General features: G+C 35.9%; 79 protein-coding genes, 10 tRNA genes, 3 rRNA genes, 1 pseudogene and 2 CRISPR repeat arrays (2 of these 95 only partly in view). Of the genes and pseudogenes, 63 read left to right on the forward strand and 30 right to left on the reverse strand.

Annotated features, from left to right (window positions below; all coding sequences use genetic code 11):
* The 4 genes in view from CIG1485E_RS03215 to phsA are tightly spaced (at most 52 nt apart) and all read right to left on the reverse strand, a layout consistent with a single transcriptional unit that may run on beyond the window.
* Nucleotides 1–511, reverse strand: partial view of a response regulator transcription factor gene (locus tag CIG1485E_RS03215; protein ID WP_038453662.1) — the 5' portion only. The gene continues 149 nt to the left of window position 1, outside the view; only the first 511 of its 660 coding nucleotides appear in the window; the start codon lies at nucleotides 509–511; the stop codon falls past the left edge of the window.
* A 52-nt stretch (nucleotides 512–563) separates the two neighbouring features.
* Nucleotides 564–1,523: an NrfD/PsrC family molybdoenzyme membrane anchor subunit gene (gene nrfD / locus CIG1485E_RS03220; RefSeq protein ID WP_038453664.1), complete on the reverse strand. Its 960-nt coding sequence runs from the start codon at nucleotides 1,521–1,523 to the stop codon at nucleotides 564–566.
* On the reverse strand, nucleotides 1,516–2,082 hold the full coding sequence (locus CIG1485E_RS03225; protein WP_038453665.1) for a 4Fe-4S dicluster domain-containing protein: 567 nt from the start codon (nucleotides 2,080–2,082) through the stop codon (nucleotides 1,516–1,518). The genes nrfD and CIG1485E_RS03225 overlap by 8 nt, the downstream gene beginning before the upstream one ends.
* A gap of 9 nt (nucleotides 2,083–2,091) precedes the next feature.
* Entirely contained in the window at nucleotides 2,092–4,368 is a 2,277-nt protein-coding gene (gene phsA, locus CIG1485E_RS03230) for a thiosulfate reductase PhsA (RefSeq protein WP_038453668.1), read from the reverse strand.
* Nucleotides 4,369–4,563: 195 nt separating this feature from the next.
* On the opposite strand from phsA, the gene yedE reads away from it, so the two are divergent.
* On the forward strand, nucleotides 4,564–5,769 hold the full coding sequence (yedE, locus tag CIG1485E_RS03235) for a selenium metabolism membrane protein YedE/FdhT (protein WP_200876045.1): 1,206 nt from the start codon (nucleotides 4,564–4,566) through the stop codon (nucleotides 5,767–5,769).
* Nucleotides 5,769–6,014, forward strand: a complete 246-nt coding sequence (yedF, locus tag CIG1485E_RS03240; RefSeq protein ID WP_038453671.1) for a sulfurtransferase-like selenium metabolism protein YedF — start codon at nucleotides 5,769–5,771, stop codon at nucleotides 6,012–6,014. Before yedE ends, yedF begins: the two co-directional genes overlap by 1 nt.
* Here yedF and murI read toward each other — a convergent pair.
* Nucleotides 6,011–6,772: a glutamate racemase gene (gene murI, locus CIG1485E_RS03245; RefSeq protein ID WP_038453672.1), complete on the reverse strand. Its 762-nt coding sequence runs from the start codon at nucleotides 6,770–6,772 to the stop codon at nucleotides 6,011–6,013. The genes yedF and murI overlap by 4 nt on opposite strands.
* Before the next feature lie 14 nt (nucleotides 6,773–6,786).
* Nucleotides 6,787–8,589 (reverse strand): menaquinone biosynthesis decarboxylase, encoded by a 1,803-nt coding sequence (locus CIG1485E_RS03250; protein WP_038453673.1) that lies wholly within the window; start codon nucleotides 8,587–8,589, stop codon nucleotides 6,787–6,789.
* Between the two features lie 546 nt (nucleotides 8,590–9,135).
* Here CIG1485E_RS03250 and CIG1485E_RS03255 point away from each other — a divergent pair.
* The 5 genes and pseudogenes from CIG1485E_RS03255 to CIG1485E_RS09590 form a co-directional block, all read left to right on the forward strand.
* Nucleotides 9,136–10,650: ribosomal RNA gene (locus CIG1485E_RS03255) — 16S ribosomal RNA — on the forward strand.
* A gap of 87 nt (nucleotides 10,651–10,737) precedes the next feature.
* Nucleotides 10,738–10,813 (forward strand) — tRNA-Ala (locus CIG1485E_RS03260).
* A gap of 543 nt (nucleotides 10,814–11,356) precedes the next feature.
* Nucleotides 11,357–14,267, forward strand: a 23S ribosomal RNA gene (locus CIG1485E_RS03265).
* Between the two features lie 150 nt (nucleotides 14,268–14,417).
* A 5S ribosomal RNA gene (gene rrf / locus CIG1485E_RS03270) occupies nucleotides 14,418–14,535 on the forward strand.
* The 16S, 23S and 5S rRNA genes sit together here with 1 tRNA gene alongside, the layout of an rRNA operon.
* A gap of 1,258 nt (nucleotides 14,536–15,793) precedes the next feature.
* Nucleotides 15,794–16,027 (forward strand): annotated as a pseudogene (locus CIG1485E_RS09590) (ComEA family DNA-binding protein); the annotation flags it as partial.
* Nucleotides 16,028–16,451: 424 nt separating this feature from the next.
* A CRISPR array of direct repeats spans nucleotides 16,452–22,170; the repeat unit is 30 nt; unit sequence GTATAAATTTATCCTTGTAGGATTTGAAAC.
* Between the two features lie 206 nt (nucleotides 22,171–22,376).
* Here CIG1485E_RS09590 and CIG1485E_RS03280 read toward each other — a convergent pair.
* A complete protein-coding gene (locus tag CIG1485E_RS03280) occupies nucleotides 22,377–25,217 on the reverse strand; it encodes an autotransporter outer membrane beta-barrel domain-containing protein (protein WP_038453675.1) in 2,841 nt (946 codons plus the stop codon).
* A gap of 522 nt (nucleotides 25,218–25,739) precedes the next feature.
* Between CIG1485E_RS03280 and CIG1485E_RS03285 the strand changes: the two genes are divergently transcribed.
* Complete coding sequence (locus tag CIG1485E_RS03285; RefSeq protein WP_038453676.1) at nucleotides 25,740–27,044, forward strand: adenosylmethionine--8-amino-7-oxononanoate transaminase; 1,305 nt, start codon at nucleotides 25,740–25,742, stop codon at nucleotides 27,042–27,044.
* On the opposite strand, the gene nth is transcribed toward CIG1485E_RS03285, so the two are convergent.
* Nucleotides 27,034–27,654, reverse strand: coding sequence for an endonuclease III (gene nth, locus CIG1485E_RS03290; protein WP_144242190.1), 621 nt, complete (start codon nucleotides 27,652–27,654; stop codon nucleotides 27,034–27,036). The two genes, CIG1485E_RS03285 and nth, sit on opposite strands and share 11 nt — an antisense overlap.
* A gap of 106 nt (nucleotides 27,655–27,760) precedes the next feature.
* On the opposite strand from nth, the gene CIG1485E_RS03295 reads away from it, so the two are divergent.
* The 7 genes from CIG1485E_RS03295 (at nucleotide 27,761) to CIG1485E_RS03325 (ending at nucleotide 34,999) form a co-directional block, all read left to right on the forward strand.
* The gene (locus CIG1485E_RS03295) at nucleotides 27,761–28,570 is read left to right on the forward strand and encodes a peptidylprolyl isomerase (RefSeq protein WP_038453681.1); all 810 of its coding nucleotides are present in this window, start codon (nucleotides 27,761–27,763) and stop codon (nucleotides 28,568–28,570) included.
* A gap of 9 nt (nucleotides 28,571–28,579) precedes the next feature.
* Nucleotides 28,580–29,644 (forward strand): class II fructose-bisphosphate aldolase, encoded by a 1,065-nt coding sequence (gene fbaA / locus CIG1485E_RS03300; protein WP_038453682.1) that lies wholly within the window; start codon nucleotides 28,580–28,582, stop codon nucleotides 29,642–29,644.
* A gap of 81 nt (nucleotides 29,645–29,725) precedes the next feature.
* Nucleotides 29,726–31,039, forward strand: coding sequence for a MotA/TolQ/ExbB proton channel family protein (locus CIG1485E_RS03305; protein ID WP_038453684.1), 1,314 nt, complete (start codon nucleotides 29,726–29,728; stop codon nucleotides 31,037–31,039).
* Nucleotides 31,026–32,030: an OmpA family protein gene (locus tag CIG1485E_RS03310; RefSeq protein ID WP_038453686.1), complete on the forward strand. Its 1,005-nt coding sequence runs from the start codon at nucleotides 31,026–31,028 to the stop codon at nucleotides 32,028–32,030. The genes CIG1485E_RS03305 and CIG1485E_RS03310 overlap by 14 nt, the downstream gene beginning before the upstream one ends.
* 115 nt (nucleotides 32,031–32,145) lie before the next feature.
* The gene (locus CIG1485E_RS03315) at nucleotides 32,146–32,883 is read left to right on the forward strand and encodes a 1-aminocyclopropane-1-carboxylate deaminase (protein WP_235183858.1); all 738 of its coding nucleotides are present in this window, start codon (nucleotides 32,146–32,148) and stop codon (nucleotides 32,881–32,883) included.
* A gap of 18 nt (nucleotides 32,884–32,901) precedes the next feature.
* Entirely contained in the window at nucleotides 32,902–34,188 is a 1,287-nt protein-coding gene (gene hisD / locus CIG1485E_RS03320; protein WP_038453689.1) for a histidinol dehydrogenase, read from the forward strand.
* Between the two features lie 58 nt (nucleotides 34,189–34,246).
* Entirely contained in the window at nucleotides 34,247–34,999 is a 753-nt protein-coding gene (locus tag CIG1485E_RS03325; protein WP_038453691.1) for a flagellin, read from the forward strand.
* Between the two features lie 52 nt (nucleotides 35,000–35,051).
* Here CIG1485E_RS03325 and rpoD read toward each other — a convergent pair whose 3' ends face one another.
* Complete coding sequence (rpoD, locus tag CIG1485E_RS03330; RefSeq protein WP_038453692.1) at nucleotides 35,052–36,929, reverse strand: RNA polymerase sigma factor RpoD; 1,878 nt, start codon at nucleotides 36,927–36,929, stop codon at nucleotides 35,052–35,054.
* Between the two features lie 142 nt (nucleotides 36,930–37,071).
* On the opposite strand from rpoD, the gene CIG1485E_RS03335 reads away from it, so the two are divergent.
* The 12 genes from CIG1485E_RS03335 (at nucleotide 37,072) to CIG1485E_RS03390 (ending at nucleotide 49,108) form a co-directional block, all read left to right on the forward strand.
* A complete protein-coding gene (locus tag CIG1485E_RS03335; RefSeq protein ID WP_038453694.1) occupies nucleotides 37,072–37,884 on the forward strand; it encodes a flagellar hook-basal body protein in 813 nt (270 codons plus the stop codon).
* An 11-nt stretch (nucleotides 37,885–37,895) separates the two neighbouring features.
* Nucleotides 37,896–38,684, forward strand: a complete 789-nt coding sequence (gene flgG, locus CIG1485E_RS03340) for a flagellar basal-body rod protein FlgG (protein WP_038453696.1) — start codon at nucleotides 37,896–37,898, stop codon at nucleotides 38,682–38,684.
* 261 nt (nucleotides 38,685–38,945) lie between these two features.
* On the forward strand, nucleotides 38,946–40,841 hold the full coding sequence (locus tag CIG1485E_RS03345; protein ID WP_038453698.1) for an FTR1 family iron permease: 1,896 nt from the start codon (nucleotides 38,946–38,948) through the stop codon (nucleotides 40,839–40,841).
* Between the two features lie 2 nt (nucleotides 40,842–40,843).
* A complete protein-coding gene (locus CIG1485E_RS03350) occupies nucleotides 40,844–41,362 on the forward strand; it encodes an iron transporter (RefSeq protein ID WP_038453700.1) in 519 nt (172 codons plus the stop codon).
* Nucleotides 41,363–41,447: 85 nt separating this feature from the next.
* On the forward strand, nucleotides 41,448–42,818 hold the full coding sequence (locus tag CIG1485E_RS03355) for a Fe-S-containing protein (protein ID WP_038453702.1): 1,371 nt from the start codon (nucleotides 41,448–41,450) through the stop codon (nucleotides 42,816–42,818).
* The gene (locus tag CIG1485E_RS03360; RefSeq protein WP_038453704.1) at nucleotides 42,818–44,062 is read left to right on the forward strand and encodes an ABC transporter permease; all 1,245 of its coding nucleotides are present in this window, start codon (nucleotides 42,818–42,820) and stop codon (nucleotides 44,060–44,062) included. Before CIG1485E_RS03355 ends, CIG1485E_RS03360 begins: the two co-directional genes overlap by 1 nt.
* Nucleotides 44,049–45,167 (forward strand): ABC transporter permease, encoded by a 1,119-nt coding sequence (locus CIG1485E_RS03365; RefSeq protein ID WP_038455552.1) that lies wholly within the window; start codon nucleotides 44,049–44,051, stop codon nucleotides 45,165–45,167. The genes CIG1485E_RS03360 and CIG1485E_RS03365 overlap by 14 nt, the downstream gene beginning before the upstream one ends.
* Nucleotide 45,168: 1 nt before the next feature.
* Nucleotides 45,169–45,831 (forward strand): ABC transporter ATP-binding protein, encoded by a 663-nt coding sequence (locus CIG1485E_RS03370; protein ID WP_038453706.1) that lies wholly within the window; start codon nucleotides 45,169–45,171, stop codon nucleotides 45,829–45,831.
* Nucleotides 45,828–46,325, forward strand: coding sequence for a TlpA family protein disulfide reductase (locus tag CIG1485E_RS03375; RefSeq protein WP_038453708.1), 498 nt, complete (start codon nucleotides 45,828–45,830; stop codon nucleotides 46,323–46,325). Before CIG1485E_RS03370 ends, CIG1485E_RS03375 begins: the two co-directional genes overlap by 4 nt.
* A gap of 70 nt (nucleotides 46,326–46,395) precedes the next feature.
* Nucleotides 46,396–47,370: an agmatine deiminase family protein gene (locus tag CIG1485E_RS03380; RefSeq protein ID WP_038453711.1), complete on the forward strand. Its 975-nt coding sequence runs from the start codon at nucleotides 46,396–46,398 to the stop codon at nucleotides 47,368–47,370.
* Complete coding sequence (locus CIG1485E_RS03385; protein WP_038453714.1) at nucleotides 47,367–48,242, forward strand: cation diffusion facilitator family transporter; 876 nt, start codon at nucleotides 47,367–47,369, stop codon at nucleotides 48,240–48,242. Before CIG1485E_RS03380 ends, CIG1485E_RS03385 begins: the two co-directional genes overlap by 4 nt.
* On the forward strand, nucleotides 48,239–49,108 hold the full coding sequence (locus tag CIG1485E_RS03390) for a carbon-nitrogen hydrolase (protein ID WP_038453716.1): 870 nt from the start codon (nucleotides 48,239–48,241) through the stop codon (nucleotides 49,106–49,108). Before CIG1485E_RS03385 ends, CIG1485E_RS03390 begins: the two co-directional genes overlap by 4 nt.
* A gap of 613 nt (nucleotides 49,109–49,721) precedes the next feature.
* Here the strand turns inward: CIG1485E_RS03390 and gltS are convergent.
* From gltS to CIG1485E_RS03420, 6 genes are all read right to left on the reverse strand, one after another.
* Nucleotides 49,722–50,939, reverse strand: a complete 1,218-nt coding sequence (gene gltS / locus CIG1485E_RS03395; RefSeq protein ID WP_038453718.1) for a sodium/glutamate symporter — start codon at nucleotides 50,937–50,939, stop codon at nucleotides 49,722–49,724.
* A gap of 91 nt (nucleotides 50,940–51,030) precedes the next feature.
* A complete protein-coding gene (locus tag CIG1485E_RS03400; RefSeq protein ID WP_038453720.1) occupies nucleotides 51,031–51,651 on the reverse strand; it encodes a M48 family metallopeptidase in 621 nt (206 codons plus the stop codon).
* Nucleotides 51,627–52,949, reverse strand: coding sequence for an MATE family efflux transporter (locus CIG1485E_RS03405; protein ID WP_038453723.1), 1,323 nt, complete (start codon nucleotides 52,947–52,949; stop codon nucleotides 51,627–51,629). The genes CIG1485E_RS03400 and CIG1485E_RS03405 overlap by 25 nt, the downstream gene beginning before the upstream one ends.
* Nucleotides 52,942–53,904, reverse strand: coding sequence for a sensor histidine kinase (locus tag CIG1485E_RS03410; protein ID WP_235183859.1), 963 nt, complete (start codon nucleotides 53,902–53,904; stop codon nucleotides 52,942–52,944). Before CIG1485E_RS03410 ends, CIG1485E_RS03405 begins: the two co-directional genes overlap by 8 nt.
* Nucleotides 53,862–54,536: a response regulator transcription factor gene (locus CIG1485E_RS03415; protein WP_038453725.1), complete on the reverse strand. Its 675-nt coding sequence runs from the start codon at nucleotides 54,534–54,536 to the stop codon at nucleotides 53,862–53,864. The genes CIG1485E_RS03410 and CIG1485E_RS03415 overlap by 43 nt, the downstream gene beginning before the upstream one ends.
* On the reverse strand, nucleotides 54,517–55,806 hold the full coding sequence (locus CIG1485E_RS03420) for a dicarboxylate/amino acid:cation symporter (RefSeq protein WP_038453727.1): 1,290 nt from the start codon (nucleotides 55,804–55,806) through the stop codon (nucleotides 54,517–54,519). Before CIG1485E_RS03420 ends, CIG1485E_RS03415 begins: the two co-directional genes overlap by 20 nt.
* A gap of 145 nt (nucleotides 55,807–55,951) precedes the next feature.
* On the opposite strand from CIG1485E_RS03420, the gene CIG1485E_RS03425 reads away from it, so the two are divergent.
* The 6 genes from CIG1485E_RS03425 to CIG1485E_RS03450 are packed head-to-tail and all read left to right on the forward strand — an operon-like array spanning nucleotide 55,952 to nucleotide 63,076.
* Entirely contained in the window at nucleotides 55,952–57,250 is a 1,299-nt protein-coding gene (locus CIG1485E_RS03425; protein WP_038453729.1) for an MFS transporter, read from the forward strand.
* Nucleotides 57,251–57,252: 2 nt separating this feature from the next.
* Nucleotides 57,253–59,181 carry a ribosomal protection-like ABC-F family protein gene (gene abc-f, locus CIG1485E_RS03430; RefSeq protein WP_038453730.1) on the forward strand — a complete coding sequence of 643 codons (1,929 nt, stop codon included), beginning with the start codon at nucleotides 57,253–57,255 and terminating at the stop codon, nucleotides 59,179–59,181.
* A 20-nt stretch (nucleotides 59,182–59,201) separates the two neighbouring features.
* Nucleotides 59,202–60,578, forward strand: a complete 1,377-nt coding sequence (locus CIG1485E_RS03435) for a sodium-dependent transporter (RefSeq protein WP_038453732.1) — start codon at nucleotides 59,202–59,204, stop codon at nucleotides 60,576–60,578.
* Between the two features lie 54 nt (nucleotides 60,579–60,632).
* Nucleotides 60,633–61,832: a M48 family metallopeptidase gene (locus CIG1485E_RS03440; RefSeq protein WP_038453734.1), complete on the forward strand. Its 1,200-nt coding sequence runs from the start codon at nucleotides 60,633–60,635 to the stop codon at nucleotides 61,830–61,832.
* Complete coding sequence (gene prmC, locus CIG1485E_RS03445) at nucleotides 61,819–62,613, forward strand: peptide chain release factor N(5)-glutamine methyltransferase (RefSeq protein WP_038453735.1); 795 nt, start codon at nucleotides 61,819–61,821, stop codon at nucleotides 62,611–62,613. Before CIG1485E_RS03440 ends, prmC begins: the two co-directional genes overlap by 14 nt.
* Before the next feature lies 1 nt (nucleotide 62,614).
* Complete coding sequence (locus tag CIG1485E_RS03450; RefSeq protein ID WP_038453737.1) at nucleotides 62,615–63,076, forward strand: DUF4149 domain-containing protein; 462 nt, start codon at nucleotides 62,615–62,617, stop codon at nucleotides 63,074–63,076.
* Here the strand turns inward: CIG1485E_RS03450 and CIG1485E_RS03455 are convergent.
* Both CIG1485E_RS03455 and CIG1485E_RS03460 read right to left on the reverse strand, forming a co-directional pair.
* Entirely contained in the window at nucleotides 63,073–63,420 is a 348-nt protein-coding gene (locus CIG1485E_RS03455) for a hypothetical protein (RefSeq protein ID WP_038453739.1), read from the reverse strand. The genes CIG1485E_RS03450 and CIG1485E_RS03455 overlap by 4 nt on opposite strands.
* 285 nt (nucleotides 63,421–63,705) lie before the next feature.
* A CRISPR array of direct repeats spans nucleotides 63,706–73,542; the repeat unit is 30 nt; unit sequence GTGTAAATTTATCCTTGTAGGATTTGAAAC.
* Nucleotides 73,543–73,707: 165 nt separating this feature from the next.
* Nucleotides 73,708–74,838, reverse strand: coding sequence for a GGDEF domain-containing protein (locus CIG1485E_RS03460; RefSeq protein WP_038453741.1), 1,131 nt, complete (start codon nucleotides 74,836–74,838; stop codon nucleotides 73,708–73,710).
* A 270-nt stretch (nucleotides 74,839–75,108) separates the two neighbouring features.
* Here CIG1485E_RS03460 and CIG1485E_RS03465 point away from each other — a divergent pair.
* The 10 genes from CIG1485E_RS03465 to CIG1485E_RS03510 all read left to right on the forward strand — a co-directional run bounded on the left by CIG1485E_RS03465 (nucleotide 75,109) and on the right by CIG1485E_RS03510 (nucleotide 78,767).
* A tRNA-Lys gene (locus tag CIG1485E_RS03465) sits at nucleotides 75,109–75,184 on the forward strand.
* 13 nt (nucleotides 75,185–75,197) lie between these two features.
* A tRNA-Val gene (locus CIG1485E_RS03470) sits at nucleotides 75,198–75,273 on the forward strand.
* 15 nt (nucleotides 75,274–75,288) lie between these two features.
* A tRNA-Asp gene (locus CIG1485E_RS03475) sits at nucleotides 75,289–75,365 on the forward strand.
* A gap of 7 nt (nucleotides 75,366–75,372) precedes the next feature.
* A tRNA-Lys gene (locus CIG1485E_RS03480) sits at nucleotides 75,373–75,448 on the forward strand.
* A 20-nt stretch (nucleotides 75,449–75,468) separates the two neighbouring features.
* Nucleotides 75,469–75,545, forward strand: a tRNA-Glu gene (locus CIG1485E_RS03485).
* 8 nt (nucleotides 75,546–75,553) lie between these two features.
* Nucleotides 75,554–75,629, forward strand: a tRNA-Val gene (locus tag CIG1485E_RS03490).
* A gap of 15 nt (nucleotides 75,630–75,644) precedes the next feature.
* Nucleotides 75,645–75,721: transfer RNA gene (locus CIG1485E_RS03495), tRNA-Asp, on the forward strand.
* A gap of 58 nt (nucleotides 75,722–75,779) precedes the next feature.
* Nucleotides 75,780–75,855: transfer RNA gene (locus tag CIG1485E_RS03500), tRNA-Lys, on the forward strand.
* Between the two features lie 15 nt (nucleotides 75,856–75,870).
* Nucleotides 75,871–75,945, forward strand: a tRNA-Glu gene (locus CIG1485E_RS03505).
* Nucleotides 75,946–76,073: 128 nt separating this feature from the next.
* Nucleotides 76,074–78,767: a hypothetical protein gene (locus CIG1485E_RS03510; RefSeq protein ID WP_038453744.1), complete on the forward strand. Its 2,694-nt coding sequence runs from the start codon at nucleotides 76,074–76,076 to the stop codon at nucleotides 78,765–78,767.
* A 27-nt stretch (nucleotides 78,768–78,794) separates the two neighbouring features.
* Here the strand turns inward: CIG1485E_RS03510 and CIG1485E_RS03515 are convergent, their stop codons facing one another.
* Together CIG1485E_RS03515 and CIG1485E_RS03520 are read right to left on the reverse strand one after the other, a co-directional pair.
* Nucleotides 78,795–79,883 carry a CinA family protein gene (locus tag CIG1485E_RS03515; RefSeq protein ID WP_038453746.1) on the reverse strand — a complete coding sequence of 363 codons (1,089 nt, stop codon included), beginning with the start codon at nucleotides 79,881–79,883 and terminating at the stop codon, nucleotides 78,795–78,797.
* An 8-nt stretch (nucleotides 79,884–79,891) separates the two neighbouring features.
* Nucleotides 79,892–80,503 carry a hypothetical protein gene (locus tag CIG1485E_RS03520; RefSeq protein ID WP_051870909.1) on the reverse strand — a complete coding sequence of 204 codons (612 nt, stop codon included), beginning with the start codon at nucleotides 80,501–80,503 and terminating at the stop codon, nucleotides 79,892–79,894.
* 112 nt (nucleotides 80,504–80,615) lie between these two features.
* Here CIG1485E_RS03520 and ileS point away from each other — a divergent pair, with 112 nt between their 5' ends.
* From ileS to CIG1485E_RS03550, 7 genes are read left to right on the forward strand one after another with little or no spacing between them, the layout of a single operon-like run.
* Nucleotides 80,616–83,360: an isoleucine--tRNA ligase gene (gene ileS / locus CIG1485E_RS03525; RefSeq protein WP_038455555.1), complete on the forward strand. Its 2,745-nt coding sequence runs from the start codon at nucleotides 80,616–80,618 to the stop codon at nucleotides 83,358–83,360.
* On the forward strand, nucleotides 83,330–83,470 hold the full coding sequence (locus tag CIG1485E_RS09460; RefSeq protein ID WP_156412504.1) for a hypothetical protein: 141 nt from the start codon (nucleotides 83,330–83,332) through the stop codon (nucleotides 83,468–83,470). Before ileS ends, CIG1485E_RS09460 begins: the two co-directional genes overlap by 31 nt.
* Nucleotides 83,467–84,828: an Asp-tRNA(Asn)/Glu-tRNA(Gln) amidotransferase subunit GatA gene (gatA, locus tag CIG1485E_RS03530; RefSeq protein WP_038453748.1), complete on the forward strand. Its 1,362-nt coding sequence runs from the start codon at nucleotides 83,467–83,469 to the stop codon at nucleotides 84,826–84,828. Before CIG1485E_RS09460 ends, gatA begins: the two co-directional genes overlap by 4 nt.
* A complete protein-coding gene (guaB, locus tag CIG1485E_RS03535; RefSeq protein ID WP_038453750.1) occupies nucleotides 84,829–86,280 on the forward strand; it encodes an IMP dehydrogenase in 1,452 nt (483 codons plus the stop codon). It begins immediately after the preceding gene.
* Nucleotides 86,280–87,392: a homoserine O-acetyltransferase MetX gene (gene metX / locus CIG1485E_RS03540; protein ID WP_038453752.1), complete on the forward strand. Its 1,113-nt coding sequence runs from the start codon at nucleotides 86,280–86,282 to the stop codon at nucleotides 87,390–87,392. The genes guaB and metX overlap by 1 nt, the downstream gene beginning before the upstream one ends.
* A complete protein-coding gene (gene xseB, locus CIG1485E_RS03545; protein ID WP_038453754.1) occupies nucleotides 87,377–87,577 on the forward strand; it encodes an exodeoxyribonuclease VII small subunit in 201 nt (66 codons plus the stop codon). The genes metX and xseB overlap by 16 nt, the downstream gene beginning before the upstream one ends.
* The gene (locus CIG1485E_RS03550; protein WP_038453756.1) at nucleotides 87,570–88,370 is read left to right on the forward strand and encodes a carbon-nitrogen hydrolase family protein; all 801 of its coding nucleotides are present in this window, start codon (nucleotides 87,570–87,572) and stop codon (nucleotides 88,368–88,370) included. Before xseB ends, CIG1485E_RS03550 begins: the two co-directional genes overlap by 8 nt.
* Here CIG1485E_RS03550 and CIG1485E_RS03555 read toward each other — a convergent pair.
* On the reverse strand, nucleotides 88,357–89,529 hold the full coding sequence (locus CIG1485E_RS03555; RefSeq protein WP_038453758.1) for a multiheme c-type cytochrome: 1,173 nt from the start codon (nucleotides 89,527–89,529) through the stop codon (nucleotides 88,357–88,359). The genes CIG1485E_RS03550 and CIG1485E_RS03555 overlap by 14 nt on opposite strands.
* 109 nt (nucleotides 89,530–89,638) lie before the next feature.
* Between CIG1485E_RS03555 and murC the strand changes: the two genes are divergently transcribed.
* Both murC and CIG1485E_RS03565 read left to right on the forward strand, forming a co-directional pair.
* Complete coding sequence (murC, locus tag CIG1485E_RS03560) at nucleotides 89,639–90,937, forward strand: UDP-N-acetylmuramate--L-alanine ligase (RefSeq protein WP_038453760.1); 1,299 nt, start codon at nucleotides 89,639–89,641, stop codon at nucleotides 90,935–90,937.
* On the forward strand, nucleotides 90,934–91,275 hold the full coding sequence (locus CIG1485E_RS03565; protein WP_038453762.1) for a hypothetical protein: 342 nt from the start codon (nucleotides 90,934–90,936) through the stop codon (nucleotides 91,273–91,275). Before murC ends, CIG1485E_RS03565 begins: the two co-directional genes overlap by 4 nt.
* 27 nt (nucleotides 91,276–91,302) lie before the next feature.
* Here the strand turns inward: CIG1485E_RS03565 and CIG1485E_RS03570 are convergent, their stop codons facing one another.
* From CIG1485E_RS03570 to CIG1485E_RS03590, 5 genes are read right to left on the reverse strand one after another with little or no spacing between them, the layout of a single operon-like run.
* Nucleotides 91,303–92,046 carry an ABC transporter ATP-binding protein gene (locus CIG1485E_RS03570; RefSeq protein WP_038453763.1) on the reverse strand — a complete coding sequence of 248 codons (744 nt, stop codon included), beginning with the start codon at nucleotides 92,044–92,046 and terminating at the stop codon, nucleotides 91,303–91,305.
* Nucleotides 92,030–92,767, reverse strand: coding sequence for an ABC transporter permease (locus tag CIG1485E_RS03575; protein ID WP_038453765.1), 738 nt, complete (start codon nucleotides 92,765–92,767; stop codon nucleotides 92,030–92,032). Before CIG1485E_RS03575 ends, CIG1485E_RS03570 begins: the two co-directional genes overlap by 17 nt.
* A 1-nt stretch (nucleotide 92,768) precedes the next feature.
* Entirely contained in the window at nucleotides 92,769–93,686 is a 918-nt protein-coding gene (locus CIG1485E_RS03580) for an ABC transporter substrate-binding protein (protein WP_038453767.1), read from the reverse strand.
* Nucleotides 93,683–94,741, reverse strand: a complete 1,059-nt coding sequence (locus tag CIG1485E_RS03585) for an acyl-CoA dehydrogenase family protein (RefSeq protein ID WP_038453769.1) — start codon at nucleotides 94,739–94,741, stop codon at nucleotides 93,683–93,685. Before CIG1485E_RS03585 ends, CIG1485E_RS03580 begins: the two co-directional genes overlap by 4 nt.
* Before the next feature lie 19 nt (nucleotides 94,742–94,760).
* A complete protein-coding gene (locus CIG1485E_RS03590; RefSeq protein ID WP_038453771.1) occupies nucleotides 94,761–95,291 on the reverse strand; it encodes an OsmC family protein in 531 nt (176 codons plus the stop codon).
* Nucleotides 95,292–95,480: 189 nt separating this feature from the next.
* On the opposite strand from CIG1485E_RS03590, the gene CIG1485E_RS03595 reads away from it, so the two are divergent.
* The 11 genes from CIG1485E_RS03595 (at nucleotide 95,481) to glnA (ending at nucleotide 109,866) form a co-directional block, all read left to right on the forward strand.
* Nucleotides 95,481–97,685 carry an endonuclease MutS2 gene (locus tag CIG1485E_RS03595; protein WP_407637583.1) on the forward strand — a complete coding sequence of 735 codons (2,205 nt, stop codon included), beginning with the start codon at nucleotides 95,481–95,483 and terminating at the stop codon, nucleotides 97,683–97,685.
* 26 nt (nucleotides 97,686–97,711) lie between these two features.
* Entirely contained in the window at nucleotides 97,712–99,175 is a 1,464-nt protein-coding gene (locus CIG1485E_RS03600; protein WP_051870910.1) for an EAL domain-containing protein, read from the forward strand.
* Between the two features lie 13 nt (nucleotides 99,176–99,188).
* The gene (locus tag CIG1485E_RS03605; protein ID WP_038453775.1) at nucleotides 99,189–99,788 is read left to right on the forward strand and encodes a LysE family translocator; all 600 of its coding nucleotides are present in this window, start codon (nucleotides 99,189–99,191) and stop codon (nucleotides 99,786–99,788) included.
* A 2-nt stretch (nucleotides 99,789–99,790) separates the two neighbouring features.
* Complete coding sequence (dapE, locus tag CIG1485E_RS03610) at nucleotides 99,791–100,888, forward strand: succinyl-diaminopimelate desuccinylase (protein ID WP_038453777.1); 1,098 nt, start codon at nucleotides 99,791–99,793, stop codon at nucleotides 100,886–100,888.
* A gap of 82 nt (nucleotides 100,889–100,970) precedes the next feature.
* A complete protein-coding gene (locus CIG1485E_RS03615; RefSeq protein WP_038453778.1) occupies nucleotides 100,971–102,323 on the forward strand; it encodes an FAD-dependent oxidoreductase in 1,353 nt (450 codons plus the stop codon).
* Nucleotides 102,324–102,325: 2 nt separating this feature from the next.
* Nucleotides 102,326–103,033: a class I SAM-dependent DNA methyltransferase gene (locus CIG1485E_RS03620; protein WP_197408336.1), complete on the forward strand. Its 708-nt coding sequence runs from the start codon at nucleotides 102,326–102,328 to the stop codon at nucleotides 103,031–103,033.
* Nucleotides 103,034–103,090: 57 nt separating this feature from the next.
* Nucleotides 103,091–104,539 (forward strand): pyruvate kinase, encoded by a 1,449-nt coding sequence (gene pyk / locus CIG1485E_RS03625; RefSeq protein WP_038455557.1) that lies wholly within the window; start codon nucleotides 103,091–103,093, stop codon nucleotides 104,537–104,539.
* Between the two features lie 11 nt (nucleotides 104,540–104,550).
* Entirely contained in the window at nucleotides 104,551–105,774 is a 1,224-nt protein-coding gene (locus CIG1485E_RS03630) for a M16 family metallopeptidase (protein ID WP_038453782.1), read from the forward strand.
* A complete protein-coding gene (recG, locus tag CIG1485E_RS03635) occupies nucleotides 105,764–107,575 on the forward strand; it encodes an ATP-dependent DNA helicase RecG (protein WP_038453784.1) in 1,812 nt (603 codons plus the stop codon). Before CIG1485E_RS03630 ends, recG begins: the two co-directional genes overlap by 11 nt.
* Entirely contained in the window at nucleotides 107,572–108,351 is a 780-nt protein-coding gene (locus CIG1485E_RS03640; RefSeq protein WP_038453787.1) for a histidinol-phosphatase, read from the forward strand. The genes recG and CIG1485E_RS03640 overlap by 4 nt, the downstream gene beginning before the upstream one ends.
* Nucleotides 108,352–108,438: 87 nt before the next feature.
* The gene (gene glnA, locus CIG1485E_RS03645; protein WP_038453789.1) at nucleotides 108,439–109,866 is read left to right on the forward strand and encodes a type I glutamate--ammonia ligase; all 1,428 of its coding nucleotides are present in this window, start codon (nucleotides 108,439–108,441) and stop codon (nucleotides 109,864–109,866) included.
* A 46-nt stretch (nucleotides 109,867–109,912) separates the two neighbouring features.
* Here glnA and CIG1485E_RS03650 read toward each other — a convergent pair whose 3' ends face one another.
* The 5 genes from CIG1485E_RS03650 to CIG1485E_RS03670 all read right to left on the reverse strand — a co-directional run.
* Complete coding sequence (locus CIG1485E_RS03650; protein WP_038453791.1) at nucleotides 109,913–110,386, reverse strand: hypothetical protein; 474 nt, start codon at nucleotides 110,384–110,386, stop codon at nucleotides 109,913–109,915.
* Between the two features lie 85 nt (nucleotides 110,387–110,471).
* Complete coding sequence (locus tag CIG1485E_RS03655; RefSeq protein ID WP_038453793.1) at nucleotides 110,472–110,972, reverse strand: ankyrin repeat domain-containing protein; 501 nt, start codon at nucleotides 110,970–110,972, stop codon at nucleotides 110,472–110,474.
* 88 nt (nucleotides 110,973–111,060) lie between these two features.
* Nucleotides 111,061–112,518: a catalase gene (locus CIG1485E_RS03660; protein WP_038453795.1), complete on the reverse strand. Its 1,458-nt coding sequence runs from the start codon at nucleotides 112,516–112,518 to the stop codon at nucleotides 111,061–111,063.
* A 146-nt stretch (nucleotides 112,519–112,664) separates the two neighbouring features.
* The gene (lon, locus tag CIG1485E_RS03665) at nucleotides 112,665–115,061 is read right to left on the reverse strand and encodes an endopeptidase La (protein ID WP_038453797.1); all 2,397 of its coding nucleotides are present in this window, start codon (nucleotides 115,059–115,061) and stop codon (nucleotides 112,665–112,667) included.
* A gap of 8 nt (nucleotides 115,062–115,069) precedes the next feature.
* Nucleotides 115,070–115,343, reverse strand: partial view of an outer membrane protein assembly factor BamD gene (locus tag CIG1485E_RS03670; RefSeq protein ID WP_038453799.1) — the 3' portion only. Its footprint extends 374 nt past the window's final position; only the last 274 of its 648 coding nucleotides appear in the window; the start codon falls outside the window, past its right edge; its stop codon occupies nucleotides 115,070–115,072.

Genomic DNA, 115,343 nt, shown 5'->3' on the forward strand with positions numbered 1-115,343 from the left:
AAAACATTCCAACTCTGCTGAGTAAAAACTCTATCAAATTTATCTCTTTTTGGCTTAAATTTACTATATTTTGACCGTTTTTTATCTGTTTTAAATTTGTATCATAATCAAAATTTTTTGCTATTTTGATTATATTTTTGTCATCTTTTGAGTAGTATTTTCTCATTAGCTCATTTACGCGAAATTTTAATTCTGCTAGATTAAATGGCTTTTTGAGATATTCATTGCAGCCTAGCTCATATCCTGTGCTTATGTCTTCTATGTTTGTCAATGATGTCATTATCATGATTGGGGCTTGTAAATTTAGATTTTTGGCATATTTCATAACTTCATGTCCTGAAATTTCAGGAACTTTTATATCTAGTATCAAAAGATGATAGCTATTTTTTGCTATTTTATCGCAAGCTTCTATGCCATCACTTGCCTCATCTATCTCATATCCTAAGTTTTCTAGATACTCTTTTACGCTTATTTGGTATTCGTAATCATCTTCGAGAAGTAAAATTTTCAAAACTAACTCCAATCTGGCAAACTAAATTTATGCCAGATTGTACTTAAATATTTTAAATAAGAGCTTGTCCGCCATAAACGACGTAATACCTTAGTATTATAACTCCAACTAAAACTACTAAAGAGTTTATAACTATATAAAGAGGTTTGTAGGCATGATTTTTGAGTGCTGTAGCAGCTATCAAAACTGGTAAGAAGAGCCCTACAAAAACAACTCCTATCCAAAATACTGTGCCATAAAATGTATCGCTAAGTGCTAGATTGGCAAACTCTTTAGCACCTCCAAGATATAATCCTAAAAAGAGTATTATCAAAAGCGGTATCTCAAATAAAATAGCTCTTAAATCAAGCACGAGCAAGTATTTGATACTATCTTTGTTTAATGAGCCTTTGAAAAATAACATTCCTATAAGTATATTTGCAGCAATTCCACTTGAAAATCCGGAAACTAAAAATAAAATAGGCAAAATAGGGGTGTTCCACAAAGGAATTTTTTCTATCGCACCAAGTAAAAATCCAGTATACATAGCAACACAGATTGCAAGAACGAATAGTATGTATTCTATATTTTTTGATATTTTAGCAAATGACCTGATAAATTTAGTCAAAGGTCGCAAAACGGCAAAAATCTTATATTGCTCTATCTCTTTTTCAAATATCATCATTGCAAACAAAAATGCAAATGGAGTGTAAGCCAAAAGGAAGATAACACCTATACTCATGACTGATGTTATATTATAAGTTATAAGCAGCCAGTAAAAACTAAGTGGCTTTCCAAGATCTATGATAAGAAGCAAAAGACCAAGACAGATAGTAACTGGTCCTATGATAGCTCCAGCTTTAACCATTGCGTCCCATATCGAGTTTGCATTGTCTTCGTGCTTATTCCATTTGACTAATAAAGCAACCATAATACTTCCAGCACTAAGCCCTGCTAAAAATAGATAAATAGCAATGGGCCAAGGCCAATAAATCGCATCAAATTGTGCTGTGCTTCCCCACATATTATTCATAGCGTCCTCCTTTTGTGTTTTTTATAAATCCAAGTCTTGGTTTTGTATTTAGGTAGGCTTTTGGGTATTCTATGCTTTTTTTAGCTATGAGTTTGCTAACCTCGCTATTTTGATCCAAGGCATCGCCAAATACCAAAGCATCAGTAGGGCACACGCTTACACAAGCTGGTTCTTTGCCTTCTAAAAGCCTGTTTTCATAACAAAATGTGCATTTTCCTATAGCTTTTGTGATAGGATCAACAAATCTTGCATCATAAGGACAGGCTAAAATACAGTATTTACAGCTAACACAAAGCCTGTCATCTATGAGAGTTATGCCGTTTTCTGTCTTAAAACTAGCCCCAGTAGGACATACAGATACGCAAGGACTATCTTCGCACATCACGCAACTATGTCTTGTATAATCACTTTTTAAATGAGGAAATGTTCCACTCATTTTTATATGAACTTGAAGCCTATATACATCATCTGGGACTTTGTTTTCGTTTCTACAAGCTACAGAGCAAGCTTGACAGCCTATACATAAATTTTCATTATGAATCATTACAAATTTTTTCATATTTTACTCCTAAGCCTTGATTATATCTACGCCAACATTTGTTACCATAGTTCCACAAACTACTCCATCTGCTGGATTTAAAATAACACTTTGGTTGGTTCCTATCATATTTGATCTTGTCAAATCAGGCGTAATGTGACCAAATCCATGATATAAAAATAAAGTATCTTCTCTGATTCCCTCAGTAAGCATCAAAGTGGCTTCTACTTCGCCAAATTCGTTTTTTAGTATAACCTTATCGCCATCTTTTAAGTTTTTTTGTTTGGCTGCTTTGGTATTTATCCATAGCGGAGAAAAACTCATTAGATTATTTAATATAGGTAGGCTTTGAGTATGACCGTTTGTGTGAATAGCTGTTTTTCCAGTCATCAAACAAAACTCATGACCGCCATAAACGTCCATGTTATTTGTGTTTAGTGAGCCTTCGCCAGGAAGTTTCTCTTCTATGCTGGCTAAAAATAGCTCTATTTTTCCACTTGGTGTTTTAAATTTGATCTGTGAACTCATTTGCCCATTTTCATCTACGAATTGCGCCGCATTTGAATATTTTTCGACAAATTTAGACACATAGCTTTTTTCTCTGTAATAAACTTGCGGGACTTTCCAGTTTACATATCCGTCTTTTATGAGATCTGCTACAAGCTTGTCGTTGCCTTTTGCTTGGATCATTCTGTATTCATTTATAGTATTCCAAGTGTAGTTTTGATCTATTTTCATAAGTCTAGCTAGCTCTCTAAATATCTCATATCCGCTTTTTGTACCAGCTATTGGCTCAATTGCTTTATTTCTCATGTAATATCCTGGAGCGGTGCCAGACTTGTTTTGTATACTCTCATCTCTTTCCAGGTATGTTGCCTCAGGCAAAACCACATCAGCTAAATTTGAAAAGTCATTTAAATAGACGTCGATAGACACGACAAAATCAAGCTCTTTTATGGCTTTTATAGTATCTTTTGTGCCAGCGACATTTATAAGGTGGTTAAATCTTGTATTTACCCAGCCTTTTATAGGGTATGGCTTTTGGCTTAAAATCGCTGGAGCTATATCCATCAAAACACCATGTTTTCTTGAGATGAAGAAGTGTTTATGACCTTCTTCGCCACATCCATCTATTCTCTGTGTTTTTGGGATTTTGAATGCGGCATCTGGATTTGCCAAAGTCGGAAATAGCTCCTCGCCACATAATTTGTTAAATGTTTTTGCATCTTTGCCAAAGAATATTCCGCCTCGTTTTTCAAGATTTCCCATTAGGGCATTTGCTATAGCTATGGCTCTTGTTCTTTGGTATTCAGCCTTTGTCGTTGTGGTTTTGTGTCCCCAGTCGATGATAACTTGAGGCGCTTTAGCCCAAATTTCATCAGCTATTCTTTCGACATCTTTTGCTTTGATACCTGTTATATTTTCTTGCCATTTTGGGCTTGTTTCCTTGACAGATTTTATGACTTCATCTATGCCTATAGTGTATTCTTCGATAAATTTCTTATCATATTTTTCATCTCTTATCCAAACATGAATAAGAGCCATTAAAAATGCTAAATCAGTTCCAGGCTTTACAGGAAGCCACTCATCTGCTTTTGCTGCAACTCCGCTAAATCTTGGATCTAAAACCAAAAGCTTTGCGTCTTCTTTGCTAGCAAATTTGGCAAGTTTTTTAGTGTCAGATATGACAAGACCTTCAAAAAGATTATGTCCGAAATTTACTATATATTTTGCATTTGCGTAGTCTCTGCTAAGCCCTGAGCCATAAGTGTGGCTTAAAACCATATTATATGTAATAGGGCAGCAAGACCAGTGAGAAAATATATTCGGACTACCATAAGCACAGGCGAAATTTGTCATTTGAGTATGGCTTTCTCCGCTTTTTGATGTGAAAACAACGCTTTGTGGACCGTATTTTTGCTTGATCTCATCAAGCTTTTTAGCACATAATTCCAAAGCCTCTTTCCAGCTAGCTTCACGCCATTTATTCTCTCCTCTTTGTCCAACTCTTATAAGCGGTGTTACGATGCGTTTTGGGTCATATAGCTGGTTTAATCCAGCCCCACCTCTTGCGCAAACTGAGGTTTTGTTGGCGTTAAATTTAGGATTTCCTTGTATGAAATTACATTTTCCATCGATGACTTGAGCTTCGATAGGACAGCGTGTTGAGCACATTTCACAAACACTTGGAACTAGTTTTGAGCTTTGATTTATTAATGAGCTTTTTGCTCCTAAATTTAGTTCAAATGCTGCTAATGTTCCAATGGCTGTGCTTGTTTTTAAAAATGATCTTCTAGAGATTGCCACCTTGAACTCCTTTTACAAAAATATAGTCTAATTTTAAATCAGCTACGTAAAATTAACGTAAATTATCTTTTAGCTTTTATTATAAATTTAATTCTTTTATTTAAATAGTATTAAATGTATTTTTTATTACAATTACGCCCTTAAATGCCAGTTTGGCATATAACAAATTTAAAGGTTAATTCGATGAATTCTGTTTTGAATCAATTCAAACAAAAGTATCTTGTGTATTTTTGGGATACCGCAAAGGCCATGGTAGCGCTTGCCATAATCGCTTCAATATATTTTGGTTTTTTTGGTACAGGTTGGCAAGTCACTGGCGAGATGACGCGCTGGGGCGGCGAGTTTTTGGAGCTTTTTGGGCTTGATACTAGCAAATATAGCTATTATCAGATGACAAATCTCTCAGGCAATCCGCTTACCAGATATGAGGGAATGGTGCTTATCGGTATGTTCCTTGGTGCAACCATAGCAGCTCTTTGGGCAAACAAAGTCAAATTTCGCCTTCCAGCTTCACACATTCGTATAGCTCAAGCTATCATCGGTGGGCTTTTATCTGGATTTGGTGCTAGGCTTGCATTTGGTTGTAACTTGCTTGATTTTTTCACTGGTCTGCCATATTTTTCTTTGCATACTTGGGAATTTGCCATTTTTATGGTGCTTGGTATTTGGACTGCTACAAAGGTCGGTAAGCTTAGAATTTTTATGCCAAAAGTCACTTTAGAAAACTGTGGCGTGCATGGTAAAGGCATTGAGCATGACAAAGCACGTGCAAAACGCCATTTTAGATACGGCATTGCGATTTTAGTCGTTACCATTGCATGGCTTGTCTATCTTTTTGCGACCACTGAGCCGTTTGCACTGAAAAATAAGGCATCATTTGTGCCGCTTGGGCTTATGTTTGGTCTTGCTTTTGGTTTTATTATTTCACGTGGTCAAGTTTGCTTCACTTCATGCTTTCGCGATCTATTTTTGTTTGGCCGTGACAACGCAGCAAAAGGCGCATTTTATGGAATGATTATTGCCACATTTATAGTTTTTGTACTTATGCTAAACGGCTACACTGCGTTTGTGAGAAGCTTTTCAGTTGCTGTTGCGCTTGGGGCATTTTTGTTTGGTTTTGGTATTGTGTTTGCTGGTGGTTGTGAGTGCGGATGGACTTATAGGGCAGCTGAGGGTCAAATGCACTTTATGATAGTTGGCGTAGCAAATTTCGCTGGAACTGCGGTTTTAGCGCTTATTTATGACGAAATTCCAGCATGGCTAAAAGCTGGTGCCAAAATCCAGTTTTTAAATGAATTTGGTGCTTTGCCAGGACTTGCTCTAAATGTGGGGCTTTTACTACTTTCAATCGCACTAATTTTTGCTTACAAAAAACGATTTTTTGCTAAAGGAGGCTACTAATGGCTAATCTAGAAAATGTTGAAATTACTTATACACTTGATATCCAAGGCGAGGCTTGCCCGATGCCAGCAGTTGCGACTCTTGAAGTGTTGCCAAAGATGAAAAAGGGCGAGGTGCTTGAAGTACTTTGCGACTGTCCACAAGCTATCAACTCAATCCCAGTTGATGCTAAAAATAGGGGATTTGAAGTCTTAGCAGTCGAGCAAGATGGCCCGACTTTGAGATTTGTGATAAGAAAACCTTAGCTGATTTTACTCATTTCATCGAGCCTTTTTAGATATGGCTCGATGAGTTTTGTATCCATCTCTTCATAGGATGAAAAATATCTAAGCTTGTTTTTCTCGCCAAATTTACTTATATTTCCAAGTTTGCGCATCATCTCTTTTATCGTTCCGTTTATGCCATCTATGATGCTGACGTGAGCTGGCAAAAGCTCTCTAAAACTATCTTTGAAGTAGTTAAAATGAGTGCATCCAAGAACCAAAAGCTCAGTTTTATCAATGTCAAATTTGGATAATTCATCTTTGATATATTTTTTTACTTCTATGCTATCAAAATCCATATTTTGAGCAAATTCAACGAGTTTTGGCATACCTAAAAGTCTAGTTTTTGTTTCTAAATTTACTCTGTGGATGAGATCTGAGAGTTTGTTGCCTTTTATCGTGGCTGGAGTGGCGACTACGAGTATGTCTCCGCTGGAGTTTGCGCCTAGTTTTATGGCTGGCTCCATTCCTACTATTGGTAGGCTGAAGCTAGCTCTAAGCTCGCATATTGCGGCGCTTGTGGCTGTATTGCAAGCGATGACTATCATATCTACGTTTTGTTCTACTAAAAATTGAGCCGCATTTATGGTGAGTTTTGTTATTTCGTCTTTGCTTTTTGTGCCATAAGGTGCGTTTAAGTTATCAGCAAAATATATAAAATCCACGCCACAAAAGGCTTTTAAAGCTTCATTTAAAAGGCTTAGTCCGCCTATACCTGAGTCAAAAACTGCTATTTTCATCTCTCAAACTTCTTTTAACCAAATATCTCAAATTTTTCAAAAAGCTGTTCGTCACGCTCCAAAAGACCCTTATTTATGAGCTTTTCTACGACTTGCCTTGTGCAATTAGTCTCCTTTGGCCAGCCACGAGTGTAGCCCTCCCATTCGTGCTTCCTAGTCGCGTCCACGCAAATTTGCTCATCATTTATAAAAATATCACGCAGTGCATCAATATTATTTGTTACTCTCCAAACAAGCATATAAAGGTTATTTAGCCTTACATCGTTATCGATAAAGATTAAGATTTTGAAATGTTCTTTAAATTTACATAGCTCATCAAAAACACTTTTAACAAGCTTATCTTTATCAAATTTAACAAAACAAATCGGGTTTTTCGTATCTGTAAAATGCTGCTTGACTTCTAACATATTTTTATTTATGCTTTTAAATTTAGCCAAAAGCTCATCATCGCTTAGCAAATTTACAGTCTCAGGCTCAAAATCAATACTCGCATCGATTCCAAGCTTACCACCAAAGCATGAGTTTGGGCTAGCGTGATCTAGCTGGTCGCACACGCCGCTGCTTATAAGCATACTTTTTGGGCTAAATTTATTCAAAATATACCTTGCTAAATTTGCATAATCGTCTAAATTTGGTGCAGTTTCTGGCACAAAAATGGCGTGTTTGACAAAGCTCATTTGCCCAACGCCCCAAAACGCGTGCATCATTTGAGTTGCTTGAGCTGGATAGCACTCTTTAAATTTAGCCAAGATTAGATTGTGAAAAACCCCATTTTCAGGCATTTTATAATCAATCAGCTCAGGAACTGTGGTTTGCAAAAGTGGCATAAAAATACGCTCAGTCGCGTATCCCATGTATTTGTCCTCAAGCGGCGGTTTACCGACGACAGTAGCGTGAAAAATAGGATTTTTTTTGTGAGTGATTTTGGTGACTTCCATAACAGGAAAAGGCTCAACCGGAGTGTAAAATCCAGTATGGTCGCCAAATTTACCCTCATCTTTTAGTCTATTTGTGTCGACAAAGCCCTCTATGACGTAATCTACATCGTGTGGAATAAAAATATCGTTTGTGAGTGATTTTACGAGTTTGGCTGGAGTTTTTCTGATAAATCCATAAAGCATAAGCTCAAAAATATTTTTAGGCAGTGGCGCTTGACCGCACCAAATGTAAAGTGGATCACCGCCAATTGCGACAGTTACTGGCATTTTGACTCCAGCTTTTTTGTATTCGTGGAAGAAATGAGCGGCGTCTTTGTGGATTTGCCAGTGCATTCCAAGCTCATTTTTTGAATGTACTTGGAGGCGATACATTCCGAGATTTTGCGTGTTTGAGTTTAGATCTTTTGTATAGACTTGACCCATTGTGATGAAGGCTCCTCCATCTTCTTCCCATGTTTTTAAGATCGGCAAATCGTATAAATTTAGCTCGTTTTGGGCTATTTCTTGGCACTGACCGCGTGAGCTTAGTCTTTTTGGAAGAGCTGATTTGAGTGAAAATAGTTTGGAAAAAAAGTCAAGTTTTTCTTTGATTGTGGTTGGTTTTTTAGGTTTTAACAAACTTTGTATTTCTTTTGCAATTTCATTGCTATCTTTGCCAAGTATTAAATTCAAGGCTTCAAAACTTCCAAATGTGTTTGTCAAAACTGGATCAAATTTTTTACCATTTTTATCTGTTGGATGAGTAAATAAAAGAGCTTTTGAGCTATCTTTTTTGACCTCTATGTAACTTAAATGAGCGATTTCAAGATCGATATCGCAAGGTGTATCTATAATCTTCAAAAGTCCGTTTTTGTTTAAAATATCAATATATTTTTGCATAATTATCCCGCTTAAATTTGCGTAATTTTATCAAAAAATATATTTATATTTAATTAACGGATTGATTACTTGACTTTTTGAGGCAATAAACTCAGTATTTCTTTTACGCGAGTTTATTTATATTATTAATGTAAGTATTTAAATTTATCCTCCACTAAAAATACATTTTCCCCAACTTTTCTCAATTTCCCCAATTCTTTAAGCTATATTTAAGTATGTCTCTTGTATAATTCCAGCTCACGAAATGAGAAAGACCTTCTATCTTCTTCTAGATATTAGAAATCACTTCACTTTTCGATGTTTTTTAAAATTATAAATGTTAAACTATTTTTTATAGTCAATCTTTGAAATCTAAACAAGTGATCGATTGAGCCAGAACTACTTTTTAAAGTAAGTTCTATAGTATAAAAATAATTATATTATCTTTATACTTATTAATATATAAAACTTAAAAGTTTTTAGATTAAAAACTTCATAATAAATTTGGGTTTATCCCAAATTTATGCTGACTTTTCATCTGCAAGATAAAAAGTCTTTTGCATAAATTTTATGGAGAGTTTGATCCTGGCTCAGAGTGAACGCTGGCGGCGTGCCTAATACATGCAAGTCGAACGGAGATTTAAGAAAGCTTGCTTTTTTAAATCTTAGTGGCGCACGGGTGAGTAATGTATAGTTAATCTGCCCTACACTGGAGGACAACAGTTAGAAATGACTGCTAATACTCCATACTCCTTCTTAACATAAGTTAAGTCGGGAAAGTTTTTCGGTGTAGGATGAGACTATATTGTATCAGCTAGTTGGTGAGGTAATGGCTCACCAAGGCTTTGACGCATAACTGGTCTGAGAGGATGATCAGTCACACTGGAACTGAGACACGGTCCAGACTCCTACGGGAGGCAGCAGTAGGGAATATTGCTCAATGGGGGAAACCCTGAAGCAGCAACGCCGCGTGGAGGATGACACTTTTCGGAGCGTAAACTCCTTTTCTACAAGAAGAACCATGACGGTATTGTAGGAATAAGCACCGGCTAACTCCGTGCCAGCAGCCGCGGTAATACGGAGGGTGCAAGCGTTACTCGGAATCACTGGGCGTAAAGGACGCGTAGGCGGATTATCAAGTCTTTTGTGAAATCTAACAGCTTAACTGTTAAACTGCTTGAGAAACTGATAATCTAGAGTGAGGGAGAGGCAGATGGAATTGGTGGTGTAGGGGTAAAATCCGTAGAGATCACCAGGAATACCCATTGCGAAGGCGATCTGCTGGAACTCAACTGACGCTAATGCGTGAAAGCGTGGGGAGCAAACAGGATTAGATACCCTGGTAGTCCACGCCCTAAACGATGTATACTAGTTGTTGCTGTGCTAGTCACGGCAGTAATGCACCTAACGGATTAAGTATACCGCCTGGGGAGTACGGTCGCAAGATTAAAACTCAAAGGAATAGACGGGGACCCGCACAAGCGGTGGAGCATGTGGTTTAATTCGAAGATACGCGAAGAACCTTACCTGGGCTTGATATCCTAAGAACCTTGTAGAGATATGAGGGTGCTAGCTTGCTAGAACTTAGAGACAGGTGCTGCACGGCTGTCGTCAGCTCGTGTCGTGAGATGTTGGGTTAAGTCCCGCAACGAGCGCAACCCACGTATTTAGTTGCTAACAGTTCGGCTGAGCACTCTAAATAGACTGCCTTCGTAAGGAGGAGGAAGGTGTGGACGACGTCAAGTCATCATGGCCCTTATGCCCAGGGCGACACACGTGCTACAATGGCATATACAATGAGATGCAATATCGCGAGATGGAGCAAATCTATAAAATATGTCCCAGTTCGGATTGCTCTCTGCAACTCGAGAGCATGAAGCCGGAATCGCTAGTAATCGTAGATCAGCCATGCTACGGTGAATACGTTCCCGGGTCTTGTACTCACCGCCCGTCACACCATGGGAGTTGATTTCACTCGAAGCCCGAATGCTAAACTAGCTACGGTCCACAGTGGAATCAGCGACTGGGGTGAAGTCGTAACAAGGTAACCGTAGGAGAACCTGCGGTTGGATCACCTCCTTTCTAGAGTACATACTAGTAAGTCTCACAACTGCTAGTTAAGAAAGAGGTCTCAATCACACTTGTTTAGGTTTGAGAGATTGCTATATTGGGGAATTAGCTCAGCTGGGAGAGCGCCTGCTTTGCACGCAGGAGGTCAGCGGTTCGATCCCGCTATTCTCCACCAATAGTTTAATATTTTATAAAAGTCTAATTTAAGAACTAACATTAGTTTTTAAATTAGACTTTTGTCTAAAGTTATTTAAATTATCATTGTTAAAAGTCACAATCAAGTTTTAATAAATAAAACAATTTTACAGGACTTGTTAGAGCTTTAAATATAGACTAGTTTAGCAAATAGTTAATTAAACAATCTGTTATCCCAATAACTAAAATATTAACTATCAAGTTTAACATCACAATCTATTAAGTTTTAAAACTTACTTAGTAGTAGTTAATGCTTTCCGTCTTATAGTATATATTTAAATATTGTAAAATATAAATTATCAAATTTATTTTTTATCTTTAACAAGGAAGTGATGCAAATTAGAATAATAATCTAAACAAAAATATAAAAACTTCTCAATTCCGAAATACCAAATTTAGTATTAAGTTTGTCTTTATGGAAAATGAACACAATATTTATATTGTGTTGTGCTTTAGGTGGGTTGAGGGAGTGCTTGCACTTCCCATCGGAACAAGAGCTTTGCTCTTGTGAGAAGACTAAAAAAGGTAAGCTACTAAGAGCAAATGGTGGATGCCTTGGCTAGTAGAGGCGATGAAAGACGTGCCAGGCTGCGATAAGTCTCGGGGAGCCGTCAAGGGGCTTTGATCCGGGAATTTCTGAATGGGGCAACCCAGTTAATAGTGATATTAACTACTGTATTTACAGAGCTAACGTGGGGAATTGAAACATCTTAGTACCCACAGGAAGAGAAATCAAAAGAGATTACGCTAGTAGCGGCGAGCGAACGCGTAAGAGGGCAAACCGTTAGTTTACTAACGGGGTTGTAGGACTGCAACATAGACTTAAACAAACTAATAGAATAACCTGGAAAGGTTAGCCATAGTGGGTGATAGCCCCGTATATGAAAGTGCGTTTATACTTAGCAGTATCCTGAGTAGGGCGGGACACGTGAAATCCTGTCTGAAGCTGGGGAGACCACTCTCCAACCCTAAATACTACTACTAGACCGATAGTGCACAAGTACCGTGAGGGAAAGGTGAAAAGAACTGAGGTGATCAGAGTGAAATAGAACCTGAAACCATTTGCTTACAATCATTCAGAGCACGATTCTTTATGACGTGTGATGGACTGCCTTTTGCATAATGAGCCTGCGAGTTGTGGTGTCTGGCGAGGTTAAGGAAACCCGGAGCCGTAGCGAAAGCGAGTCTTAATAGGGCGTATAGTCAGATGCTGCAGACCCGAAACGATGTGATCTATCCATGAGCAGGTTGAAACTGGTGTAAGAGCCAGTGGAGGACCGAACAGACGGCCGTTGAAAAGGCTCCTGATGACTTGTGGATAGGGGTGAAAGGCCAATCAAACATCGTGATAGCTGGTTCTCTCCGAAATATATTTAGGTATAGCGTTGTGTCGTAATTATAAGGGGTAGAGCACTGAATGGGCTAGGGCATATACCAATGTACCAAACCCTATCAAACTCCGAATACTTATAATGTAATCACAGCAGTCAGGCGGCGAGTGATAAAATCCGTCGTCAAGAGGGGAACAACCCAGACTAACAGCTAAGGTCCCTAAATCTCATTTAAGTGGAAAACGATGTGGAGTTACTTAAACAACCAGGAGGTTGGCTTAGAAGCAGCCATCCTTTAAAGAAAGCGTAATAGCTCACTGGTCTAGTGATTCTGCGCGGAAAATATAACGGGGCTAAAATGAGTACCGAAGCTTTAGACTTAGTTTTTAACTAAGTGGTAGGAGAGCGTTCTATTCAGCGTTGAAGGTATACCGGTAAGGAGTGCTGGAGCGGATAGAAGTGAGCATGCAGGCATGAGTAGCGATAATCTAGGTGAGAATCCTAGACGCCGAAAACCCAAGGTTTCCTACGCGATGCTCGTCATCGTAGGGTTAGTCGGGTCCTAAGCAAAGTCCGAAAGGGGTATGCGATGGAAAATTGGTTAATATTCCAATACCAATTATTATGTGCGATGGAAGGACGCTTAAAGTTAGTGGAGCTAGCGGATGGAAGTGCTAGTCTAAGGGCGTAGGTTGAGTTATAGGCAAATCCGTAACTCTTTATCCGAGACCTCAAAGGCTCACGACGCTCTTCGGAGTTGAATGAGAATCCATGATACTATCGAGCCAAGAAAAGTTTCTAAGTTTAGTAATAATTGCCCGTACCGTAAACCGACACAGGTGGGTGGGATGAGTATTCTAAGGCGCGTGGAAGAACTCTCTTTAAGGAACTCTGCAAAATAGCACCGTATCTTCGGTATAAGGTGTGCCTAACTTTGTTAGTAGATTTACTCTACAAAGCAAAGAAGGTTACAACAAAGAGTCCCTCCCGACTGTTTACCATAAACACAGCACTCTGCTAACACGTAAGTGGATGTATAGGGTGTGACGCCTGCCCGGTGCTCGAAGGTTAATTGATGATGTTAGCTCTGCGAAGCATTTGATCGAAGCCCGAGTAAACGGCGGCCGTAACTATAACGGTCCTAAGGTAGCGAAATTCCTTGTCGGTTAAATACCGACCTGCATGAATGGCGTAACGAGATGGGAGCTGTCTCAAAGAGAGATCCAGTGAAATTGTAGTGGAGGTGAAAATTCCTCCTACCCGCGGCAAGACGGAAAGACCCCGTGGACCTTTACTACAGCTTGACACTGCTACTTGGATAAAGATGCGCAGGATAGGTGGGAGGCTTTGATCTATAGACCCTGGTTTATAGTGAGCCATTGTTGAGATACCACTCTTCTTTATTCGGGTAGCTAACTAGCCTAAGTTATCCTTAGGTAGGACAATGTCTGGTGGGTAGTTTGACTGGGGCGGTCGCCTCCCAAAATGTAACGGAGGCTTACAAAGGTTGGCTCAGAACGGTTGGAAATCGTTCGTAGAGTATAAAGGCATAAGCCAGCTTAACTGCAAGACATACACGTCAAGCAGAGACGAAAGTCGGTCTTAGTGATCCGGTGGTTCTGTGTGGAAGGGCCATCGCTCAAAGGATAAAAGGTACCCCGGGGATAACAGGCTGATCTCCCCCAAGAGCTCACATCGACGGGGAGGTTTGGCACCTCGATGTCGGCTCATCGCATCCTGGGGCTGGAGCAGGTCCCAAGGGTATGGCTGTTCGCCATTTAAAGCGGTACGCGAGCTGGGTTCAGAACGTCGTGAGACAGTTCGGTCCCTATCTGCCGTGGGCGTAAGAAGATTGAGGAGAGTTGACCCTAGTACGAGAGGACCGGGTCGAACTGGCCACTGGTGTACCAGTTGTTCTGCCAAGAGCATCGCTGGGTAGCTAAGCCGGGATGTGATAAGAGCTGAAAGCATCTAAGCTCGAAGCCAACTCCAAGATGAATCTTCTTTTAAGAGCTCTAGTAGACTACTAGTTTGATAGGCTGGGTGTGTAATGGATGAAAGTCCTTTAGCTGACCAGTACTAATAGCTCGTTTGCTTATCTTTATATAAGCATCACTTCCTTGTTAAGGATAAATTATATTCTTGCAAAGAAATCAGTTTTACCAATTAAAACTAAAAAGACTTTTAACGATAATTATCTAACACAAACAGTGTTAAATAAGAGAATAACTAAACATTCTTTTATTTAACACTGCCCGTGGCTATACAGATGAGGAAACGCCTTGCTCCATCTCGAACCAAGAAGCTAAGCTCATCATGGCCGATGATACTCTCTCTTACTGGGATGTGGAAAAGTAGGTCGCTGCGGGCTTTGTGTTATTATTCACTTTATTTCAATCAAATCTTTTTACCAACCAATATTTTATTTATTTCAATAATACTTTTTATTTTTAGTTCTTTATTTATATAAATTAAATTCTATTGATTAGTTTAATGTTTTACCATTGATGTAGTGCATTATTATTAATCAAATGTTTATGTTGAATTTTATCTTTTATTGATTTAGAACCATTTATTTATCGATCAAAATCTTTAGCTTATTATCAATCAAATTTTTATATTAAATTATCTTTTTTATTAATTTAGTCTTATTACTTTTTAATTGAATTTTATGTATGAGTAAATGTTTAATGAATTTATTTCTTTTAATTAGTCAAATCTTTTTTATTTCAAATCGTTTCTTTATTAGTTAAAATCTTATTTTATTTATTAAGCTCTTATGATATGATAGTCTTATTTTAAATTTAATATTTTTTATTAATACAATGTCTTACTACTTTTTATTACTTATTAAATTTATCTAGATATTTAATGCTGCCTATTAGATTTTTTATGCTTGTTTGCAAATTTAATATTTTTATTACTATCTATATCAAGTTGTCTTATTTGCAAATATTATTAATTCAATCTTATTGATCAATATGTTTGATTTTATGTTTATGCTCTTATAATATTAGGCTATTTGTTTGGTATATATATGAAATGATAGGTTATTGGTGCTATTAATATTATTGATATTAATATGTATTTACATCTTAGTAGAATAAATTTAAGTTATTCTATTAATTTATCTTTTATTGATTTAATGGCGAGAAACTAAGTCAAGGTATAAGCCAAAATCCAGTAAGTAGATTTCAAACAATGTTAGCAAATCAAACCATAAGAACAATCACAAGATTACTTATTTAAAATAGAATGAATCAATTGGTTCTATACTTTTATTTCTAATCAAATAAAGAAATTTGCATCCTCATTAAAGATTATTTATCTTTGTGCTATTTTTTTAGTTTAAAATCATATAAGGGGAAATACATAAGCTAATCAAAAGAGCTAAAATATTTAAATTTTATAATGGAAAACCATAAACATTATATGCAAAACATCATATTACTTTATTACTCTTAAACTAAAATAGTATTATTGTTTAAATCTACTTAACTAACCCCCAAGTGTTACCTTTCTTCTCATAGATTATATAATTATTACATCAAACAAGCTTATTAAGTTTAGTTTTAAAATATATGCTTATAATCAAGTAAATTCTAGTAAAAGGATAAGTAATGAATATGATGTTTAAGTTTGTATCTAGTATGGCTTTACTATCAAGCTTAGTTTATGGAGCTGTTAATCTAAATACAGCAAGTAAAGAGGAGCTAATGGCTTTGCCTGGCATTGGAGAGAGCAGGGCTGAAGCTATTATAGATTATAGAAATAAAAACAAATTTAATTCTATAGAAGATATTAAAAATGTTAAAGGTATAGGTGATAAAAGATATGAAGCTATAAAAGCAGATCTATCTATAAATGGAGACAATGATATATCAAATTTAAAATCTAAAGGTAATAGTAGTAAAAGTAGTAAAAAGGTTAAAGAGAAGAAAGATAAGATAAATAGCGATATTAAAAAAGATAGAACAGGTAAAGAGAAGAAGGATAAAGTAAGCAAGAGTAAGGTAAGCAAGGATAAGGGTGAAGGTAAATAGATAATATAGAATAAGAATAAGATGTATAAATATAAATCAAGATTAGATGGTTTTAATAGAATTAAAATATAAGTAAGAGGGGGGATGGTAAAATCTAAATCCAAATAAAGCTATTTATAAGAAATATTAAATTTAGTAAAATTGGGTATATTTTTGTTTGTAAGTATATGGTTAAGCTTATTTAAAGTATAATAATATGCTGTATAAATAGATCAATTGCTTGTAGACAGAATATTTGATTGCTGTATAAATTTATCCTTGTAGGATTTGAAACAAATCGTAGGCATTCAGTTTGATGAGCTAAAAAAGGTATAAATTTATCCTTGTAGGATTTGAAACTATCAAAGCTACAGCCACTATTATAAACGAAAAAGTATAAATTTATCCTTGTAGGATTTGAAACCATACTCTTTTGGAACTTCTATTTTTTGGTCGGCGTATAAATTTATCCTTGTAGGATTTGAAACGCAAGTTTTCCAAAAACTCACTCTCATCACTAGCAGTATAAATTTATCCTTGTAGGATTTGAAACATCGAATATTTGTGTAGATAAACGGCTTTATACCGGTATAAATTTATCCTTGTAGGATTTGAAACCGACTGTTCTTTTTTCAAAGTTTGTATTGTAGTTCGTATAAATTTATCCTTGTAGGATTTGAAACACCGCTATTTGGGAACGCAGATGAGCAAACACTAGTATAAATTTATCCTTGTAGGATTTGAAACTTTTTGTAGCCGTTTCCTTGATATGGTAGGGTTCTGTATAAATTTATCCTTGTAGGATTTGAAACGCGTTGTATTTTGAAAATCTCACGCTATTTCCCTGTATAAATTTATCCTTGTAGGATTTGAAACGATTTGTATCTGTTGTAGTATCTATAATGCGATTGTATAAATTTATCCTTGTAGGATTTGAAACTAGATACTCTCTTCAGTTTGTGGAGTACCCAGATAAAGTATAAATTTATCCTTGTAGGATTTGAAACTATGCCATTTCCAACCTTTCCTACCCCAAAGCTTGTGGTATAAATTTATCCTTGTAGGATTTGAAACATCTTGAAACGGCGAATGATTTTGGGCTTAGCAGTATAAATTTATCCTTGTAGGATTTGAAACTTTTGAATGAAAATCAAAAGAGATTAGTCTTGAAATGTATAAATTTATCCTTGTAGGATTTGAAACTGCTAAAATAAAGCTTAAGCTGAATAAAGTTCTAAAGTATAAATTTATCCTTGTAGGATTTGAAACTAGGTTCTTTTGTAAGCAAATCATAATCAAAATGGTATAAATTTATCCTTGTAGGATTTGAAACGCCCAAATATCCGTTTAGGAGCTAGTTTCTATTTAGTATAAATTTATCCTTGTAGGATTTGAAACTAGGTGGCGTTGTGTCTTGTTCGCTATCGCCACGACTGGTATAAATTTATCCTTGTAGGATTTGAAACTCCTCTCTCTTAAAGGTGGCTAATGATTAGCTTAAGTATAAATTTATCCTTGTAGGATTTGAAACATACAAGAATTTTTCTTTTAGCCCCAAAACAAAAAGTATAAATTTATCCTTGTAGGATTTGAAACACCGGAGAAACTACCCCTGCTAATGCCTCCCACACTGTATAAATTTATCCTTGTAGGATTTGAAACATAGTCTTAAGTACTTGCTCTAAGGTAGCAGACAGTATAAATTTATCCTTGTAGGATTTGAAACTTCAAGGCTTTATAAAAGATATATTCAAGCCAAAAAGGTATAAATTTATCCTTGTAGGATTTGAAACTTCCTGTGATGAGTTTAAATTTGAGTTTGGGGGCTTTGTATAAATTTATCCTTGTAGGATTTGAAACCACAGCCTTAAAAGAGCTTGAAGATAATAAATACATAGTATAAATTTATCCTTGTAGGATTTGAAACATCTTATATTTTGTATAGCGAATGGCTTCATTTTGTATAAATTTATCCTTGTAGGATTTGAAACAAAGCTTTGTAGGTACGATTTGGTCGAATGTTCTACGTATAAATTTATCCTTGTAGGATTTGAAACCCAAGACTATCTTTATACACTCTAGCCCTAAATCCGTATAAATTTATCCTTGTAGGATTTGAAACGTCGATGAAGGGCGTATGGGTAGAGATGTATCAGGTATAAATTTATCCTTGTAGGATTTGAAACATCCAACTTATGGAAAATTTGCAATTGCGTAGGCTGGTATAAATTTATCCTTGTAGGATTTGAAACTAATGTTTTGGCTATTAAATCGTTTGTGCGGAACTTGTATAAATTTATCCTTGTAGGATTTGAAACCAATCTCTTCCTTATCGAGATTGCTGTTTTCAAAGTATAAATTTATCCTTGTAGGATTTGAAACTAGTGCTATCAGCTCCTACAACCAAGTCAGCATAGTATAAATTTATCCTTGTAGGATTTGAAACGATAGATTTCATTGCCTAAGCTTAAAAGCTTTGTGTATAAATTTATCCTTGTAGGATTTGAAACGGTTTGATTAGTTCCATTTAGTCCCTTTTTTTTAGTATAAATTTATCCTTGTAGGATTTGAAACTAACAAAAAAAAAGGGAGTAAAAAAGCCGTGCTAAGGTATAAATTTATCCTTGTAGGATTTGAAACGAAGCTTAATCGTTTGCATTCCTACCACGCCATCAGGTATAAATTTATCCTTGTAGGATTTGAAACTATGGTTTACCGCCCAGCTGAAGAGCTATCAGACCGTATAAATTTATCCTTGTAGGATTTGAAACGATAGATTTCATTGCCTAAGCTTAAAAGCTTTGTAGGTATAAATTTATCCTTGTAGGATTTGAAACCTGGTTAAGCTCTTGATAATAGCTCTTATCTCACGGTATAAATTTATCCTTGTAGGATTTGAAACTTATGCGTTTTTTGGCTTTTTTGCCATTGTTTTTGGTATAAATTTATCCTTGTAGGATTTGAAACGCTTTTCAAGTTTATATCTGTCTATATCCTTAGCGTATAAATTTATCCTTGTAGGATTTGAAACCCTATGCCACTTCCTGCTGTCCATATGACAAGCTCGTATAAATTTATCCTTGTAGGATTTGAAACGGCTCTGAAGCTGATATTCAATCACTTATTGGAGTATAAATTTATCCTTGTAGGATTTGAAACAAGCCTCTTCTATCTAATCCTATAAAGCAAGTTACAGGTATAAATTTATCCTTGTAGGATTTGAAACCTAGGTATTGCGTGGTGTAGCTCAGCAACGCTAAGGGTATAAATTTATCCTTGTAGGATTTGAAACCTCCTTTTTTTGAGTTGTGTAGCGATGTACATTAGTATAAATTTATCCTTGTAGGATTTGAAACAAGAGCTTGGTTTCGCACCGTCTAAAATAGAAGCGTATAAATTTATCCTTGTAGGATTTGAAACCAGGTTTATCTTTTTTTGAGTAATCCAAAAGAGCAGTATAAATTTATCCTTGTAGGATTTGAAACGCCCAGAAACACTAACAACTAAATTAACAACTTTTGGTATAAATTTATCCTTGTAGGATTTGAAACCCGCTACTATCTGTAACATACATAAAATCAGCGAGTATAAATTTATCCTTGTAGGATTTGAAACTGTTAGTTCTTCTTATGATTCTGTTGAATGTTATTCGTATAAATTTATCCTTGTAGGATTTGAAACGTTCTGATGTTTCTCGAACTATTACACCCGTTTTGTATAAATTTATCCTTGTAGGATTTGAAACAAATGAAGATGAGATTAGAACTGCACTTCTTAATAAGTATAAATTTATCCTTGTAGGATTTGAAACCGATAAAATCAAGCAAATAAGCCAAAAACAGATAAGTATAAATTTATCCTTGTAGGATTTGAAACTAAAGTCCATTGAAAGCCGTTTATTTCGCCATTGTATAAATTTATCCTTGTAGGATTTGAAACGTGGGTACATTGAAAGCCCCTTGCTAGCAAACTATAAAAGTATAAATTTATCCTTGTAGGATTTGAAACTCTATCCACCAACTTGCACGAGTTTCTCTGAAAAATGTATAAATTTATCCTTGTAGGATTTGAAACTCTCTTTTGTAGCTTCGCTTTTTCCCCTAGCTGAGCCATAGTATAAATTTATCCTTGTAGGATTTGAAACTCTCTTTTGTAGCTTCGCTTTTTCCCCTAGCTGAGCCATAGTATAAATTTATCCTTGTAGGATTTGAAACTTGCGGTTCAAGCTCAAATGCGTGATAATGCTGTAGTATAAATTTATCCTTGTAGGATTTGAAACTAAATATTATCAAGAACAATTAGACATTGAATTTGGTATAAATTTATCCTTGTAGGATTTGAAACTTTGGGTTTTCTAGTAGCCAATCTCTGAGATAATGTATAAATTTATCCTTGTAGGATTTGAAACAACTGGCTCATAAATCAAAAGTTGCAATTGCTTAGTATAAATTTATCCTTGTAGGATTTGAAACTGGTAGTTATTCCACTTTTAAAATAATTTATTATGGGTATAAATTTATCCTTGTAGGATTTAAAACAATTTGATAGGTTCATCGGTTGTAGCAAACTCAAATGTATAAATTTATCCTTGTAGGATTTAAAACCTTCTGGCTTGTTTACCTCTACAAAGTTTTCTTCGGTATAAATTTATCCTTGTAGGATTTAAAACTTGAGCAATAGTTTATTTGCTTTAAATATACCAAGGTATAAATTTATCCTTGTAGGATTTAAAACGCTTATTATCTACATAGATTTAAAGGTGATGAGCTAAGTATAAATTTATCCTTGTAGGATTTAAAACCGACACAATGCAAAAGCTAAATAACGAAATAAAGACGTATAAATTTATCCTTGTAGGATTTAAAACTCAGTTTTCTTGGACTTACTCCAACAATATATGAGTATAAATTTATCCTTGTAGGATTTAAAACCTATGTTATATTTCGCGTCAAGTTCTGCTTTTAGGTATAAATTTATCCTTGTAGGATTTAAAACCAACTCTGTAAATCAGTGAATATTTTCTGCCCTCTACGTATAAATTTATCCTTGTAGGATTTAAAACCTTGCGTTTGATATACTACCCTCTCGCAACCGATCAGTATAAATTTATCCTTGTAGGATTTAAAACCTGATTTGACAGTAGTTCCAGCTTCTATAGCAAATAGTGTATAAATTTATCCTTGTAGGATTTAAAACCACAGATGAAAATACCACAACTGTTAATGATTTAGGTATAAATTTATCCTTGTAGGATTTAAAACGACTTAATTACTTATGCAGCCCAAATAGAACAATAGTATAAATTTATCCTTGTAGGATTTAAAACTCCTAGTGATATTAACCAAGATGTTTCTAATCCTTTGTATAAATTTATCCTTGTAGGATTTAAAACGCTTATGTAAAAAATCAAGACATTAGCATATACTGTATAAATTTATCCTTGTAGGATTTAAAACTCAAGACTGATTAATACTGCAAAATAGACTGGAAAGTATAAATTTATCCTTGTAGGATTTAAAACTATATGCCCACGCTATATAGATTATGGACGATATAAGTATAAATTTATCCTTGTAGGATTTAAAACGTTTTTATGTGCGACTTGGTAAATATTATTTTACAAGTATAAATTTATCCTTGTAGGATTTGAAACGAATCAAAATTTCATGTCTTTTCTGAAGAAGATTGCGTATAAATTTATCCTTGTAGGATTTGAAACCTAAATTTGAACCTTTTTTATCGATTTTTGTACGCTTGTATAAATTTATCCTTGTAGGATTTGAAACGCACTAGTGGAGCTGGTGGGGGAACTGGAAGTATCAGTATAAATTTATCCTTGTAGGATTTGAAACCACAAATCAGAAACTAAGCCGAAACTAAAAAAATCAGTATAAATTTATCCTTGTAGGATTTGAAACTCACTATAAAATGTGTCATATACAACCAAAGATGTAGTATAAATTTATCCTTGTAGGATTTGAAACCAACAAAATGCTAAGCAAAGAAAAGCGTAAAGGACGGTATAAATTTATCCTTATGAGGCTTTAAATACACGTTTATGCAAGGTTATATAACAAAAAGTAGTAAATTTCTTTTATAAGATTTGACGTTAATTTTCATTTTTTTATCGATTTTGTTAATTTTATCCGCATAAAAACTAAATTATATACAGACCGTGCCTTAGCACAGTCTAAAACAAATACCTAAATCCAGCTGTGGCTTGCCATTTGGTTTCATATCTGCCACCAAAAGTCTTTTCTAGGCTATAGTATATGGTTTTTGATTTATCATCGTTTAGCCATATATCTCCACCGATACCGACTTCATACCAGTTATCATCTATATTTATTGTTTTATGCAAAGACTCTTTTTTACCTTGCATATATACGCCGTATTCATCTATAAACTCTTTTAAAACTCCAAATTTGAAGTAGTGGCTACTTTGCTCAAAGTCCTTACCGGCGTATAATCCAAGTTTTCCTATAAGGCTATTTATGTTATCTTGCTCGACTTTTATACCTGTTGAAGTTGTGTAATCAACACCTCTAACATACCCATAGTTTATCTGTCCAAGCGGAGTGATAAAGTATCCATCTTCATTTTGTAGCTTTCTTCCTAGCTCTAAGCTTATATTTGCCATATTTGTATTATATTTGGCTTGCATGGTTTGACCTATGTCGTTAAATGCTTCAAATTTATTTCTTATATGATTGTATTTTAGAATAAAATCTATGTAATATTTATCTTCATTGAAGTATGATTCATACAAGGCTAGACCAATGTTTTTACTATCGCCTTTGCCAAATTTATAATCCATATCATTGTCTTTATAGCTCAAAGCAAATCCACTAAAGAAATCCCCATAATCATTGTCATATCTCTTGTCATAACCTGCTTGGATCATATTATATTTGTTGTTGAAATTTATATTTGCGTCGTTATATTCGCCTTTGGCTCCTATTATTCTAGCCCAGATTCCGTCTTTTTCATCATAGTTTTGTATCTCGCCAAGGCGTTTGTGTAAAGAGTCAAGTTCAAGTGTGCTAATGTCTAAATATCTTAGTATGGAATCATTTATGATCGAATTTGCTGCTTCGTTTTGTCGTTTGCCATAGCCTACTAAAAACCAGTTGTTTCCATTTACGCTACCCCCCCCCCTGACATTTATATCAGTTTGGAATACATAATCATACACATCATCCATGCTTTTAGATTGGACGCTTGTAAAAGTTACATTATTATGAACATCTCCAAACCATATAGCCTTATTGCTACCACTAAAGTCATACTCGCTAAGGCTTGGGATAGAAGAGCTAGAGATTCTAATCTTAGCAGAGGCTGGAGCTAAGGCGCTAGCTATACTTATAAAGTCTGTTTGTGTCCCACCGTGATTTATATCATCTGGAGAAATATCCAAGACAAAGACTCCATCGCTACCACTAAAGTCTGTAGCAACAACTAGATCTTGACCCCCGCTAGTATGAGACATATCTACTATACCTTTATTTAGTCTTAGATGACTTAAAGTGCTATCATCTATATTATACCAAGTAGCATCATTGCTAAATGCTAGATCTATAATGCCTCCGGTAGTTATATCAGTAGAACCAGTAAATTTAGACTCATTTGAGCTAAAAGCTGTACGTATCTCTCCGCCACCAGCAGAATACATATCGCCTTTGATTTGATTGATTGGAGCGTTTATGGTGACTTTGCCATTAGTATTGGTTCGTATGGCATTTATACCACTATTTAGTATGTTTGTATTTGTATTTATAGTTATATCACCACCATTATAAGCTCTTAGAGCGTCATTTGTTATATTGATATTTGAAATATCTGAAGTGATATTTATCTTACCACTATTGTCGGCAAATAAGCTCCAAACGGCATTTATGTTTACATCTTTTGCATTTAGGCTTACAACTGAACCGTCATTTGCCGAATACACAACATAGTTATCAGAAGAGCCAAGTTTTATGCTATTTGCATTTAGGTTTACTAAGCTTGTCGCTGTATCTGCAATGGCATTGCTATATATAGCGTATTTTGTAGCATTGATTGTTATGTCAGACGCGTTCAAATTTACTGTGCTATTTCTATAGCTATATACTCCAGTATCGTTTGATGTTAAATTTATACTATTATTTGCTTTTAAAGTTACTAAGCTATCTAGGTTTTCATATCCACGACTATAGATTGCCCTTGTGCCACCGTCTATATCGATATTTTTTGCTTCTAAGCTTATCTCATTTTTACCAAATGATGCGATTCCTTGCGCTGCACTATCGATTTTTATATCATTGTTTGCTTTTAGTGTGATTACGTTTGGTGGAACCAAGCCGGTATAGGCTAAGGCGTATATCCCAGCTCCATTAGTTTGCATAGCTTCTATGGAGATATTATTTGCTGAGTTTAAATTTAGTATATTTGGAGCAGTATATCCTCCAACGTTGCTTTGCATGGCAATACCTCTATACGCATTGGTGATTTCTATATTGCCAGTAGTGATATTAAATTTACTTTGATCTTTTAGCTCTATTGCATTGCCTACATTATTTATAGTGATAGATTGGTTGTTTATGTTTATATATCCATTATTATCAGTATATAATCCACCTATATCTTTATTAAAAGAAGTTTGATCTATAAAAAGATGTCCGCCATTTATATTAAAAGTGGCAGGATTTGCTGAATTATTTGAGCTTGATCTTAAAATATTACCATTTTTATATCCATTGATACTAAATGTTTTATCTTGGGCTATATTAAATGTTAAATCTGAGCCTTCCATTGCATATACGACTTGTTGCCCGCCAGTCGTAGTTACGCTTAGATTTTCATTGAATTGATATGTTTCAGTCGCATATGTCTGTATCAGATCTGCATTGTTAAATGTAAAATCTACATCATCATTATAGACATTTTGAGTCAAAAATCCAGTAGCATTTATATTGCTACAAGACATAAGCAGCACGCAAGGTATGCTAAACATAATTTTTGTATATTGCAAATTTATTTTACTTCTCATTCAAAACCCTTTCGTAGATAAATAAACTCTTTTATTTATCATGATTAAAATGTAACTGAAATAATATACAAAATTAAATAAATTTAAAATAAGAAATTTTCCGTATTATAATAATTATTATTTGTTAATTAATTGTATATGTAATAACTAAGTTAGAATTGTAGAATTATGCAAAAAATACAAATTTAAAATCTCTATTTTCTAATATATAAATTAATTATATATAAAATACTAAAATATCACTATTTAGTTATTTTATTAGATTTTTTAGATTATTATGATGTTAATTTATGGCATTTATACTATGATTTTATGATATTTTTGTAACACTGTATTTGGAGAATTAGGCAAATTAAATTTTTTTGAAAATATTTTAGAATTTATGTCAAAATCTATGAAATTTTTAGATAAAAATTAAAAATTTGGATAATTTATGTGAAATTTTGATAGGCGGATTTAGGTTTTGGCTGGCTTGCACCTTTAAATTGTTGTATAATTTCTCAAAATTAATAAAGGTAGAAAATGACAAATTTAGAGTTATCAAGGCTTGATTTGGAGCATATTTGGCATCCATGCACTCAGATGAGCGATCACAAAAACTTCCCGATCATTCCGATAAAATCAGGAAAAGGTGCTATTCTTAGCGATTTTGATGGCAATAGCTATATTGACTGTGTTTCTAGCTGGTGGGTGAATTTGTTTGGGCATTCAAACGACTATATAAACGCAAAACTTAGCGAACAAGCTTCAAATTTAGAGCACGTTATAATGGCTGGTTTTAGTCATGAGGGCATTATAAAACTCTCAAAAAGACTAGTGGATCTCCTTCCAAAACCGCTAAATAAGTGCTTTTATGGAGATAATGGAAGTAGTGCTATCGAAATAGCTCTTAAAATGAGCCACCACAAAAATCTGATAAAAGGCAAAAACAAGCCACTATTTTTAAATTTAAAAAATTCATATCACGGCGAAACCATCGCTGCTCTTAGCGTCGGTGATGTCGAGCTGTATAAAAAAATCTACAAAAATATCCTTATCAAAACAGTTCAGACATCGGTTCCTATGAGCTTTAAAGGCAATGAAGTAAGCGATGAAGAAGCTCTAAATGACCTAAAAATCACACTAGAAAAATACAGCGACCAAATTTCAGCTTTTATTCTTGAGCCGCTTATCCAGTGCGCTGGAGATATGAATATGTATAGCGGGGATTTTATCAAAAAAGCTTGCGATTTGGCAAAAAGCTACGACATAGATATTATTTTTGATGAAGTTGCGGTGGGATTTGGTAGGACTGGAAGTATGTTTGCTCTTGAGCAATGTGGCGTGGTGCCTGATTTTTTGTGTATTAGCAAGGGTATAACTGGCGGATATTTGCCTCTTAGCGTGGTTGTGACTAGCGATGAGACTTATGAGCTATTTTATGATACTTATGAGAGCAAAAAGGCGTTTTTGCACTCTCACAGTTACACTGGAAATGCCCTAGCTTGCGCGTGTGCGAATGCGACTTTGGATATTTTCGAGCAAGAAAATGTGATAGAAAAGAACTTACATCTATCTAAATTTATAAAATCAGAGTTTAGTAAACTTCTAAAATACGATTTTATAGATAATTTTAGACAAACTGGTATGGTTTTAGCATTCGATCTTGTGGGATTTAAAGAGCCTAGAACGGGTTATGAAATCTATAAAAGAGCACTGCAAAAAGGTCTTTTGCTCCGCCCTTTGGCAAACACCATTTATTTTATGCCGCCATACATCATTACCAAAGAACAAGTGGAGCTTGTAGTGAGGGTTTTAGATGAGCTTTTGGGTGAGCTTAGGAGATAGTTTTAGATTTGCAAAGCTTAGCCAAAAAGCACTCATCGCACTTTGGTTTTACGGCTTTGCAAGTGTATCTTCCAAACAAAACCATTGCTTGATGAAGTGTGTTTAGCTCAGTTTTAAACGCCTTTGTCAGGTCTATTTCTGTAGCCTCAGGCGTTTTAGCCTTGCTTAGTCCAAGCCTATGCGAAACTCTAAAAACATGCGTATCAACTGCCATTAAATTTGCTTCATTATGCTCTATTAAAACGACATGAGCAGTCTTTTGTCCTACTCCGGCAAGGCTTGTTAGATCCTTTTCATTTAGCGGGATTTGACCGTCAAAATTTTCTACAACTGACTTTGCCATTTTGATTAAATTTGCTGCTTTGTTGTTAAAAAAGCTGCATGAATTTATAAAAAGCTTGAGCGAGCTAAGGTTTGCATTTGCGAGCGAGACGACATCTGGATAGGCTTCAAACAGTGCAGGTGTGATTAAATTTACCCTTTTATCTGTGCACTGGGCTGAGAGCATCACGCAGACTATAAGCTCGTATAGATTTTTAAATTTAAGCTCACTTCTAGCACCGTTAAAGTTATGTAAAAATAATTCTTTAATTTCTTTTGTATCTTTTATAGTTCTCATTTCATGATTCTATCCAAAAATAAATAAATTTTACAAAATATTAACAAGCTTTTAGCTATAATGACACGTTTTTAAATTTAACTTACAAAGGATAAGTATGAAAAAAGGTTTAGCATTAGCATTAAGTTTGGCTGCTGCAATGAGTTTGAACGCAGCTGTTTTAGCAACAGTAAATGGACAAAATATCACTGATGAAGATCTAGCTCCAGCACTTGGCTCTCATATGAGTGAACTTGAAAAAATACCTGCAGAAATGAAAAAAAACCTACTAGACAGAGTTATCGAGAGACAACTTATGGTAGAACAAGCTAAAAAAGATGGTATCAACCAAGATCCTGAATATAAAAAAGCTATAGCAGATATCACAGATAATGTTGCTGTAAATATATGGATGAAAAAACAATTTGAAGGCTTAAAAGTAGATGAGAAAAAAGTAAAAGATCTTTACGAACAAAATAAAGACAAATACGTAGTTCCAGCTCAAGCAAAAGCAAAACATATATTAGTTGCAAGCGAAAAAGAAGCTAAAGATATCATTAAAAGTCTAAATGGATTAAAAGGCGATGCATTAGATAAAAAATTTAGCCAAATAGCTAAAGAAAAATCAATAGATAAAAGTTCAGCACAAAATGGTGGCGAGCTAGGCTGGTTTGGTGAGTCTCAAATGGTTCCTTCATTTGGCAAAGCATCTTTCGAGCTTAAAAAAGGCGAAATGACAAAACAACCAGTTCAAAGCGAATTTGGCTACCACATCATTTTAAAAGAAGATTCAAAACCACAAACTGCTCTAGCTTATGATAAAGTAAAAGGCAAAATCGAAACTCAACTTAAAACTGATGAGTTCAGAAATGTAATGCAAAAGAAAGTTGATGAGCTTAAAAAAGCTGCAAAAATAGAGTATAAATAAGGATTTGCAATGGGAGTTTTGGATGTTGTAAAAGCAGGAGTTTTAAGCGGCGATGACGTTACAAAACTCTACGCTTACGCTAAAAAAGAGGGCTTTGCTCTGCCTGCTGTAAATGTTGTAGGTAGTGATTCTATAAATGCCGTATTAGAAGCTGCTAAAAAAGCAAACTCTCCTGTGATTGTTCAATTTAGCAATGGCGGAGCTGGATTTTACGCTGGCAAGGCTTGCCCAAATGCAGACGTTTTAGGTGCTATTGCTGGAGCAAAACATGTTCATCTTTTAGCCAAGGCTTATGGCATTCCTGTTATTTTACATACAGATCATGCTGCTAGAAAGCTTCTTCCATGGATAGATGGACTTATCGAGGCTAGCAAGGAGCATAAAAAAGCTTTTGGAAAACCACTTTTTAGCTCTCATATGCTGGATCTTAGCGAAGAGAGCTTAGAAGAAAATATTGAAACTTGCAAAAAGTATCTAAAAGAGCTCAGTGAGCTTGGGATTAGCCTTGAAATTGAGCTTGGAGTAACTGGCGGAGAAGAGGACGGCGTGGATAATTCAAATGTAGATAATGCACTTTTATACACTCAGCCTCACGAAGTAGCTCACGCCTATGAAGAGCTTGGCAAGATAAGTGATAAGTTTAGTATAGCTGCTAGTTTTGGCAATGTTCATGGCGTTTATAAGCCAGGAAATGTCGTTTTAAGACCTGAGATTCTCAAAAATTCTCAAAAATTTATAAAAGATAAATTCGGTTTGAGCGACGAAAAACCTGTAAATTTCGTATTTCATGGTGGCAGCGGAAGTGAGCTAAAAGACATCAAAGACGCTGTTAGTTACGGCGTAATCAAGATGAATATCGACACTGATACTCAGTGGGCTTTTTGGAATGGAGTAAGAGAGTACGAGGCTAAAAACCACGATTATCTCCAAGGACAAATCGGCAATCCTGAAGGCAATGAAAAGCCAAACAAAAAGTATTATGACCCAAGAAAATGGCTAAGAAGTGGCGAAGAAAGTATGATTAACAGACTTTTAGAAGCCTTTGAAAATCTTAATTGTATGAATAGAAACTAAAATTTGGTAGCTTTTGCTACCAAATTTATACTAAATTTAAAAATATCTTGTTAAATTTAGTATAAATTTATAGGAATTTGTATGGAAAAAAACGATACTCTTGATGAATTCACTTTGCCAGAAGGCAATAATAGAAAATCAATCTTAGTTTATTTTAAAATCATATTTTTACCAATTTTTGTTTATCTTATATTCTTGCTTGGATACTTAAAAATTATAAATTTTTACGTTGAATTGCATACGATTTTGATGATGAGCTTTATACTTTTTGTAGCTCTCATATTTGCTAGACATAGTGCTGAGTTTGGTTGTTTTGTGTTTGAACAACGCAAAGATGAGTTTAAAAAAGAGTTAAAAAACTTCATATTAAAAAGCCTACTCTACATCGGCAAAGAGAGAAGATCAAATGGAAATTTCGACGAGTTTGTAAAAAAATATTCAGCCGATGTAAGAAATGATAACTACGCTCTTGTGGGTGCTGGAGTGTTCCCTATGCTTGGTATTTTGGGAACATTTTTAAGCATTGCAATCTCTATGCCAAGCTTTAATTCTACAAATGCAGTGGCTTTGGAAAATGAAATTTCTATGCTGCTAAATGGCGTAGGAACTGCTTTTTATATCTCGATTTATGGTATATTTTTAGCACTTTGGTGGATATTTTTTGAGAGATTTGGAATGAATAGATTTCAAAAGCTCATAAACAGACAAAAAAACGCAACCAGTTCGTTTTTTTGGAATAAAGAAGAGATAGAAAAAAGATATATGCAAGAAACTCTTGGCACTTTTGAGAAGATCGGAGTCATCTTTGACCACGTAAGTAAACAAGAGTTTTTTGAAGAGCTTGATAGGACGGTTGAGCGTAAATTTAAAAACTTTTGCGATATGCTAAAAGTCGAAGAAGACGCAGTCAAGCTAAGTAGCGAACACGTCAAATACACCATGGGAACGCTTCTTAAAGCAAGCAGGGATCAAAAAGATATCGTAAAAGTTCATGCAGATATTTTAAATGTCCTTCACACTTTTAACTCAAATTTAAAAGAGCTTCAGCTAAATGTAAATGAGCATTATGTCAGACTTCACACAGCCAGCGATGATAAGATTTCTAAGCTTGAAAAATCAGTTAGCGAGTTTGGCAATAATATAACCAAATTTGAAGGAAGCTTGCAAAACTTTAGTAGCGAGATTTTAGACAAGCAAAAACTAGCACTTGATGGGTTTAAATCTGGAATGATCGATGGAATGAAAGCCTTTAGAGAGGTTTTTGACGATGAAAGAGCTGGTCAAAATGATAGCTTAGAGATAATCAATGAGCTTAAAAAAAGTATAGAAGAGATAGACGAAGAGGCAAATTTGGCCTTAGAAAAATTAGAAGCAAAGCCAGATGAAGCTAGATAATCAAAAAGATGAAAACAGTAATTTTTGGATCGCTTATGCCGATTTGATGGCTGGATTGCTTTTTGTATTTATACTTTTAGTTGGTGCGATCGTTGTCAAATATGTCTTAACTCAAAGCGATTTGAAGCTGCTAAAAGGCGATATAGAGTCTCAAGAACAAGCCTTAAAGCTAAACTCAATAGAGCTTTCTAAAAGAGAAAATGCCATAAAAGAGTTTATGCAAAAGCTAGAATCTGAAAAAAACAAAAACTTAGCCTTAGAAGAGATAAACTCTATTTTTAATGAAAAGCTTGAGGAGCTAAATTTAGCCTTGCAAAATGCTGGAGATGCATTTGATGACGTGGATAGGCTAAATTTGGAACTAAATACAACCTTACAAAACAAAGATGAGCTCATAGCTAGCTTGCAAGAAAGTATTAGCAAAAAAGATAAAGATTATGGTCTGTTGCTATCTGACCTAAACTCCACAAAAGAGCGGATAAAAAGCCTTAGCGGTATTAGACTAAAGGTCATCACGACTCTCAAAGAAAAGCTTGGAAATAGCATAAAAATAGATATGGATTCGGGTGCGATTTCTCTGCCTTCAAGCGTGCTTTTTGATACAAATTCATTTGCCTTAAAAGATAGCGCTAGGTTTGATTTGCGAAGAACACTAAGCACATATTTTGATATTTTATTAAGTGATGAGATCAGACCAAATATCGATAGAATCACAATCGAAGGTCATACTGATAGCGTTGGTAACTACCTTTACAATCTTGAATTATCTCAAAAAAGAGCCTATGAGGTTATGAAATTTATCTACTCATTTTACAAAAATCCTGAACTACAAAAATACCTTATAGCAAGTGGAAGAAGCTTCAATGATTTGATTTACAAAGATGGCAAAGAAGACAACGACGCTTCAAGAAGAATCGAGATCAAATTTAGCATTTCAAATAAAGCAGCCATGAAAGAAATAGAACAAATTTTGGAGCAAAACAATAGATAAGTTTCAGTTAATCAAATTTCGTGGTAGGGATTTTTGGATTTTAAGAGATGATCTGATCGGTGGCGAGTTTAACGGTAACAAAGCAAGAAAGCTAGAATACTTCTTAAACGCTGATTTGAAGGGCATTAAACGTATAATTTCGTATGGCTCAAACCAGTCAAACGCTATGTATTCTATAAGCGTCTTTGCAAGACTTAAAAATCTTGAGTTTATATATTTTACAGATCATATAAGCTCATTTTTAAAGCAAAATCCAAATGGAAATTACGCTTATGCTTTGAAAAATGGTATGCAAATTTATGAAGCTAAAGACAGAGTAAATGCCGCCAAAATGGCACTAAAAGACGGTGATATCCTCATAAAAGAGGGCGTGGCGATGAGTGAGGCTGAGCTTGGATTTCAAACTCAGGCAAATTTGATAGAAGAGTTTATGACTAAAACTGGCACTAAATTTGACGTGTTTTTGCCAAGTGGAACTGGCACGAGTGCTGCTTATCTGGCTAAAAATCTAAAAAATACAAACGTCTTTACGACTCCTTGCGTGGGGGATAGTGCTTACCTTGCTAAGATGATATTTGAGCTTGATAAGCACTCAAAAGTGCAAATTTTAAACCTTTTGAAAAAGTATCATTTTGGGGATATAAAAAAAGAGCTATTTGATATTTATAAAGAGCTTAAAGACACTACAGGCGTGGAGTTTGAGCTGCTTTATGATAGCGTTGGTTGGCTGAGCCTGCTTGCAAATTTAGATAAATTTACAAATCAAATTCTCTACATTCACCAAGGTGGAATGATAGGCAATCAAAGCTTGCTTGAGAGATATGAGAGAAAATTTAAATTTGATATGTTATAATATAATAAAGGAGAAAAAGTGAAAATTCTAAATAGTAATGATAAAAATTTTAATGAAGAATTCGATAAATTAGTAAATCGCTCAAATTTGGATATGCAAAATGTTATGAGCATAGTCACAAATATAATAAACGATATCAAAAATAGAGGCGATGAAGCTCTTAGTGAACAGATTGCTAAATTTGATCGTTGGGAAGTAAAAGACAACCTTGCTATAAGCACTGATGAGATGAAAAAGGCTTATGAAAATATATCTGATGAGCTAAAAAACGCCTTGCAAATAGCTTGCGATCGCATAAAAAAATACCATGAAAAACAACTTGAAAAAACTTGGCTTAGCTTTGAAGAAAATGGTAGTATTTTGGGTCAAAAGGTCACTCCAGTTGATCGCGCTGGACTTTATATCCCTGGTGGAAAGGCAGCTTATCCAAGCTCTCTACTTATGAATGCCCTCCCAGCTATCGTAGCTGGAGTTAAGGATATCGTGGTCTGTACTCCAGCAGTTGAGGGCAAGGTAAATGAGCTTTTACTAGCTGCTATGCATCTTCTTGGGATTAAAGAAGCTTACAAAGTAGGTGGCGCAAGTGCAGTTGCGGCGATGGCTTATGGTACAAAAACTATAAAAAAAGTTGATGTGATAACTGGACCTGGAAATATCTTTGTCGCGACTGCTAAAAAACTAGTTTTTGGCGATGTAAATATTGATATGATAGCTGGCCCTAGCGAGATCGGCGTTATAGCTGATGATAGTGCAAATCCTAGAAATATCGCTATTGATTTGCTATCTCAAGCAGAGCACGACGAGCTTGCAAGTAGCTTTTTAGTCACTTTCAATGATCAATTTGCAAATAGTGTAAAAGATGAAATTTATGCTATTTTACCAACTTTAAGCCGTGAAAAAATAGCAAGAGCGAGCATAGATAATAAATCTGCTATCATAGTGGCAAAAGATATGAATGAATGCGTCGAGCTTATGAATGCTTTGGCGGTCGAGCACCTTGAAATCGCCACAGACAATGCTTTTGATTATCTTCCACGCATCAAGCACGCAGGCGCTATTTTCTTAGGACATTACACTCCTGAGGCTATAGGCGATTACTTAGCTGGTCCAAATCATACATTGCCAACTGGTGGAAGCGCTAGATTTTTCTCTCCACTTGGCGTGAGTAATTTTATGAAAAAAAGCTCTATTATATCTATGAATAAGCAAGGTATTGATGAGCTTGGTGAGGCTTGCATGAGCTTGGCTAAAGCTGAGGGGCTTGGAGCTCATGGGCTTTCTGTGAAAGTAAGATTTGACAGTTAAGAATATCTTAAAAGATAAAGCAGTAAAATTTGATAAAAGCCTATAAAAGGAGGCAATCATGCAAATAAATAGTATGTCTAGCAATCAGACAAATGTATATTTAAATAGTGCACAAAATAATGCCAATAAAGCACTTGAAAATATAGCCGCAAATAGAGCTTTAAGTGGTACTGATAGTGCAAATATGGTTATAGCTGACTCTTTGCAAAGTCAAGCAAATGGTACAATGCAAGGCGTAAATAATGCAAATGATGCAATTGGTATGCTTCAAATAGCCGATTCCACTTTGCAAAATTTGAATAGTTCTGCTGATAAATTAAATCAACTTTCAGTAAGAATGAATAATGCAGCTTTAGGAAGCAATGGAAGAAGTGCTTTAACGAGTGAAGCAAATTCTATAAAAACTTCTATGCAAGATTCATTAAATTCAGCTAGCTTTAACGGCAATAATATCTTTGGTGGGACTTTAAATTTCCAAACAGGAAGCGGACAAACTAGCATAAATCTAAGCTCTCCAAACATAAGCTCACTTGATATAACAAATCAAAAAAGTATTTCAAGTTTTATGGATAGTGTAAATTTGCTAAGATCAGATATAGGAAGTACTCAAAATAATCTTATGAGTGGAATAAATGCTAGTCTTGGATTTGCTACTTCAGCTACTGCTCGTCAAAGCCAGCTACAAAACAACGACCTTGCAAGCAACGTCACAAACTTCAATAATGCAAATTTACAAATCAATAGTTCTACTTTGATGGCTGCACATAATATGCAAATGTTGCAAAGTCAAATGGGAAAATTATTAGGTTAAATTTAGAGGCTTTGGGCTTTAAAACCCAAAGCTACATATAAACAAGAAGGGATTAATTTCCCTCGATATAGTTTTTAAGTTTTCTACCAACTTTTGGGTGTTTAAGTTTTTTGATAGCTGAGCTTTCTATTTGACGGACACGCTCACGAGTTACGTTTAGCTCTTTTCCTATCTCTTCAAGAGTTCTATCGCTCTCATCATCAAGTAGACCAAAACGCATTCTTATAACAGCTTTTTCTCTATCGTTTAATTGATCTAGCACGTCATCTATTTGCTCTTTTAGATCGCCTTTTAGGATTTGCTCCATTGGGCTTAGAGTTGTTTTATCCTCAACAAAATCACCGTATTTGCCATCATCTTCGCTGCCAATTGGAGCTTCTAAGCTTATAGGCTCTTTTGTTATTTTTATGACTTGTTTGACCTTATCAACGCTTAGTCCGACCTCTTCAGCTATGACGCTTACATCTGGCTCTTTGCCTTCTTCTTGCAGGTACTTTCTGTTTATTTTATTAATTCTATTTATCGTTTCTATCATGTGTATCGGGATACGAATGGTTCTAGCTTGGTCGGCTATAGCACGACTTATAGCTTGACGTATCCACCACGTAGCGTATGTAGAAAACTTATAGCCTTTTTTGTATTCAAATTTATCAACTGCTTTCATAAGACCGATATTGCCCTCTTGGATCAAATCCAAAAATGGAAGCCCACGGTTTGTGTAGCGTTTGGCTATGCTTACGACGAGTCTCAAATTTGATTTTGCCATTCTAGCTTTTGCGTCATCGCTTATATTTTTACCGCGTTTTATCTGATCTAAGACTATTTTTAGCTCTTTTGGCTCAAGGTTAAATCCAGTTTTGCTAGCTTCTTTTGTTTGAAATAGCTTTTTGATCTCGACATAAGTAGAAACCATTGTAGCTTCAGGAACCCTTGATATAATGTCTTCCTTTGATAATTTTGTTATATCTTTTAGTATGCCTTGGTGGTTTTTCTTTAGCTCAGGGCTAAACATAGGCAAGCGGTACTCTAAGCGTTTTAGCTCTTTATCAAAGTCATCATCGCTTTTTAGCGCAGTTTCCATTGATTTTACTATCTCATTTATAAGCTTACTTGTTGGGCCAAGATCCATGAGCTTATCTTTCAAAACTTTCTTTTTAAAAGATAAATTTAGCTTTTCTAGCAAGCTAGCCTCTTCTTCTATGGCTATATTTTGCTTAGAAACTATCTTCATCCACTCTTTTTTTGCTTTTTCAAGAGCTTTAAAGCTTTCGATGACTTTTTCAGATCTTTTATCTAGTTTTTTAGACTGTTTTTTTGCCTGATTTGCAGCTTCTGAATCCTCATTTTCATCATATTCGTACTCATCTGCTATTTCATCTTCTGCTTCATCTTCGCTTTCATCATCGTCAAAACTTTTAAACAGCTCTTTTACACGTCTTTCTCTGTTGATAAGTGGCTCACGATAATCAAGTATGAAATCGATCAAATACGGCACAGAGCAAAACGCATCGATAATAATGTCTTCGCCTAGCTCGATTTTTTTGCTGATTTCTACCTCTTCATCTTTTGTAAGGAGCGAAATTTGCCCCATTTCTCTTAGATACATTCTCACAGGGCTATCAGACCTTGACCACTCAAGAAGTTCATTTTCGTTTGTTAGGTCAAATTCTTCTTCAATAATAGCTTCTGCGGAAGTTATTTTACTCTCTTCAATTCTTTTGGCATCTTGTATGTTTTTTATTTTAGCAGCTTCAACTGCACTTATAAGTTGTATTTTGTATAGTTCTGCCAATGCTTCGATTTTTTTGATACCACTTGCTGTTGGAGCTTTGTCAAATAGTCTAATAAGCTTTTCAAAGGTAACATAACCTTTTGAGTTTTCTTTAAATAACTCTTCAATTTGTGCAAATATCTCTTTTGCTGCACTCATATAAAGCTCCTTTGTAAATTTAAGATATTCTGTAAAATTAGGGATTATATCCAAATGTTTATTAAAATCATCTAAATAGTTGTTTTGGCAGATATGGAACGCAACTTGCTTAATACAAGAAAAGTTCAACTTAGGAGAGCGTATGCAAAACGGCTACTATCAAGCCACTGGCGCAATGGTAACGCAGTTTAATAGACTCGATGTCATAACCAACAATCTAGCAAATGTCAATACAATTGGCTACAAAAGAGACGATGTAGTTATAGCTGATTTTGAGAGAATTTTTAAAGAAACTAGAGATATTTTACCACTCGAAAATAATACAAAAGACGCTGCTAAATTTCTAAATAGAACCATAGACAGAGTTCCTCATATCAATGAAGAATACACTGATTTTAGCGAGGGTGGGATGAAGCTTACAAATAATCCACTTGATCTCTCACTTGGCAAAAAAGATCTATTTTTTTTAGTAGAAACTCCAAATGGTGTAAGAATGACTAAAAATGGGGCTTTTAATTTAGATAATGATGGTTATTTAGTCTCAAAAGAGGGCTATAGAGTTTTGCCGAGTAATTACGAAGCCCAACCAGCCCAAACTAGAGGTATAGTCGTGCCACAAGGCTCAGAGCTAAGCATAGACAAAGATGGCGCAATATATGTAAATAACGAAAATATAGCAAGATTATATATAGCTCAACCAAGAGAGATAAGAGATGTGAAAAAAGAGGGCGATAATCTGTTTATTCTATCAAATTTAAACGACATAAGAGATAATGCAAATAGCGGCTCAGTAGCACAAGGATATACTCAAATTTCGAACGTAAATCCAGTAGTAGAAATGGTAAGTCTAATCGAGGCAAATCGCCTTGTAGATATGTACCAAAAGGTCATGACATCACACATGACAGACCTAAATCAAGAAGCAACAAGCAAACTAGCTTCTATAAAAGCATAAAAGGAGCATAAATGATAAGATCACTTTATACAGCAGCCACAGGAATGGTGGCTCAACAAACCCAAATAGACACAACTTCACACAATATCGCAAACGTAAATACTATAGGTTACAAAAAAAATCGTGCTGAATTTGCAGATCTTATGTATCAAACTATGCAATACGCTGGAACTCCGACAAGTACGACAACCATGAGTCCAACAGGCATGGAAGTAGGACTTGGTGTAAGACCTACAGCTATCACCAAAATATTTACTCAAGGAAACTTCAAAGAGACTAGCAATAAGCTTGATATGGCTATAGCTGGAAATGGATTTTTTCAAATCCAACTTCCTGATGGCACGACTGCTTATACTAGGAATGGTGCTTTTAAGCTTGACGGCGATGGAAATATAGTAAATAGCGATGGCTACAGGCTGCTTCCTGAGATGAATATCCCAGCTGACGCGACTGATGTATCTATAGGTGTCGATGGGACGGTTTCTGTTTTACAACCAGGCAACCAAGAAATGACTCAAATCGGACAGATCGAGCTTGCGAGTTTTATAAATCCAGCTGGGCTTCATGCTATGGGAGATAATAATTTTCTTGAAACAGCAGCGAGTGGAGCGCCAGTAGTAGGAAATGGCGGCGTGGATGGTTTTGGTCAGGTTAAACAAAACTTTGTGGAGATGAGTAATGTCCAGCTTGTCGAGGAGATGACTGATCTTATCACTGGACAACGTGCTTATGAGGCCAACTCAAAAGCTATCACTACAAGTGATGATATGCTTCAAATCGTTAATCAGCTTAAAAGATAATTAAAATGATATATTCGTTTGTTATTTTTGCTTTTATTATACTCATTTGCGCTATTGATTTTTTCTATGTAAAAGACGATAGCGTTATAAGGTAATCTTGCTTAATATAACTATATTTAAGCAAGATTTATATTCTAAATTTAATATTTATTATCAATAAATTTTTACAATATTTATCTAATTTTAAGCTTTAAAGATGTATATTTCCATTTCAAATATGAGAATAACTCTCATTACTTTTATATTTTTAAGGCTTTATTTATGAAAATAGTTATTAGTTTTATTTTAGTTATATCTATGCAACTTCATCTTTTTGGTGTGGACTATGACAAAGAGGCTCGTAGCATAGAAGAGATCTTTGTAAAAGTAGTAGAACTATACAAAGAGGGCAATTCAAAAGAGGCAAGAGAGCTAACTCAAAGTGCGTATTTTAGCCATTTTGAAAATTTAGAAGCTGGCGTTCGTATAAATTTAGGTCAGAAAAAAGCTTACGCTATGGAAAAGCAATTTGGCGAGATAAGAAAAGCCATAAAAGCCTCAAAAGACGAGCAGAGCATTCAAACAATGATAGATAGTCTAAATGCCGAGATTAAAGAGATCTTGCCCGTCATAAAAACTGGCGCAAAACTAGTGGCTGAAAAAAGCGATGATGGTGGGCTTAGTGCTGCAGGAATTGAGGCAAATAATAATCCGTGGAGTGATATTTACAATCAAATAAGCTCAAATTTGCAAAGCGTTTCAAACGCTTATGACAGTAGCGACGCTAAGGCTATAAAAAACGCTATGAATAAAATCAAATTTGATCTATACAGAAACACTCAGCTAGAAATCGCCATAAGAAGGTATGCTAATAGCAAAATGGATCAGATGATACAACAGATTATGGGTAACGTAATAAGCCAAAATCTAAATTTAAACAAAGAGAGTTTAGAGCAATCGCTAAAAGACATAGATGAGCTAATCCAAACTGCAATAATAAAGCTTCCAAAAGAGTCTTACGCGCTTGCTCCAGAGATAAAAATAGAGGAGAAAAAGGTTGATTTCGCTCCAACAGTCCAAAACATAAAACAAAAAATGAGCGATGCTCTTAAGCTTTATGAGAGTGGAAACATGGGCGAGGCTATAAGCGATGTTGGTGATATTTATTTTGATGAGTATGAAGCTAGTGGCATGGAAAACAAAATAGGAGCGATCGATAATCCACTTAAAACCGCCACCGAAGCTAGCTTTAGCAAGATAGTTTCACTAATGAAAAGCGGAGCAAGTAGCGATAAAATCATAGCCGAGCAAAACGAGCTTTACTCAAAACTCCAAACTAGCTTAGAAAAAGCAAGCGAGCAAACAGGCGGCTGGGCGTTATTTATTTACGCTCTTAGCATTATTTTAAGAGAGGGGTTCGAAGCCCTTATCATAGTAGCTGCAGTCGTAGCGTATCTGCTAAAAACTGATAATAAAAAGCATCTAAATTTGGTCTATAGCTCAGTTAGCATAGCTGTGATTCTAAGCTTTGTGACTGCTTATGCTATAAATTTAATATTTGGCTCAAGTCTAGCAGGACAAAGCAGAGAGATTTTAGAAGGAATCACGATGCTTGTGGCTGTTGTGCTTTTATTTTACGTTGGATTTTGGCTGCTTAGCAATGCAGGAGCCAAAAAATGGAGCCATTACATAGCTGGACATATCAAAGATAGCCTAAGCAGTGGCGATAGCAAGGCACTTTGGTGGACTGTGTTTTTAGCAGTGTATAGAGAGGGAGCTGAGACTGTGTTGTTTTATCAAGCGTTAATCTTTGATGCAAGTTCAAATTTAGATTTTAGCATGATAGGAGCCGGTTTTATGGCTGGAATCATTATCTTGCTTATAGCGTATTTTGTGATAAAAGCATTTTCTTTGAAAATCCCTATAAAACCGTTTTTTATAGCAACTTCGATGATTATATTTTATATGTCTATAGTTTTTGTTGGAAAAGGAGTTATGGAGCTAGTCGAGGGCAAACTTTTTGTGCCTAGCATAATAGAGGGCGTTCCTACTATCTCATGGCTTGGAATTTATCCATATTATGAGAGTTTGGTGCCTCAAGGCATGATGATTTTAGCTTTGATAGCAGGAATATTTATAATCAAAAAACGTCAATTAAATTTTAATAAAGGAGAATAAGTATGAAAAAATTACTTTCAGGAATGTTGGCTTTAAGCCTTACTTCAGTTTTGGCAGCAGCAGAGCAACCAATCGGCGAACCAGTTGAGATAAATGGAATGGAGATAGCAGCAGTTTATTTGCAACCAATCGATATGGAACCAAAAGGCATCGATCTAGCCCCAAGTCTGGCTGATATTCACCTTGAAGCTGATATTCACGCCATTACTGGCAATGCAAACGGATTTGGTGAGGGCGAGTGGATACCGTTTTTGAAGATCGCTTATACGCTAAAAAACCTTGATAATGGCAAGGTCAAAAAAGGCACATTTATGCCAATGGTAGCAAGCGATGGCCCACACTATGGTGCAAATATCAAAATGGATACTGGCGTTGGTAACTATGAGCTAACCTATCACATAGACAATCCAAGCACACAAGGCTTTGGTCGTCACGCTGATAAAGCAACAGGCGTGGCAAAATGGTGGGCACCATTTGATGTGAAATACACATTCAAATACACAGGCGCACCAAAAAGCTAAGCTTGGCTGCTTAAATCCAGCTTTGGCTGGGTTTAAATTTAAAAGGTCTTTTGCCAAGATTTTTTAAATTTAAACAAGGAAATTTATGAGCATATTTTTTTATCAAGTTGTTCTTGCGCTCTTTCCAGTAGGCGTGATTTTAGCGTTTTTGGAGCATAAAAATAGTGTCAAAAACCATCTTTTGCCTTCGCTTTTTGGGCTTTGTCTTTCGCTTTTTGTATTTGGGCTGTTTAAAATCTCCATAAATACCGATAATGGCAAGATATTTTTTGACATTATTTGCATAATTATGCTTTTATTAACGCCGCTTTGCATTAAATTTAAAAGCTCATATTTTGTAAATTTATTTAGCTTTTTTCTAGCTTTTGGGTATGGTTATGAGTACGGGTTTATCAGTATGAACTTTCCTATTTTTGCTGGAGATTTGCTTGATAGCCTTAGTCTTAGCAATCTTTTTATGGTTTGTTTTGCATCTGCTTTGCTAGTGGGGATTTACTTTGCTTTTAAATCAGTTTTAAAAGCCATTCCAAATGCGTTTAAATACGCATTTTTATCTATTTTTGTGATTTTATTTTTGGCTAGTAGGGTTTCATTTTTGGCTCTTAGTTTGATGCAAGAAGGCATCTTGCAGACTTACTCAAATTTGCTTAGTATCGTGGCTAAGATTATATATTTTGATAGCTTTTTGCCTGTTATCTTGTCGGCGTTTTTAATGATTATTTCTTTCATATCTCTAGCCTACTTGCCACGCAAAATAGATAGGAGCAATGTCGTTTTATACAGGATAAACGTTGCTCAAAGAATATTTAGCTTTAAAGCGGTTTTTTATACTGTTTTTTTAAGCGTTTTGATTGCTTTTGTCAGCTTGTTTTATATTTTGGTGGCTTCCAAACCACCACAAATAAGCACTCCAGATATAGTAGAGCCAGTGGATGGCGAGTTTAGGTTTGATGCAAATTTAGTGCGAGATAATAAACTCCATAGATTTGCTTATATCAGCGATGATGGCAAAGAGATAAGATTTTTTATCGTTAATCGCTTCAAGGACAAATTAGCTCCAGTGGCTGTTTTTGATGCGTGCGCGATATGTGGCGATATGGGCTACATAAAAAGCGGAGATAATCTAATTTGCATAAGTTGCAATGTGCGGATTTTCTTGCCAAGCGTGGGAAAGCCAGGTGGGTGCAATCCAATCCCGTTTGAATATAAATTTGATGGAAAAGAGATAAAAATCAGCCTAGAAGCCATTGAAAAGGGCTCTACATTTTTCTCTAAAGTCGTGAGAAAAGTGGTCACCGATCCAGTCAGTAGAAATAAAATTTCAAATGATAGCAAATTTAGCTATGTTTATTATGGCAAAACATACTTTTTTCAAAACGAGCAAAACCAAGCTAAATTCGAGCAAAATCCAGAAATTTATACCGAGACAAACGGCGTATTAAAGGAGCTTAAATAATGTTTTTTCGTATTATAAAATCATCGATTTTACGCTCAAATGACAGCAAGATTTTAGCATTTCTCACGATATTTTTATCCGTGACTTTGATAGCTTGCATGCTAAATATCACTCTAAATATAGGCGATAAGGTAGCAAGCGAGCTAAGGAGTTATGGCTCAAACATAGTTGTCTTGCCAAAATCAAGAAATCTAAGCATAGAGATCGGTGGCAAGGAGTTTTTGCCACTAAAAAATGATGATTATTTGCTAGAAAGCGACTTGCATAGGATAAAAGAGATTTTTTGGCGAAACAATATCACGGCATTTGCGCCGTTTTTGAGCCTAAATTTGAGTGGTTATGATATTTTGGGGACGTATTTTGACAAGGTTGCTGGAGTGAGCGATGAGCCTGATTTTAGGAGTGGAGTTGTTAGCTTATATCCGTTTTGGGTCGTTGATGGCAGGTATCCAGATGATGATAGCATGGACGCTGTGCTAGCCGGAGTTGAGCTTGGGCTTAAGCTTGGAGACGTTATAAATTTGGGCGACAAAAATGTAAAAGTAGTAGGCATTCTTCATTCAAGCGAGAATGAGAGCAAAAAGATAATAACAAGTCTAAAACTAGCTCAAGCTTTAGCAAACAAGCCAAATTTAATAGACAAAGCAGAGGTCGCTGCGATGACAATCCCAGAAAACGACTTGTCAGTAAAAGCAAGGCGGGATTTGGAGAGTTTGGACGCCGTGGCTTATGATAAATGGTACTGCTCTGCTTATGTCAGCTCAATCGCTTATCAGATTAGCGAAGAGTATCCAAACGCAGCGGCAAAGGCGGTGCTAAGCGTGAGCGAAGCACAAAGTGGAATAACCAAAAAAATCCAAAGTCTAATGGGAATAGCTAGTTTGCTTTCTCTTGTAGTCTCAAGTATCTGCATAACAAGTCTTATGAGCTCACAAATGTATAGACGCAAAAAAGAAATAGGACTGCTAAAGGCTTTAGGAGCTGGAAATTTCATCATTTATATGCAGTTTGTAGCTGAGATTTTCGTAGTTTGCGTGGTGGCTGCTTTGCTTGGCTGCGTTTTGGGATATGCTCTAAGCTTTGCTTTAAGCTATCAGATATTTGGAAGTTTTGTAGGTATGAGCTTTATGGTGCTACCTTTAAGCGTAGTTTTTGGCTTTTTGATATGTATAATCGGCTCAATCTTGCCACTAAAAAGCGTGATAAACTCACTCCCAGCAGAGGTGTTATATGGTAGAAAATAAGATATTTTTCATAAAAGCAGTTTTAAAAAGCATACTAAGCTCCAAAAGTGCGAGCCTTGTAATGTTCGCTTCTATTTTATTTGGTGCGGCGATAAGCTCAGCTTTTATAAATTTATACACAGACATTGATAAAAAGGTAAGTAGCGAGCTAAATAGCTATGGCGCGAATGTAGTAATAAGCCCAGTTAATTTAGAAAATGGCTACATAAATGAAAATGAGCTAGATCAAATTCTAAGCAAGGTAAAAAATCTAAAAGCGTCAAACAAATATCTTTTTGGTGTGGCAAATTTAGGCGTAAGCAACGCAGTTGTAATGGGCGTGGAGTTTGCAAATCTCAAAAAAATAATGCCTTATCTTGATCTAAAAAGTGGTGAGTTTGTCACTGGCGGGGACAAATTTGCTCTCATTGGCGTAGAACTTGCTAAGCAAATAGGTGCTAAAACTGGCGATATAATCGAAATCTTAGCCAATAATGAAGTCCACAAAGTACGCATAAAAGGCGTGGTTTATGATGGGCAAAAAGAGGATAATCTGCTTATAATTTCTTTAAGCTTGGCTGGAGAGATATTTGGCAAAAGTGGTCTAATAAGCTATGCAAACGCCATAATTAACGGCGATCATGAGAGCATTTTGGACGAGTTAAATTTGATAAATAGCAAAGATATTAAATTCGAAATCATAGGCAAAATCTCAAAAGCTCAAGGCGTGATTTTAGACAAAATCAAGCTTTTAATGTTGCTTATTGGCTTAACAATTTTGCTTATAACTTCAGTCGGGATAAACACCACCTTATCTTCTATACTTTTTTCACGGATAAAAGAGTTTGCTCTTATTCGCTCACTAGGAGCTAGCAAGCAATCCTTGCTTAAACTCATACTTAGCGAGGTTTTTGTAGTGTGCGTGAGTGGGGCGATTTTAGGGGCGTTATTTGGATACATTCTTGCTATATTTTTAGGGCATATTATATTTTTTAGTGGAGTGGATTTTAGTATTTATAGTCTTGTTTTGGCTGTTATTATCAGCCTTGTTTTTGCTTTGGGGGCTAGTTTTTATCCGATCAAAAAGTCGTTAAATCAAAATATAGCCAATCTTTTAAGGGAATAAAATGGAAGTGTTAAATTTAAATCAAATTTCAAAATATTTTGGAGATGTAAGGGCATTAGATGACATCAATCTAAGCGTTTTAAAAGGCGAGTGGGTCAGCATAATGGGGCCAAGTGGAAGTGGCAAAAGCACATTAGTCAATATCCTAAGCCTTATGGATAATCCAACTAGTGGCGAGTATAGGCTTGCTGGTGAGCTTGCAAACTCACTAAGCGATGAGCAGATTTTGGAGTTTAGACGCAATAAAATAGGGCTTGTTTTTCAGCAGTTTCACCTTGTGCCATATTTGAGTGCGCTAGAAAACGTGATGATAAGCCAGTTTTATCACAGCAGCGTAGATGAAAGCAGTGCAAAGGCAATGTTAGCTAAAATGGGGCTTAGCCACCGCTTAAACCATAGACCAAGTCAGCTTAGCGGTGGAGAGCAGCAAAGAGTTTGCATCGCAAGAGCACTCATAAATGACCCTGATATCATCATCGCAGATGAACCTACTGGAAACTTAGATGAAGCAAACGAAAAGGTGGTTTTAGAAGCCTTTAAACAGTTAAAAAACGAAGGCAAAACCTTGCTTCTCATCACTCACAATGAAGAGCTAGGAAGATACGCTGATAAAGTCGTATATCTAAAACATGGCAAACTTGATAGAATCGAGCAATTAAGATGAAAAATTTAATAATTTTGGCTATTTTTGGGCTTTTTTTGGCTAGTTGTGGGGACGGCTCAAGACACCATATGAGCTTAAATGACAAAAACGGCTTTGACACGACATATAATGTGGAACAAAAAGAGCTTAAAATATCTGGCTGGGACAAGCCATATATGTTATTTTTCTTCTCTACCATGTGTGGGGCTTGTGAGAGTCAAGTGCCTATCATAAACGAACTCATCAAAGAGTATGGTGAAAATATAAAAGTATATGGCATCATGGGCGATACAAAGGGCTTTGATAGCGATATTTTTGTGTTAAAAGAAAAAAATATAAACTTCCCCACTACTTCAGTGCCAAAATCAGTAAGCTATCTCTCAAGCGTGGTAGGCGGAGTTATGGGGACGCCTGTGACTTATGTCTTTGATAAAAATGGCAGGGCAACTAAGCAGTTTTTAGGGCTTTATCCAAAGTCAGCTTTTGATAGCGAAATAAAGCGCCTTTTAGACTGATTTATCAAATCTTAAATCCTTATATGCTATCCTTGCAAACTTATAAATTTATAGTTTCAAGGTAGCTTTTATGATAAAAACTTACGCCGAATGGGATGAGCAAGAGCTTTTGCTTCTTAGTATTCCGCACGCTAAAACTGACTGGAATCCATATTTGCAAGAGATTTTAGGTAGCTATGAAGAGCTTGTAAAGGCTGTCAGTAAATACCAAAAAGTGCTTTTAATAGCGCCAAATTCAGGCGATTTTGAGAGATTTGCTAAATTTGACAATGTAGAGTTTTTGCAGATTGAGACAAACGATACTTGGATCAGGGATTATGGTGCGATCGATGTAAGAAGCGGCGATAAAACCATAAGCTATGATTTTAAATTTAACGCTTGGGGCGGGAAGTTTGAGAGTGAGCTAGATAACGCACTAAATAAGAAACTTTTTGCCACCTTAAAAGGCGAACTAAAGCAAATAGAGCTAATCTTAGAAGGCGGAAGCATAGAGTTTAATGGCAATGGCGTAATGCTTACTACAAGCGAATGCCTACTAAATGATAACCGAAATAACCTGAGTAAATTTGAGCTAGAAAACCACCTAAAAGAGCTGTTTGGGCTAGAAAAAATCATCTGGCTAAATCATGGCTTCATCAGAGGCGATGACACAGATAGCCACGTCGATACTTTGGCTAGATTTATCGCTCCTGACACCATAGCTTACGCAGCTTGCGATGATGAGAGCGACGAGCATTACGGTGAGCTAAATTTGATGAAAAAAGAGCTTGAGAGCAGTGGATTTAAGCTTGTAGCTTTGCCACTTCCAAAGCCTGTGATGTTTGAAGGCAGAAGGCTTGGAGCGACGTATTGTAATTTTATCTTTGTAAATGGAGCTCTCATCGTGCCAATTTACGGCGATGAAAAGGCTGATGAGCTTGCGCTAAACGCACTCCAAAACGCACTACCAAATTTAAAAATAATTGGCGTGGATAGCAGGGTTTTTATCCGCCAAAACGGCTCTTTGCACTGTTCTAGCCAAAATAGATTTAAGGGGCTCAGATGAGTTTTCACCCACCAGTTATCGCAGGAAGCGTAGCAGTAGTCTTAGCCATAATCAAATTTAGCGTAGGCTTAGCCAGTGGCTCCATGGCAGTCCTTAGCTCCGCCATTGACTCTTTGCTAGATTGTTTGGTCTCAGCTCTGAATTACTTTGCGATGAAAAAATCCAGCGCCAACCCAAACGCTAAATTTAACTTCGGCTATGGTAAGCTTGAGGCCTTAGTTGCTTTGTTTGAGGGTGCTTTTATCGTTGGTATTGGTATTTTTATTTGTTATAGTAGTGTGGAAAAGATCATAAATCCAAAGCAAAGCATAGATGTGGGAGCTGGATTTATCGTGATGATAATCTCGCTTGTGATGACTGGACTTCTAGTATTGTACCTTAAATCAGTTTATACTAAAACTGGTAATCTCATAGTTAAAGCCGACGCTCTTCACTACCAAACAGACTTGATCACAAACGCCGCTATTTTGGCTGCACTTTTTGCGATTTGGCTTAGTGGATATGAGATTATCGACGCGCTTTTTGGGATTGGGATAAGCATTTATATCGTTTTTAGTGCCATTAGCCTTGTGAGAGAGGGCGTCTATATCTTGCTAGATGGCTCACTTGAGCTTGACAAAGTAGAAGAGATAATAGAGATTATAAATAGCAAACCAGATATAAAAAGCTACCATTATTTAAAAACTAGAAAAAGTGGAGATAAGAGTTATTTTAGCGTTCATTTGGTCTTTGATCCAGATATTTCACTTAGCTTAGCTCACAAGATAGGCGATGAGATAGAAGATGACATAAAGGCTAAATTTAATAACACAAAATGGGTTTTTGATACGCATTTTGATATCGAAGATGACAGGGATAAGGAAGAGATATGAAAACAGCACTCATCGCACATAAATTTTATGGCTCCAAAGAAGAGACAATCAGACAAACCACCAAACGCATAGAAGACGCTGCTAAAAATGGAGCTGATTTGGTTGTTTTGCAAGAGCTTCATCAAGGCTCTTACTTTTGCCAAGATGAAAACGTAGATACATTTGAGCTAGCAAGCGACTATGAAAGCGACGTGGCGTACTGGAGCGAAGTAGCAAGAGAGTTTAAAGTAGTGCTTGTGACTTCACTTTTTGAGCGTCGCTGCTCTGGGCTTTATCACAACACAGCAGTTGTCTTTGATAATGACGGCGGGGTAGCTGGCAAATACCGCAAAATGCATATTCCAGATGACCCAAATTTCTATGAAAAGTTCTATTTCACTCCTGGAGATTTAGGCTTTGAGCCAATTAGCACAAGCGTGGGCAAGCTTGGGGTTTTGGTGTGCTGGGATCAGTGGTATCCTGAGGCTGCTAGACTTATGGCATTAAAGGGTGCTGAGGTGCTGATATATCCTACTGCTATAGGCTGGTTTGACGGTGACAGCGAAGATGAAAAATCTCGCCAGCTTGAAGCTTGGGTCGCAGTCCAAAGGGGTCACGCAGTAGCAAATGGTCTGCCAGTCATCACAGTAAACCGCGTAGGACTTGAAGAAGCGCCAAATGGCAATGGCTCTATAAGATTTTGGGGCAATAGCTTTGTTTTTGGTCCTCAAGGCGAAGAGCTTTTTAGAGCAAATTGCACTGATGAGCTATCAAGCATTGTCGAGATTGATCTTAAACGCTGTGAGCAAGTGCGTAGGTGGTGGCCGTTTTTACGCGATCGCCGCATTGATGCATATGATGGGCTTTTGAAGAGATTTATAGATTAATCTTGCAAAACGTTTATTTGTCATTGCGAGAAAATCTTTGATTTTCGCGGCAATCTAAATTTAATATTTATAATGTTGGATTGCCACGTTCGTTTCACTTACTCGCAATGACAAAACATAATCTCACAATAAACCAAAACTCAAATAAACCAACCACTTTTATAGCCAAATACGTTCGGGGAGAGAGGATTGAGGATTTTAAGGGAGATAAGAGGAGAACTGTAATGCAGTCAAATAAAAAGAGTTCTTCCCTTGTCTCCCTTAAGAAAGAAAAACTTTAAATTCACAAATTAAATTTAACAATAAATTCAAACTCTTTTTTATTTCATCAAGGGGACGTTTTTTAGCAGACACTACCCCTTATCCCCTTGACAATCCCCGTCTGCTTGCAGTTGCGAGTGTAACGAAGCAAAATCTCCCTGTAAAAGCTTCAAAGTTGCTGCGCTTGCGTGCAGATTAACAAATTCACTGTGTGAATTTGAGGGATTGCCGCAAAAATCAAAGATTTTCTCGCAATGACTGTTAGAATTTGGTTTTGCTGTTTTTATGATAAAGTGTAGTAAATTTAAAAGGCTTTTAAATAAGCTTTAAAAGCCTTTATAATAGTCAAATGCTATCCAAGAAAGCTTAAAAATCCATTTATCACTAGTGCATTTACGATATCGATAAAAAACGCTCCACAAAGCGGAACGATGATGAAAGCCATGTGGCTCATACCGTAGTGGTTTGTCACTGTTTGCATATTTACCATAGCTGTCGGAGTGGCGCCTAGTCCAAATCCGCAGTGTCCAGCAGCGAGCACAGCTGCGTCATAGTCACGCCCGCAAAATCTAAATGTCACAAATATCGCGTACGCCGCCATTAAAGCGACTTGACAAACAAGAATAGTAAATATAGGAAGAGCAAGGCTTACAAGCTGCCAAAGGTTTATCGTCATAAGCGCGAAAGCTAAGAAAAGTGATAAGCTTACATTGCCAAGAACTGAGACTTCTCTATCAAATACTTGGTAAATTTTAAGGCTTGAAAGCACGTTTCTTAAAATAACGCCAGTAAATAGACAATAGACAAATGTAGGCAAGGTAAAGCCGATGTTTGCGCTTTTCATCAAGCCAGCTACAAGGTTGCCTATAAGAAGACAAAACGCAAGAAGTGCTAAAGACTCGATGAAGCTTTTTTGAGTGATGAGCTTCTCTTTGTGTGGGGTTTCGTATTCGCCTAGAGATGATATGTCGTTGTCGTTTGAATCTGGAGTTTTGAGACTATTTTTGTTGATAAGATATCTTGCAACTGGTCCGCCTATGATACCTCCAGCAATAAGACCAAATGTCGCGCTCGCCATAGCTACCTCATAAGCAGCGCTAAATCCATAAGGCTCTTTGATAAACTCCCCAGCCCAAGCTGCTCCAGTGCCGTGCCCGCCACTCATAGTGACAGATCCTCCAAGCAATCCTATAAGAGGATTCTCGCCAAGCCCAAGAGCCACGCTGATACCAACTACATTTTGCAAGACCAAAAGTCCGCTTATGACAAACAAAAATATAACTAGCTTTTTGCCGCCTTTTTTAAGCGAAGCAAAATCAGCCAAAAGCCCAATGCTCGAGAAAAACGCTAGCATAAGCGGATCTTTTAGTGAGCCATCAAATTTAAGCGTGATACCGCCAAAACTATATAGACACAAAAAGAAAATCGCCGCAATGATACCGCCGACGACTGGTTCTGGGATATTGTAATCTTGTAAAAATTTGACTCGCTTGATGATGAAAATACCAAGCAACAAAACAAGAACCATTACGACTAAAGTGCCGTAAAAATCTACTTCTATGGTTTGCATATTATTCCTTTATTTAAGTTTATTTTTAAAATTTGGGAAAAACATTATGCCAAAAAGAATATAAAAAACTAATTATTTAAATAAACTAAAATCATAATTTTTCTATTGATTTATAATCTGGCATTAGACTTTGGATAAATTCATAAAAGCTGTTTTGGTGGTGTGGATAGATAAGGTGAGTAAGCTCGTGAAGCACGACATACTCGATAAATCTCTCATCTTTTTGGATTAAATTTAGATTTAAATTTATATAGCCTTTTTTGGAGTTGCAACTCCCCCAGCGAGTAGTCATTTTTTTGATACTGACGTGGTTTATTGGTTTGTTTATTTTTGGTGAATAAAATTTTATATATTTTTCGAATATTTCTTTTGCTTTTTGGAGCATAAATTTATCTAGTTCTTTTTGGTTTGGAGCTATGATCTTGCCTTGCTCTACACTTACGTAATTTATATTTTTATCAAATTTAAGCTTGTAAGCTTGCCCTAAAAACCTGATTTCATCGCTTGGGATTTGGATTTTGGCAAGAGTCCCAGATATCCAGGCTCTATTTTTTTCTACTAAATTTACAATGCTTTGTTTGCTTGTAAAAAACGGTGCACTAACTAGCACTAATCCGTCTTTTGTGACTTTTAGGCGTAGATATTTGACTGCTTTATAGGTGATTTGGACGTTGAAACTCTCAAGTTTCACACTAGTCTTTTTGATTGCCATTTTCTACTTTTCCACCTAAGAGTGTTTGCCAAAGCTCTTGCCCACTCATCAGCGCAAAATCCTATCCAAACGCCGATTATTCCGTATCCCAAATGAATACCCAAAAGATAGCCTAAAGGCAAACTCACGCCCCACATAAACAAAACGCCCATGACAAAAGGAAACTTAGCGTCCCCACTAGCGCGTAAGGAATTTACCATAATTATATTAAAAGCCCTGCCACTTTCAAGTACGAGTGAGAGCGTAAAAAGTGGTCGCATTATGGCTTTTAGCTCGTCTGTTAAGCTTAAGCCGTTCATTATCTCTTCACGGCTGAGATAAAATATAAAAAGCACGCTCCACGTGATAAGTGCGCCGATTTTTAGGCTATCAAAGGCCTTTTTGTAGGCTTTGTCAAACTCCATAGCCCCCACTAAATGCCCGACTATGATTTCATTGGCTATGCTTATGGCAGTCGCGGCTAAAAATATAAACATCGAAATTTGAAAATAGATAGTTTGCACGCTTAGGCTTTGCTCGCCCATACTAGCAACGAAGCTAAAAGCGACCATGTACTGACCTATCCAGAGCAGATTTTCTCCAGCGCTTGGAAGCCCGACTTTTAGGATTTTGGCTATTATGTCTTTGCTAAATTTAAAAAATAGCCCAAAGTGAATGTGGATTTTGGCTACTTTGACAAGTACGTAAGCTAGCAAAATCACGCCAACAACTCTTGCAAAAATAACCGAAACCCCAACTCCAGCTAGGCCGTAATTTGGTAGATCAAAAAAGCCAAAAAGCGCTATGGCATTGCCGATGACAGTCAAAACATTCATAAAAGCAGAGATTAGCATGATGTGAAAAGCAAAGTTTTTAACACGCACAATAGCTGCGATTACTATGCCAACAGCTTCTAAAAATAGCGCAATGCTAAGAGTATGAAGATAGCTATAGCTCTCCTCTATCACAGCACTTGGGATCTGCAAAAGCTCAAGCGCGAGGTGAGTGTGAAAGTAGATCACAGATGCACAAACTAGCCCCAAAATAGCGTTAAAACTAAGGCTTATGTGGATTGCGCGTGAGGCTAGATTGGTGTTTCTAGCTCCAAGACTTTGAGCCACAACGACGCTACAGCCCACACTAAGAAAGCTAAAAACAGTTACAAAAAGATTAAATATCTGGTTTCCAGCGCCCATGGCTCCGACTAGATTCACATCTACTTTTGCGACCATGATTGTGTTGATGATGAGCGTAAGCGTGCGAAGAAGCATATCAAAAAATATAGGCGTGGCAAGGCGAGTTAGGCTAAGATTATTCAAATTTACTCACTTGCAAAGCTTCATCTGTGATTTTGAGTCTAAAAGCAGTTGATATTTTGTCTCTAAAGCCAAATATCGATCCCACGCCCTTTTGTGAGCGGACGACAAACTCGAAATTATGAAGCTTTAAGATGATTTTGACTATGTATAGTCCAAGTCCTAAAGAGTTGTTCCAGTCATAAACTTTGGATTTGTAAAATTTCTTTTGGATTAGTTTTAGCTCATCTTCATCTATGCCTTCGCCACTATCTTTGATGAAAATTCCGTTTTCGTTTAGATCGATTTGGACATCGGATTTGGAGTATTTTAGGGCGTTTTGGGTTAAATTTAGCACGACTTGATATATCATATCATAATCAGCCTTTAGTGTTTTTTCTCCGTTTATGATGATTTTTTGCTCGTTTGTTTCAAGATTGGAAGATACTTCAAGACAAAGTTTTCTAGCGTCAAATTCGCTTAAATGTGGCTCTATATCACCACCAAAACCAATTCTTAATCTGTTTAAGATATTATTCATTTTATTGCTATTTGATATGATTTTGGTTGTAAATTTATGCTTGATATTTTGATGCATATCGGCGTCGTTTAGGAGGGTTTGAGCTGACATTTTGATGACTGAGATCGGATTTTTAAACTCATGACTTATCCCACTTAGCAGATTTTCTAATTGCGCGTTTTTTATCCTGAGTTTTGCTGTTTGCTTGCGTAGTTTTCTATCTTTTCTTATGAGTGCATCTTTTATCCGCTTGTTTTGATAAGCTGAAATTTCATAGGCTATATAGGTCAGACTCATGGATAAAAACAGGCTTACAACGATGATAATATAGATATGTTTAAGAAAATTTTCACCCAAAACAAGCCAAAAGCAAAAGAAAAATAGGGCGATGAATATTAGATAATAAAATGCTATTCTTAGCAAAGCTTGTAGCCCTCGCCGCGAACTGATTTGATGCATTCTCCTGCATCTCCGAGCTTGGCTCTTAGGCGTTTGATAGCGATATTTACTGTTTTTTCATTTGCCATATCGTTTTGCCAAACATCGCCCAAAAGCTCATCACGGCTAAGCAAGATATTTTTATTTTTCACAAATTCCAAAAGCAGGGCAAACTCAAGCTTGGTTAGTTCTAAGCTTGTTTTATTTATCTTTACTTCTTGGGTGGTTAAATTTAGCGTGATTTCTTTGAATTTATATATTTGACTCTCTTTTTTATAGCGTTTTAAAAGTGCTGTAATTCTAGCGATTAGCTCATCAAGCTCAAAGGGCTTTGTGATGTAGTCGTCTCCGCCACTCTCAAAGCCTTCGAGTTTTTCTTTGCTGGAGTTTTTAGCTGTTAAAAAAATAACTGGCTCATTGTAGCCTTTGGCTCTTAAAGAACTTACAAATTTACTTCCCTCAATACCGCCAAGATTGCGATCTACTATCAAAATATCGCAACTCTCTTCTTCTAAAAACTGCTCAACTCTTTTAGTGTCTAAAAATGTAGTGACATTAAATCCAGCCTTGCTAAGATTATACTCCAAAAGCTCGCAAAGATCGGCTTCATCGTCTATTATAACTATATTTGCGTTATTTCCATTTGCTTTCATCTAGCTGCCCTTCTTGTTTAGCTACCACGCAAGTGCCACACATATCTCCTGCTACATTTACGCCAGTCCTACCCATATCCAAGATAGCATCAATACCTAAAATCATAGCATAGGCGAGTTTTACATTATCATTGGCTAAATCTAGCCCAATGCTTTCTAAAACCATAATAAGCATAATAGCCCCAGCACCAGGAACTCCAGCAGTGCCAATGGAAGCCAAAACAGCAGTCACTACCATAGCGGCTTGCGCACCAAATGATAGCTCAACGCCGCAAGCATTGGCAATAAACATCGCACAAACTCCTAAATATATGGTTGTTCCATCCATATTTATAGTAGCTCCAAGTGGCAAGGTAAAGCTGTAAATTCCTTTATTTATACCCATTTTACGCTCAGCTACATTCATAGATATAGGTAGTGTGGCGCCTGATGAGCGAGTTATGAAAGCTACCAAAAACGGCTCAAAAGCTCTACGCAAAAATAGCCAAGGACTAAGTCCATTTAGCCACACAATAAGCAAATATACTAATAAAAATTGAATACCAAGCCCCAGATAAACTACAAAACTAACCTCTAAAAGTGGTCCAAAAGCTTTCACTCCATTACTAGCAAATACTTGAAAAATCAAGAAAAATACTCCAATTGGAGCATATAACATTACCCAGCCAACTACTTTAAATATCACTTGCGCGCATCCGTCAAAAAAGCTATAAACAGTGTTTGCGCTATCTTTTACGCTTTGTTTTGTGCTGTCTTTGGTAAATGCTATGCCTAGACCAAATAAAATAGAGAAAAATATAATAGGTAAAACATCGCCCTTAACCATAGCTGCAAATGGATTTGTAGGAATGATAGCCATAAATGTGTCTATCAAAGATGGCGGATTTAGGGCTTTTATGTTGGACGTATTTGTGCTTTCTAGTGTTATGCTAGTACCTATATCAAAGGCGTTTCCAAGCAACAAGCCAATGATAATAGCAAATAAAGAAGTTATAAGATAAAAAGCTATGATTTTAATCCCAACCCTACCAAGACTAGATGGCGAAATATTTGCAACTCCACTAATAAGCGTAAAGATAATGACAGGAACCACTATCATTTTAAGCAAGTTGATAAACACAAGCCCAAATGGCTTTGCTATCTCTAATGCGCTGGCATACAAAGGCGAATGTGAAGGGACAAAAATGGCAAAAATAATACCACAAACACTACCCAAAACAAGCCCTAAAAGTATGGCTAGAAGTAATTTTGTTCTTTTATTTTTTTGCATATTTATCCTTAAAATTTTCGCACATTTTAGCGAAATTAATTTTTTTTTGCAAAAGCCTGTATTTTTTAAATTTAAATCTCTATTTTATGGTGAGTTAAACAAATTTTTAGTATAATCTTGGATTTTTAGAATTTAAAGGAAGTTTATGGCTAGGGGTTTTAGCAGATCCGATATCAAAATTTTAGGGCTGTCATCGCTTGGTGGTATGCTTGAGTTTTATGATTTTATTATTTTTGTATTTTTTGCTTCTTATATTTCACATCTATTTTTTCCTGCTACTTTGGATCCATTTTGGTCGCTTTTAAACACTTATGGCACATTCGCTGCTGGATACCTTGCTAGGCCTCTTGGTGGCATTATCATGGCGCATTTTGGGGACAAAAATGGCCGCAAAAATATGTTTATGCTGTCTATCTTGCTTATGGTTATACCGACATTTGCGCTAGGTCTTATGCCTACATTTGAGACTATTGGTTACGCAGCGCCTGTGTTTTTGGTGCTTGTAAGACTGCTTCAAGGTATTGCAATAGGTGGTGAGCTGCCTGGTGCTTGGGTATTTATCAGTGAGCACGCTCCAAAAAATAGGCTTTATTATAGCGTAGGTGTGCTGACTTCAGCAGTCGTAGCTGGAATTTTGCTAGGTAGTATAGTCACAATGATAGTAAAAAATGTTTATAGCGACGCTGATATACAAGGCGGAATGTGGCGTTTGCCATTTATCATTGGTGGTATTTTTGGTGTGATTTCGATATATCTTAGACGTTATCTTAGTGAAACGCCAGTATTTAAACAGATGCAAGAGATGAATGATATAGAAAAAATGCCTATAAAAACAGTTATCAAATACCACAAACTAGACAATCTAATGTCTATGCTAGTAAGCTGGGTTTTGACTGGCTGTATAGTCGTAATGATACTTTTGATGCCAAATTTCATGCCAGGAGCGTTTGAAAAAAGCGGAATCGAAGTCGGTAGAATTACAACGATATATATGCAAATGGTTTGTATCGTCTTAATGTGCGCTGGCTGCTTTATATATGGCAAATTTAGTGATAAATTTGGTGTCTCAAAAGCAACCATAGGCTTTAGTGGGATTTTTATCGTAGCAGTTTTTGCTTATTTTTATGCTTTGTATAATGGAGCTGGATTTAATACCGTGCTTACACTTTATTTGATTGCTGGATTTTTTGGCTGTATTGGACCATGTGGAGCGCCGTTTTTTATGATAGCTTTATACCCAAATAAAATCAGATTTAGCGGGATTTCATTTTCATATAATATCGCTTATGCCATAGCTGGCGGTGTGACGCCGCCGTTTGCAGTGGCTATGGTGCATAAATTTGATCCGATGTATCTGGCTTATTATATGGTGCTTTTGGGCTTTGTTTCTATATTTTGTGCTATTTGGTTTATGAAATATAGAAAAGATGTGAATAGGGGCTAAAAATGGCACTAATCGATCTAATTGAAGTAAGCAAAAAATTTGGCGATAAAGAGATTTTAAAAGACGCAAGCTTTAGCGTAAATGAAAAAGAACGTATCGCTATAATAGGCAAAAATGGTGGCGGCAAAAGCACTTTGATGAAGATTTTGTGTGGGGCTTATGAGATTGATAATGGCAGAGTCATCACTCAAAACTCAATTAGCGTCCAAATGCTAGCCCAATCGCCTAAATTTGACTCTAAATTTAGCGTAAGAGAAGCATTAAACAACGAGCTAAAAGAGATTTTTGATGCGATAAAAGAGTATGAAGATGTGCTTCATGCAATTTCTGGCGATGAAAATAACAAAGAGCTACTTGTAAGGCAAGATGAACTGATTAAATTTATCGAGAGCAAAGACGGCTGGAATATCGAAAACAAGATAGAAAGAGTGCTTGAAAGCTTTGTGCTTAAAGAGTATGAAAATAGACCTATCGCTAGTCTGAGCGGTGGTGAAGTAAGACGCGTGGCACTTGGCGCTTTGATACTCAAAAAACCAGACGTTTTGCTGCTAGATGAGCCGACAAACCACCTTGATGTTTATATGGTTCGTTTCTTAGAAGAGCTACTGCTAAACTCAAATCAAACTATAGTTTTTATCAGCCATGATAGGTATTTTATCGATAGACTTGCGACGCGTTCAGTTGAAATAGAAGATGGAAATTTGCGTAGTTTTGAGGGTGGATATGCGAATTATCTAACCAAAAAAGAAGAAATTTTAAAATCACTAGCTAAAACCCATGAAACTCTTATAAAACAGCTAAAAAGCGAAGAAGAGTGGCTAAGACGTGGAGTAAAAGCAAGGCTTAAAAGAAATGAGGGGCGTAAGCAAAGAGTTTTTGCGATGCGTGAAGAGGCGAAGAAAAATCCTGGCGTGATAAGGCGAGTCAAACTTGAGTTAGAACGTGCTTCAAAGAGCTTCAATCAAGGTGGGATAAATCAAAACCGCAAAAAGATGCTTTTTGAGTGCAAAAATCTTTCAAAAACACTATCTGGAAAAGAGCTTTTTAAAGATTTTAATGCTCGTGTTTTACAAGGTGAGCGTATCGGTATCGTAGGCAGAAATGGAAGTGGCAAATCCACACTTTTAAAGATACTTTTGGGTGAGCTTGATGCAGATAGCGGCACCATAAATAGAGGCGAGATAAAAATAGGCTACTTTGACCAAAATAGGCGAAGCATAGATGAAGAAAAATCACTAATAGAGCTATTTTGTCCAAATGGTGGCGATCATATCATGGTGCGAGGTAGAAACTACCATGTTTATGGCTATTTGAAAAACTTTTTGTTTCCAAAAGAGTTTTTAGATAAGCCAGTTTCTGTATTAAGTGGTGGGGAGAAAAACCGCCTTGCTCTAGCGCTATTATTTACAAAAGAATATGACTGTCTGATACTTGATGAGCCGACAAATGACTTAGATATCGCTACAATAAATATTCTTGAAGAGTATTTGCTAAGCTTTGAAGGAGCGGTGCTGATAGTCAGCCACGATAGGTATTTTATAGATAAAATCACAAACAAACTTTGGGCTTACGAGCATGGCAAGATAGAGCAAATTTACATGGAATATAGCGAATATCTTGACTATGAAGAGGAGCTTGAGCAGTTAAATGCTATGGAAAAAGAGTTTGACGAAGATGAGCCAGTAAAAGAGAAGCAAAAAACTGCCACTGTCAAACTCTCATACAAACAAAATCAAATTTTGCAAAATTATCCAGCCTTGATAGAAGACTTGGAAAAACGTATAAAAGAGCTAAATCACGCACTTTCAACGCCTGAAATTTACCAAAAAGTTGGTCTTCAGACTCTTTTTGAAGAGCTTGAAGAGAAAAAGGGCGAATTAAACAACCTTGAAAATGAGTATTTTGAAGTGCTTGAACTTTCACAAAATTAAATTAATTTAAGGAATAAATTTTGGACGCAAGACAGACTTGGAGTTCGCAACTCACATATATTTTGGCAGTGGCTGGTGCTACTGTGGGCTTTGGTGCTACTTGGAGATTTCCGTATTTGGTCGGTCAAAACGGTGGTGGGGCTTATGTGCTTACATTTTGTATCGCGATGATTGTGATAGGAATCCCTATGATTTTGGTCGAAAATGCCATCGGTAGGAGGCTGCATATAAACTCAGTTGATGCTTTTGGCGGCATGGCAAATGGTAAAAAGATAAACAAAGCTTGGAAAATAGTCGGCTGGATGGGGCTTTGTGGAGCTTTTGGTATTATGGCGTATTATATGGTTATTGGCGGTTGGGTGCTAAATTATATCTACAATATAATCTTTGGAAATTTAAATTTAACAAGTGTGGTTAGTGCTGATTTGACAGCAAGCTTTTATGATAAAAGCATTATAAATGCACCATTTGCTATAAGCATTGCGACTCTTGTTTTTGTGATTATAAACTTTGTTATTTTGGTGCGTGGAGCTGTGGCTGGGATAGAAAAAGCAGCTAAATATCTGATGCCGATTTTGTTTTTGCTAATGATAGGAATGGTTATCAGAAATCTTACATTAGACGGAGCTTTAGAAGGGATTAAATTTTATCTAACTCCTGATTTTAGCAAGATAAGCGCGAAGTTATTCATAGATGTTTTGGGTCAGGTGTTTTTCGCTCTTTCACTTGGATTTGGCGTGATGATAACGCTTTCAAGCTTTGTAAGAAAAGATGAAAATTTAGTAAAAACATCAGTGATAACTGGAGTTTTAAATACTCTTATCGCAGTCGTTGCTGGATTTATGATATTCCCGTCACTTTTCACATTTGGCGTGGCACCTGATAGTGGTCCAAGTCTTGTTTTTAAAAGTCTTCCTATCGTATTTTCTCATATGTTTGCTGGGGAGTTTTTGGCTGTTGCGTTTTTTAGCTTGCTTATGATAGCAGCACTTACTACTTCGCTTCCTATTTATGAGGTTTTGATAACTGTTTTGGAAGAAAAGTTTAAAATCAAAAGACTAAAAGCGATATTTATAACTCTTGGCGGAATATTTATTTTGGGTAATATTCCATCACTCATGGCTACAAATTTACTAAGCGATGTAACTGTCTTTGGCAAAAATATTTTTGATGCGTATGATGCGATAAGTGCGACGATATTTTTCGTGCTTACATCTTTGCTTTGTGCGATTTTTGTGGGCTGGGTGCTTGGCGATGAGGCCAAAAAAGAGATACTCTTTGGTAGTAACGGCGCTCACAAAATCATAAATATATGGTTTTTTTACATAAAATACATCATTCCATTTTTGATTTTGGTAGTCTTTGTAAGCAGTTTTTACGATAATTTTATAAAATAAATTTACTTATTTTAGATAGTATTTTGCTTTGCATTATCAAATTTAAGGATTATGATGTTACAAATTTTAATAGGAATTTATTTTATTTATACTATTTATAAAGTATTTTTAAGCCTGCTTCAAATAGGCTTTGTGAAGCAAAATTTAAATAAACCAGCTGTTATTTTAGCTCAAGATGACTACCAAAAAGCTGGTTTGCTAGCTTTAGCAAATGAAAAATTAAGCGTGATTAGCTCTATTTATCAGATGATTTTGCTTATCATTTGGTCTGCGTGGGGAGCTGGATATTTACAAAGCATAATCGCACCAAATGGCATAATTTGGCAAAACACGCTTTTAGTCGTGGTATTTTTGGTGATTTCGGCTCTTTTAAATTTGCCTTTTGATATATATGAAAAATTCATAAAAGACAAAAAATTTGGCTTTTCAAATTTAACCCCAAAACTTTTTATACTTGATACGCTTAAAACTCTTGGTTTGACCGTGATTTTTGGTGGCTTGGTTGTATATTTGATCTTGCTTTGCTTTGCGTGGCTTGGAGAGTTTTGGTGGATCTGGGCTTTTGGGCTTAGTTTTGGCATAATTTTGCTAGTAAATTTGATCTATCCGACTATCATAGCTCCACTTTTTAACAAGGTTTCGCCTTTGAGCGATGAGGAGTTAAAAGAGGCTATAAACTCACTTTTACAAAAGTGTGGGTTTAAAAGTAGTGGGGTTTTTGTCATCGATGCGAGTAAAAGAGATAAAAGGCTAAATGCGTATTTTGGCGGGCTTGGAGGCACAAAAAGGGTTGTGCTTTTTGATACTTTGATAGCAAAACTTAGCCAAAGCGAGATTATAGCTGTCCTTGGTCATGAGCTTGGGCATTTTAAACACAAAGATTTGATAAAAAATATCGCTTTTATGTTTGTGATTTTGTTTGTGCTTTTTGGCGTGTTTGGAAATATTCCAAATAGCGTGTATGAGGCTCTTGGGCTAGATAGCAGCGGTGGAAGTTTCTTTTTGGTTTTGTTTTTGTATTCGCCTATAATTTCGGCTATTTTTGAGCCTTTGATGTCGGCATTTTCAAGGTCACATGAGTTTGGTGCTGATGAGTTTGGTGCTAGCAGTGGTGGAGCTAAAAATATGATATCTGCTCTTAAAAAGCTTGGCGAAGAGAATAAGGCCTTTCCTATTTCTCATCCTGTCTATAGTTTTGTCTATCATTCGCACCCAAGCCTTTATGAAAGGGCGAAAAAACTTGAAAATCTCTGAAGCTTTAAAGAGCACAAAAATAGAGCTTGATAGCTCAAATTTAGCGTGGAGATTTTTGAGCTTTTACCTAAAGCAGCCAAAAGAGTGGGTATTTTTAAACTCAAATTTAGAGCTTGAAAATGAAAACGAGTTTTTCTGCCTTATAAATAGATATAAAAACGGCGAGCCATTTGAGTATATAACTGGTGTTTGTGAGTTTTTGGGGCGTGAGTTTAGTGTGGGCAAGGGCGTATTGATACCACGTTTTGAAACTGAAATTTTAGTCGAAAAAGCCCTAAATGTAGCTAAGAATTACGCTACCCCAAAAATATGTGAAATCGGAATAGGTAGTGGAATAATCAGCATTAGCCTTGCTTTAGAGCTTGAAAAAGCTAAATTTAGTGCCACTGATATAAGCCTTGAAGCTATCAAATTTGCTCGCAAAAATATAGATAAATTTGGGGTAGAAATAGAGATAAATCACACTTCACTTTTGGATGGCGTGAATGACAAATTTGACATAATCGTCTCAAATCCACCATATATAGCTGATGATTATGAGCTTGATATTTGGGTAAAAAATGAGCCAAAAACGGCTTTGTTTGGTGGAGCAAAGGGCGATGAGCTTCTAAAACAAATCATAAATTTAGCCAAAACTCGCACCAAATATCTGATCTGCGAGATCGGCTATGATCAAAAAGCAAGTCTTAGCAAAGAGCTTGAAGATTGCGGATTTGAGTATGAGTTTTACAAAGATTTGGCTGGGTTTGATCGTGGATTTGTAGCAAAAATAAAGGAATAATATGAGAAAAATTTACATTTTTTTACTTGCGATGATTGTTGGCATGGAGATTTCTATAGGGGCTTTTCTTGCTCCGGTTGTGTTTTTTCCAGCTAGTATCATAGGTGAAGGAGTTCTTACCCACTTCCAAAGCGGTCAGCTTATGACTCAGGTTTTTTTGAAATTTAACAACGTTTTGCTTGTAGTTTCGGTGGTGGCTATTGTTTATGAGGGGCTAAATTTGCGTAACAAAGATGAGAGCTTCGCTAAAAAAATAAGTAGTTTTATGCTAGCACTCATCGCGCTTATTTTAGCTTTAGCGTTTATATTTTACTTTAGTGCGTACGTAGTGGAAGCCCAAAAGCTAGGAGCCCAGGCCACTAGCAGCGTGGAGTTTGCTAAAATGCACAAGGCTAGTGAGCTAGTCATGAAAATCATGATGATAGCCCAAGCCATGCTATTTTATATAAAAGCCAAAGCTTAAGCGCTTTGCTGTTTGGCAGCTTTTAGCATTTGGGCTAAGATAGTTTGTATCTGAGCCATGATGCTTGCACGTTCTGCATTTAGGGAGTTTGTCATCTCTTTTGCGTATGGATTGTCATTGCTTTGCATTTTTGAGATTTGAGCTTCGATTTTGGCTAGTTGCTCTTTTAGTTTGTCTAGTCTTTTTTGTAGCTCATCTGCGGAGCTTTGAGATGAGCTAGCTCCACCTACGCCACCACTTGCTCCTTGCATTGCATTTTCTTTTGTATTTATCTTGGAGATTGATAAATTTCCAGTTGAGCTACTTTGGCTGATGATTGTTGATAAATTCGTATCTACTTGCATTATCTTTCCTTAATTGTTTGATATATAAATCGGCAAAATAGAATTGGTATTTATTGATTTTTGTTTTATTTTATGGTCGATTGTGCGGTATTGGAAAATGATGTAAATGCGAGCAAGGTTGAAGATGTACCTGACTTGTAGCGATTATAAAGCTACTTTTAAGCTTTAAGAGTAGTGATAAAATGGGAATTATGAGTTTGGTAAATTTTATTTTAAGCATATTTTAAATAAAATAAATATTGCAATTTTTAAATAAGGCATTGAAAATAGCTTTGTTTGTTTGCTGTGTAAATTTATCCTTGTAGGATTTGAAACAATTTTTCACCTTGAAATAATTCCCTCTATCGTGCAGGTGTAAATTTATCCTTGTAGGATTTGAAACTATGTTACGGTTGCGGTCTTAAATTGTGCCTCTTCGTGTAAATTTATCCTTGTAGGATTTGAAACGAGAGTATCTCTCAAAAAGTCGATGCGCTAGTTCAGGTGTAAATTTATCCTTGTAGGATTTGAAACAAGCCTTTTTGTTCGCAGTATTTAACCCACTTGGTAAGTGTAAATTTATCCTTGTAGGATTTGAAACAATTTCACTAAGGTATTAATCTGAAAAGTTGCCTCGGTGTAAATTTATCCTTGTAGGATTTGAAACGCTTAATCACAATTGCATTATCAAGCTTGTTTAAAACGTGTAAATTTATCCTTGTAGGATTTGAAACCTTATGAGATTAATTGTGCTTTGGATATAAAGATGGTGTAAATTTATCCTTGTAGGATTTGAAACATGGCGATGAATTAGAAAGCATTGCAAAGGCTACAGTGTAAATTTATCCTTGTAGGATTTGAAACTAGGACCAAAAACGCAACCAAACTTTAACGGCGAGTGTAAATTTATCCTTGTAGGATTTGAAACGCTAGATTTAAACGGCTGGGTGGGGGTGCTTTGTGTGTGTAAATTTATCCTTGTAGGATTTGAAACTTTGTTAATCGAAAGGCAAACAACGGCGACCAAAGGTGTAAATTTATCCTTGTAGGATTTGAAACGCGAATATCAAATGCCGAGCGATTTTGATGAAATTGTGTAAATTTATCCTTGTAGGATTTGAAACCAGGGGTAGCAGGAACCGTAATACCTGCTGGAAGTGTGTAAATTTATCCTTGTAGGATTTGAAACCGCTACTTTGAAAACTGCCGACATCGCCACCGCTTTGTGTAAATTTATCCTTGTAGGATTTGAAACCCTTATCCACCGTCGCACTTGCTAGTAGTCCGCTTGTGTAAATTTATCCTTGTAGGATTTGAAACAGGTATGTAATGAGCAAACGAAAATATGACAAGAGTGTAAATTTATCCTTGTAGGATTTGAAACTGCTATGAAAGCAGGTATTGACAACGAGCCAGAAATGTGTAAATTTATCCTTGTAGGATTTGAAACCCACTTATACAGGCGATGCCTCTAAAATGGAGGCAGGTGTAAATTTATCCTTGTAGGATTTGAAACCTTCAAGCGTTGCTATGGCAATATAATGATGCTGAGTGTAAATTTATCCTTGTAGGATTTGAAACTTCTCCTATCAAAAATTTTTGTTTGAAGTCTTCAGGGTGTAAATTTATCCTTGTAGGATTTGAAACGATAGTAAGGACGTGGCTCTTTTGTCACAAATCGGCGTGTAAATTTATCCTTGTAGGATTTGAAACTACCAGTATATAAGAGAGTTAGAAATAAGACTAAGTGTAAATTTATCCTTGTAGGATTTGAAACCATATATAAGCTAACCAATCAAGACAAAATTTTAGTGTAAATTTATCCTTGTAGGATTTGAAACGAGTATCTAATACGCCTATTTACAGACGCTGGAGGTGTAAATTTATCCTTGTAGGATTTGAAACTTTATGAATTTTCCTCCCTGAAACTAGCCAATACTGTGTAAATTTATCCTTGTAGGATTTGAAACTAATTTGGGGATAAATGCTTATGCTAGTAATTCGGGTGTAAATTTATCCTTGTAGGATTTGAAACATAGCTGATAAAGTTTCAAGCCCTTTAATGTAGTCTTGTGTAAATTTATCCTTGTAGGATTTGAAACAAAACTCATCCAGGGGATAACGGCATAAGGTCAGTTGGTGTAAATTTATCCTTGTAGGATTTGAAACAAGCTTCTAGCCATTCTTGTTGTTCTACGCTTACTCGTGTAAATTTATCCTTGTAGGATTTGAAACAGTTATGATGATTTTGTAAATTTGTTAAATGAAAATAGTGTAAATTTATCCTTGTAGGATTTGAAACTCATTTTAAACCCTCTCTCAAATCATTTTAGGAGAGTGTAAATTTATCCTTGTAGGATTTGAAACATCCAGCCTTGCAAACTAGAATGCTCACTGAAGAAAGGTGTAAATTTATCCTTGTAGGATTTGAAACGCTTTTCAAGTTTATATCTGTCTATATCCTTAGCGTGTAAATTTATCCTTGTAGGATTTGAAACTAAGTTCAGTTTCACTGAAGCACACTATCCTACTGTGTAAATTTATCCTTGTAGGATTTGAAACTTATGACTGGCGAGAGTTAGACCATGGTTCAGATGGTGTGTAAATTTATCCTTGTAGGATTTGAAACACTACACCTAAGCCACCCAAAACACTCACTAAAGCGTGTAAATTTATCCTTGTAGGATTTGAAACTTTTCAAAATCAACGTCGCTCCATTTTAAGGCTAAGTGTAAATTTATCCTTGTAGGATTTGAAACCCCGCGTAATCCTCTGTAATATAATCACTATAATATGTGTAAATTTATCCTTGTAGGATTTGAAACGATTTATACTGTGGGTATATGTCATATCTGAAGTTAGTGTAAATTTATCCTTGTAGGATTTGAAACATAAAATCACTCTAAGACAATGCAAACTAATTCTGTGTAAATTTATCCTTGTAGGATTTGAAACCCGATTATATAGCAAGCGTATTTATACTCATCTGTAGTGTAAATTTATCCTTGTAGGATTTGAAACTGATACGCAACGTAAGAGTAATAAAGAGAATATAGGTGTAAATTTATCCTTGTAGGATTTGAAACCGAAGGTAAGATTATGGAGCTTAGTGCCGTATGGCGTGTAAATTTATCCTTGTAGGATTTGAAACCAGCCTTAAAAAAGAGCTTGAGCGTTCGCCAAATTCGGTGTAAATTTATCCTTGTAGGATTTGAAACAAATCAATGGCTAGTGACTGGAATTTAAGAGATTGGTGTAAATTTATCCTTGTAGGATTTGAAACAATCGTTTGCGTGGAACTTACGCGTGGTTTTCTTGGAGTGTAAATTTATCCTTGTAGGATTTGAAACTCGTATCAAAATACCGTCTAGCGTACAATAAAAGTGTGTAAATTTATCCTTGTAGGATTTGAAACTGGCATCATGCAACCGATTAAAGACTATGGGTTAGGTGTAAATTTATCCTTGTAGGATTTGAAACTCTGCTAAAATAAACTCACCCATCTCATAACTAGTGTAAATTTATCCTTGTAGGATTTGAAACAATCGTTTGCGTGGAACTTACGCGTGGTTTTCTTGGTGTAAATTTATCCTTGTAGGATTTGAAACTTAGACGGATTTGCTGCTATGATTTTTTGATAATGTGTAAATTTATCCTTGTAGGATTTGAAACTTTGTATTTTCGTTGATGAGTTTTAGATCAGCGTTTGTGTAAATTTATCCTTGTAGGATTTGAAACCAAAATAAAGGAGAAAATTTGGCAACATACATACGAGTGTAAATTTATCCTTGTAGGATTTGAAACTATCAGTTTTTCTTACGTTTGTCCTTTTTGTTTGTAGTGTAAATTTATCCTTGTAGGATTTGAAACCCCTAAATGGTTGCTTTCGTGACGCTTTAAGGGGGTGTAAATTTATCCTTGTAGGATTTGAAACGATCTATTCTTACAAAATGAATACTCTATTAAAGAGTGTAAATTTATCCTTGTAGGATTTGAAACGTATTGTAGTTGAAGCAATGGAAATGCTAGGCAATGTGTAAATTTATCCTTGTAGGATTTGAAACATAGTAAATTTTCTAGTAACTGCTATAGCTGTATTTCGTGTAAATTTATCCTTGTAGGATTTGAAACGCTAAATCTTCTCCCTTGACATAAATGATAGCTTCTCCGTGTAAATTTATCCTTGTAGGATTTGAAACAATGTTCTTCCAACTGCAATCGAAAGACACGAAACAGTGTAAATTTATCCTTGTAGGATTTGAAACTCACTAAATCCTTGAAGTCTTAGACATTCAAGTGGGTGTAAATTTATCCTTGTAGGATTTGAAACCCATTTTGATCTTGCCACTGATCAAACTTTAATCTACGTGTAAATTTATCCTTGTAGGATTTGAAACGTAAATTTTAGCTAAAAAAGTGAGCCGATTTGACCCCAGTGTAAATTTATCCTTGTAGGATTTGAAACCTACATAGTCATAGTTTATCTTCGCATCAGCTTGAGTGTAAATTTATCCTTGTAGGATTTGAAACGCCAGTCCATAGCCACTCTACTAGCTACTACAACGTGTAAATTTATCCTTGTAGGATTTGAAACAAATATTTTGCAATTTCTCTATAAATTAAGGTTATTGTGTAAATTTATCCTTGTAGGATTTGAAACGTAGCAGATAAGGTTGGTTTATAGATAGCATTTGTAGTGTAAATTTATCCTTGTAGGATTTGAAACTCCTACACCAAACGGAGTGACATTTACAACCTTTTGTGTAAATTTATCCTTGTAGGATTTGAAACCTTGTGTGGTAGCCTATCTCACACGCCAATGGGAAAGTGTAAATTTATCCTTGTAGGATTTGAAACTTTCTGGTATTGTAGCACGACTTATTATCTGAAAAAAGTGTAAATTTATCCTTGTAGGATTTGAAACAGATACTTGAAAGAGTATAAATGGAAGTAGTATTTTAGTGTAAATTTATCCTTGTAGGATTTGAAACCTGAAGCTTTTAAGCCTTGCTTTGAGAATATCAAGTGTAAATTTATCCTTGTAGGATTTGAAACCAAGCCAAAACTCTGGAACATAAAAATCAATAGCGTGTAAATTTATCCTTGTAGGATTTGAAACTTCCATATAAGACACTGTCTAACCTTCCAGTTTGTGTGTAAATTTATCCTTGTAGGATTTGAAACGCGTTCCAGCTACACCAGTCAAGGTGGCTACTACGGTGTAAATTTATCCTTGTAGGATTTGAAACTCAAAGCTTCGCTATCAAGTGTGATTTTTGTGCCGGTGTAAATTTATCCTTGTAGGATTTGAAACAATTCATATTCGCAACGGTATCCAAGACTTAAATCTGTGTAAATTTATCCTTGTAGGATTTGAAACATACCATTCATTTTTCTGTGTGAGTAGCTTTTGCAGTGTAAATTTATCCTTGTAGGATTTGAAACGGGTCATTAAGCAAGCCATACGTTTTATTGTCGCCGTGTAAATTTATCCTTGTAGGATTTGAAACCAACGCTTTTTGCCTGTTGCGATACCGCCCAATTTGTGTAAATTTATCCTTGTAGGATTTGAAACTTCCATATAAGACACTGTCTAACCTTCCAGTTTGTAGTGTAAATTTATCCTTGTAGGATTTGAAACGCGGTGGTTGCGTTGTAGATACTACTCAACTATCGTGTAAATTTATCCTTGTAGGATTTGAAACCTTCATCCCTCAAAGTATCTCTAAGCATATAAAACGTGTAAATTTATCCTTGTAGGATTTGAAACCTCTTGCTTGGACTAAAGCCTTTTGCTCAGCTATCGTGTAAATTTATCCTTGTAGGATTTGAAACTCATTGTGGTTTCACCAATAGTGATACTAGTATCTGTGTAAATTTATCCTTGTAGGATTTGAAACAATAGTCTTTGAGTGGCTCAAGCAGATAGATTGTCCGTGTAAATTTATCCTTGTAGGATTTGAAACCCTTGCGAACTGTGTCATCTTTGCCATAAACTAAGTGTAAATTTATCCTTGTAGGATTTGAAACCAAATCTGTAGAAACTTATCTTTTGAGCTTTTACAGTGTAAATTTATCCTTGTAGGATTTGAAACATGCCATTTGGTGGCGAAGAAAAAATAAATAAATGTGTAAATTTATCCTTGTAGGATTTGAAACAAGGTAATATTTTTGATAGTTTTTGATAGTAGCTTAGAGTGTAAATTTATCCTTGTAGGATTTGAAACGTTTGAGTGCTACCCAAACTCCTAACCTGTCATCGTGTAAATTTATCCTTGTAGGATTTGAAACTAATAGTTCGAAAAAATTGAACAAAAATGGAGTAAGTGTAAATTTATCCTTGTAGGATTTGAAACTGCTGAAACAATTCTAAACTGGCAATATGCTTTAGAGTGTAAATTTATCCTTGTAGGATTTGAAACGCTCAATTTGATGAGCTTGTCAAATCTCAAAAGGGTGTAAATTTATCCTTGTAGGATTTGAAACATTATAAGTGGTTCTGAATATGCTTTAAAAATGGGTGTAAATTTATCCTTGTAGGATTTGAAACTGGAGTCTAATAAAAACTGTTATAATGATCCAAGGTGTAAATTTATCCTTGTAGGATTTGAAACATGGCAAAACTATTGATAGCGTGACTTGCCGTTTATTTGTGTAAATTTATCCTTGTAGGATTTGAAACTGGATTTTGTTAATAAGGTCATGGGAGACTATGGAGTGTAAATTTATCCTTGTAGGATTTGAAACAACATTTTTCAAAAACATCAAATAAGCCTTTGCGGTGTAAATTTATCCTTGTAGGATTTGAAACCGAATTCTAAAGAAACAAATCCAAATGAAATAGGGTGTAAATTTATCCTTGTAGGATTTGAAACGCTCTATCTCATTTCTTGATATTCAGATATTTTGTGTGTAAATTTATCCTTGTAGGATTTGAAACTTTTAGCATAAGTTTGATATAATTCTAAAACAAAAGTGTAAATTTATCCTTGTAGGATTTGAAACGTTTGTTGCTTAGATGCATACATAGATGTAGCTGCGGTGTAAATTTATCCTTGTAGGATTTGAAACTCATAATATAATAATAGGACCATGTAAATGGCTAGTGTAAATTTATCCTTGTAGGATTTGAAACGTAAAAGATAATCCTAATACTTAAAATAAAAACAAAGTGTAAATTTATCCTTGTAGGATTTGAAACGGGTGTTCAAACGCCCATTTATTCTGAATTTTCGGTGTAAATTTATCCTTGTAGGATTTGAAACTTTTCTAAATTCTCGCCCTCGATAACCCCAGCATTCGTGTAAATTTATCCTTGTAGGATTTGAAACAAATATAACTCTGCTCTGTTTTATCTATCATTTTTCGTGTAAATTTATCCTTGTAGGATTTGAAACTACATATGGTTCGTCTTTGAGTGCAAACACTAGCGTGTAAATTTATCCTTGTAGGATTTGAAACTGGATAATGGTATGCTTATGGTGCTAATCTCTAATGTGTAAATTTATCCTTGTAGGATTTGAAACTTTGATAATGAACTAAATCGCCATTGCTTATATCGTGTAAATTTATCCTTGTAGGATTTGAAACTTCACAACACAAAACACACAAGTTGAAGTTTTAAATTGTGTAAATTTATCCTTGTAGGATTTGAAACGTCCTGAAGGCTTCAAGGAGTGCTTAGAGATATTAGTGTAAATTTATCCTTGTAGGATTTGAAACGCTACATAATCCTCATCAATAGAGCAATAAATAGCTTGTGTAAATTTATCCTTGTAGGATTTGAAACCTCAATGGTATTAGAATACCGTGCAACGCCAAATAAGTGTAAATTTATCCTTGTAGGATTTGAAACTTTTTAGCCATATTGAGATAGACAAAAGAGGCTTTAGTGTAAATTTATCCTTGTAGGATTTGAAACGTGAAATTGATAAAGAGAGTAAGACCATAGAGCTGTGTAAATTTATCCTTGTAGGATTTGAAACCTTCTATGAGTTGTTTTTGACAAGAGATCAACAGAGTGTAAATTTATCCTTGTAGGATTTGAAACGCCTATATAGAAAACGAGCTCAATAAACGTGATTTGTGTAAATTTATCCTTGTAGGATTTGAAACCTGAAGCCTAAAGGCTCAACTCTTAATCATCTTTTGTTGTGTAAATTTATCCTTGTAGGATTTGAAACGTTTTTCTAGTTTTTTGCTTGATACAAACTCAGTCCAAGTGTAAATTTATCCTTGTAGGATTTGAAACTTTAGCAAAATCTTTGAAAAATGAAGAGATACAAGTGTAAATTTATCCTTGTAGGATTTGAAACAATAAATCATAAGCTAAATCTAGCACCCTAAATTGGTGTAAATTTATCCTTGTAGGATTTGAAACACTTTTTGGCTTGAATATATCTTTTATAAAGCCTTGAGTGTAAATTTATCCTTGTAGGATTTGAAACCAGCGAAGCAATCACTACAGCTATGAAAAATGATAGTGTAAATTTATCCTTGTAGGATTTGAAACCAGCGAAGCAATCACTACAGCTATGAAAAATGATAGTGTAAATTTATCCTTGTAGGATTTGAAACTATCTTCTATTCTCTCATCACTTTTTAAAGTGTAAGTGTAAATTTATCCTTGTAGGATTTGAAACCCTTTCAGTTAAGCCCTTTGTGGTAAAATCTAGGTGTAAATTTATCCTTGTAGGATTTGAAACGCTTTTCAAGTTTATATCTGTCTATATCCTTAGCTTTGTGTAAATTTATCCTTGTAGGATTTGAAACTTTTGTTTGTTTGTTTTTAGGCAGGTCATAGCTTTTGTGTAAATTTATCCTTGTAGGATTTGAAACTACTTGACACAAGACATAGCATCTATAGCCGTAGTAGTGTAAATTTATCCTTGTAGGATTTGAAACAATTCAAATATGACGAGCTTGGCGTAAACAAAGAAAAGTGTAAATTTATCCTTGTAGGATTTGAAACGGTTCTCTATACTCTTTCCATACGCCTGTAGTCTGTGTAAATTTATCCTTGTAGGATTTGAAACCGGGTATTTAAGAATGGCAAAATAGGGTATATTTGGTGTAAATTTATCCTTGTAGGATTTGAAACCTCACGTTTTCTAAAGCTACTGCTTCAAGTTTGTGTGTAAATTTATCCTTGTAGGATTTGAAACGCCATAGAGATTTAGCAAAAAAGCATTGTGTTTCAGTGTAAATTTATCCTTGTAGGATTTGAAACTAGATTTTTCCCACAAATCAGCGTTTTTGAGTATTGTGTAAATTTATCCTTGTAGGATTTGAAACCGAGCAAAGAGCCATCAACTCTTCCGAGGTTTAGTACGTGTAAATTTATCCTTGTAGGATTTGAAACTTGTAAAAGGAAATGAGATATATGCTAAGAAATGGGGTGTAAATTTATCCTTGTAGGATTTGAAACGCCTCTATTCTTTTTGGAATGAAGCTCAAGGCTTCGTGTAAATTTATCCTTGTAGGATTTGAAACTAACTGCTACCATGACTTTCTTTGTTGAATGTCTCAGTGTAAATTTATCCTTGTAGGATTTGAAACTATCAAAAAGCAAAGTGGTAGAAAGAAGTTTAAAGTGTAAATTTATCCTTGTAGGATTTGAAACGAGCTTCACGCACTTGATAAAGTGGCTAAAAGTTTGCGTGTAAATTTATCCTTGTAGGATTTGAAACCTACGGACACCTACCCCTCCCAAAAAAACTGGTGTAAATTTATCCTTGTAGGATTTGAAACGTGAAGATATTTCGCTATAATTCCAAAATGAGTAAGGTGTAAATTTATCCTTGTAGGATTTGAAACTCGTATATCATTATTTTATCCTTGAAAGTTCTGGTGTAAATTTATCCTTGTAGGATTTGAAACTATATTCATCTTGACATCACTTAATTTTTTTACTGTGTAAATTTATCCTTGTAGGATTTGAAACTAACTGTTCCATATACTCAAAATACTAATGTCACAAGTGTAAATTTATCCTTGTAGGATTTGAAACCTTTTGCTTGTTCGTAATCATCATTTTTGATGAAATTGTGTAAATTTATCCTTGTAGGATTTGAAACTTTGAGTTGAAAGCCTACCAGTTGTTGGAGTTGCTTTGTGCAAATTTATCCTTGCAGGATTTAAGATTGCCCACATATCATATTCTATAAATCTAAAGTATAAATCCGCTTTTATTATCCTAGTCATAGCACAAAACCAAAAATCTACACCCAAAATACAAAAACGCAACTCTACCGCATAAGATTTATACACATTATTGACGCAACAAAACCAAATATCAAATTCGCTATGTTACATTTCGTAACTTACACAGCATTTTCCATTATGTTTGGCATTGTAGACTTGTGTATCTGCTTGTTTGATAAGCTCATTATATGAAGTCATTGAGTCTGTTTTTGATGCGATTCCTATGCTTATATGTGCTTTGCATGTGGTTTCTTTTAGCTTTATATTGAGCATTTTTACGTTTTTTAGTATTGTATTTCCTACTTGTATCGCACCTTCAAGCTTGGTATTTGGGCATATCAGCAAAAACTCGTCCCCGCCAAGCCTACATATCACATCATCAGTTCTTACAGAATCTTTCAGCGCTATAGCTACTGTTTTTAGTACGATATCGCCAGCGTCATGTCCGTATGTATCGTTTATCGCTTTGAAGTGGTCTAGATCCATCATCAAAACAGATAACGGAAAGTTATATTCCAAGCTCTCTTTCCATAGCATATCCAAAGTCTGCATGGCATATCTTCTATTTGGCAGTTCTGTTAGCTGATCGGTTATTGATAGCCTTTTTAGGTGTTCGTTTGCCACTAGAAGCTCTTTTGTTCTTTCTTCTACTTTTATTTCAAGTTCGTTTTTGAGTAGTAGCAGCTCTTTATTTCTTTTAGATAACATTTCAAGCATTTTATTTAGTGCATTTACGAGTGGGCCGACCTCTTCGGAGCTGCTTTGTGAGTTTACTATATTATAGGCTTCTTCTTTGCTGGCTCCATTTTGGATTAGTTCTATTTGTTTAGCCATCTTTTTATCTTGACCAAGTATATGAAAAGCAAGCCAATTCACCAAGAAATCAAGCAAATTCTTTATTTTGACATTTTCCATAGTGCCTTTGTTTAGCTCAGAATACAGCGTATCTACTTCCACGAAAAATGCTTGGTGGTTTGAGACATGATCTTTGATAAACTCATGAGATAGCTTATATTCAGCCATTAGCTTTTCTTCTGTGCCAAAGTGATATTTCGCATAGTCAAATAGCTCATTACATAGTTGTGTTATTTCATCTATGCTCAGCACTTTATCTTGTGATATTTTGTATCCCAGAGCGTTTATGAGATCCACCAAATGGCGGTGTTGCTTGTCTACAAGCTCTATGCCAGTTTCAAATTTGCTATTCCAAGTAAATATACCGTGAGTGTTTTGCATATCGATCCACCTTTGGTTTAAAGATTGCTTATTGTACCTAACCTAAATATAAAATAACTTTAAATTTCAATAAAATATAAACCGTAAATCTATTTTTGCGATAATTATTTGTGATTTGTCGCATTAAAAAAATAATCATTTTTTGACAAATTTTTACAAATATCTTTGATTTTTACTTGACAAAATAATTTTATTTTTGTATAATTTCACTTCATTTTTGAGATGTTGCGATATTTATACACATTAAAGCTTATATCCACAAATGATTTTGTCTCGCTAGCTCAGTCGGTAGAGCATCTCCCTTTTAAGGAGGGGGCCGTTGGTTCGAATCCAACGCGGGACACCACTGTTTTATTTTTGGTCGCTTAGCTCAGTTGGTAGAGCGCCACCCTTACAAGGTGGATGTCATAAGTTCGAGTCTTATAGCGACCACCATTTAAATTTACGGTTGCGGCGGTAGTTCAGCTGGTTAGAATATCGGCCTGTCACGCCGGGGGTCGCGGGTTCGAGTCCCGTCCGCCGCGCCATTTTTTTGTCTCGCTAGCTCAGTCGGTAGAGCATCTCCCTTTTAAGGAGGGGGCCGTTGGTTCGAATCCAACGCGGGACACCACTATATTGTCATAGGGTTTTGACCCTTTCGTCTAGTTGGCCCAGGACGTCACATTCTCTGTGTGAAAACGTGAGTTCAAATCTTACAAGGGTCGCCATCAAATTTGGTCGCTTAGCTCAGTTGGTAGAGCGCCACCCTTACAAGGTGGATGTCATAAGTTCGAGTCTTATAGCGACCACCATTTAAATTTACGGTTGCGGCGGTAGTTCAGCTGGTTAGAATATCGGCCTGTCACGCCGGGGGTCGCGGGTTCGAGTCCCGTCCGCCGCGCCATTTTAGTTTTTCGACACATACGTGCCATTATTAGCATTTGCTAAGCTTAGATGATCTTGCCTCGTTAGCTCAGTTGGTAGAGCATGTCACTCTTAATGATGGGGTCGTAGGTTCGAGCCCTACACGGGGCACCATTTTTTATTATTGTTGGCCCCTTCGTCTAGCGGTTAGGACACCAGCCTCTCACGTTGGTAACACGAGTTCGAGTCTCGTAGGGGTCACCATTTCCCTAAGTATTTCCATAATCTTTGAAATATTAATCAATCAATACAATTTAAACACAGACTAAACTATTATTAAGCTTATTTGGTTTACCATAATAAACATTATTTTATTAAATTTGGAAAAGATTATGAAAAAGATATTTTTGATTTTTGGTTTTTTGGGATTTTTTGCATTGGAGTCTTTGGGTGTTGATGTCTTTTGCAATGATACTTATAATTCAAAATTAGAATTAATAGAACACAATGTTCCAATTGGAACCGTCATAATAAGTCCATTGGAAAATTTTCGGAAAAATTTTTCACATAATGGTGCACAAGTTCGCTATGTAGCTAAAGATAAAGGGTATTATAAATTTAATTTAACCGCTGATAATATACGTGGAGAGCATGGTATTCTTAACTGGAACCAAGTTTCTGTGCGTTTTTATACTGGTTTTGCTGGTAAAATGACATTTAAAATAGATAGTATAGATGCGTGTTGGGGTGAAGCAGATAAATGTAAAGAATTAAATAATAGTGAAAGGTGGTATACTAAATATCCGAGTGATATTGCTGGAGAAATTTTGTATTATAGAGTTTTATCTTCAGACTACAGTGCAAGTGGTCTTTCTACTTCTGACAAGAATAAAAATTATGGCGGAATATGTTATGATTCACATTTGACTAATACGACGAAATTCCCAAACAATAGTATAAATGTATTATATGATCAAAGTCAAACTTACTCTGCTAGAACGTATGTTGGCGGAGATGTTAATATATTAATAGAATTAAATCCAAACTTTGAAGCAGCTATTAGAGACATTGCTCATAGATTTTCTGCTACTATCATAATAGAGCCACTTCAATCATCAATCGACACTATAAGTGGAAATATAAATTTATCAAATTCATTTACTCAAAATGGTAAGTTATATACTCAAATCATAGGAAAGCCATTTGATTTGCAATTATATAAAGCTTTGGCTGATGAGCTTGATTTTACTGATAGAAAACTACAATTAACTTTAGTAAATGATAAAGGAGAAGCTGTAAAATTCACAAGTGGAAGCGGAGGCAATGTCATTAATATAAATCAAAATAAATTTGAAGCATTAAATACTTCAAGTATTAAAATAAATAATATTGTTATAAAAAATGAGAGCAATATAACTCCTGCATTGAAATTTAAAATAGAGCTTTTGGATAAGACAAATAATGTTATAGATACTGGATATTCAGATAGCTTTTCTGCTAGACCAAAAGGGTATGTTTCAAATTTAGACGGAAATACAAAAATAGGTGGAACAAGAGATCAAAATCTAAATGATATAAAAGCCATAGATGAACTAAACAACAAAGTTCTAGGATATAACACAATGCTTGAAACCCTAAATGAAAAAAATATCATCAAATGGACGCAAGATGAAAAATGCAAAGATGGCGAAAATATCATCGAACCAAATAAAATAACAAATATGCGTATTAAATTTGATAGTGGGCTTGGTTCTAGCTATAATGTTTGTTACGATAATGAAAAAGCGATAGAATTAAATGCCGATAATATAAATGCCAATAAATGTTATTTTTCTTACCCAGATATCGGACCTACTACGATAAATATATATGATGATACTTGGACTGCGATCGATCATGACGGCGATTGTATAGAGGGCGAGAGCGGAAATGTGGCTAATAGTGATGGTAAAATAGGGTGCAATATAGAACTACAAAGTGACTATTATAAATTTATGCTTGATAAAATTATGCTAAAATCAAAAGAGCTGAGCGATAAATTTTCCAATATGACTTACTATCTCAAAGATGATGTTTATACAAAATCAAAAGAGCGGTTAGAAAGCATGATGGCAGCTGATTTGAAGTTGAATTTAAACGCTACTTTGGCTGATGGCACGACTCCTAAGCTATATACAAAAAACTACTACGCAAAAGATGTGAATTTAGATGTGACAGATAATCTCACTGAAGAAGTTTATTATTACGGAGTTGAGAAGACGGCTGATGAACGTGATAAATTTGCTATCAAAATTAAATCGGCAGAAGATGATGATACGACCAAAGAAAAAAACGACGGTAAATTTACTATCTCAAAAGACGCCTTTTATCTTGGTGAAGCTAGTGTGAGCTTGAAGCTAAATTTAGGCAGAAAGTACAATGAGCCAAAAGCTTATAAAAATATTACGCCTGATATATTTACACTAAGTGGAAAAGATGAAGATAATGTAGAATTAGAAAAAGGTGTAGTTGCGAGTGATAGTGAGGCGAATTTTTACTATGGTAGGGTTTTTGCACCAAACTATGATATATACGCAAATAGTGGCGAAGTGAGTTTGTATTATGGTGTTTATTTCAGTGGCGATGAGAGCGAAGAGGATAAAGAAAAAATAAAAAATTTCATCACGTCAAATGAGACAAAAACGCTAGAAGAGTGCAAAATCCCACAACTCAAAGACTACTATATAAATCCAGCATTTAGCGGCGAAAGCACAAACGAATATTTGGGTGCGAATTTGACAATTAGCGAGAATAACGCTGCTGTAAAGGAAAACGGAAAAGAAAAGCTAATCCTTACTTATAATGGCGTTGAGTTTCCAAAAACAATAAATATCAAAATAACCCCAAATGATGAAGCTAAAAAGTATTTGCTGTTTGATAAATTTGTTCCAAATGATGAAAAGCCAATAGATACAAGCTTCAATGCGACATTTTATAGCTTAGATAAGGGCGGCTGGACTGGAAGCGGAGAGCATGGAAAAGTCATGGATATAGGTGGCGAAAATAGTGATAACGCACCAAAAGGAAATAGAAGAATAGACTGGTAAAGTCTATTCTAAATCGCAATTCACGCCTTATTCAAAAAAGCTTGGATTGGCTCTGAGTAAAAGTGCGTATGCGTGCAAGGCGCTTTGCTCTCTTATGTAGCTTCTATCGCCTGATAAAAGCAGTCTTTGGACTTGGACTTCGGTTTTGTTTGCTACGCCGACAAATACCGTGCCTACTGGCTTTTCTTTAGTTCCGCCATTTGGCCCAGCGACGCCACTAATAGCGATAGCAAAATCACACTCACAAAGCCTTAACGCCCCACGGCACATTTGTTCGACGCACTCTTTACTCACTGCGCCATAAGTTTGCAAGACTTCATCGCTGACTTCTATCCAGTTATGTTTGATATGGTTTGCGTAGGTTACAACTGAGCCGTCAAAGACGCTACTCACGCCAGAAACCGCTCCAAATTTAGCAGCACAAAGCCCAGCAGTGCAAGACTCTGCAAAGGTGATTTTGAGATTTTTTTCTATGAGTTTGTTTGCGATGAAAGAGACTATATCTTTTTCGTTTATGATTTTATTGGCAAAGAGATTTGAAGCACTTTCTATGAAGCCGTCAATCTGACCGTATTTGTTAGTAGAGGCTTTGACATAAGTAAGCCCAGGAAGTAGCTCGGTGAGACTTATCGTCACGTTATAAGTCGTGGCTAATGGCTCTAGCAGTATTCTAGCGCTTTCTTTATCGATATCAAGTATATTAAAAAACTTGCAGTCTTTTTGCACTTCGATGAGAAACTCTGGGAGTTCTGCTGTCGGCGTGGCTTTGATTAAATTTATCTTGGCTGAGTTTAGCGTGAGTAAAAAGCTGTCTTTTACTTGGATTTCTGCACGTGAAGGTATCAGGGTGTCGTTTTTTAGCTCGATTGTATCGGTGCTAAGTGTGGCGATGATCTTGCTTATTGTGTAAAAATTACTATCGTTTGCCATGATAGTGACAAAGTCAAAGTTTTTGGAGTGGTTTTCTATATAAAATGGCAATTCTTTGTCGTTATCTTCTATATAGGCCACCATTCCCATTTCGCCAAAGCACTCTTCATATTTGTTAAAAATATAATCCAAAAACGGCTTATTTATCTGCAATTCTTCGCCGACAATCAAAATAATATGCTTCATGTTTGCTCCTAGTATTTTACCTTGAAATTCATATATGTATTGTCTGAGTCTTCTTTTGGTGTGTATAAGATATTTAGGTTTAAATTCTTATTTAAAGACCAGTCGATATATGGACTAATTTGCTCATCTTTGTTTGATTTGATTATTGTACCTAAATTTGTATTATATAAAACTTCTTTGCTAATATCAAAATTTGGCTCAGTTATTAGCGAGTTTTCTTTGAGATTGTAGTTTAAATTTAGCTTGGTTTTGATTAAAAAATCGATTATAGAAGTTTGGTGCTCTATACCTAGATTATTGTTTGATATGTAGTCTTTTTGGTTTTCGTTTTTATCTAGCTTGCTATCTAAATTTAGCTTGAAATCATCTAAATATTCGTTGTTAAAGCTAAAAGAATTTATGTTTAAAACATCTATTTGGTTTAAATTTGCTCCATTTTTATTAAGATTCAAATTTGGATTTAGGAGTTTTACATCATCTGATTTTATCCAAGGGCTATTTATAAAGCCATTTGTCTGGAGTGGATTTATGCTTAGAGTATCTCCGCTTTGTTTCATAAGCTCATCAGATGAAAAAATTTGAGATAAAAATAGCAAGCTAAAAAGACAAAATTTTAGCATTTTTATCCTTTGTTATTTTGTGAAATATTGTATCTCAACTTGCTAAATAAAACTTATATTAATGATTTTTTTGATAAAATCCCTAAATTTAAAAAAATTCAAGGTCGATAATATGGATTATAAAGATACATTACTACTTCCGGCGACTGATTTTGCTATGCGGGGAAACCTGAGCGAACAAGAGCCAAAAAGATATGCCAAATGGAGCGAAGAAAAAGCTTATGAAAAGATGAAAGCCAAACGCCAAAAAGCTGGCGTGAGCTTCAATATCCACGATGGTCCACCATACGCAAATGGTCACTTACATATAGGTCACGCACTAAATAAAATCCTAAAAGATATAATCCTAAAAACTCATTATTTTTTCGGCGACAGCGTCCGCTATACTCCAGGCTGGGATTGTCATGGGTTGCCTATTGAGCAACAAGTCGAAGTAAAGCTGGGTGAGGCTAAAAAAACCATGAGCAAATCAGCTATCAGAAGCGAGTGCAGGGCGTGGGCTACAAATTTCGTAAATATCCAAAGAGACGAGTTTAAAACTCTTGGCATTCTTGGGGGCTGGGAAGATCCATATCTTACTATGAAGTTTAAATTTGAAGCAAATATCTATAGGACGCTTTGTGAAGTGGCTAAAAAAGGTCTTTTGATCGAAAGAAGCAAGCCTGTTTTTTGGAGCTGGGCTGCAAGAAGTGCTCTGGCTGAAGCTGAAGTCGAGTATGAAGACAAAGAGGATTATAGCCTATATGTGGCATTTGAGCTTAGCAAAGAGGCTTGCGAAAAAATAGGCGTCCAAAATGCTAAAGCAGTCATTTGGACTACTACGCCATGGACTTTGGTCGCAAACCAAGCCATAAGCCTAAATCCAAATGAAAAATACTCAGTGACAAGTGAGGGCTATATCGTAGCTTCTGCACTTGTAGAAACTCTTGTAAATCAAGGCATTATAAGTGGCAAAATCATAAAAGAATTTGCCTCAAAAGAGCTTGAAAATCTAAACGCAATTAATCCACTAAATGGTAGAAACTCAGTATTTATCCTTGGCGAACACGTCTTGATGGACGGCGGTACTGGGCTTGTTCATACAGCTCCTGGGCACGGCGAAGATGACTATTTTGCTAGTTTGAGATATGGCATAGAAGTGATTATGCCAGTTGATGAGGCTGGATTATACGATGAGACTTTAAGGGTTAAAAAGCTTTTGCCTGAGAATTTGCTAAATGAGTTTATAGGGCTTCATATATTTAAAGCAAATGAAAAAATCGTTGAGCTTCTTGGAGATAGCGTTGTAAAAGTAAGTAAATTTGTGCATAGTTATCCATTTTGCTGGAGAACTCACAAGCCAGTCATTTACAGAGCCACAAAACAGTGGTTTATAGCTATGGATGAGCCAAAGCTTGATGGCAAAACTCTAAGAACTACGGCTCTTGAAGCGTTAAAACAAGTGAAATTTTATCCAGAAGTTGGGGTAAAAAGAATAACTTCTATGATAGAAAATCGCCCTGACTGGTGTATAAGTCGCCAAAGAGATTGGGGTGTGCCAATAGCGTTTTTTAGGGATCGTGCGACCAAAGAGCCGATTTTTGATACTGAAATTTTAGATAATGTAGCAAAGATTTTTGATGAAAAAGGCGCTGATGCATGGTGGGATTTGGAGATTGCTGATTTACTTCCAAAAGACTCAAAATACGATCCGGCAAATTTAGAAAAAGTAATGGATATTTTAGATGTTTGGTTTGATAGCGGATCTACTTGGAATGCAGTGCTAAATAGTGGTGATTACGATGCTGGCGGATATCAAGCCGATATGTATCTTGAAGGTAGCGACCAACACCGTGGCTGGTTCCAAAGCTCACTTCTGCTAAGCTGCGCTGTAAATCAAAAAGCGCCATATAAAAGCGTTTTAACTCATGGATTTACCGTTGATGGCAATGGCAATAAAATGAGTAAAAGCAAAGGAAATGTAATAGCTCCAGCTGACGTAGCCAAAAAATACGGCACTGAGATTTTAAGACTTTGGGTCGGGCTAAGCGACTACTCAAGCGACCTTAAAATCAGCGATGACATACTAAAACAAGTCGGCGAACAATACAGAAAAATCCGCAACACAGTAAGATTTTTACTAGCCAACATTAATGATTTGGACGATATCAGCTCAAATTTCACAATGCTTGATAAGTGGATATTAGTAAGAGCTACTAAAACATTTAATGAAGTTAGTATTTGTTTTAAAAACTATGAGTTTTCAAAAGGCTTTAATATACTTTTGAATTTCTTAAGTGGAGATTTGAGTGGTGTTTATCTTGATATTTGCAAAGATAGACTCTACTGCGATGAGTTAGAAAGCTCACGCCGCCGCTCAGCCCAGTCAGCTATGGCTATCATCACAAAATCACTTCTAGCTCTTATCGCTCCTACCTTGACATACACTGTAGATGAAGCTCTAGAGGTCGCTCCAAACATCATCAAAAAGAGTGCAAACGATGTATTTGAGCTAGTTTATAAGCCACTTGAGTTTGATTACAAGATAGAAGATGAGCTTTTAAGATCTAGTAGAGAGAAATTTAACGAGATAATCGATACTCTTAAAAAAGATAAAATCATAAAATCAACCCTAGAAGTTATCCTAGAAACCAGCTCAAACGAAGTGCTTTCAAATGACCTTGATGAGGTTATAGATTGGTATATGGTGAGCTTCGTAAGAGGAGTTGAGAGTGATGAGTGCTTGGCTGAATTTGACATAGGAAATGATAAATTCAAGATAGTAAAAGCAGATAGATTTAAATGTCCAAGATGCTGGAAATACTCAGCTAAAAACGATGGCGACCTATGCCCAAGATGTGCAAAGGTGATGAAATAGTGTTTGAAAATCCAGTTAGTATGACATTAATCATAGTCACTGTAGCAATTTTGCTTGGAATAACCGGATTTGGTATTTTTTTAGTTAATAAATTTAAGGAGAGCAAGTGATAAGCTTAAAAGAAGCAATGAAACTTAGCGAGAGTGAGCTAGTAGCTCTTCGCAAAGATCTAAAAGACAAAATAAAACAAACAAAAGAGCTTGGAGCGTATATCGAGCAACTAACAAATAGTGAAATTTGTGATGAATTTGCTGGAGTTCCAATAGCTATAAAAGATAATATCCAAGTCAAAAACCAAAGCGTAACAAGCTGCTCAAAGATACTTCAAGGCTACATAGCACCATATAACGCAACTGTTATAAACAAGCTACTAAGTGCTGGTCTTGCGCCATTTGGTAGGACAAATATGGATGAGTTTGCTATGGGAAGCACAACTGAAAGCTCTTACTATGGTAAGACTCTAAATCCACTAGATCACTCACGCGTACCTGGTGGTAGTAGTGGCGGTAGTGCAGCAGCAGTCGCAGCTGGCATCGCAGTCGCAGCTCTTGGAAGTGATACTGGCGGAAGTATCCGTCAGCCAGCAGCGTTTTGTGGGTGTGTGGGATTTAAGCCGACTTATGGAAGGGTTAGTAGGTTTGGACTTGGTGCTTACTCAAGCAGTCTAGATCAGATCGGACCTATCACAAGAAGCGTTGAAGACGCAGCTATTTTATATGATATTATCGCTGGACATGATCCAAAAGACAGCACAAGTGCAAATTTAGAAGCTATCAGCACAAGCGATAAGCTAAACAGCGATAGAAAAATGACAATCGCAGTCATCAAAAACTATGTAGATGGAGCTAGCGAAGATGTTAAAAAATCTTTAAATATGGCTATTGACAAACTAAAATCAGCTGGACACAATATCATTTATAAAGATTTTTCAAACTCAAAATATGCAATAGCAGCTTATTACATCATCGCTACAGCTGAAGCTAGCACGAATTTAAGCAGATACGATGGCGTCAGATATGGTAGACGCGCTGCATGCACAAATCTTGGAAGTATGTATGCAAATACAAGAGGCGAGGGCTTTGGCGCTGAAGTACAAAGAAGAATGCTTCTTGGAACATTTGTTTTGAGTAGCGGATATTATGATGCTTATTACATAAAAGCTCAAAAAGCTAGAGCATTTATCAAAAAAGAATATGAGGAAATTTTAAGCGAGGCTGATATCATCTTGATGCCAGTTGCTCCAAGCGTAGCGTATAAATTTGGTGAGCTTAGCAACCCACTTGATGCTTATCTAAGTGATATTTACACAATCGGAGTAAATTTAGCTGGACTTCCAGCTATAACTGTTCCAGTCGCAAAAGACGCAAATGGGCTAAATATCTCAGCTCAGTTAATTGGCGGTGCATACAAAGAGCAAAATGTTCTAGATGCTGCATATAGTTTAGAAAAATTGATAAAAGGAAATTAAATGAAAATAGTAAAAAGAGCTCTTACATTTGAAGATGTTTTGCTGGTCCCTCAATACTCAGAAGTTTTGCCAAAACAAGTATGTATCAACTCTAAATTTAGTAGAAATATCGAGCTAAATATACCTCTTGTTTCAGCAGCTATGGACACAGTAACTGAGCATAGAACAGCTATTATGATGGCTAGACTTGGTGGTATTGGTGTAATTCACAAAAATATGGATATAGAAAGTCAAGTAAAAGAGGTAAAAAGGGTTAAAAAAAGCGAGAGTGGCGTTATCATAGATCCTATATTTATCAAGCCAGAAGCAAGTATCAAAGAGGCTTTAGAGCTTATGAGTGAGTATAGAATATCTGGCGTTCCAGTAGTCGATGATGAAAATACCCTTATAGGAATTCTTACAAATAGAGATCTAAGATTTGAAAATGACTACTCAAAAAAAGTAAGCTCAGTCATGACAAAAGCCCCACTCATCACAGCTCCAAAAGGTTGCACTCTTGATGATGCTGAGCAGATATTTTCTACAAACAAAGTAGAAAAGCTTCCTATAGTAGATGAAGATGGCAAGCTAGAGGGTTTGATAACTATAAAAGACCTTAAAAAACGCAAAGAATACCCAAATGCAAACAAAGATAAATTTGGTCGCCTAAGAGTAGCAGCAGCTATTGGCGTAGGTCAGCTTGACCGCGCTATAGCTCTAGCCAAGGCTGGGGTTGATGCTTTAGTTATGGACTCAGCTCATGGACACTCAAAAGGTATAATTGATACTTTAAAAAGTATAAAAGAGGTTATAAAAGATGTTGATATAGTAGTAGGAAACGTCGCAAATCCAGCTGCTATCAAAGATCTTATAGCTGCTGGAGCCGACGCTGTAAAAGTAGGTATCGGACCAGGATCAATATGCACTACTCGTATCGTCTCAGGTGTAGGCGTACCACAAATCACTGCCATTGCAGACTGCTGCGACGCTGCAAAAGGTAGCGGAGTGCCTATCATCGCTGATGGTGGCATCAAATACTCAGGCGACCTTGCCAAGGCTCTTGCAGCTGGTGCTAGTTGTATCATGGTAGGAAGCTTGCTTGCAGGTTGCGATGAGAGTCCAGGCGAGCTTGTGACTTTTCAAGGAAGGCAATACAAAAGTTACCGTGGCATGGGAAGTATAGGGGCTATGACAAGAGGAAGTAGTGATAGATATTTTCAAGAAGGTACAGCTCAAGATAAGCTTGTCCCAGAAGGCATTGAAGGGCGTGTTCCTTACGCTGGAAGTATCAGACAAGTCATTCATCAACTAATAGGTGGACTTAGAAGCTCAATGGGTTATTGTGGAAGTAAGGATATACCAACTTTCCAAGAAAAAGCTGAGTTTGTCGAAATAACAAGCGCTGGACTTAAAGAAAGCCACGCTCACGACGTCATCATCACACAAGAAGCACCAAACTATAGAGTAAATTAGTGAAAATTTCTACCCATAAGGCTCATTTTAGTGAGCCTTTTTATCTTGAGAGTGGTCGGATTTTAAGCGAATTTGACCTTGCTTATGAAACGTATGGCGAGCTAAATGAAGACCACTCAAATGCTGTAGTCGTATGCCACGCACTTACAGGCTCACACCACGCTGCTGGAAGATATGAAAACGATAGCAAGGCTGGCTGGTGGGACGGCTTAATAGGCGATGGTAAAGCTATAGACACTACTAAATTTTTTGTAATCTGTGTAAATATTTTGGGTAGTTCGTTTGGATCTACTAGCCCACTTAGCATAGAGCCAAGCACAGGTAAAGAGTATAGGCTTAGGTTCCCAGTACTTGTCATAAGTGACGTTGTAAAAGCTCAAATGAAGCTTTTTGATAGACTTGGGATCAAGCAAGCTCACGCAGTTGTTGGTGGTAGTCTTGGTGGTATGCAAGCACTTTGTTTTGCTATTGAGTTTCCAAATTTTGCTAAAAATATCATTATGATGGCGACGACTTATGCGACAAAGCCATGGGCGATTGCGTTTAATAAAATCGCAATTGAAGGCATCGTGCGTGATCCGGGATTTAAAAATGGTAACTACGATAAAGAAGAGATAAGCAAAAACGGTCTTATGGGAATGGCGCTTGGTAGAATGGCAGGGCATATTAGCTTTTTATCTCCAGCTTCTATGGATGCTAAATTTGGTAGAGCGTACGTAGAAACTGACGGAACTTATGAGCTTTTAGGTAGATACCAAGTAGATAGATATATGGAGTATAATGGATATGGCTTTCCAAAAAGGTTTGATCCGTTAAGTTATCTTTATATCGCTAAGATGATGAATAACTTCGATTGTACTCGTCACTATGACACGCTCAAAAACGCACTTAGCCTTATAAAGGCAAATGTGTTTATGCTCTCATTTAGCGGGGATATTTTGTTTCCGCCGACACTAATGAAAGAGATGTATGAGGCGTTTTGTGATATAGGTAAAAAGGGCAATGCGGAGTATGAATGTATCGATAGCGACTATGGACATGATGCGTTTTTGGTCGAGATTGATAAGATAGAAATGCAAGTAAAAAAGGCTTTAGAATGGAAGAAAATATAGCTGAGAGTTTCGAGCAAAAGCTAGAAAAATTAAATGAGCTTTTGGCAAAGTTAAATGATGAAAATTTAAATTTGCAAGATAGTGTAAATTTATACAAAGATGGAATAGATCTTGTAAAAGAAGCAAGCGAGATACTAGAAAATGCAAAACTAAATATAAAAGAGTTTGGTGAAATAAATGGCTAAAGTTTGTATCTTGCAGCTTGGCACTTTGGCGATGAGTGAGTCTAGGATTGATTATTATCTTAAGCTTGCTAGTGGGAGTGGTGCTGGGGTGGTTTTGCTTGGTGAATATGTGCTAAACTCATTTTTCACTGAGCTAATCAAAATGCCACGCTCAATGATAAAAGAGCAGTCCGAATACAAAAAGCTAGCTCTTAGCAATCTGGCTAAAAAATATGAATTGACAATCATCGCTCCTATAATCTTGCTAAAAGGCAAAGAGCTATGCAAGGTGATTGCTAAATTTAGCCCACAAAGCACAAAATACCAAGAGCAAAATATTTTTATAAATTACCCGCACTGGAATGAAGAAGCGCTTTTTGCTAAAAGTGGTAAATTTGAAACAATGACATTTAGTTTTGATAAAATTAAATTTGGTGTTATGTTTGGCTATGAGGCTCATTTTGATCTTATGTGGCAAGATATGATGGCAAAAAAAGTTGATTGTGTTTTGCTTCCTACTGCTTGTACGCTAAACTCAAAAGAGCGTTGGAATGAGCTTTTGAAGATGAGAGCCTTTACGAACAATATCTATATTTTGCGTGCAAATAGACTTGGTAAGGCTAAATTTGATGAGGCTAGTAGTGAGTTTTATGGTAACTCAATACTCATCAGCCCGCACGGTGAAATCATAAATAGTCTTGATGAAAACGAGGGTATGATGGTTTGTGAGATAGATAAAAAACTCCTAAACGAAGCAAAAAAAATATGGAAATTTAGAGATAATGCTCTAAAAATCCAAACTAATAAAGATTAAAAATCCTCTCTATCATAAGCTTTTCATCTGTAAATTCGCCATCTATCACACCAAGATCAAGTGCTAAATTGGGCGATATTCTGTGATAATATATCGCTACTTTTATTTGCTCTGCGCCTTTTATAGGGTGCAAGGCGATCTCTTTTTTCTCAAAAGGCTTAAATCTATTGTCTGATTCTAACCCATTAGCTACGTACGATAGTGTTTCTTTACCATTTGCTAGTATATATTTTGCTTTGAAAGCGACTGTTTGAGTTGAGATGATGTCTTTATTTTTAGCTATATAAAATATCGTTGCTTCTACCACTCTACCACCAAATCCAGTAGGAACATTGTGTGATATTTTATTTTCTATGATTAATTTTTTTTGGGCTTGATTAAATGAGATATTAAAAGTATCTTCTAAAAGCTTTTTGTCTTGAGAGCCTATAAAAAGATGCGATCTAACTCTTCTAATCTCAGCTTGATTTGTAGCGATATGAGGGGCATTTACGGCTTCTTTTGGCTCGCCCATATGACAGTCTACGCACCTTTTTGTTGTTTTGCTTGCTTGTGTTTCTTTGCCAGTATTATACTGACCAAATTTATTATTATCCCCTTGCCCTTGGTGGCAGATAAGACAGAGTTTATCGCCTTTGATGAAATACTCTCTTTGAACAGTGTTGTGAAACTCAGCCCTCGAAGATGACTCAAACGGTCCAGCCATATCGTTTCCATGTAGCCATTTTATAGAATATTTTCCATTTTTGTCTTCTTGTATATCATCGATTCTGTGGCAAATATAGCAACTAACTCCATTTTTAAGGTGATCTGCACCTATTTGCTCATCGATTTGTTTCGTTTTTGAGGTTTGTATATCAAATAATTTTGCAAAAGTATAATTTTGATCCATATTTACGACCTCTATTTTTGGATTATGACAGGTCGCACATTCTACTAAGATCTCTTCTCTTGCTTTGTTTGTGCGGCTCGCAACATAGTTTATAGAAGCTTTATAAAGTTCGTTTTTGCTATCGTGAGACTTGTAGTGTAGGGATTTTTTCCAAGAGTTATACTCATCTTTATGACAAGCAGAACAAAGCTTTGGATCTTGAAACTGAGAGTTGATGTTTGCTAATAATAGTATTGGTAAAATTAAAATAAAATATAAATTTTTCAATCATACCCTTTTTAAATTTGATGTAATATTTTATCATAAATACCTTAAAAGTGGCGCTTTTTAAGTCAAAATTTGATAGTATAATGAAAATAAATACTTAAGGTTTTTCATGCAAAAAGTTCATTTTATCGGTATTGGCGGTATTGGAATTTCGGCTATAGCTAGATTTTTAAAAGAAAAAAATTTTATCATAAGTGGTTCAGATATAAAAGATAGTAATACAACCAAAAAATTAAGTCAAGATGGGATTAAAATCACAGTTCCACACTGCAGCAGCGCGATAGAAGATCCTGATTTTGTGGTTTACAGTGCAGCAATCAAAGAAGATAATGTCGAGCTAGTAGAGGCTAGAAGAAAGGGCATAAAGTGTCTTTCTAGGAAAGAAGCGTTGCCATTTATTTTAGAGGGAAAAAGAGTTTTTGCAGTAGCTGGAGCTCATGGCAAAAGCACGACTTCGGCTATGCTATCAAGTTTGCTTAGTGGAAGCGTGATAATAGGGGCGATAAACAAGCAATTTGGCTCAAATATGAAATACGAACAAAGTGATAACATAATATTTGAAGCCGATGAGAGCGATAGTAGCTTTTTAAACTCAAATCCATATCTAGCAGTCGTGACAAACGCTGAGCCAGAACACATGGAGCATTATGATTTTGATCTTGATAAATTTCACGCAGCCTATAAAGGCTTTTTGGAACGAGCTAAAATAAGAGTGATAAATGCTGATGATGAGTTTTTAGGCTCTATTAAAATGGACTGCATCAAGCTATATAAAAGTGATATAACCGAGCTTAAAATGGTGCTTAGAAACTATGAGCCTTATACAAGTTTTAACCTAAAAAATCTTGGTAAATTTGAAGCTTGGGGCATGGGAGAGCATATCGCAATCGATGCTAGTCTTGCGATTTTGGCGGCGAACTGTGAAGTAGGGCTTGAGAGCATAAGAGAAAATCTAAAAAACTTTAAAGGGATAAAAAAGCGTTTTGATATACTTGTAGCAAATGAAAATTTCGCTCTCATTGATGATTACGGCCATCATCCAACTGAGATTTGTGCTACCTTAAAAAGCGCCAAAGAATACGCAAAACTGCTTGGGCTAGAGAAGATAACTGCGATATTTCAGCCACATCGCTACACAAGACTTAAGGCAAATTTACAAGGGTTTAAAGAGTGCTTCAAAGAAGTAGATGAGCTTATAGTTTTGCCTGTTTTTGCTGCTGGAGAAGAGCCAAATGAGATAAGCTTGAAAGATGAGTTCAAAAATGCTGTTTTCGCAGACCGCATAGATAGGGTTGGTGAAACGATTGAATTCACTGATAGCTTTGGCGTAAAACACAAAGTCGCAAGTGGGCTTGTTATCGGCTTTGGCGCTGGAGATATCACATATATGTTAAGGGGTGAAGTGTGAGAATAGTTCTATTTTTGGTGCTTATTCTTTTTATACTAATTTTATTTGCCGCTGGTAGTCAAAGGCTAAATTTAAAGTCTAGAATTTTGATTTTGATCTGCGGGATTGCTCTGTTTTTGGTGGCATTTTTCTACAATGAAAGCGTGCAAAACAAAGAAGAAAACATAAATAAAATAGTTGAAGAATTTACTCAAGGCAAAACCGTGAAATGCGGGGAGTTTGAAGTGGATAAAAAGCATTTTAATTATGAGTTTGGAACTGGTAGTTTCGTGGCTAAAAGTGGCTTTGAAAGTCTAAATTCAGTCATAATCCCTGTGGAAAAATGTATAGAAAAATAGTGCAAATTTGAGCTAAATTTACACTATTTATATTTGATATTCTATTTGGTTGTCTTCGCCGTTTATAAGTCTAAAGATTTCAGCTTTGATCTCAAAATACTTTGCATGGTTTGGTTGAAATCTTGGATTTTTTATCTCTTTTATTATAGCTCCACTATGCAAAACGACGATTTTGTCCCCTAAAAACAGTGCTTCATCTATATCATGAGTGACAAATATCACAGTTGAGTTTGTAGCTATATTTTTAAGTTCGGTTTGCAAATTTGCTCTAGTTATTGGATCGAGCGCAGAAAATGGCTCGTCTAAAAATAGGACTTTTGGATTTAGGCTTAAAGCCCTTGCTATGGCGATTCGTTGTTGTTGGCCGCCACTTAATGAGTGTGGATAAAAACTCTCTTTGCCACCCAAATGTACTAAATTTAAGAACTTTTGAGCTGTTTTTTCAAGCTCATTTTTGTCCTTTATGCCTGAGCATTTTAGAGCAAATTTGATATTATTAATTGCGTTCATCCACGGCATTAAAGAGTAGTTTTGGGTTATGATTTGGCGTGATTTATGAGACGCGATTTGTCCTTTAAATTTAACGCCATCAATACCAACTTCGCCACTATCAAAAGAGCTGTGGCCACTTAAAATCTTAAGCAAAGTAGTCTTCCCAGAGCCACTAGCTCCAAGCAACACGCAAAACTCGTTTTTATCGATATTTAAATTTATATCTTTTAGAATTTGTGCGTTGCCAAACGATTTTTTTAAATTAGAGATTTTTATCATATCCAAACTTCCTTGAAATTTGTTTTTCGATCAAGCAAAATAGCTGATTTATCGCCCAGCCCACCGCACCTATGACGCAGATTACGGCTAAAACTATGTCGAGCCTAAGCTGGTTTCTAGCATCTATGATGAGGTATCCAAGCCCTGTTTGAGCTCCTAGCATTTCGCCCACGACTAAATTTATCCAAGCTAAAGACGCGGCTAGTTTAAGCCCTGAAATAAGCATAAGAAAACTAGATGGAAATATCACTCCGCTAAGCACTTGCCATTTTGAAGCACCGAAGTTTTTTGATACTATTATTAGCTCTTTTGGGACATCTTGGACTGCTTTTGAAGCTAGTAAAAGCACAGGAAAAAACACAGCGTAAGATATAATAAATATAGTAGGCTTGTCTCCTATGCCAAAGACGATAAGCACTAATGGCACCCAAGCTATGGGCGAAACTGGGCGTAGTAAATTTATAATAGGATCAAAAGCACTGCTTATTTTGGGAAATAATCCAAAAATAAATCCTATGAAAATCCCACCGCTAAGCCCAGCAGCTAATCCCCAAAAATAGCGGTAAAGTGAGTCTATAATGCCTATTTGAAGTATGCCTTTTTGTAACAACTCGCCAAGAGCTATGAAGCTTTCTTTTGGCGTTGGTATAAGCTCATCGCTTCCAAGCTGCCAAAGACCTAGTAGGGCAAAAATGGTTAGAAATTGATAAAAGTATTTCATTTTATACCGCCAGATAATCATCTATGCTTAGATTAAAAAGTGCATCATTTGCTAGATTATTTTTTATCAAAAACTCTTTAAGGACTTCTAAATCATCTTTTTTGATACTCAAATCATCATAAGAAGCTATGTCTTGAGCGAGTATATCATTTATAATTTTTTGATTTTGCCCTAGCAAATTTTCACCCAAAAGACTTGCTTTTTCGTGATTTTTAGATATAAAATACGCAGCTTTTTTGAAGCTTTGTAACACCTCATCAAAGCCGTTTAAGCTTAGCACATTTTCGCCAAAATTTAAAATACAGCATATATGGGATTTTTCTATATCTTTGCTAAAAATCAAATTCCTAGCTCTTTTTTTAGATACTGCGAGCTGACCAAAAGGCTCTGCGACTATGTAGGCATCAAGCCTTCCACTAAGCAAGGCAAAGGGCATTTCAGTGGGCGCCATATCTATGATATTTACCTTTCCTCTTAAATTTAGACTTCCCAAAAGTTTGTCTAATAAAAAATAATGCGTGCTAAAACGAGATGGGATTCCTATATTTTTGCCTTTTATGTCTTGTAAATTTAATATATCGTTTCTTGCAACAAGTGCCGAGCCGTTTTTGTGAGCGGCAAGGACGGCTTTTATCTTAACCCCGTTTGCTCTTAGCATAAGTCCAAGAGGCGCTAGTAAAAACGCTCCATCGATTGCTTTGCTTCTCAAAGCTTCACTAAGATCAGCCCAGCTAGCAAATTTAACTGGGATTATCTCATAGTTTGGGCTATCATAAAGCTCTTTTGCTATGATAATAAGATGATCTGTAATAGGCAAAAATCCTACTTTTATGGGGATTTTGAGTTTGCTAGCTAGAGTTTTTGAGGTATGAAATGCCAAAAAACTAGCCAAAAATCCAAGTGCATATCTTCTTGTCATGAAGCAACCTTGTACTTCCATTTTTGTATGCATCCATTGCCGTTTTTTACCTCTTCTATCTCTTTTAAGAGATGCTTTATACTTGGAGTTACTATTAAGACGAAATTTCCCTCTCTTTGGACTCTAGCTATTTTGGCGTTTTTAAAATACCCCTTTGTCCCGCTAAACAAAACCGCTGCGTTTGTTGCTTTTTGTGTTAAAAATGACGCGTCAAGCCTGAGCTGCAAAATCTCAAGCGGGCTTATTAAATTTATATTAAAAGCCGCATTTTTCACTCTTTTTAGCAGTTCGTCAAGCTCAAGCTTTAAACTCTCATAGCTAAAAGGCAGATACACATTTATGTGAGAGTGGGTTTTGTTTGAGCTTTCGATCACTTCTAGGCTAGCATTTATTATACCAGCTGCAATGCCAGCTTGAAGCAAGATAAATCCAGGAGTGATTTTGATTAAATAACTATAAATATCGTTTGTTAAGATATCGCTATCGGGCAAAAAATACTCTTTTAGCGTTACTGATTTGGTCGCTGAGCCCTCAAGCGTGCTGTATTTTATGTGGCAGCTTAGTTTGACTCTCTCATCACACCTTATAATTCCCATTATTGGCTCATCTGCGTCTAAAGCTATAGCCCCAAACACGCTTCCTTGCTCGATATTTGACACCCAAGCAAGAGTGCCATTAAGGATATATCCGCCACTTACTTTTGTAGCTTTTAGCTGGTTTTTTTCTATACCAGCAAATGCTTTCATAGGATTAGATAGAGCAGTTCCACCTAAGATTTCAGCTTTTTTTAATTTAGGCAAAAGCTCGTTTTTGAGGTTTTCGTTGTTGCTATTTAGCAGATACCAGATAAGTGCAAATTGGCACCACATGCAAAATCCAGTTGTTCCACAAATTTGAGCTACTTTAGATATGTTTGATATAGCTTTTAGTAGGTCTTCTCTGCTTTCTAAAACGCTAAAATACTCACTAGCTCCTAGTTCATTTATGATCTCTTTGGCATAAATTCCCTCTGTGTCGATACGTGGTGCAAGATTTGCTAATTTTTGTAGTGCCATTTTTAATCCTTTAACTTTATTATTTAACTTCTAAATTTACATTTCTAAGCAGAGTATTTGCCACAGGCGAATACTTAAGTGCGTGAGCGACAAGTGCGTCGTTTGTGCTCTTTTGGGCGTTGCTTTGTAAATCAACTTTTACTCTAACATCAGTAAATCCAAGTGGTTTTTCGCCAAGATCTCCTGTGCCCCAAACCGCAGTTATATTTAGGTCGCCCTCAAGCTCTACTTCAAGCTTTGTGATGACTATATTTTGTGCGATTGCGTTTGCGTGGATGCCTACAGCTATACAACTTCCAAGGGCTGCTAAAACTGCTTCGCTAGGATTTGGTGCGGTGTCTTCTCCAAGCAAAGTAGGCGGCTCATCTACTATGTATGCAGGCAGGGTTCTTATGTAGTTTGCGTGACGAAACTTACCTTCAGCGACAGTGCGACATTTAAGCGTTTTTATGACATCTGGATTTTGCTTTCCAGCTTTGATGAGGGCTTCAAGACCAGCCTTGTCAATAGGGTCAAGTCTTGTACAAGAATTGATAGCGCAATTTGCCATTTTGTGTCCTTTATAAAATATATTTAAAAGATATGTTATTTCTTTTAGTTCGGTAATTATAACGATAAAATAGTAATCTGTCAATATTTAGTTATATAGTATATTATTGTAGTGATATATAAAGCTTGCAATAGATAAAATCTTTTATAAGAATTGTTATGATAAAATTGACAAAAATTTTGAAAGCACATTTTGAAAGAATTATTTAGAAAACTAGACCTTAATGAATATTTGGATAAATTTAACTCATTTTTAGCTAGAGAGAAGCCGCTTTTTTTAAGTGGTGATAGCAAAGTCAATCATGAAAAGATAACCGAAATCTCAAAACTAGATATCAAAGCTCCAACTAGCGTGGCAAATTTAGACGACGCACTAGCAAGACTATCTAAACAAGCTGTTTTGCATATAAGTGAGATTTATGAATTTAGTAAAATTATAAGCTATTTTGTATATCTTAAATCGCTTAAATTTGATCAAGTTATGCAAAATTACCTTGAAAAAATAATCCTACCTGATCAAATTCAAGAAATAGTGAATTATTTTGACAAAGACGGCGAGTTTAAGCAAAGCGTAGATGAGAGACTTGTAGCGATAAATGACGCTTATAAACACAAAAAAGATGAGATCGCTAGTGAGCTAAAACGCCTTATTTACTCAAAAAGCATAACTCCATATCTAGTCGATACGCAAATCCACTTTATAAATGACAACGAAGCTATTTTGGTGCGTGGAGGGTTTAATCACGTATTAAAAGGTAGCGTCATAGCAAGAAGTAGTGGCGGGTATTTTTACGTAGTTCCTAGCTCTATTTTGAAGCTAAAAAGCGAACAAACAGACTTGCTAGATAAAAAAGAAGAGATAATCTATGAATATTCTAAAAAAATAAGTCAAATTTTCACTAAAAATTTGATGTTTTTGAAGTTTATAAATCAAGCATTTGATCACGTAGATGCCCTTATAGCAAGGGTTTTAATGGCTAAATTTGGGGATTTAAATTTCGTCCTAGCTGATAGCAACAAAGATATTATCCTAAATGAGTTCGCCCACCCAGCACTCAAAAATCCAAAAAGAGTAAGCGTAGAGTTTCGCGCTAAAGTTTTACTCATAACTGGCGTAAATGCTGGCGGTAAAAGTATGCTTTTAAAAAGTATTTTAAGTGCCGCACTTCTAGCAAAATACCTTCTTCCAATGAGTATAAACTCAAGCAAAAGCAAAATAGGTACGTTTAAAGAATTTGATACCATCATAGAAGATCCCCAAAATGTCAAAAACGATATATCTACATTTGCTGGTAGAATGCTTCATTTCTCAAAGCTTTTTGGCAAAAAATCTATCTTAATCGGAGTTGATGAAATAGAGCTTGGAACTGATTTTGAAGAAGCAGCAAGCTTGTATAGTGTCATCATAAATAAGCTTTTAAATAACGATATAAAAATGGTTATTACTACTCACCACAAACGCCTAGCGATGTTGCTAGCTAAAAATAGCGATGTAGAGCTGGTGGCTGCATTGTATGATGAGGCAAACTCACGTCCGAAATATGAGTTTTTGGCTGGAATTATCGGCAAATCTTACGCATTTGAAACAGCTGCTAGATATGGAATAACTCCAAATTTAGTAGCATTAGCCAAAGAAGCGTATGGCGAAGATAAAGAAAATCTAAATGAAGCCATAAGCAAGGCGATAAATTTAGAAATGGAGCTAAAGCTAAAGCTAAATGAAACAAATGCTAAAGAAGAGAAGCTAAACTCACTTCTTGAAAGTCTAAAAGATCAAAAAGAAAAGGCTGATTTGGAGCTAAGAGCGACGTTAAATAAGCTAGAAGTTGAGTATTACAAAGCAATCAGTGAAGCAAAAAGAGGCATAAAACTCCATGATACAAAGGACAAGCAAAGAAGCGTAAATAGGGCAAATGAAATCCTAAATGCCATACCAAAACCTGAATTAATGTCCCAAATCCCAGACTTTAAAGTAGGTGATAAGGTAAAATATGAGAAAATAAAAGGCGAAATAATCAGCTTAAACAAAAATGAAGCGACCTTGCTAAGTGACGGAATGAGGCTAAGGGTTCCTATAAAGCTTCTTAAAAGAAGTGGAAATCAGCCTGTAATTCAAGAAAAAAAGGTAAATATAAAGGTTTCAAAACCAGCCCAAGCTAGTGTTGTTTTAGATCTTCATGGACTTAGAGCAGAAGAGGCTATAACAAGGCTTGATAAATTTATCTCAGATAGTCTTGTAATGGGCTTTGATGAGGTTTTAGTAAAGCATGGCATCGGCACTGGAAAGCTAGCTTACGCTGTAAAAGAGTTTTTGAAATCACACCCAAGCGTGAAAAGCTTTAGCGACGGAACCCCTAGCGAAGGTGGTTTTGGCTCAAAAGTCGTTAAGCTTTGATATTTTATTAAATTTAAAGGTAGGTTATGGATTATAAGATTGGATTTAAAAATATAATATTTCTATTTTTTGCTATAAATTTAGTTATTTTGGCATTTTGGTTTGCGTTTGATTATGGAGCTCAAAATGGATATATTCTTCCTGTTGTTTCTAGTATAGTTTTATCTATTTTGATAATTTCATTTATACTTGTTTATCATAAAAAATTTATTAACAAAATAGAAAAAATGCAAGAGGATTTAAAGATAGCAAATAATGGTCTGAATAACTTTTTATACCATGATACACTGACAAATTTACCAAATAGATTTTCTCTTGAAAAAGATATAAAAAATATCAGCAACCCAAAGATTTTTGTTATTAGAATTGATGATTATATCAACATTTTAAGCTATTATGGCAAAAAGTGCTACAACGATATTTTGATAGTTTTTGCAAAAGCCATACAAGAATTTGGCAAGCAAAACGATATGGCTACATATAAAATTTCAGAAAATAAATTTGCACTTTTGCAAGATAGTGATCTGTTTTTTGATGATTATGAGATTATTGCTAGAGAAATTGTGGCTAAATTTAAAGGTTTTAACGTAGCTATGTCTAGCGATGATAAAAAAGTCGATGCTGAGATAAGCTGCACTATTGGATTTTGTATAGAAAAAGAAGATACTTTAAATAAAGCAATAATCGCTCTAAATGAAGCTTCTTTGGTGAATAAAGACTTTTTATGCTACTTTGAAAATATAAGCGATATTCACAAGTATAAAACAAGGGTCGAGCACGCTACAATGATACAAAATGCGATTTTGGATAACAAAGTCGTGCCGTATTATCAAGCTATATTTGACAAAGATAAAAACGTCATAAAATATGAATCGCTAGTCAGAATCATCAGCGATAAGCATGGAATCATACTTCCAGGTATATTTTTAAAAGATTCAAAGCATATAAAAAGATACACCAAAATAGAAAAAATACTTATAGAAAAAAGTATGATGAATGTTAAAAACAATCCAAATGTAACGGTTTCTATAAATTTAAATATCAGAGATATGACTGATGGCGATGTGAGTGCTTTTGTCATAGACAAATTGCATAAATTGCAAATCGGCAACCAAATCATATTTGAGATTTTAGAAGATGAAAAAATGCTTGATTCTCAAAGAGTGGATCTGTTTTTAGATAAGGTTCGCAAAATGGGTGTCAAAATAGCCATAGATGATTTTGGTAGTGGATATAGCAACTTCTCTTATCTGCTTAAAATCCAGCCTGATTATCTAAAAATAGATGGCTCAATCGTAAAAAATATAGATACAGATGAAAAATCTTACGCAATAGTAAGAGCTATAGTCGCTTTTGCTAAAGAGTTAAATATCAAAACAATAGCAGAATACGTGCATTCAAAAGAGGTATTTGATAAATGCGTCCAGATCGGCGTAGATGAGTTTCAAGGCTTCTATCTTAGTGAGCCAAAAGATAAATTTTTAGATTAAATTTGGAGTATTTATGGAATCATTTATTCAAGGACTGTTTTTTGGGTGGGGTGCTGCTGTGCCAATAGGCCCTGTAAATGTGCTGATAATGTCGTATGCGCTTAGGTCATATAAGCTTGGAGCTGCGATTGGGCTTGGAGCTATGAGCACTGATGTTTTTTATCTGCTTCTTATGAGTTTTGGCGTTTTATCTGTTTTGAATATTCCTATTTTGTTTAATATTTTAGCGATTTTTGGTTCGATATTTTTGCTTTATATAGCTTATTTGACTTACAAAAGTGCTGATAATATGATAACTCAGAGTTCAAATTTGAGCCAAAATTCGTTTGTTGGTTGCTTCGTAAAAGGTATGCTTTTAAATTTAGTAAATCCTTATGTGATAGGATTTTGGCTTTCAGTCTCAAGCTTCACAGCTAAGACAAGTAGCGTGTGGCTTAGTCTTGCTGGGCTTACCCTTGCTATTGCTATTTGGATACTTGGGCTTCCTTTTGGCGTGGCTAAATCAAAACGCTTCATTTCACAAAATGTGGCTAAATGGTTTGCTTATATCTCTGCTGTATTAATGGCTATTTTTGCCATTATGTTACTTTTTAACACATTCATAAAGGCTTAAATTTGGAAGTTGTAGATATTTTAACCGAGCTTTTGAAATTTAAAAGCATAACTCCAGATGATGATGGAGCGATGAACTATATAGATATGTTTATGGATGGCTTTGAGGCTGAATTTTTGGAGATTAATGGGGTTAAAAACCTAATACTTACAAAAAAATTTGGCGATGGAGCTCATCTTTGTTTTGCTGGACACATTGACGTTGTTCCAGCAGGCGTTGGCTGGGAGAGTGATCCGTTTGAGCCTATTCAAAAAGATGGATATATCTATGCCCGTGGCTCTCAAGATATGAAAAGCGGAGTTGCAGCATTTTTATGTGCTTGTAAAGATGCTAGCGATTTTAAAGGAACTCTTAGCATAATTTTGACAAGCGATGAAGAGGGCGATGGGATATATGGCACTCTTGAAGCACTTAAATTTTTGGAGCAAAAAGGCTCATTGCCTGATTTTGCTGTGGTTGCTGAGCCTACTTGCACGGCTAAATTTGGTGATGCGATAAAAGTGGGTCGTAGAGGCTCGATAAATGGAGTTATCAATATCAAAGGCAGACAAGGACACGCAGCATATCCAGAAAAATGTGTAAATCCAGCTCATCAGTTAGCTAGCGTATTTAGCGACTTTGCTGGATACAATCTTGATAGTGGAAGCAAGTATTTTAAAGAAAGCAAGATAGTCATAACTGACATTCGTGGCGGCATGGAAGTCACAAACGTAACCCCTGCAAATGTAAAAATTATGTTTAATGTTAGAAACTCAGATTTAAGTGATTACGAAGATGTAAAAAGATACACTGAGTATGTTTTTCATGGGTTTGATTATGAGTTAAGCTTAAAGCAAGGCTCAAAGCCATTTTTGACAGATGAAAACTCAAAAATAGTCTCTCTTATGAGGCAAAGCATAGAAAAAATTTCTGGTGTAAGCCCAGAGCTTAGCACAAGTGGCGGGACTAGCGATGCGAGGTATTTTGCTCAGTTTGGAGTGCCAGTTGTGGAGTTTGGCGTCATAAATGATAGAATTCATGCGATAAATGAAAGAGTTTGTATAAAAGAGGTGGAAGATCTATATCTTGTATTTAAGGAGCTTATAGAGAATTTTTATTAAAAAGTTTTAATTATGTTTTTTTAAACTAATTTAAATAAAATTGATATATACTAACAAAATTACAAATTTAGGAGTAATAAATATGAAAGAAAAGCATTATCAAGTAGCCGTGATCGGTGGTGGTATAAGTGGAGCAGCATTGCTTTATGAACTAGCCAGATATACAGACATAGATAGCATGGTCTTACTTGAAAAATACGGTGGTCTTGCTACTTTAAACTCAAAAGGAACCGCAAACTCTCAAACAGTGCATTGTGGTGATATAGAGACAAACTATACATTCGAAAAAGCTTCTAAAGTCAAAAAAACCGCAGATATGGTTGTAAAATACGGCTTGCAACACGGCTATCAAGATAAATATATGTTTGATGGTCAAAAAATGGCAATCGGCGTTGGGGATGTTGAGGTTGAATATATCAAAAAACGTTACGAGGAATTTAAGGTTTTATACCCTTATATAGAGTTTTATGATAAAGAAGAATTAGCCAAAATAGAGCCAAAAATCATATATGATGAAAATGGCAATAAAAGAAGCGAAGATGTAGTTGGTATGGGTGTTAAAAGCGGCGTATATACTACTGTTGATTTTGGAGCTTTTACAAGCACTTTTGTTGATAATGCTAGAAAAGAAGGAAAAGAGTGCGACGTATATCTAAATAGCGAAGTTATAGATATAAACCAAATCGGAGATAAATTTTTTATAAGTACAAAAAATGGGCTTTCTATTAGTGCTGATTTTGTTGTAGTTGATGCTGGTGCTCACTCACTATTTTTAGCTCATAGAATGGGATATGGTCTTGATTATGGTTGTTTGCCAATGGCTGGAAGCTTCTATCTGACTAAACAAAAACTCCTAAATGGTAAAGTTTATATGGTTCAAAATCCAAAACTTCCATTTGCTGCGTTGCATGGCGATCCAGATATTTTAGCTGGTGGCTGTACTCGTTTTGGCCCGACTGCGCTTGCTATGCCAAAGCTAGAGAGATACCACGGAACCTATAGAAGCTTTATGGATTTTTGTAAAACATTGAATTTCGACGGCGATATAGTTAGTATTTTTTGGGATTTACTAAAAGATAGCGAGATTAGAAATTACGTATTTAGAAACTTTATGTTTGAAGTACCTTACCTAAATAAAAAATTATTTGTAAAAGATGCAAGAAAGATAGTTCCTGGCTTGCAAGTTAGTGATATATATTATGCTAAAGGCTTTGGTGGTGTCCGCCCACAAGTCCTAAACAAAACAGAGAAAAAGCTAATGCTTGGTGAGGCTAGCATAAATACTGGCAAAGGCGTTATATTTAATATGACTCCAAGTCCTGGTGCTACAAGCTGTCTTGGAAATGCACTAAGAGATGTTAAAGAAATTTGCTCATATTTGGGTAAAACATTTAACGAAGAGAAATTTAACGAAGAGTTGGTAGGCAAAGAATAATCTTGAATACTTACGAAGATAGTTTGGATTTTTACGCTAGAATTGAGCCTTTATTTGGATTTTATGAAGCTTATGATGAACTTTATAGAGTTTATCTAAAAGAGATAAACAGACTTTTTAAGGGCAGTCAAGCAGATCTAAAGGCTCTTGATTTTGGCTGTGGAAATGGTAAATTTACCTCCTTGCTATCTTTAAATTTTGATATTTTAGGGCTAGATAAAAGCCCTAAAATGTGCGAGATCTGTGCGTCAAAAGGCATAAAATCCACTACATTAAATTTAAACGAGATAAAAGATAAATTTGATCTCATAACCGCAGTTAGCGATGTTTTAAACTACTTAAATCCAAATGAGCTTGCAGACTTTTTTACTGGGGCTTATGAGAGATTAAATCCAAATGGTTATTTGATTTTTGATCTAAATACCGAATTTGGCTTTGATAGCGTAGCTAGTGGGAGTTTGTACATACAAGATAATGAAAATGATTTGGTTGTGGATTCACTCTTTGAAAATGATGAACTAAAAACCAAATTTATGTATTTTGAAAAAATTGGCGACTTGTATAAGAAAAATGAGTTTCAAATCACTCAACATTACCACGATTTTAAAAACAAAAATACAAATTTAAAACAGATAAAAAAACTCAGCATAAAACTTTTTAGTGATTCTTTGGCTGATAAAAATATTTATATTCTTCAAAAGATATTTTAGTAACCAAATTGTTATTGAAATAAGCTATAATTCCAGAAAAAATAAGGAGAATTTATGATAAATAAAAGAACAAAAATAGTAGCGACAGTAGGTCCAGCAAGCGATAGCGTAGAAACCATAGAAGCTTTGGCAAGAGAAGGTGTAAATGTATTTAGACTAAATTTCTCACACGGAAGCCATGAATATCATAAATCAACACTAGACAAAGTAAGGCAAGTAGAAGAAAAAATCGGCTTTAGACTTGGAGTTTTGCAAGATATTTGCGGTCCAAAGATTAGAGTTGGTAAGCTTGAAGAGCCTTTTGAGCTAAAAGCTGGAGATAAGCTAACAGTAGTAAAAGGCGATATAATAGGCGCCAAAGTATCCACAAATGAGTACAAACTTAGCATAAATCACCCTGAAATCACCTCTCTTATAAAAGCTGGAGAGTATATTTATCTTTATGATGGCATGATAAGAGCAAAAGTAGTTAGCGTAAGCAATGATGAGATTGTAACGAATATCGAAAATGACGGAGTTTTGAACTCAAACAAAGGCGTAAATTTCCCAAATACAAAGCTAAATATCGATGTAATTACTCAAAAAGATAAAAATGACCTAGAATGGGGCGCTAAAAACGGCGTGGATTTTGTGGCTGTAAGCTTCGTACAAAATGCAAAAGATATTTTAAGAGCCAAAGAACTTATAGGCGAGTTTGGCGGACACGCAAGAGTATTTGCTAAAATAGAAAAATTTGACGCCGTTGAAAACATAGATGAGATAATACTTGCAAGCGATGGTATTATGGTAGCACGTGGAGATCTTGGCATAGAAGTACCATATTATAAAGTCCCAACAATGCAAAAAAGCATTATCAAAAAAGCAAACGAAGCAAACAAACCAGTAATAACCGCTACTCAAATGATGCTTTCAATGGCGAAAAACGAAAGTGCTACAAGAGCTGAGATAAGTGACGTGGCAAACGCTGTTTTAGACGGAACTGACGCTGTTATGCTAAGCGAAGAAAGTGCTGTAGGTATCAATCCAGTAGCAGTGGTAAAAGCCATGAGTGCGACGATTGCTGAAAGTGAAAAAATATACCCTTATGGTAAATTTGATGAGTTTAAATTTGAAGATGAGACCGATATGGTGGCAAGTTCTACTTCAAGGCTGGCTACTAGAATAGGGGCTTGCGCTATTATTTCTATCACTAGCTCAGGACAAAGCGCTGTAAAAATGGCTAGAAATAGACCAAATATGGATATTTTAGCAGTTACTCACGATGAAGAGACTGCTAGAAGTCTTACTATAGTTTGGGGTGTGAAACCTTGCCTTGTCACTCAAAAAAGCAGGCTCAACATTCTTCTTGCAAATACAATACAAGGGCTTTATAAATCTGGACGCATAAATGATGCTTGCACTTATATCATGACTGCTGGATACCCAACAGGCGCTAAAGGCAGCACAAACTTTATAAGAATACTTAAAAAAGATCAGATAGATTACTATCTTGACGCAGCTATTTGATAGGAGATGAGTTGGAGAGATTAGACGCCCTTATAAAAGGCATAAATGTACCAGTGATCTATGAAAAAAGCTCAAATTTGCCTATAGTTTATTTGAAACTTGTTTTCAAAGTAGCTGGCGTGGGTCAAGAGAGCGTGGCTGGCTTAGCAAAGCTTAGCACGGCGCTTCTAAACGAAGGAACCAAAAAGCTTGGGGTGAATGAGTTTAGCTCCAAGCTAGAAATTAGAGCCATAGATATAAACGCAGAGTGTGGATTTGAGACTTTTAGCATTGAGATAAACTGCTTAAAAGAGCATTTTGATTTTGCGCAAAATATGCTAAAAGATCTGCTAAAAGATCCAAATTTAACCAAATCCACCTTAGACAAGCTAAAAACCCAAGCTCTTGGCATAATAGCAGCAAACAAAACAGACTTTGATTATCAAGCAAAAATAGCCTTAAATAAAATCCTTTTTGATGGTTCAAATTTAGCTTACGCATCAATAGGAACAAAACAAAGCTTAGAAAATATAAGCCTAAGCGATGTTAAAAAATTTCTAAAAGAAAATCTTGATATATCAAATTTATTTATAGTTTTAGGTGGAGATGTGGAGCCTAGCGAGGTTAAATTTAGTGCTATTTTAGACTCTTTAGAAGTTGGCAAACCAAGAGAGCTAGAGCCAGTAAAAACCAGCGATATTTGCAAAAAAGAGTTTATAAAAGAGCAAACCGAACAAGCTTATATATATTTTGGCGCTCCATTTAATGTAAAAAAAGATGAAAGATACCTTGCAAATGTATCTGCCTTTATCCTTGGAAGCAGCGGGTTTGGTAGCAGACTTATGGAAGAAATTCGCGTCAAAAGAGGGCTTGCTTACAGTGTTTATGCTAAAAATAATATAAGCTTGTCGCACAGTAGCTTTGAAGGCTATATGCAAACAAAAAACGAAAGCAAAGATGAAGCAATAGAGCTTATCATAAGCGAGTTTGATAAATTTATCAAAGACGGCGTAACTCAAAAAGAGTTAGATGCAGCCAAAAACTTTTTGCTTGGTAGTGAGCCACTTTCTAAAGAGACGCTATTTAAACGCCTAGCCATAGCTCAAAATGAGTATTATTCAGGCTTTGAGCTTGGTGAGTTTGACGCAAATTTAAAAAAGATAAAAGAGCTAAAACTTGATGATTTAAATAAATTTATCAAGGCACACACAGAGATTTTAAAGCAGTCTTTTGCAGTAATTTATAATGAAATTTGAGCCAAAAGATGCAAAAGAGTTAAGAGAAGCTGGAATAATCTCGCTTCTTGATTTGGCTCTTGTCTTGCCTAAAAGCTATGATGATCTAAGCATAAAAGATGAGCCAAACGAGGGCGAAAATAGCGTCCTAATCGAGACTAAATTTAGCCGTAGAAATGGCTCAATGCTTAGCGTTCATGCTTTTTGTATCACTTGGAACTGCGAAATCAGACTTATTATTTTCAATGCAAAACCATGGCATTACGCTACTTTTAAAAGTGGCAAAACCATATATATTCATGCAAAATCCAGCTTTAGCTATGGCTCTTGGCAGTTTGTAAATCCTCAAGTTGTCACAAAAATCGGAGAGATAATCCCACGCTATAAAACCGAGCTACAAGATGCAAAACTAGCAAAATTTATCAAAAAATATCTAAATTTACAAAACTTACTTGATGAGGGGCTAAATGAGAACGAAGCAAAGGAGCTTTTGAGCGTTCATGAAAACAGCTCAAAAAGCGTGCAAATAATTGCAAATTTGCAAGGCTATCCTAATTTGCTTAATGTACTTAAATTTGTTGAAATTTATAATTATATGAAAAAACTTAGCTCCAAAAAAGTGGATTTCCCAAGCTCGCAAACCCAAATTTATGATATAAAAAACTGGCTTAGCTCACTTCCTTTTACACCTACAAACGACCAAATAAACGCCCTAAATGATATCAAAAACGACCTTTTGTCGCCAAAAGCAGCAAAAAGAGTAGTGATGGGCGATGTAGGCAGCGGCAAAACTCTAATCATACTTGGCTCAGCTCTTATGATATATCCTAAAACTGCGATTTTAATGGCACCTACTAGCATTTTAGCAGAGCAAATTTATAACGAAGCAAAAAGGCTAATGCCAGAGTTTTACAATGTAATGCTTGTCAAAAAAGGCTCAAAAAATCTTGATTTTAGTAGTGTAAATTTGATAATCGGCACCCACGTTTTACTCTATCAAGAGCTTCCAAAAAGCCCGCTTGTAATGGTCGATGAGCAGCATAGATTTGGCTCAAATCAACGCCAAAAAATAGATGAGCTAACTCGTGATGGCGGGTTAAAGGCAAACTTTTTGCAGTTTAGTGCCACGCCAATTCCTCGCACTCTAAGCCTTATTGAATCCCAGCTAGTTAGCTTTAGTTTTTTAAAACAAATCCCTTACGTCAAGCATATCCACACTCAAATTTTACAAAATGACGGATTTATTCAGCTTTTAGAACATATAAAAAGTGAGATTAGTAAAAATCATCAAGTTATCATAGTCTATCCTTTGGTCGAAGAAAGCGGCGTTATGCACTATCAAAGTATCAACGAAGCCACGCCATTTTGGCAAGAAAGATTTGAAAAAGTATATGTGACGCATGGAAAAGATAGGCAAAAAGAGGAGATTTTGAGGGAGTTTAGAGATAATGGAAATCTACTTCTTACGACAACTGTTGTCGAAGTGGGGATTTCGCTTCCACGCCTTAGCACGATAGTCATCGTAGGAGCTGAAATGCTTGGACTTGCCACGCTTCATCAGCTGCGAGGAAGAGTAGGCAGAAACGGTGGCGAGGGCTGGTGCTACATATACACAAAGCTCAAAAATCCACCGTCAAGACTAAAAGAGTTTGCTTCTACATTAGACGGTTTTGTGGTCGCAAAGCTTGATCTCAAAAACCGTCAAGCTGGAGACGTGCTAGATGGCACACTTCAACACGGCGCTACTTTTAGCTATTATAACATGGAAGAAGAAATAACCCAGCTTGCAAAAAATAGATTAGAAAATAAGGAAAAACAGTGAAAATAGACTTGCACAATCACACAACACTTTGTAATCACGCTGAGGGCTCACCGCTTCAGTATGCTGGGAAAGCTTATGAAATGGGGTGTAAATTTTATGGATTTAGTGATCATAATCCTATGAAATTTGATGAAAAATACAGAATGAAATTTGAAGAGATGAGCCTTTATAAATCGATGATAGATGAAGTTCGCTCCCAGTTTAGCGGCAAAATGGAAGTTTTGTTTGGCTATGAGGTGGATTTTTTGCCAGGATTTATGGATGAGCGAGTTTTGGGTGCTAAATGCGACCATTTGATAGGCTCGGTGCATTTTTTAAATGGTTGGGGATTTGACAATCCTGAGTTCATAGGCGGATACAAAAATAAAGATATAGATCAAATTTGGAGTGAATATTTTGAGGCGATAACAGCTCTTGCAAAGTGTGGTAAATTTGACATTGTGGGGCATATTGATCTTATAAAAGTGTTTAATTTCAAGCCAAAAAAAGATATGAAAATCCTCGCAACTCCAGCCTTGCAAGCTATAAAAAGGGCAAATTTAGTCATCGAGCTAAATAGCGCTGGATTTAGAAAGCCAGTTGGAGAGCTTTATCCTGGAGATGAGATTTTGGGGCTTATGGCTGAGCTTGAAATCCCAATAACATTTTCAAGCGATGCTCACAGCGTAGAACAAGTCGGTCAAAATATGGAAAAAACAGTGCAAAAAGCTATAGAATTTGGCTATAAAAAAGCTGCAATTTTCAAAAATCGTGACAGAGAAATGATAGAAATTTAAAAAAGACTATAATTTTAATATAAAACTAAGCTTAAATATGTAAATTTATGGTATAATTCTCAAAATCTAAATTTACAGGAGAAAACAATGGGTAAATTCGTAAATAATGTTAAAGAGTTTTTCGAATATTGCGAAGCAAACGAAGTCAAATTCGTAGATTTTCGCTTTACTGATTTAAAGGGAACTTGGCACCATGTTTCATACAATATAAAAGCTATTAGTGAAGATTCTTTTGAGGGACTTCCATTTGATGGTAGCTCAATAGAAGCTTGGCAGCCGATTCACAAATCAGATATGATGCTAAAACCAGATGTCGCAACAGCGTTTTTAGATCCATTTACTGCTGATACAACAATCATTGTTATATGTGATGTTTATGACATATACAAGGGTGAATTATACGAAAAATGTCCAAGAAGCATAGCTAAAAAAGCATCAAAATTCCTTAGAGAGAGCGGAATAGGCGACGTGGCATATTTCGGACCTGAAAATGAGTTTTTTGTATTTGATAATGTCAAAATCATCGATAAACAAAACTGTGCTATGTATGAAGTAGACACTGAAGAGGGCGAATGGAACGATGCTAAAGATTTTAGCGATGGATTCAACTCAGGTCACAGACCAAGAGCAAAAGGCGGATATTTTCCAGTTCAACCAGTAGATAGTATGGTTGATCTTAGAGCTGAGATGGTAAATGTGCTTGAGCAAGTTGGCTTGGAGTGTTTCGTGGTGCATCACGAAGTCGCGCAAGGTCAAGGCGAAATCGGTGTGAAATTTGGCACATTAGTCGAAGCCGCTGACAACGTGCAAATTTACAAATACGTAGTAAAAATGGTAGCTCACCTAAATGGCAAAACTGCTACATTTATGCCAAAACCACTTTATGGCGACAATGGTAGCGGTATGCACGTACACCAAAGTATCTGGAAAGATGGCAAAAACTTGTTTTACAAAGCTGGCGAATACGCAAATCTAAGTGATATAGCTCGCTGGTATATCGGTGGCGTGCTAAAACATGCTAGAAGTGTGGCTGCGTTTACAAACCCAAGTACAAATAGTTACAAAAGACTAATTCCAGGCTTTGAGGCACCAAGCATTCTTACTTACTCATGCCAAAACAGAAGCGCGAGTTGTCGTATTCCTTATGGTTCTGGTGAAAAGAGCGTTAGGGCTGAGTTTAGATTCCCAGACAGCACTGCTTGCCCGTATTTGGCATTTACTGCGATGCTTATGGCTGGACTTGATGGTATCAAAAACAAAATCGAGCCAGTTGGTCCGATGGATGAAGACTTGTTTGAGCTAACACTTGATGAGATTAGAGAGCGTGGTATCGAGCAGCTTCCTCATACTCTAAGAGGTAGCTTAGAAGCAGTTATTCGTGATAACAAATACTTAAATGGCGTCATGACTGATCTATTTATTGACACTTATCAACATATGAAATTTGAAACTCAAGTTTGGCCTTATGAGCAAAGACCAACTCCATTTGAGTTCAAGACCTGCTACTCTTGCTAGTTTGATTTTGGGGCGAATTTGCCCCAAAACTCTTTAAAATTTAATCTTACAATGCTGCTAAAATTGAGCTTAATGAGTTTTTGTTTTGCTCTCCACTAGCTTGTTTTTGCATTTGGCTTTGTTCGTTGAGCTGTTTGAGAAGCTCTTTTTTATAGTCTTCTAGCATTTTGTCTATAGTGGCTATGGCTTTTGTTTTTTCTTCTCCACTTAGACTATCAAGGTTGGCATTTTTTTCAAGCTCTTTTCTCTTTTCTTCGATTTTTTGCTCGATTTTTTCAAGATTGAAAGACATATAAAATGCTGAAGCGCCAAGCTCTCTTAGTTTCTCTCTAAATTTATCAACATCTAAATTTAGCAAACTTTCATCATTTGAGCTACTTGCTATGGTGGAGTTATTTTGTGTGGTTTGGGTATTTAGTCCAAAAGTCTCTAAAAACTTCTCGAACGCTTCTTCCTCTTCTTTCTTTTTTGCGCTACTAGTGCTAAGATTAAGCGAACTAGTGTCATTATTTACTAGCATTTTACTTCCTTTATTAGAATGCAAATTTACAAGCAAATTTTATTCCTTATCAAGGGTTTAAAAGCCAAATAAATGGCTTTTAAATTTAGAATGCAGTTTGAGGATTGTTTTTAGGTTTTTTGGCAAAAAGTCTTAGGATTTTTGCGCTTATGATTTTTAGTATGCTTCTTTTTTTGCTTTTGATTAGTAGATACTGAGCTATCTCAGTCTTGCCAAACATCACAGCAAAGCTATATGGAGTTAGCCCCATGCCGTTGTTTGCATCGATATCGGCTCCACTTTCTACGAGAAGTTTTACCATTTCAAGATTGCCTTTGAAGCAAACTCCAGCAAGTGGCGTTTGACCACGGTCATTTCTATCATCGACTCTAGCGCCTTTGCTTATAAGCATTTTAGTGGTTTCATAAGAGCCATTGTAGGCTGCAAGCATAAGCAAACTATCGCCTTTGTGGTTTTGTAAATTTGGACTTAGTCCAGCATTTATCATCATTTCAAGATCGTTTGTTTGATTGCTTCTAGCAAAATTAAAAGCATATCCGCAAAGCTCTTCGTAGCGTTTTTCTTCTTCTTGAGTTATATTTGTCATTATTTTTCCTTTTTTAAATTTGAAAAACTTTGAGTAAAATCTTTCAAATTTAAAAAGCCGCCCCAAGTGGGAGGGGGCGACTTAAAGCTTAGCAGCCGCAGCTACATTTTGCTTTACACTCTGCTATAGCGGCTTTTACGCCAGCAGCGTAGCTTGGATCGATTTTTTCAAAATGACCTAAAGCTCTTTCGATGATTTTTTCACAAACACCTTCCATACTCTCAGCTATGTTTTTATACATTCTTTTCTTCTCATCTTCTGGAAGTATCACGTATAGGGCTCTTGGGTTGCTGTAATAATCCTCATCAACTCTGTGATCCCATCTAGCAGCTACGTCGCCTATAGCAAGATCTGGCTCAAGATATTTGCTATCGCCTACTGGACCACCATTGCTGTTTGGCTCATAGTAAGCTTTTGGTTCTTGTTTGTAGCTTCCGTTGTTCATAAATCCACCAACATAGTAGTTATTTACTTCTACTATTGGTTGATTTACTTTAAGTTGTTGATAATGAACGCCGATTCTGTATCTTTGAGCATCTGGGTAGCTAAAGATTCTAGCTTGTAGCATTCTATCTGGACTCCAGCTTATGCCTGGGACGATGTTGCTTGGACTAAATGCAGCTTGCTCTACTTCGTTGAAGTAGTTTTCTGGATTTTTGTTTAGTGTCATTACGCCAACTGGGATAAGTGGATAATCAGCGTGTGGCCAAGTTTTTGTCAAATCAAATGGGTTAAATTTGCAGTTATTAGCTTGCTCTTCAGTCATGATTTGGATTTTGAAATCCCATTTTGGGAAGTCGCCTTTATCTATAGAGTTGTATAGATCTCTTTGATTGCTTTCTCTATCTTTTGCTATGACTTTTGCTGCTTCTTCGTTTGTTAGGTTTTTGATACCTTGTTTTGTTTTAAAGTGGAATTTAACCCAAAATCTCTCGCCGTTAGCATTTATAAGGCTATATGTGTGACTACCAAATCCGTGCATATGACGGTAGCTAGCTGGAATACCGCGGTCACTCATAAGTATAGTTACTTGGTGAAGTGTTTCAGGGTTTAGCGTCCAAAAATCCCAAGCTGCGTTATTGCATCTTAAATGAGTTCTTGGATCTCTTTTTTGAGTGTGGATAAAATCTGGGAATTTGATACCGTCTCTAATGAAAAATGTTGGAGTGTTGTTTCCTACAAGATCCCAGTTACCTTCTTTTGTGTAAAATTTGATAGCAAATCCACGTACATCTCTCTCAGCATCTGCTGCGCCAGCTTCGCCTGCAACAGTTGAAAATCTAAGGAATAGTTTTGTTTTTTCACCTTTTTGGAAAAGCGAAGCTTTTGTATATTTGCTTATATCTTCAGTTATCTCAAGTTCGCCATAAGCGCCACTTCCGTTTGCGTGAACTGTTCTTTCAGGGATTCTTTCTCTGTTTTGAAATGCAAGTTTTTCAAGTAATTGATAATCTTGTAATAAAACTGGACCTCTAACGCCAGCTGTAACGCTGTTTTGGTTGTCAGCTATTGGGTTACCGCTAGCTGTATTTTGTAATTTAGCCATATTATTTCCTTTTTAATAAAATTTATTATTTGAGAATTATAACTATCAATTCTAAATAATTTTTTAATACTTAACTATATAACTAAAAATATTAATATAAACTTATAAAGTTAAATTAAGGCAAATAAATGCCTTAATTTGCGGGATTATCTGACTAATGCTTGTTTTAGCACGTCACTTATCGTATCAACTGGAAGAATTTGCATATTGTCTTTTACTTCGCTAGGGATTTCATCAAGATCTCTTTCGTAGTTTTTGCGTGGGATTAGAGCGGTTTTTATTTTGGCTTTGTAGGCTGCTATGAGCTTTTCTTTAAGCCCACCTATAGGTAGGACTTTTCCACTAAGAGTTATCTCGCCAGTCATTGCCAAATCATGCTTGACTGGTGAGTTGCTAAGTATGGAGGCGATAGCTGTACTCATGGTGATACCAGCACTTGGGCCATCTTTTGGTGTGGCTCCTTCAGGTACGTGAATGTGAAGATCATAAGCGTTATAGACGGCTATTTCCTTGCCTTTGTCGTCTTTTTGGGCTAAATTTGATGGAATTTTAAGCGATTTGTCATCGATCAAAGTTTTGATAAGACTAAAGGCGATCTGGGCCGATTCTTTCATCACATCTCCAAGCTGACCAGTTATTTGGAGATTTCCTTTGCCCTTTATTTTTATCACTTCTATTTTAAGTACGTCACCACCGACACTAGTCCATGCTAGACCATTTACTATGCCTATTTGATCTTTTTTATCTACTGCATCGATCTCGAAAACCTTTTTATCCAAAAAGTCTTTTAAATTTTTGCTTGTTACGCTGACTTTGCTTACCTCTGAAGTAAGGATTTCAAGCCCAACTTTTCTTAAAATATCAGCTATTCTTCTTCTTAAATTTCTGACACCACTCTCTCTTGTGTATTCTTCTATTATCAAATTTAGAGCGTCTTTATTTATGCTAACTTCCATAGGTTTTAAGCCGTGTTTTTTTAGCTCTTGAGGGATTAGATATTTTTTTGCTATTTCAAATTTCTCTTGAGGTGTGTAGCTAGAAAGCTGGATGAACTCCATTCTATCTCTAAGTGGCGCTGGTATAGAGCCGATGTCGTTTGCTGTGGCGATAAATATGACTTTACTTAGATCAATGTTGAAATTTAGGTAATAATCTCTAAATTTAGAGTTTTGCTCAGGGTCTAGAATCTCTAGCAAGACCGCAGTCGGATCGCCTTTGTAAGATCTTGCAAGCTTATCTATCTCATCTAATACTACTACTGGATTCATACTTTTTGCCTCAATTAGCCCTTGGACGATGCGTCCTGGCATGGCTCCTATGTATGTGCGGCGATGTCCGCGAAGCTCATTTACATCTTCAAGCCCACCTAGAGCAACTCTGATAAGCTCTCTTTTGAGCGCTGTTGCGATTGAGTTTGCAAGGCTTGTTTTGCCTACTCCTGGAGGACCTACGAAGCAGAGTATAACGCCGTTATTTGTCTTGCTGTCAAGCCCTCTAAGGCTTAGAAGCTCTCTTAATCCAAAATATTCAACTATACGTTTTTTTGGCTTTTCAAGACCATAATGATCGCTGTTTAACTGAGCTTCAACGTCTTTTATGCTTAGTTTTTTCTTTGACAAGTTACCAAATGGCACGTCTAAAGCCCAGTCAAGATAACCTTGCGTCATGCTAGCCTCGGATCCATCTGGATGCATACGTGAGAGTCTGTCTATTTGCTTTTTTATCTCTTTATAAGCATCTTCGCCCATAAACGGCTTTTTGGCTTCTAATTTTTCTTTGTATTCGAGTATCTCTTCTTCTTTGCTTGAATCTCCTCCAAGCTCTTTTTGGATCTCTTTTAGCTGCTCTTTTAAGAAGTATTCTTTATTTACTTTATCTATTTTAGAATGAACTTTTGATTTTATTTCTTTTTGAAGTTTATTGGCTTCAATCTCTTCTATTATATAGTCTATTAGTTTTAGGATTTTTGATTCTAAATTTTCTTCTATAAAAAAGCTATAAGCTATGCCTTTTTTAAGTCTTAAAGCACTTGAAATCAGGTCACAAACCCTGACAGGCTCGACGCTTTCGTCTATTGTTTTTAAGAGATCTGGTGGAAAAAAGTGGTTTAAAAGGCTTAGATTTTTTACCTTTTCTCTAAGAACGCTTAAAAGTGCGTCGATTTTTTGATTTGTTGGTCTTTGGACATCGATGACATCGACTGATGCGATTAGTGGATTTGTTGATAAATGCTCTATTATTTTGCCTTTTAAAGAGCCTTGAAATAGTATTTTTACTCTGCCATCTGGCATAGGAACTCTTCTCATTACGCTTCCTATGACTCCAGCATTGTAGCAAGCTTCAAATTCTCTCATACCTTCATTTTGAGGCTTTGAAGAAACGACCAAAATAGGGCTATTATCTTTTATGGCAAGATCTAGTGCTTTTAAATTTTGTTCATCACTCAAAAAGATAGGCGTTATCATAAATGGATACAAAAATAGTTCATCTTCAATGATAACTGGCAAATTTGATGGAAAGTTTTTTTGTCTATTTATCTGCATTAATTCTCCTATTCAAATGGTCTCATATACCAAGGCAAGGTGGGGTCTATTGTTTGCGTATCTTTTAGAGGCGAGTTGTCGATTTTTTCTTTGTAAATTTGAGCTGATTCTGGTTTGTCTGTTCTTTCATAAAGACTGTAAATTTGCGAATCAAGATAGTGGTTTGCTAGTCTAAATTTGACAAGCATAGTTTCGATAAGTGGCTTATATTGAGTATTTGGATATGCTTTTAAAAACTTATCGACTTCAATTATGCTATCGAGCATAAGTTTTTGGTTTCTA

The organism is Campylobacter iguaniorum (genome assembly GCF_000736415.1).
Lineage (GTDB): Bacteria > Campylobacterota > Campylobacteria > Campylobacterales > Campylobacteraceae > Campylobacter > Campylobacter iguaniorum.

Bases quoted from the DNA above. Each gene is read 5' to 3' on its own strand.
- CIG1485E_RS03350 (WP_038453700.1), top strand. From the start codon at position 40,844: ATGAAAAAATTACTTTCAGGAATGTTGGCTTTAAGCCTTACTTCAGTT.
- CIG1485E_RS03510 (WP_038453744.1), top strand. From the start codon at position 76,074: ATGAAAAAGATATTTTTGATTTTTGGTTTTTTGGGATTTTTTGCATTG.
- CIG1485E_RS03660 (WP_038453795.1), bottom strand. From the start codon at position 112,518: ATGGCTAAATTACAAAATACAGCTAGCGGTAACCCAATAGCTGACAAC.
- CIG1485E_RS03295 (WP_038453681.1), top strand. From the start codon at position 27,761: ATGAAAAAAGGTTTAGCATTAGCATTAAGTTTGGCTGCTGCAATGAGT.
- CIG1485E_RS03280 (WP_038453675.1), bottom strand. From the start codon at position 25,217: ATGAGAAGTAAAATAAATTTGCAATATACAAAAATTATGTTTAGCATA.
- CIG1485E_RS03650 (WP_038453791.1), bottom strand. From the start codon at position 110,386: ATGCTAGTAAATAATGACACTAGTTCGCTTAATCTTAGCACTAGTAGC.
- CIG1485E_RS03455 (WP_038453739.1), bottom strand. From the start codon at position 63,420: ATGCAAGTAGATACGAATTTATCAACAATCATCAGCCAAAGTAGCTCA.
- CIG1485E_RS03655 (WP_038453793.1), bottom strand. From the start codon at position 110,972: ATGACAAATATAACTCAAGAAGAAGAAAAACGCTACGAAGAGCTTTGC.
- CIG1485E_RS03385 (WP_038453714.1), top strand. From the start codon at position 47,367: ATGAGTTTTCACCCACCAGTTATCGCAGGAAGCGTAGCAGTAGTCTTA.
- fbaA (WP_038453682.1), top strand. From the start codon at position 28,580: ATGGGAGTTTTGGATGTTGTAAAAGCAGGAGTTTTAAGCGGCGATGAC.
- CIG1485E_RS03390 (WP_038453716.1), top strand. From the start codon at position 48,239: ATGAAAACAGCACTCATCGCACATAAATTTTATGGCTCCAAAGAAGAG.
- nrfD (WP_038453664.1), bottom strand. From the start codon at position 1,523: ATGAATAATATGTGGGGAAGCACAGCACAATTTGATGCGATTTATTGG.
- flgG (WP_038453696.1), top strand. From the start codon at position 37,896: ATGATAAGATCACTTTATACAGCAGCCACAGGAATGGTGGCTCAACAA.
- lon (WP_038453797.1), bottom strand. From the start codon at position 115,061: ATGCAGATAAATAGACAAAAAAACTTTCCATCAAATTTGCCAGTTATC.
- CIG1485E_RS03460 (WP_038453741.1), bottom strand. From the start codon at position 74,838: ATGCAAAACACTCACGGTATATTTACTTGGAATAGCAAATTTGAAACT.
- glnA (WP_038453789.1), top strand. From the start codon at position 108,439: ATGGGTAAATTCGTAAATAATGTTAAAGAGTTTTTCGAATATTGCGAA.
- CIG1485E_RS03375 (WP_038453708.1), top strand. From the start codon at position 45,828: ATGAAAAATTTAATAATTTTGGCTATTTTTGGGCTTTTTTTGGCTAGT.
- CIG1485E_RS03285 (WP_038453676.1), top strand. From the start codon at position 25,740: ATGACAAATTTAGAGTTATCAAGGCTTGATTTGGAGCATATTTGGCAT.
- CIG1485E_RS03250 (WP_038453673.1), bottom strand. From the start codon at position 8,589: ATGCAAAAATATATTGATATTTTAAACAAAAACGGACTTTTGAAGATT.
- CIG1485E_RS03355 (WP_038453702.1), top strand. From the start codon at position 41,448: ATGAGCATATTTTTTTATCAAGTTGTTCTTGCGCTCTTTCCAGTAGGC.
- CIG1485E_RS03425 (WP_038453729.1), top strand. From the start codon at position 55,952: ATGGCTAGGGGTTTTAGCAGATCCGATATCAAAATTTTAGGGCTGTCA.
- CIG1485E_RS03360 (WP_038453704.1), top strand. From the start codon at position 42,818: ATGTTTTTTCGTATTATAAAATCATCGATTTTACGCTCAAATGACAGC.
- CIG1485E_RS03570 (WP_038453763.1), bottom strand. From the start codon at position 92,046: ATGATAAAAATCTCTAATTTAAAAAAATCGTTTGGCAACGCACAAATT.
- CIG1485E_RS03450 (WP_038453737.1), top strand. From the start codon at position 62,615: ATGAGAAAAATTTACATTTTTTTACTTGCGATGATTGTTGGCATGGAG.
- CIG1485E_RS03550 (WP_038453756.1), top strand. From the start codon at position 87,570: ATGGCTAAAGTTTGTATCTTGCAGCTTGGCACTTTGGCGATGAGTGAG.
- CIG1485E_RS03590 (WP_038453771.1), bottom strand. From the start codon at position 95,291: ATGGCAAATTGCGCTATCAATTCTTGTACAAGACTTGACCCTATTGAC.
- ileS (WP_038455555.1), top strand. From the start codon at position 80,616: ATGGATTATAAAGATACATTACTACTTCCGGCGACTGATTTTGCTATG.
- guaB (WP_038453750.1), top strand. From the start codon at position 84,829: ATGAAAATAGTAAAAAGAGCTCTTACATTTGAAGATGTTTTGCTGGTC.
- CIG1485E_RS03515 (WP_038453746.1), bottom strand. From the start codon at position 79,883: ATGAAGCATATTATTTTGATTGTCGGCGAAGAATTGCAGATAAATAAG.
- CIG1485E_RS03225 (WP_038453665.1), bottom strand. From the start codon at position 2,082: ATGAAAAAATTTGTAATGATTCATAATGAAAATTTATGTATAGGCTGT.
- CIG1485E_RS03305 (WP_038453684.1), top strand. From the start codon at position 29,726: ATGGAAAAAAACGATACTCTTGATGAATTCACTTTGCCAGAAGGCAAT.
- CIG1485E_RS03615 (WP_038453778.1), top strand. From the start codon at position 100,971: ATGAAAGAAAAGCATTATCAAGTAGCCGTGATCGGTGGTGGTATAAGT.
- CIG1485E_RS03585 (WP_038453769.1), bottom strand. From the start codon at position 94,741: ATGGCACTACAAAAATTAGCAAATCTTGCACCACGTATCGACACAGAG.
- gltS (WP_038453718.1), bottom strand. From the start codon at position 50,939: ATGCAAACCATAGAAGTAGATTTTTACGGCACTTTAGTCGTAATGGTT.
- CIG1485E_RS03365 (WP_038455552.1), top strand. From the start codon at position 44,049: ATGGTAGAAAATAAGATATTTTTCATAAAAGCAGTTTTAAAAAGCATA.
- CIG1485E_RS03400 (WP_038453720.1), bottom strand. From the start codon at position 51,651: ATGGCAATCAAAAAGACTAGTGTGAAACTTGAGAGTTTCAACGTCCAA.
- yedF (WP_038453671.1), top strand. From the start codon at position 5,769: ATGGCTAATCTAGAAAATGTTGAAATTACTTATACACTTGATATCCAA.
- CIG1485E_RS03370 (WP_038453706.1), top strand. From the start codon at position 45,169: ATGGAAGTGTTAAATTTAAATCAAATTTCAAAATATTTTGGAGATGTA.
- CIG1485E_RS03520 (WP_051870909.1), bottom strand. From the start codon at position 80,503: ATGCTAAAATTTTGTCTTTTTAGCTTGCTATTTTTATCTCAAATTTTT.
- CIG1485E_RS03600 (WP_051870910.1), top strand. From the start codon at position 97,712: ATGGATTATAAGATTGGATTTAAAAATATAATATTTCTATTTTTTGCT.
- CIG1485E_RS03325 (WP_038453691.1), top strand. From the start codon at position 34,247: ATGCAAATAAATAGTATGTCTAGCAATCAGACAAATGTATATTTAAAT.
- CIG1485E_RS03575 (WP_038453765.1), bottom strand. From the start codon at position 92,767: ATGAAATACTTTTATCAATTTCTAACCATTTTTGCCCTACTAGGTCTT.
- abc-f (WP_038453730.1), top strand. From the start codon at position 57,253: ATGGCACTAATCGATCTAATTGAAGTAAGCAAAAAATTTGGCGATAAA.
- murI (WP_038453672.1), bottom strand. From the start codon at position 6,772: ATGAAAATAGCAGTTTTTGACTCAGGTATAGGCGGACTAAGCCTTTTA.
- xseB (WP_038453754.1), top strand. From the start codon at position 87,377: ATGGAAGAAAATATAGCTGAGAGTTTCGAGCAAAAGCTAGAAAAATTA.
- CIG1485E_RS03415 (WP_038453725.1), bottom strand. From the start codon at position 54,536: ATGAAAGCAAATGGAAATAACGCAAATATAGTTATAATAGACGATGAA.
- CIG1485E_RS03605 (WP_038453775.1), top strand. From the start codon at position 99,189: ATGGAATCATTTATTCAAGGACTGTTTTTTGGGTGGGGTGCTGCTGTG.
- CIG1485E_RS03440 (WP_038453734.1), top strand. From the start codon at position 60,633: ATGTTACAAATTTTAATAGGAATTTATTTTATTTATACTATTTATAAA.
- CIG1485E_RS03580 (WP_038453767.1), bottom strand. From the start codon at position 93,686: ATGACAAGAAGATATGCACTTGGATTTTTGGCTAGTTTTTTGGCATTT.
- CIG1485E_RS03335 (WP_038453694.1), top strand. From the start codon at position 37,072: ATGCAAAACGGCTACTATCAAGCCACTGGCGCAATGGTAACGCAGTTT.
- CIG1485E_RS03380 (WP_038453711.1), top strand. From the start codon at position 46,396: ATGATAAAAACTTACGCCGAATGGGATGAGCAAGAGCTTTTGCTTCTT.
- CIG1485E_RS03310 (WP_038453686.1), top strand. From the start codon at position 31,026: ATGAAGCTAGATAATCAAAAAGATGAAAACAGTAATTTTTGGATCGCT.
- CIG1485E_RS09460 (WP_156412504.1), top strand. From the start codon at position 83,330: ATGCCCAAGATGTGCAAAGGTGATGAAATAGTGTTTGAAAATCCAGTT.
- recG (WP_038453784.1), top strand. From the start codon at position 105,764: ATGAAATTTGAGCCAAAAGATGCAAAAGAGTTAAGAGAAGCTGGAATA.
- CIG1485E_RS03345 (WP_038453698.1), top strand. From the start codon at position 38,946: ATGAAAATAGTTATTAGTTTTATTTTAGTTATATCTATGCAACTTCAT.
- CIG1485E_RS03410 (WP_235183859.1), bottom strand. From the start codon at position 53,904: ATGCATCAAATCAGTTCGCGGCGAGGGCTACAAGCTTTGCTAAGAATA.
- CIG1485E_RS03420 (WP_038453727.1), bottom strand. From the start codon at position 55,806: ATGCAAAAAAATAAAAGAACAAAATTACTTCTAGCCATACTTTTAGGG.
- murC (WP_038453760.1), top strand. From the start codon at position 89,639: ATGCAAAAAGTTCATTTTATCGGTATTGGCGGTATTGGAATTTCGGCT.
- rpoD (WP_038453692.1), bottom strand. From the start codon at position 36,929: ATGAGTGCAGCAAAAGAGATATTTGCACAAATTGAAGAGTTATTTAAA.